Below are 112,525 nucleotides of genomic sequence, written 5' to 3' on the forward strand. Positions count from 1 at the left end.
GAGCACGTTGCTCTCGACGATCGCGGGGTTCGTTCCCGAACAAGCCGGCACCACCACGCTCGACGGCACTCCGCTGCGCCGCGGCCCTTCGGCCCGGGCCCGCGCGGGTGTGCGGCTGGTACACCAGGGCCACCGGGTGTTCGGGGAGCTGACCGTGCGGGACAACCTGCGCCTCGGCGGTTACGGCCTGCGCGGCGCGCGGCGGACGCAGCGGTTCGACGAAGTGGTGACCGCGTTCCCGCTGCTGGCCGAGCGGCTGGACGTGTTCGCCGGCGACCTGTCCGGAGGGCAACAGCAGGTGCTCGCGATCGCACAGGCGATGATGCTGGACCCACCCGTTCTGTTGTGCGACGAACCATCGCTGGGCGTGGCGCAGGTGCTGATCCCGCCGATCATGGCCGCGCTGCGGGCGCGCGCGGACTCGGGGCGCGCGGTGGTGGTCGTCGAACAGCTGGTGGACCAGGCGATCGAGTACGCGGATCGGCTGGCGATCGTGGACCGCGGGACGATTCCGTTCGACCGTCCGGCGGTGGAGTACGAACGCGATCCCTCGGTGGTGCGCGAGATCCTGCTGGGAGCGGTGTGAGCGGAAAGCGATCGGAGGAACGGATGACGGAGCGGCCGGCCTACGCGGACCTGCCCGGCGGCGACGCCAGTGGGTTGTTCGGGGCGGGCGACGCGCTGGGTGCGCTGAACCTGCAGACGCCCAGCGCGATCGCGCACGCGGCGACGCTCGTGCGGGAGGGCGCGGTGTTCAGCCTCAACGCGCCCGTCGACTGGGTGGACCCGCCGTTGTTCAGCCGCAAGCAGGTCGAACACCACGTGTTCACCACCCCGCGCGGCAACCTCGACGACTGGCTCGACGGCTACTACCTCCAGGCTTCGTCGCAGTGGGACGGGTTCCTGCACGCGCGCCGGCCCGACGGCGGCTTCCACAACCGGCTGCCCGCCGCGGACCACGGCGTTCACGTCTGGGCGGCGCGCGGCATCGCCGGGCGCGCGGTGCTGCTGGACATCGGAGCTTTCCTCGCGGATCAGGGCCGGCCGCTCGACTGGCGCACGCGCGCCGAGATCACGGCGGCGGACCTGGAGGCGTGCCGCGCGGCCTGCGGGGTCGAGCAGCGCCCGGGCGACATCCTGCTGATCCGCACCGGCTGGGCCACGGAATACGAGCGCGCGCTTGCCTCGGAGCGCGCGGCGGTGCGCGAGGACACGACGGGCCCGGGCCTGGCGGCCGACGAGGCGCTCCTCGCCTACCTGTGGGACTGGGGCATCAGCGCGCTGGCCTGCGACAACATCGCCGTCGAGGCGCTGCCGCTCGGCGAGGCCGCCCTGCACCCGCGCCTCATCGGACTGCTGGGCGTGCCGCTGGGCGAGCTGTGGTGGCTCGACGAACTCGCCGCCCACTGCGCCCGTGACGGCCGCTACGAATGCCTCCTCACCTCCGCCCCGATCAACCTGCGGGGCGGCGTCGGCTCTCCTGCCAACGCGATCGCCTTGAAGTAAGGCCGGGGCGCCGGGTCGTAGGGGCGCGGTGGCGGGTCTTGGGTGGTCGGGGGCGAGAAAGTTGCTGTCTGGGGCCGTCCCGCCCGCGATTGGCCTGAAGTAGGGCTGGCGCCGTGAACTCGGGAAGCACGACGGCGACCTCGGCGCTGTCGGGATGAAGCCGCGGGCGCGGTGGCAGGTCTTGGGCGCTCGGGGGGCTAGAAACTCGCTGCATGGGACCGCCCCGCCCGCGATCGGCCTGAACAAGGCCGGAAAACGCCCGGGCGAGGGGGCCGGTCGGGACCGCCCGGAAACTGCGCGACCTGGGGGTGGGCGAGAAAGTCGGCGCCGGGGGACCGGTGGTGGGGCCGCGAGGTGGTGTTCGGGAAATGACACTGGTTAACATCGGACGGATCCGGCAGGGCCCGTCGCGGTGACGGGGCCGCCGGGAGCGCCGAGACCCGGAGGAACGCGTGACATCCGAGACCCAGCTGTCGCCCGCACAGGAACGTCGGGGCAGGCTCGTCGCGCTGGTGGAGGCGCAGGGGTTCTGCACCGTCGCCGAGCTGGCCGTCGCGCTGGATGTTTCCGAGATGACCATCCGGCGGGACGCGCGGCAGCTCATGGGCGAGGGCCGCATGCGCAGCGTGCACGGCGGCATCACCATGTTGCCCGCCGCGGCCATCGACGGGACCGACTTCCACGCCCGCACCACGCGCCACGGCGACGCGAAGAAGGCGATCGCCCGCAAGGCGCTGGAGCTGCTGCCCGACGCCGGCGCCGTCGCGTTCGACGCCGGTACGACCACACACGAGGTGGCCAAGCTCCTGCCCGACGGCGCGCGCCTGCAGGTGGTGACGGCGTCGCTGCCGATCATCAACACGTTGCTGGGCCGCGAAGGCTTCGACGTGATCAGCCTCGGCGGCACGCTGCACCAGAGCTCGCAGTCGTTCGCCGGCCCGATGACCGTGGCCGCGATCGGCGAGCTGCGCGTGCGGACGCTGCTGCTCGCGGCGTCGGGGCTGACGAGCGAAGGTGTGTTCTGCGGCAACCACTTCGACGCCGTGTCCAAGCGGGCCCTCGTGGAGGTGGCCGACGAGGTGATCCTGCTGGCCGACTCCAGCAAGTTCGAGCTCTCGGCGATGGTGCGGGCGTGTTCGCTCGGCGACGTCGACGTGTTCGTGACCGACGACCGGCTGCCCGACCGTTACCGCAAAGCCTTGCGCGAGTACAAGGTCGAGGTGATCACGGTGCCGATCGAGGAGGACCACGCGATCGCCTGATGTTGCTTTCTTGTCAGTGCGATGTTGTTTTATTGACATCGCTGGTGCGGCGCGCCTAGGTTCGGATGGGCGTCGGCGCAGCGGCCGGCCCGGGCGAGAGGACGGGGTCGCATGACGGTTGAGATCGTTCCCGAGGCGGAGCTCGAAACGGCGCGCGAGGGACTGCGCGAAGTCCGGGCTCGCGGCGTGCGGTGGCTGCTCGACCACGTCGGCGACGACGGCAAGCCCGCGGCAGCCGACCTTCGCAACGGCTACTACCGGATGCCGTGGACGTTCGCGCTCGTCGGCGAACGTGAAGTCGCCGCGCAGGTGATGTCCTGGATCGAACGCAACGCGCTCACCGCCACCGGCGACCTGCGCGAAGGCGTGCCGCGCGAGGCGTTCACCTCGCGCTAGGCGACCTACCCGCATTCACTGCTGGCGCAGGGCGCGTGGGCGCTGGAGCGCTACGACACCGCGCTGGCGCTCGTGGACACCATGCGGAAGTCCTTCCAGGATCCCGAAACCGGCGGCGCGTTCATGGAACGACAGGAAGCGCGCACCGGCCGACAGTTCGTGTTCCCGACCGCACAGCTCGGGCTGGCCGCGCTCGCGAGCGGACAGTCGGACGTGGCGCAGGCGGCGTTCGGCTGGTTCGACCGGCTGTGGGCCGCGCAGCCGGAGTTGCCGCACGTGCTCTACGCCTCCTGGGGTCCGAACGGCCTGCGCACCGTCGCCGACCAGGACGACGAGTTCATCAGCCGCGTCGACTTCCGCGAGCCGCGCCAGGCGTTCTACAACCCGGGCATCGGCGCCGCGTTCCTCAGCCGCTACTACATGGTCACGCGCGACGAGCGGGCGCGCGAAATCGCCACGGGCATGCTGCGGCTGTCCGCTTCCGGCACCGAGGCGCAGTACAACCACTGGGAGTCGATGCAGATCTGCAAGTTCGGCTGGGGCTCCGCGATGGCCGCCGAGATCGACCCGGCCGGCGACCACCTGAAGCACGTGCTGCGCATGGCCCGCTGGTACATCGACTCCCAGCGGCCCGACGGCAGCTGGGTCCCGAGCGGCTTCCTCGTCGCCGAGCCGAACGACAGCCACGCCATCGAGAAGACCGCCGAGCACACGCTGTGGGTGCACATGATGCTCACGAGCCTGGCCGCCGCGGCCGACCGCGGACCCGTGGCCGCCGGCCAGCAGAGTCCACAAAGGACACTGGCCGCCGTATAGTGGAGGACACCGCGGCGTTCACCCGATCCGGTGGCCTTCGCGTGTCGAACGGCTGAGCGGGGCCGTCACCCGCGCGTCTGGGACGAGACTCGCGCGGTGATGAACACCTCCCTCGACGACGCCGGCCGCTGCCTCCTCTCGGTGGCTTGGAACATCCGCACCGGCGTCCCGCGGGCGGGGGCCCGCAAGGAGGAGATCCGGGCTCGGCTGCAGGCCGTCTGCCGCTCGATGGGGCACGCCGCGTGCGCCCGCGCGGCGGCCGGTTCGCCGCCGGACCACGTGCCGTTCCTGAAGCTCGCCGACCTGGCCTACGAGATCGACACGCTCCTGCTGCTCGTCGACACCGCGCTGGCGCCCGACGCCGACCGCGACCGCCGCCGGTGGGCCGAGATCGACACGCTCGTCGCCGGCGTGGACGACCTCGTGGACCGCGCCGCGACCATCCTCGGGGGACAGCTCGCGGCCAGCCGCTGACGCTTTCCCCGCACGGGGTGTCCGAATCCTCACAGGACTTGTGCGTTGCCCCTCGCCGTTTGACAGGGTGCGCACATTTTCCGGGACCGAGGTGACCGGCGACGACCATGGACCTCGCCCGAGGGCATCACGGTCGGGGCGCGGCCGGACGTGAACGTCGGCCGGATGGACGAACTGTGGGTCGGGGAGAACGGTGGGGCGGGGAAGTGACCATGGCGCGCCTGACCGTCGTCAGTGGCGGACGCGGACCCCGGCCAGCACCGCGCTGAGGCTCGGCAGCCAGCGCTGCCGCGGGTCGGGGGCGGCGAGCCACTCCGTCGAGACGCCGGGGACCTGCGGGCCGATCGGCAGGGGGACGAGGGCGCCGCAGTCGAGGAGGTCGACGTCGGTGGGCAGGGTGGTGCGGGGCGGGACCAGGCCGTCGGTCTCGGCGAGGATGGCGACGCGCGGGCCGTGCTGCGTGGGCAGGACTAGGACGGGGCCCTGGCAGCCGGTGTCGGCGAGGTGGCGCAGCACCGGGCCGGCGGCGAGCTTCGGCAGGGTCACGGCGCACAGGCCATTTTCGAGCGCGAGGAACAGCCGGCTGCCCTGCCAGCGCACCGACCAGCCGAACAGGCGGCCGTAGTAGGCGTCGAACCGCTCGTGGGCGTGCTCGGCCGACGCGAGCTCGGTCGGCTGGAGCTGGGTGTCGAGGCTCATCGTCGACGCCTTCCGGTCGTGGGGAAATGGTCACAGGGGTTCGAGGTCCGACCACGAGTCTAACGGCACTCAGTGCCACTAGCAAGGCGGCCTGCTACCGTCTTCGGGCATGACGGAATCGCAGCGCCGCGCGCCGGCCACCCGGGTCGGGGCGACGGCAGCCGGCCGACGGCAGCTGCGCCGCGCGCTGTCCTCGGCGGCCGTGGACCTGTTCGTGGCCAACGGGTACGAGGCGACGACCGTTGACGAGATCGCCGCCGCGGCGGGGGTCGGGCGCCGCACGTTCTTCCGGTATTTCGACACCAAGGACGACGTGCTCTTCGCCAACCACGACGAGATCGTCACGGAGATGGAGCAGGCCTTCGAGCGCGCGGATCCGTCGCGCGATCCGGTCGAGGTGGCGTGTTCGACGGTGAGCCTGGTGCTCGACTACTACGCCGCGGACCTCGACGTGTCGCTGAAGCGGTTCACGCTCACGCGGACGGTGACTTCGTTGCGGGACAAGGAAGTCGCGACCGTCGACCGGTACCAGCGCGTGCTCGCGCGGTACCTGCAGACGCGGTTCGCCGAACAGGGCGACGGCACGGCGAGCCTGCGGGCGGCCGTGGCCGCGGCGGCGATCGCGGCGGCGAACAACCACGTACTGCGGCGGTGGCTGCGCAGCGGCGGCAAGGACGACATCGCGGCGAGTGCGGCGCGGGCGTTCGCCCTGGTCGGAGAGGCTTTTCGGCCGGTGAACGCCGAGACGACGGTGGTCGCGGTGTTGAGTACCGCGACGCCGTTGCCGGAGGTCATGGCCCGGCTCGGCGCAGCCTTCCAGGACCCGGAAGCGGACCGATAAGTGCACTCAGTGCCATTGCTCAGTGTGCTGTCGCAGCGATCTCGATCGGGTAGCCGCCCCGGAGGACGGCGATGGTCGCGGGTGGCGTGATGACCTGGGCCGTTCCGCGGCGGGGCAGGGCGTGGCGTGGGCCGTAGCCGGAGGTCGTCCAGTCGGTCAGGCCGCCGTCCACGACCAGCGCGGGCCGGTCTTCGCGCAGGACGAACACGCCATCCGGCAGCTCTGTCCACGGCAGCTCGTGCAGCCGGCGCCGGCGACCGGCGAGGCGTTCGGCGTGCAGCTGCCGGTTCATGGCCCGCGCGGACGGCGGCGCGACGTCCAGCGCCTCGGCCCAGCCGTCGCGGTACCGCACGTAGTCCGCGCGCCGGCATTCCCCGCACGGGCGGTGCCCGGCGGCGAACGAGACGGCCTCGTCGTGGAAGTACAGGTGCGTGTAGCGGTGCGGCAGCCACTGCTCGCGCCACCGGCCGCGGAACTCGAGCCGGCAGGTGAGCCACAGGTCGCTCGCGTGGGTGCGCACGATCTCGTGTCCGGAGTGGAGGATGCCGCGGTTGCCCGTCCACGCGCCGCGCAGCGGGATCGCGACGATCTCGCCCAGCGGCGTCACCCGGTTGCGCTCGGGCGCGCTAGCCACGGCCGGCTCCGCTGTGCCGGACAACGCTGCGCCTGACGATGCCGTGCCTGACGATGTCGTGCCGGTCAACGCTGTGCCGGACGATCGGATGGACGACAATGACCCGATGGTCCGCATCGCACGCGTCTACGACCCGGCCGGCCCCGACGACGGCACCCGCGTCCTCGTGGACCGCGTCTGGCCGCGCGGCCTGGCCAAGGCGAAGGCCGCCCTCGACGACTGGTGCAAGGCCGTCGCGCCCACCACCGAGCTGCGCAAGTGGTACGCCCACGACCCCGACCGGTTCGCCGAGTTCACCCGCCGCTACCGCGCGGAGCTCGCCGCACCCGGCCCGGCGGCCGACGCCCTGGCCGCCCTGCGCGACCGCGCCGCACAGGGCCCGCTCACGCTGCTCACCGCGAGCCGCGCCCTGGACATCAGCCAGGCCGCCGTCCTGGCGCAGCTGCTTTCGGAAGACTGACACAACCCCATCGTCCCCGCTCGCAGCACCGAGCGCTGGCAGGTTCGCGACACCGACGCGAAAAGCCGCTGCCGGCACCCGCGGAAGCGAGCGCCGGCAGCGGCCAGGAAGAGAAAGCCTTACGGAGCCAGGTTCAGCTGCGTGGCCTTCACCGCGTTGGCGACCTGGGTGCAGTCGGCCGTGGTGGTGCCGGCGACGCCGGTGCGGGCGTTGGTGGTGCAGGCGGAGTTCAGCGCCGTGCCGAGGTCCTTGAAGGTGGACGTGGGGCGCAGCAGGTTCTCGACCTTCCACCACAGCGCGATGGCCTTGTCCTCGCCGATGCCGCGGACGGTCTGGCCGTTGAAGGTGTCGCCGTCGGTGATGAGGTAGTCCGTCTTGTCGACGACGCCGGCGTCGATGTGCGGGTCGCCGTTGGCGCCGACCCAGAACTGGCCGTTGACGCGGTCGGGGCTGGGGCCCTCGCCCGAGTTGGGCGGGTTCTTCATGTCCCGGACTTGCCCAATGGACGAGCCCGCGCCCATCAGCCAGCGGTTCGCGCCCTGCACGTTGGCGTCGCCGGACTTGATGGCGATGAACTGGCCCATCACGTCGGACATGCCCTCGTTGAGCGCGCCCGCGTAGCCGTTGCCGAGCTGCGAGGTGTGCTGGGTGACGCCGTGGGTGAGCTCGTGACCGGTGATGTCCATAGTGGTCACGCCCTCGCCGAAGGCCATCTGCTCGCCTTCCCAGAACGCGTTGGCCCACGGGCACTGCGTGTGGCGGCGACCGTCCGATTCGGTCTCCACCTCGCACATGCGCACGGTGCCGCGCAGGGCCTTGCCCTTGCCGTCGTGGTAGTCGGTGCCGATGTTGGCCGTCAGGTCGTACGAGGCGAACTGGGAGTAGAAGTTCTGTGCGTCGCCGAAGAAGTCGTAGACGCTGTTGACGTCTGCCGTCGCGACCGCGGCCTGGCCCTCACCTCGGGTCACGCCGAACGCGGTGCCCACGCCGCAGCGCAGGTCGGCCAGCGTCGCGATGTCGAGGTCCACGACCTTGCGATTCGCGTCGCACACCACGCGGTTGGTGGCGGCCTCCGACTCGCCCCACACCTGCAGGACCTTGCCGGTGTCGGCCCCGACGACGACTGTCCACTTGTCCTCGGGGTCCACGCCGTTGACGGGCACGAAGTAGGTCGGCACGGCGGTGGCGCTCGCGCCGTCGCCGCCCAGGCTCGCGTCGTACCAGTACGCGGTTTCCGCGCCGGTCTTCAGCACGCCGGCGTCCTTCTGCGCCACGGCGGCGTGCGCAACCTTGGCCGCGCGGTCCTGGGCGCCCTTCGCGTCGGCCGGGAACGAGCCCTGCGTGCGCTGTGTGGTCTTGCCGAGCGCGGCCATGAGCGCGCCGCTGCCGTCGAGGTCCTGCACGATCTGCGCGCCGTACACCGGCACCCCGCCGACGTTCTGCTGCAGCCGCGCGACGCTGCCGCCCGGAAGGGACTGCACGCTGGTGAGGGTGAGGTCGCCGACGGCGAGACCGAACTGCAGGGCCAGGTCCGCAGTGTGCGACTGCGCGGCCGCGGCGGCGTTCCCGGCGAGGCCGCGTGCGGCGGCGACGGGGGCCGCGGGCTGGACGGCGATGACGCGGCCGAGGGAGTCGGTGCTCACCTGGGTCTGCTGGGGCGACGCGCTCGCGGCGCCACCGGCGGCCACGAGGATCGACGAAGCCGTCACTGCTGTAGCCAGCACGGCCAGTCGTTTCGAAGACATACGGTCTACCTTCCGCACAGAGGGCCAACCCGAGTGGCCCGTGGAAGAAGTTTCCGATTCCGATCCGAAACTCAGAAGCGCCGAAAGTAGGAAGTGGATCGTGGTCCAGCCATTGGATGTAAAATACCCAAAACGGACACGTTAGAGCGGATATCTTTCTGCGCCAACGACTTCCGGCCCGGCGGCGAAAATGGCCGATGTCCAGGATGTGGGATCAGAGAACCGCGGCTCGCGCGTGGAATTCGCGCCGCACCTTTTCGATCCCGGGCGTGGACCGCGAAGGGTGCACGCGGTTCGTCAGCAGCACGTAGAAACGGCCCCGCTCCGGCTCGATCCACAGGCTGGTCCCGGTGAAGCCGGTGTGGCCGTAAGAGGTGGGTTCCAAGGCGGTGCCGACGGGTGAGCCCGGCACGTCGAGGCCCTGCCACGCGAGCCCGCGGCGTAGCGCGAGATCTTCGGTGTGGCAGGCGATCATCTCCGTGTGCGACGCGGGTTTGAGCAACGCTTGCGCGCCGCCGGCCAGCGCCTGCCCGAGACGCTCGACGTCGCCGAGCGTGGCGAACAAGCCGGCGTGCCCGCAGATCCCGCCCAGCACCACGGCGTTTTCGTCGTGCACCTGTCCACACACGACCCGGCCGCGCCACGGACAGTCCTCAGTGGCCACCGCGTCGGCCAGAAACCCCTGAGCAGGGCCGAAGCCGGTGGCCGTGAGCCCCAGCGGCTGTGTGACGAGCTCCGTCACGAGCCGGTCGAGCGGTGCGCCACCCGCGGCCTCGGCGATCAGCCCGAGCAGGATGAACCCCTGCGACGAATACTCGACCCGCGTGCCGGGCGAAGAACGCAACGGCCCGGTCCGGATCGCCTCCAGCAGCGCTTCCCGCGTCGGGTGCTCGCGGTAGAGTGGAGTTCCGCCCGGCAGCCCGGACGTGTGCGCGAGCAGCTGCCGGACGGTGATCCCGGCCTTGTCGCCGCCCGCATACGCCGGCAGGTGCCGGGGGAGTGGCTCGTCGAGGTCGAGCAGCCCCCGTTCGGCCAGTGCCACCACCACGATCCCGACGACCGGCTTCGTCACCGACGCGAGATCCCATCGGCTCTCCTCGGTCGCCTCCGGGCCGCCGTGCCAACGCGGGCCGAGCACCCCGCGGTCGAGCACCTCATCGGCGGTGCCGACAGACCACGCCGCGGCCGAGTACAAGCCCGACGTGGAAGCAAGAAGATCGAGCAGCTCAGTCCTCATCGGACACCGCCTGCAAGCCGGCCGGGCCCAGCTTCGCCGAAATCCGGTTCGCCGCCTCGGCCACCAGCGGGCCGAGCGCCGCAAACGCCTCCGGCTGCAGCGTGAACGTCAGCCCCGACACGCTGACCGCTCCGGCGACCACCCCGTCGGCATCCACCACCGGCGCGGCCACGCACCGCACGTGCGCCTCGTACTGCTCGTCGTCGACCACGTACCCGAGACTGTCCACAGTGGCCAGCGAAGCGCGGATGGCGGCCGGATCCGTGGAGGTCTTCGCCGTCCACGCCTTCAACGGCCCGGAGAGCACCTCGGCGACCTCGGCCTCCGGCAATCGCGACAGGATTGCCCGCCCGACGCCCGTGCAGTACAGCGGCACCTCGCCGCCCGGCCGCGTGTTCAGCCGGTACGCCTGCTCCGGCTCGAGCTTCTCCACGTACACCGCCCGGTCGGCGTGGCGCACCGCGTAGTGCACCGTGTGCCCGGTCCGCCGCCGCAGGTCAGCGAGCACGGGGCGGGTGGACCGGGTGGTGCGGCTGCCGGCGAGCACCGCGGCCGAGAGTCCGAGCAGCCTCGGCCCGACGTCGTACTGGCCACCGCCCGTCGCGGCGGCGAAACCGGCGTCCGCGAACGTCTGCAGCATCCGGTGCGCGGTGGGTTTCGGCAGGTCACAGGCCTTCGCGACGTCGGCGAGCCGGTGCGGCCCACCCGGGAGCGCGAGGGTCGCCAGCACTTCGAGCGCCTTGTCCACCGCGCCGCGGGGACTGTTCGCCGAGTCGTTGACAGCCTTGGTCACGGCGCCTACCTTAGCGCAATCGCATTCCACCTGACGGAACGGTCTTTCACTTCACGAAACGATCGAAAGGAGTAGGCACCCCGTGGCCCCTCCGCGTCCCCGCCTGTCCCGCCGCGACGCCCTCCGGCTCGGCGGCCTCGCGCTGCCCGCACTCGCCCTGCCGAGCTTGCTCACCGCGTGCGGCAGCGCCGCCGGCACTCCCGGCACCGTGCTGCGCGTGGCCCAGACCTCGGACCCGAAAACCCTGGATCCCCAGAAACAGGGCGACCTGACCTCCATGAACGTGCTGATCAACATGTTCGACACGCTCACCACGCGAGGTCCGGACAACCAGCTCAAACCCGGGCTGGCCCTGTCGTGGTCCTCGCCCGACCCGCTGACCTGGCGCTTCAAGCTCCGGCCCGGCGTGAAGTTCCACAACGGCGAGCCGTGTGACGCCAAGGCCGTGGCCTTCAGCATCAACCGGCTGCTCGACCCCGCCACGAAGTCACCGATCGTCGAGCTGCGCTACGTGAAGCAGGCCGTGGTCGTCGACCCGCTGACGGTGGACCTGCGCTGCAGCGAGGCCGACCCGATCATCCCCGCCAAGGTCTCGCTGTTCGGCGGCGTCGCCGTGCCACCGGAGTACCTGAAGCAGGTCGGTTCGGCCGGCTTCGCGAAGCATCCGGTGGGCACCGGGCCGTTCACCTTCGAGGAATTCGAGCGCGACCACCAGCTGCGGATGCGCGCGAATCCCGCGTACTGGGGCGGCAAACCCGCCTACGACGAGCTCGTCTTCCTTCCGATGGCCGACCCGTCGTCCGCGCTCGCTTCGCTGCAGAGCGACGAGGTGGACATCGTCGCAGGCCTGACGCCCGACGCCGCGCTGCAGATCCAGGGGTACCCGGGCGTCGAGATCCGCCACTTCCCGGGCATCCGCACCTCGTACCTCTCGCTCGACACCACGCAAGGCCCGTTGCGCGACGTGCGGGTGCGCCAGGCGCTCAACCACGCCGTCGACGTGCCGCTGCTGATCAAGGCGGTGCTCGACGGCAAAGCCCGCGAGGTGCCGACGATGTTCCCGCGCGAGTCGTTCGGCTTCGACCCGTCGATCACGCCGTACACGCGCGACCTTGGCGAAGCCAAGCGCCTGCTGGCCGAGGCCGGGTACGCGAACGGGTTCGACACGTCGATCAGCGCGCTCACGGCCGACTCCAACGTCGCGGAGGCGATTTCCGGGCTGCTCGCGAAGGTCGGCGTGCGGGCGCGCGTCGACCTCGTGGACTCCGGCACCTACACGAGCCGGCTGACGTCGGACAACCGCGGCGCGCTCGGCCCGATCTACCTCGCCGCCAGCACCGGCTGGACGCTCGACGCCGAAAGCCTGGTGCAGTCCAACGTCCGCCACGACCGGCGCCAAAGCCGCTGGCACAACGCCGAAGCCGATCGGCTCATCGACGGCGAGGAACTCTCCCTCGCGCCCGCCGACCGGCAGAAGGCCTTTACGTCGCTGCAGCAACTTCTGAAGCAGGAGGCGCCGTTCGTGTTCCTTTACCAGATCGACAACGTCTACGCGGTCAACACCCGGCCGACGTGGCAGCCCGGTGTCGTCGGCGTGCTCGCCATGGCCTCGGCGAGGGTGACCCCGTGACGGCGCCGGTCACCACCGCCACCCGGCTGCCCGCGCGAGCCGGCGCCGGCGTGCTGCGCGTGGTCGTGACGAAGGTGCTCACGGCGATCGTGGTGCTGTTCTTCGTGGCCACGGCGGCGTTCCTGCTCGTGCGGCTCTCGGGCGACCCCGTGAAGCTGATCCTCCCGCCCGACGCCACCGCGGCGCAGGAGGCGACGCTGCGCGCGAGCCTCGGGCTCGACCGGCCGCTGATCACGCAGTACCTCGACTACCTCGCCGGCCTGCCCCGGCTGAAGCTCGGCACCTCGCTCGTCTACGACCAGCCGGTGACCGACGTGCTGTTCTCCCGCATCCCGGCGACGCTGGAGCTGGCGGGGGCCGCGCTGCTGGTCGCGCTCGCGCTCGCGGTGCCGGCGGGCACGTTCGCCGCGATGCGCCGCGGCCGCGCCGGCGACTCCGGCGTGATGGCCGGTGTCCTGGTCGGACAGTCCACTCCGGCCTTCTGGGTCGGGATCCTGCTCATCCTGATCTTCGCGGTGCAGCTGAAGATCCTGCCCGCGTCGGGCTACGGCGGAATCGAGCACCTGATCCTGCCCGCGGTCACGCTCGCCGTGTACTCGGTGGCGGTGATCGCGCGGCTGCTGCGCTCGTCGCTGATCGACGTGCTCGGTTCGGACTTCATCCGCACCGCGAAAGCCAAGGGCCTCGGCACTGGCGGGATCGTGCTCGGCCACGGCATGCGCAACGCCGCGCTGCCCGTGGTCACGGTCGTCGGCCTCGAGGTCGGCTCGCTGCTGGGTGGCGCGATCCTCACCGAGCAGGTGTTCTCGTGGCCCGGCCTCGGCCGGCTCACGGTCGAGGCGATCCAGAACCGCGACTTCCCGCTCGTGCAGGCGGCGGTGCTGTTCTTCGCCGCCACGTTCGTGATCGTGAACCTGCTGGTGGACCTGTCCTACACGATTCTCGACCCGAGGGTGCGGGTGACCTCATGACCGCCATCACCGCTGTCGCCACTGTGCGATCCGTCCGGCCGAGCGCCGTGCGCGCGATGCTGCGCAACCGGCTCGGCGCCGTCGCCGTGGCCGTGCTCGCGCTGATGGTGCTGGTCGCGGTGTTCGCACCGCTCATCGCGCCGTACGACCCGGGCGCGCAGGATCTGCTGGTGCGCCTGCACCCGCCTGCGTGGCAATCGGGCGGCGACGCGAGGCACCTCCTCGGCACCGACCAGCTCGGGCGCGACATCCTTTCGCGGCTTTGTTACGGCGCACGGATTTCGTTGCTGGTGGGGGCGTGCGCGGCGCTGCTCGCCGGGATCGTCGGCGCGGCGATCGGGCTGGTGGCCGGGTTCCTCGGCGGCTGGTTCGACCGGATCCTCATGCGCCTGGCCGACATCCAGCTCGCGTTCCCGCCGATCCTGCTCGCGCTCGCCATTGTCGGGTTCCTCGGCTCCGGCCTGTGGTACGTGGTGCTGGTGCTCGGCTTCACGGGCTGGGTCTCCTACGCCCGCGTTATCCGCTCCGAAGTGCTTTCCTTGCGCACCAGGGAGTTCGTCACGGAGGCGCGGGCGATCGGCGTCACGGACCTCGCGATCATGCGCCGCCACCTGCTGCCCAACGTGATGGCGCCGCTCGCCACCATCGGCACGCTGCACGTGGCCGCCGCGATCGTGGCCGAGGCGTCGCTGAGCTACCTCGGCCTCGGCGTGCCGAAACAGACCGTGACCTGGGGCGGCATGCTCAGCGACGGCCAGCTGTACCTGGGCACGTCGTGGTGGGTGGCCGTGTTCCCCGGCATCGCGCTGATGCTCACCGCGCTGTCCGTCAACATCACCGGAGACGTCCTGCGCGACGTCGCGGACCCGAAGGCGTACCGCTCATGAGCCTCGTGGAGATCAAGGACCTGAGGGTTGAGTTCCGGCTCGACACCGGCACGGTCACGGCCGTCGACGGCGTGAGCTTCGCCGTGGACGAGGGCGAGACGCTGGCGGTGGTGGGGGAGTCGGGCAGCGGCAAAACGGCCACGGCCCTGTCGTTGCTTCGGCTGAACCCCGAACCGCCGTGCGTCTACGAGGGTGAGGTGCTGCTCGACGGGCGTGACGTACTACGACTGTCCGAAAAGGACCTCCGGCGCATCCGCGGCAACGACGTCGCCATGGTCTTCCAGGACCCGATGACGAGCCTCAACCCGGTGAAACGCGTGGGTGCGCAGGTCGCGGAAGTCGTCCGCCGGCACGCACGTGCTTCGCGGGCCGAAGCGGCCAAAGCCGCGGTCGAAGCGCTGGCCGAGGCCGGGATCCCGGACGCGGAACGGCGGGCGGCCCAGTACCCGCACCAGCTTTCCGGTGGGCTGCGCCAGCGCGTGATGATCGCGATGGCGCTGGTCGGCCGGCCGCGGGTGCTCGTGGCCGACGAGCCGACAACCGCGCTCGACGTGACCGTGCAGGCGCAGATCCTGGAGCTGCTCGTGGAGCTGCAGCGCCGCCACGGCATGGCGATCGTGCTGATCACCCACGACTTGGGCGTGGTGGCCGAGGTCGCCGACCGGGTCGTGGTGATGCGCTCGGGCCGCGTGGTCGAGACCGGCGCAGTACTGCCGGTGTTCGAGACACCGCAAGAGGAGTACACGCGCGAGCTGCTGCGCGCCACACCGAAGCTGGAGCGGGTATGACGAACCTGGTCGAGATCCGGGGCCTGCGCAAGGACTACGGCGCGGTGTCCGCCGTAGACGACGTCGACCTCGACGTGGTCTCCGGCGAGACGCTCGCCGTGGTCGGGGAATCGGGGTCGGGCAAGACGACGCTGACGCGGCTGTTGCTGCGGCTGGCCGAGCCGACGGCGGGCAGTGTCCGCTTCGACGGCGCCGACCTGGCGACGCTGCCCGCGGCCCGCCTGCGCAAGGTGCGCCGCGAGATGCAGGTGGTGCTGCAGGATCCGTACTCCAGCATGAACCCGCGCCTGCGCGTCACCGAGATCGTGGGCGAACCGCTGGTCACGCACGAGCGCGGCCTGCGCGGTCGGCGTGGCCGCACGCGGTTGCGCGCGCGGGTCGACGAGCTGCTCGACGCCGTCGGCCTCGCGCCGGAGGTGCAGGACCGCTACCCGCACGAGTTCTCCGGCGGGCAGCGCCAGCGCATCTCCATCGCCCGCGCGCTCGCCCTCGAACCGCGGCTGGTCGTGCTGGACGAGCCGACGAGCGCCCTCGACGTCTCCGTGCAGGCGCAGGTGCTCGACCTGCTCGCCGAACTGCAGTCGCGGCTGCAGCTGACGTACGTGTTCGTGTCGCACAACCTCGCGGTGGTGCAGCAGATCGCCGACCGGGTGGCGGTGATGCGGGCGGGCCGGATCGTGGAACTCGCGTCGAAACAGCGGCTCTTCTCGGCGCCAGAGCACGAGTACACGCGGACGTTGCTCGACGCGGTGCCGGACCCGGATCCGCGGCGGGCCCGGCGATGGGCCGCGTCGTGAGGTGGCCGACGTGACCTCAGTGCCGCGACAGCACCAGGCCCGCGCCGCCGAGCAGCACGATGTCGTCGGCCGGGCCGGTGTTGACCAGCACCCGCGGGGGTTCCGCGCCGGTGGCCCACGACGAGTCCTCGCGCAGGCGGTGCTCGATGCGGGCGCGGAACGCTTCGCCGCCTTCGGACGCTTCGCCGTGGAGGATGAAGAGGCCGGGGGCGAACAGCTGCTGGATGTTGACCAGGCCCAGGGCGATGTTGCCCGCGTACTCGTCGAGCAGCGGGTCGCCGGCCAGCTCGCGGACGCCGCGGGCGGCCAGCCCGCGCCGTTCGGCCTCGGCGCGCAGCCACGACGTGGTCGCGACGGTTTTCCAGCAGCCGCGTGCGCCGCAGGTGCACGGCAGACCGCTCGCGGCCACCGTCATGTGCGCGCCGCTGCGCCCACCCGGCGGGGCGAGCACCTCACCGTCGTAGAGGATGCCGACGCCGAGGACCTCGCCGGTGGACACCGACGCGAACGTCGTGCGGCCGCGGCCCGGGCCGAACCAGCGGTCGCCGAGGACCTGCACGCGGGCGAGGTGTTCCACATGCACGGGGACGCCCACGAGCCGGGTCACGACGTCGGCCACCGGGTAGCCGTGCAGCGCGGGCACTTCGTGCACCTCGATGATCACGCCCGCCGACGCGTCGAGCAGGCCCGCGGCGGCGATCCCGACTCCGGCCGGTGCGCTCGGGAACCGCAGCGCCGAGGTGAGCGCGGCGTCGATCTCGCCGGGGTCGGCCGTGCCGTGCGGGTACATCGCCTCGGCCTGCCAGAGCACCGTGCCCGACAAGTCGAGCAACGCGGCGCGCACGCGCCCGGGCACCAGCTCGACGGCGCCGAGCAGCGGTGCGTCCGGCGTGCGCGGCTCGGCAGCCGGAACCAGCCGCAGTGCTGGCCGTTCGCCGGAATTCATGCGGTCACGATGCCACGCCCGGCCCGACGAGGGGAGCCCACATGCCCGAACTGACGCGGATGACCTGGCGGGAGGTGCGCGCGGCCGCGCCGTCGGCCATCGCGGTGCTGCCGATCGGCTCGCAGGAGCAGCACGCGGGCCACCTGCCGATGGGCACCGACACGATGCTCGCCGAGGCCGTGGTCGACGGCGCGCTCACCCGCCTCGGCGGCGATCCGGAGGTCGTGCGGCTGCCCGCGCTGCCGTTCGGCCACAGCCCGCACCACCTGTTCGCCGCGGCCGTTTCGCTCTCGGCCGCCACACTGCAGGCCGTGCTCGCCGACGTGCTCGATTCGCTCGTGCGCAGCGGCTTCCGGCGCGTGTTCGTGGTCAACGGCCACGGCGGCAACGACGAGATCATGCGCCTGGCGGTGAAGCAGTACGCGCTGCAGGCCGACGTCGCACTCGCCGCGTGCTCGTACTGGTCGCTCGGCGAAGCCGCTTCGCCGGGTCACGCCGGGCTGTTCGAGACGTCGCTGATGCTCGCCGCGAAGCCGGACCTGGTGCGCGAACCCGCGCCTCGGCCGGACGTGACCCCGCCGCCGTTGTTCGACCGGCCGCCCTACCCCGGGCTGACGGTCGAGCGCCACGGCGAGTGGGCCCGCGTCGGCGGCTCCACCGACGACGCCACGGCGGCGACCGCCGACCGCGGTGCCGACCTGCTCGACCGGCGGGTGGCGGCCTTGGCGGCGGCGATCCGCGCTTTCCACAACGCCACCGCGGCCACCGGAGAACACGTACACACCGAAGGGGAGGCATGAAGATCACCGACGTCGACGTGCAGGTCGTGAACCTGCCGTTGACCAACCCGTTCACCAGCTCGTTCGAGACCAAGACGGGGGAGACCCGCACGGTCGTGCGCCTGCGCACCGACACCGGCGTGGAGGGCTGGGGCGAGACGATGTGGGGCCGCCCGGTCGCGGAGCTCACGCGCCAGCTCGGCGCGGAGCTGGTGGGCAAGAGTCCGTTCGCGCTGGAGGCGTTCCACCAGCGGCACCACATGGTGCCCTTCTTCCACGGCTACCTGGGCTACGCGGCGCTGGCGGCGCTGGACGTCGCGTGCTGGGACGTGATGGGCAAGGCCACCGGGCAGCGCGTGACCGACCTGCTGGGCGGCCCGGTGCGCGAGGAGGTGCCGATCACCGCGCTGGTGACCCGCGCCGACGCGCCCGGCGCGCAGGGCCGTGAGCTGGCGCAGGGGATCGCCGAGCACGCGGCGAAGGTCGTGGCCGAGGGCGGCTTCACGGCCGTGAAGCTCAAGGGCACCACGGATGTCTTCGGTGACGTCAAGATCATGCGGGAGCTGCGGCGAGCGCTGCCGGACGTCCAGCTGCGCGTGGACCCGAACGCCGCGTGGTCCGTGCCCGACTCGATCCGCGCGGGGCTGGCGATGGAGGAGCTCGACCTGGAGTACCTCGAAGACCCGTGCGTGGGCATCGAGGGCATGAGCCAGGTCCGCGCAAAGGTGCGGATCCCCTTGTGCACCAACATGTGCGTGGTTCGGTTCGAGGAGTTCGCCCCGGCGATGCGCCTCGGCGCGGTGGACGTGATCCACGGCGACGTCTACAAGTGGGGCGGCATCGCGGCGACGAAGGCGCTCGCCGCGCACTGCGAGACGTTCGGCCTCGGCATGAACCTGCACAGCGGCGGCGAGCTGGGCATCGCGACGGCCGCGCACCTCGCCGTGGTCGCCAGCACGCCCGTGCTCTCGCGCGCGATCGACAGCATGTACTACCTGCACGTGGACGACATCGTCGAGCCGCTGCACCTGGAGGCCGGCCGTCTGCGCGTGCCGACCGGCCCCGGCCTGGGTGTGGAGGTCGACGAGGACAAGCTCGCCTTCTACGCCGCGAAGAACGCCGCCGAAGGCGACCTCACGGGCTGACGCGCGCGAGCACGCCGTCGAGGGAGCACACCAGCGCTTCGGGTGAGCCGTGCAGGTGGGACAGCGCGGTGCCGCCCTGCTGGGCGGTGAGCAGCGTCAGGGCGAGGTGCTCCGCGGAGACGTCCGCGGGGATCTCGCCCGCCGCCTGGGCTCGGCGGACGAGCGTGGTGATGGCGTCCTGCCAGCGGTCGAACAGGCGCGCGAGGGTGGTGCCCAGCTCGGCGTCGTCGTCGACCTGGCCGACGAAGGCGCCGAGCGGGCAGTTGCCGTAGCCGCTCTCGTCGGCCGCGGCGAGCACCTCGTCGCGCCAGCGGCGCAGGTCGGTGCACTCCTCGTCGTGCAGCGACGGCTGCGCGGCCAGAACGCGCTCCAGCTGGTACTCCAGCACGGCGACGGCGAGGTCCTGCTTGCCGCCGAAGTAGTGGTACAGCTGGGATTTGCCGGTGCCGCTCTCGGCGAGCACCTCTTCCAGCGGCGTGCCGCCGATGCCGCGCTCGTGCATCAGCCGCGCGGCCGTGGTCACGATCTTCTCGCGCGTGCGGCGGCCGCGGCTCGTGGTCGGTTCGGGGCGCATCTACGCGGGATAGGTCTCGTAGTGGCGGGTGTCGAGCGTCGCGGGGTCGAACTTGCCCGCGATCGAGCCGATCCACTGCTTGAACAGCGGGCTGGCGCGGAAACCCCGCTCGTGCGCCTCGACCGACGTCCAGTCCACCGCCACGGTGAAGCGGCCGGGTTCTTCCACACAGCGGCTGATCGTCGCCTCCAGGCAGTCCGGGTGCTCACGCAGGTAGGGCACGCCCGAAGCGATGGCCCGGCCCAGCTCGTCTTCACCGCCGGGCAGCGCGGTGAGGGTGGCGACTTCGGTGACCATGACTGCCTCCCTCAGGCGGTTTCGACGGGCAGGTCGGCGCGGGCGCTCCACTCGTTCCACGAGCCGTCGTAGTTGGTCCCGAGGGGGTAACCGGCGATGGCGAGTCCGAAGAGGACGGTCGAGGCCGCGACGCCGCCGTTGCAGTAGGCCACGATCGGCCGGCCGGGGTCGAGCTCGGCCGCGGTGAAGAGGTCCTTCAGCTCGGCCGCGGAGCGCCAGGTGCCGGTGGCGAGGTCCACGAGGTCTTCGCGCGGCACGTTCACGGCGCCGGGGATGTGCCCCGGCCGGTTGCCGGGACGCGCGATCTCGCCGGTGTACTGGCCGGGATCGCGGGCGTCGACGAGCTGGATCTCCGGTTTGTCCAATGCGGCCAGCACGTCCTCGGCCGTGGCCCGCAGTTCCGGGCGAGTGCGCGGGGTGAACACCGCGCGTGGGTGCTGCGGCACGGCCGTGTCGACGGCCCGGTTTTCCTGCTGCCACCGGGTGAAGCCGCCGTCGAGCACGACCACGCGGTGGTGGCCGTAGTAGTGCAGCGCCCACCACAGCCGCGTGGCGAAGGTCGACGCCGGGTGCGTGTCGTAGGCCACCACGAGGTGCTCGTCACCGATCCCGGCCTGCGCCATCGCGTCGGCGAACTGCCGCTCGGTGGCCACCTGCACGGGCACGGCGTCGTCCGGGTCGACGATGTCGCGCGTCCAGTCGAGGAACACCGCGCCGGGCACGTGACCGGTGGCGTACTCGTCGGCCGAGCTCTCGTAGCCGAGGCCGGCCGGCCGCGGTGAAGAGGCCCCCGCGCCCTGGCCGGGCAGCGGCGGCACGGAGCCGCGGATGTCGACGATCCGGACGTCCGGATCGTGCAGGTGTGCGGCCAGCCACTCGGTGGTGACCAGGAAATCGGTGCGTGGCATCGGCTCGGGCCCGTCCCTCCGGCGGGGCCGGTGCCCGCCTTCAGTCTGTACCATACAGTACAGTTCTGGACGGTGTCATTCCCGGCAGGTCAGCGCAGCGCGTTGATCGTGATGGTGAGCGTGTCCGGGTCACCCGCCTGTACGGCGCCGCTGAAGTCCGGGCCGGGGGAGACGTCGTCGTAGGGGAAGGCGTAGCCGCGGTCGTCCGGCAGGCGGCTGTGGACGATGCGGGCGTAGTGGTTGGTTTCGGCGGCGGTGTAGAACTTCGCGGGGTCTTCGCCGTCCGGCTGGTTCGGGTTGTCGAGCAGCGTCGTGCGGTTCAGCGCGGCCGCCAGCCGGGGGACGATGGCCTTGCGAGCGTCGCTGTCACCGTCCTTCAGCGCGAACGGGCCGCTGTCGCAGCTCCACACGTCGGCGGTCACTGGTTTGGCAAAGCGCTCGCCGTTGGTGAAGGCGAGCATGCCGTCGCTGCCGACACGGCCGGTGAACTTGCCCAGACCCGGGATCTGAGAGTCGACGGTGAGGTCGGTGCTCGCGTACTTCTGCCAGGCCGAGTCGATGTACCTGTCGAGGTAACCGGTGAAGCGGTCGGCGCGGTGCTGCGCGGACAACGCGCGCAGCGGAGGGCCGTCGGAGCCGGCGTCCACGAGTTCGGCCCACGCGCCGCCTTGGGCCTTGAGCGCGTCGCAGATCGGGTCGAGCGAGCGGGCGGGCAGCCCGGGCACGGTCTGGTCGCCCGAGCCGGTGGTCCGCAGGTGCAGGCCCAGGGGGATCGCGACGAAGTCGACGTAGCTGATGTTGGCGAACAGCACCGCGTCGTTGAAGGTGAACTCGCAGAACGACCAGTCGCGGCCGTGGTTCGGGTCCGCGGTGTTGACGAAGCTCGGGTGCACCAGCGCGGGGCCGGGGTTGACGAAGAAGTCGAGCTTCGCGTCGGTCACCACGTAGATCCGCGCGCCCGCCATCTTCGGCACGCTCACCTGCGGCAGCGATTTCACCGGGATGGCGCAGTCCTCGGCGAGCGGCGTCTGGTCCGCCGCGGGGGAGGGCGGGTAGTACGGCGTGCCGTCGGCCTTGAGGATCACGACCTTGTTGCCTGGTGCGATACCCGTGATGTAGGCGTAGGTTTCGCCGGCGCCTGAGCGGTCGTCGAACGCGACCTTCACCGTGTCGGGCGTCGCGGCGGAGGAGATTCTGGTGCCCCACAACGGAAAAGTCGCCGCCGCGGCGGACGCGCCGAGGAAAGCTCGCCGGGAAATCAAGGAAACCGCCTCCTGGGGTTCGCGGGCACGCCGACCACACTCCGGACCGCGGGTCGGCGAAAACGGGGACACGCCGGGGAAATCCCCGGCGAAAAGTGGTGCGGATCGCCTGCGCCTGCCTTCTTGTCAGGCGCAGGCGATCCCGCTCAGCCGACCTGGAGGTCGATGCAGGAGTAGAACGCGTTGGCCGTGTCCGCGATGTTCCACACGGCGAGCACGGTCTGGCGGCCGGTGTGGCCGCCCAGGTCCACCTGGTGTGTCACGGTTTCCGGCGGCTGCTGGTTGTGGCCGTCGAAGCTCGCGATCTTCTCGTCGCCGATGAAATACTCGTAGCTCGCGGTGCTGTGGCGCGCGGTGAAGGTCCACGTGAACGTGACCGTTTTCCCGACCGGAGCGGCCTGCCAGGGCTTGGAGTTGTCGTTGAGGTCGGCGAACTGCGCGACGCCGCCGTTGCAGCTGTGCAGGCCCTTCGGACCCTCGACGCTCTGCGGTTCGTACTTGATCTCACCGCAGTCGACCACGCCCTGCGCGCACTGCGCCTGCCGGCTGGCGGGGGAGTTGACGTACCCGTGGGCGCTCGCGATGCCGGCGGGGCTGACCAGGACGAGCACCGGCGCGAGCACGGCGCCCGCGAGTCCGGCGAGGATCTTCCGGTTCGCTTTCATTTCAGCTCCTTCGGGGAATGCTCGCTTCCCGGCCTCGGCTGCGACGCCGTGGGTACGACGCTGCTGGGTACGGCGCAGCGGCGCACTGGCGGGCCGCCGGGGAGGTGTGCGAGCGAAGGGTGACTTTGTGGTCTAGACCATAACCCCGAAGATCGACCTTGGTCAACAACTGGCAAAGAGAAGCTCGAAGTTGGTAAGTGGCCAACCGAAGATCGGTTTTCAGTGCATCGAAGCGCCGGCTTCCCGCGCCGCGTGGACGAACGTGCGCACCGCCGGGGCGATCCCGTCGGCGTGGTACGCGACCCCGATGCCCAGCTGTGGCCGTGGGCCCCGAATCGGCCGGTAGACCACGCCGGCGCGGGTGAGGCGCTGCGTCTCCGAGGCGATGAACCCGAGACCGAGCCCGGCCGCGACCAGCGCGATGATCGACTGCGCGGGGTGGGCTTCCATCGCGATCTTCAGGCTGAAGCCCGCTTCGCGGCACAGCAGCAGCACGGTGTCGTAGAGCTGCGGCGCGATCTGACGCGGGAAGATCACCACCTGCTCGCCTTCGAGGTCGCCCAGCTCGAGCGACTCGTGCGCCGTGAGTGGGTGGCCCTCCGGGAGTGCAAGCTGGAACGGTGCCCGGCCGATCTCTTCGACCGCGAGGCCGGCGTCGTCCAGTGGCGGGTGCACCACGCCGACGTCGAGGTCGCCACGGCGCAGCGCGTGCTCCTGCTCCGCGGTGGTCAGCTCGCGGACCACGAGGCCGACATTCGGCAGCCGTGCGCGGAACAACGCGGCGATCTCCGGGTAGACGACGTAGAGCGCGGGCGACGTGACGCCGACCGTGAGCTGACCGACCTCGCCGCGGTCGGTTCGCAGGGTGAGCGCCGCGGCGTCGTCCATCTGCCGCAGCACCTTGCGCGCCTCGGCCAGGAAGACCTCTCCCGCCCGCGTGAGCGAGACCGAGCGCTTGTTCCGGTGGGCGAGACGCACGTCGAGTGCTCGCTCGAGGCGCAGGATCTGCTGGCTCATCGCCGGCTGGCTGATGTGACAGCGCTCGGCGGCACGGCTGAAGTGCAGTTCTTCGGCGAGCGCCACGAAGCACTCGAGTCCGGTCCGGTCCATCGGCCCAGCCAACTCTGATAATCAAAACAAATCAATAGATCCAGACAAAGAGTTGGACCCAATCGTCTCGGCGCTCTTACCGTGGCCTGCGCCACTCGAAGAACGGAGAGCACCGAATGCTGTTGCCGACGTCCGACGGTCCGCCGATCCGCGTCACGTCCGTGGAGACGACCGTCGTCAACGCGGAGCTGCGGAACTGGATCCTGGTCAAGGTCCGCACCGACCAGGACGGTCTGTACGGCTGGGGCGAGGCGAGCCTCAACTGGAAGACCCGGGCCGTGACCGGGGCGATCGAGGACCTCGCGCCGCTGGTGATCGGCCGCGACCCGCGGGACATCGAGCAGATCGTGCGCGTGCTGACCAAGCACAGCTACTACCGCCTCGGCATCATCGGGGCCACCGCGATCAGCGGCATCGAGCACGCGCTGTGGGACATCTTCGGCAAGTCCGTCGGGCTGCCGGTGTGGCGGCTGCTCGGCGGCCGGGTCCGCGACTCGGTGCGCGTGTACACCCACCTCGGGCTCGGCGACATGAGCTCGGTCTACGACACGGCCGACGCCGGCCGGCTGCGCGAGAAGGCCGCGGCGGTCGTCGAGCGGGGCTACGACGCGCTCAAAGTCGTGTTCATCCCCTACGGCAACCACCTCACCGTCGCCGCGGAGCGCCGGCACGTCGACAAGCTGATGGCGACGCTGCGCGACACCGTCGGCCCCGACGTGGACATCATGGTCGACTTCCACGGCCGCACCGCGTCCGTCGCCGCGGCCTTGCAGTACATCGAGGTGCTGGCGCCGTACGAGCCGCTCTTCTGCGAAGAACCCGTGCAGCCCGGTGACACGGAAGCACTGCGGCAGGTCGCCGAGCGTTCGCGGGTGCCGATCGCGACCGGGGAACGCCTGGTGGGCCTCGGCGAGTTCCTGCCGGTGTTCGCGGCGAAGGCGGTGCACGTCGCGCAGCCCGACCTCAACCACACCGGCGGGCTGCTGGAGGGCAAGCGCATCGCGGCCATCGCCGACACCGAGCTCGTGGGCGTCGCGCCGCACAACCCCAACGGCCCGATCGCCGGGGCCGCGGCCCTGCACTTCGACGTGAGCACCCCGAACTTCGTGATCCAAGAGGAGATGAGCGGCGCGGTGAGCTGGTACGACGACGTCGTGCGCACCCCGATGACCCGGGTGGGCAGCCACTGGCAGGTCCCCGACGAACCCGGGCTCGGGGTCGAGGTGGACGAGCGGGAGGCCGCGAAGCACCCGTTCAAACCGGAAGTGCCGCACAGCAGCTCGGCCGTGCTGGCCGACGGAACGGTGGTGGACTGGTGACCACCACGATGCGGACGTTCGCCCACCCCGCCGGCGTGCACAACGCCACGCCGCCGCGGGTGGTCTTCGGCCCCGGCACCTCGGCCGGCCTGCGCGACGAAGTGGAGCGGCTCGGCGCGAGCCGGGCGCTGGTCGTCACGACCCCGGGCCGCACCGAGCTCGGTGACCGGTTCGCGACCGCGATCGGCGATCGCTGCGCGGGGCTGCTGCCCGAGGCCGTGAGCCAGGTGCCGGTGGAGCTCACGCGCCGCGGCGCCGAGAAGGCGGCGAGCCGGGGCGCCGACTGCCTCGTCGCGATCGGCGGCGGCGCGGCGACGGGCCTGTGCAAGGGCATCGCGTACCTCTCCGGACTGCCCATCATCGCCGTGCCCACCACCTACTCCGGCTCGGAGATGACGGGCTTCTGCGGGATGACCGCCGACGGCGTGAAGCGCATGCACGAAAGCCTCGCGATGCGACCGTCCACAGTGATCTACGACGCCGAGCTCTCGCTGTCGCTGCCGCCGGCGGTCAGCGCGTCGAGCGCGATGAACGCGCTGGCGCACTGTGTCGACGCGATCTACCTGCCCAGCCTGAGCCCGCTGATCGCGCCCGCGGCGGTCGAGGGCGCCCGGGTGGTGGCGACCACGCTGCCGGCGCTGCTCGCGAACCCGGGCGATCTCGCGCTGCGCAACGAAATGCTCTACGGCGCCTACCTTTCCGGGGCCGCGCTCACCGGCGGCTTCGCGATGCAGCACGCGATCGCGCACATGCTCGGCGGCAGCTACGACGTGGAGCACGGAGTCGCGCACGCCGTGGTGCTGCCCTACGTGACCGACCACCTCGTGCGCCACGCGCCCGGGCCGCTCGGGCGGATCGCGGCCGCGCTCGGCACCGACGACCTTGCCGGCGCCTTGTGGGACCTCGCCACCGGCGCGGGACTCCCGGTGCGCCTCGCCGACGTCGGCTTCGGCCCCGGCGACGAGGACCGCGCCGTCGAGATCGCGACCACGGCCGACGGTGCTCCGGCCACGCCCGACACCCACGATGGCGGCCGGGCGGGCAACCCGGCGCCGGTCACGCCGGCCGCCGTGCGCGCCATCCTCCGCGCGGCTGCCGACGGGACCCGTCCGGGTGGTTCGCGATGAGGATCCTGCTGATCGGCGAAGCCGCGGACCACGAGGACGACCTGCGCGCGCACCTCGCGCAGCCGTACGAGGTGGCCGGGCTGCCGTGGGCGGCCGCCGACTCGGCCGCGTTCGACGGGGAGCTCGGCCCGGACGACGTCGTCGTCTCGTTGCGGTTCTCCCGCCCGGAGGGCCAGGCGCCGCCGTTCCGGCTCCTGCACGTGCCGGGCGCGGGCCTCGATCGGATCGACTTCGCCGCGCTGGCCCCGGAAACCGCCGTGGCCAACGTGTTCGAGCACGAGACGCCGATCGCGGAGTTCGTCCTCGCCCGGCTGCTGGAGTGGGAGATCCGGGCGGCAGAACTGCAGGCGTCGTTCGGCGCGGACGCGTGGCCGGAGCTCTACGCGCACCGCGTCCCGCACGGCGAGCTGTACGGCAAGACGCTCGGTCTCGTCGGCTACGGGCGCATCGGGCGGGCCATCGCCGAGCGCGCCGCCGGGTTCGGCGTCGAGGTGCTCGCGGTGGACGACTTCGCGAGGGGTGACGGCATCGCGAAGGTGCTGCCGACCGCCCGGCTGGCGCAGGTGCAGGAAACGGCCGACTACCTCGTGCTCGCCTGCCCGCTCACGGCGGAGACGACGGGGCTGATCGACGCCGCGGCGCTGGCGCGGATGCCGGCCCACGCCGTGCTGGTGAACATCTCCCGCGCGCCGATCGTCGACGAGACCGCGCTCTACGAAGCCTTGCGGGACAACGGGATCGGCGGCGCGATCCTCGACGTCTGGTACCGCTACCCCGGCAGCGGCGGGGAGGCCGTGGCCCCCGCGGCACACCCGCTGTGGGACCTGCCGAACGCCTGGTGCACGCCGCACTCCAGCGCCTGGACCACCCAGCTGCCGCGCCGCCGCTACGCGGTCATCGCGGAAAACATCAACCGGCTCGCCGCAGGGGAGCCGTTGCGCCACGTCGTTCGCCCGCCGAATGGCACCGCTCAAGGAGGAGCAAGCCATGACCCCCACCGGAACACCTGACCAGATCTGGGCCGAGTCCCGGCGCCGTCTCATCCCGGGGACGGTGATCGGGAGCCTCATCGAGTGGTACGACATCGCCGTCTACGGCCAGGCCGCGGCGCTCGTGTTCGGCACATTGTTCTTCCCCCAGTTCTCCGACACCGCCGGGCGCGTCGCCGCGTTCGCGACCTTCGGCGTGGGCTACTTCGCCCGGCCGCTCGGCGCGATGATCTTCGGCCACGTGGGGGACAAGTACGGCCGCCGGTTCTCTCTCGTCTGCACGCTGCTGCTGATGGGGATCGCGACTGTCGTGATCGGGCTGTTGCCCACCTACGCGGGCATCGGGATGCTCGCGCCGGTGCTGCTCGTGGTCTGCCGACTGCTGCAGGGGCTCGGCGTCGGCGCCGAGTACGTGGGCGCCGTGACCATGGTCGCGGAGTTCGCGCCGGCGAAGAAGCGCGGCTACTTCGCCTCGCTGCCCGCCTCGGGGGTGTTCCTCGGGATCGGGCTGGCGGCCGCGGTGAGCGCGAGCGTCTCGGCGCTGCCGAACGACCAGCTGATGAGCTGGGGCTGGCGAGTGCCGTTCCTGCTGAGCTTCGTCGTGGTCGGCATCGGCCTGCTGATCCGCCTGCGCGTGCCCGAGTCACCGGTGTTCGCCGAGCTGAAGGAAGCTCGGGCCCGCACCAAGGTGCCTGCCCTCACCATGATCAAGGCAATGCCGAAGCGGCTGCTGCTGGTGATGGTCGCCAACGGCGTGCTGGCGTTCAACATCTACGTGGTTCAGACCTATTCGCTCAGCTACCTGGCGGGCAAGGGCGTGGCCAAGAGCAGCGCGCTCGTGGCGGTGCTGGTCGGCTGCGCGGTCGGTGCGGCGGTGATCCCCGTGCTGGGCAAGGTTTCCGACCGCTCCGGGCGCAAGCCGGTGTACGTCGCGGTGAGCGCTTTCTGCGCGCTGGTGCCGTTCCCGTTCTTCTGGCTGCTGGACACCCGCAACGTGGGCCTGATCGTGCTCGCCTTCGCCCTCGCGCTCGGTGGCTGCCTCGCGATGTTCGGTTCGCAGGCCGCGTTCTACGCCGAGCTGTTCCCCGCGCAGTACCGCTTCAGCGGTTTCGCGCTGGGTCGCGAGATCCCCGGCGCGGTGCTCTCCGGACCCGCCCCGGTGATCTGCGTCGGCCTCGTGACGCTCGGCGCCGGTTCCCCGAGCCTCGTGGCGGTCGCGATGGTCGTGGTCGCCGTCGCCGGCCTGCTCGCGGTGCTCGCCCTGCCGGAGACCCGCGGCACCGACCTGGCACCGATGGTCGAGCCCTTTCCCGCGGTGACCGAGCGCGCGGGCGCCTGACCCCCGTTCCGGGCCGGCTGCCCCCCACCGGTCCGGAACGGGTTCCACACCACGTCCTACGAACGCTGTCCCGACAGCAGCTCGAACGCCTCCCACATCCCGGAGTAGTGGCCGCCGCGGTCGAGCAGCTCGTCGTGGCTGCCGGCCTCGGCGATGCGGCCGCGGTCGAGCACCACGATGCGGTCGGCCGACTGCGCGGTCTGCAGCCGGTGGGCGATCACGATGGTCGTGCGCCCGGCCGAGAGCGTGCGCATCGCCTCGGCGACGTGGGCTTCGGCCGCGAGGTCGAGGTTCGACGTCGCCTCGTCGAGCAGCAGGATCGCCGGGTCCACGAGCTGGGCGCGGGCGAGCGCGAGGAGCTGGCGCTGCCCGGCCGAGAGCGAGCGGCCGCGTTCGGCGATCTCGTGCAGGTAGCCGCCGGGCAGCGTGGCCACGAACTCGTGCGCCCCGACGGCCCGTGCGGCCGCCTCCACCTCGGCGTCGGTGGCGTCGGCGCGGCCGTAGGCGATGTTGTCGCGCACGGTGCCGGTGAACAGGAACGCCTCCTGGGGCACGTAGCCGAGTGCGCGACGGTAGGCGGCGAGGTCGAGTGAGCGCAGGTCGTGGCCGTCGACGCGGACGCTGCCGGTGTCCGGGTCGTAGAAGCGCGCGAGCAGCTTCACCAGCGTCGACTTGCCCGCGCCCGTCTCGCCGACCAGCGCCACGGTCTCGCCGGCCGCGATCGTCAGGTCGACCTCGCGCAGCGCCTCCGGCGGTTTCGCCACGGCCTGCGAGCCCGCGACCAGCCGGGGGTCGGCGGGACCACGGCGTTCACCCGTGCCGAGCGCAGGCGCCGACGGATACGCGAAGCGCACCCCGTCGAAGGTGATCTCGCCGCGTAGCCGGCCGGGGTCGATCGCCTGGACGGCGGGCGGGGTGAGCGTCTCCAGCCGCATCAGGTCGGAGATGCGGCTCACCGACACGCGCGTCTGCAGCCACGAGTCGAACACCTGCGACAACTGCTGGATGGGGGAGAAGAACAGGTCGATGTAGAGGATGAACGCGATCAGCGCGCCCGGCGTCAGGCTGCCGGTGTAGATCATCCCGGCGCCGACCCCGAGCACGATCGCGTCGGCGCCCGCCGAGAGGAACTGCACGAACGGGAAGTAGGTGGCGGCCAGCCGCTGCGCGGAGTAGCGCGAGTCGAGGTAGTCGCGCCCGAGCCGGCGGAAGCGGCGGATCGTCTCGTCCTCGTGGGCGAACGCCTGGGACTCGCGTACGCCCGAGAGGCTCTCCTGGAAGTCGGCGTTCACGATCGCCACGCGGTCGCGCGCCACGTCGTAGAGCTTCGCGGCGCGCCGGCGGAAGATCACCGTGCCGATGGCCAGCGGCACCACCACCGACAGCGTGCACAGGCCCAGCAGCGGGTTGACCACGACCAGCGTCACGCCGACCCCGGCGAACGTCACGAACGCGACCAGCGCCGAGAGCAGCCCGTTCTGGATGAGCGACTCGAACTGGTCGACGTCGGTGGTCATCCGCGTCATGATCCGGCCGGCCATCTCGCGCTCGTAGTAGTCGAGCGAAAGGCGTTGCAGCTGCGCCCAGATCCGGATCCGCAGCGACAGCATCACGCGCTGCGCGGTCCGGCCGGTCACGAACGTCTGCGCCACCTCGTCGAGGAACGCGATCAGGGTGATCAGTAGGAACAGCCCGGCGGCGCCGAAGAGCACGGCCTGCGCGCCCTGCAGCACGCCGTCGTCGATGCCCCTTTTGACGAACACCGGCCCGATCACCGACGCGACGGCGTCGATCACCACGAGCAGCAGCCCGAACAGCAGCGGACGGCGGAACTCACGCAGCAGCGTGCGCAGGGAGAACGTGCGCTCCTGGCGGGCTTCGGTGGCGAGGTCGACCTTCGCGAAGTCCCGCACGGGTTTCAGCTGGTCGACGCGGGCGAGCAGCTGCGGGGTCGGAGGCAGTGCGGCGCGCCAGCCGCTGCCGCCGGCCGAGCCGCCGAGGCCGGCGCCGATGCCCACGGCTCCGGTGGCGCGGGCCGTGACGCGCCGGCCGTTGCCGTTCTGCCCGTTGCCGTTGTGCCCGTTGCGTTCCCCACGCCAGGCCGACGCGGTGGTGCCGGCCACGGTGAGGGCCTCGATGCGGTCGCCGACTCGTTCGGCGGCTTCCTCCTCGAGACCGGTGAGCAGCGTGCGGTAGAGGGCGCTGCGCTCGACCAGCTCCTCGTGGGTGCCCTGGTCGGCGACCACGCCGCCGTCGAGCACCACCACGCGGTCGGCCAGGTGCAGCGTCGAGCGGCGGTGCGCGACGAGCAGCGTGGTGCGCCCGGCCAGCACCGTGCGCAGCGACGCGTTGATCGACTCCTCGGTGTTGGCGTCGACGGCACTGGTGGCGTCGTCGAGCACGAGCACCCGGGGGTCGGTGAGGATCGCGCGGGCCAGCGCCACGCGCTGGCGCTGCCCACCCGAGAGCGAGAGCCCGCGTTCGCCGACTACGGTCTCGTAACCCTGCGGCAGGGCGCGGATGAAGGCGTCGGCCTCGGCGACCTCGGCGGCGGCGAGGATCTCCTCGTCGGTGGCGCCCGATCTGCCGTAGGCGATGTTGGCGCGGATGGTGTCGGAGAACAGGAAACTCTCCTCGAACACCACGCCGACCTGGGACCGCAGAGATTCGAGCCGCACCGTGCGCAGGTCGTGCCCGTCGAGCAGCACGGCGCCGGACTCCGGGTCGTGGAAACGGGACACGAGCGTGGTCGCGGTGGTCTTGCCGCTGCCGCTCGGGCCGATCAGCGCGACGCGCTCGCCGGCCGCGATGTGCAGGTCGAAGCCCCGCAGCACCGGCGCGTCGGGCGAGTATCCGAAGTGGACGTTCTCGAACGTGATCTCGCCCTTGGCCGTCGGCAGGTCCACGGCGTCGGGGGCGTCGGCGATGTCCGGCTCCAGGTCGATCAGCTGGAAGATCCGCTCGACGCCCGCGCGGGCCTGCTGGCTGATCGCGAGCACACCCGCGAGCTGGCGCGCGGGGGCCATCAGCTGCCCGACATAGGTGGAGAAGGCGAGGAACGTGCCGAGGCTGAGCCCGTGGTGCAGCGCGAGCCAGCCGCCGAGCACGAGGATCGCGACCTGCCCGAGCGCGGGGATCGCCTGAAGCAGCGGCTGGTACCGCGACTGCAGCCGCACAGCCCGCAGCTGCATGCCGTAGAGATCGCCGGCGGTGTCGGCCAGGCGGCCCAGCTCCCGGTCCTCCTGGCCGAACGCCTTGACCACGCGCACGCCGTTGACGTCCTCGTCGACGATCTGCACCACGTCGCCCTCGCGCTGCTGCGCGGCCCAGGTGGCGGGGAAGATCCGCCGGCGCATCCGGTAGGACACCATGAGCAGCAGCGGCACCACGACCAGGCTCACGAGCGCGAGCAGAGGCGAGAGGACCAGCATCACGCCGAGCGAGAGCAGGACCAGCAGGATGTTGCCGCTCATGATGGGCAACAGGCTCAGCAGGCCCTGCACGAGCGCGGAGTCCGACGTCGCGCGCGACACGAGCTGGCCCGTGGGCATGCGATCGAGGTTCGCGAAGTCCATGCGCTGCAGGTGGGCCTGGATGTCGTTGCGCAGGTCGTACTGCACGGCCAGCGCGACCCGGCCGCCGCGGTAGCGCCGCTGGTAGGCGAACACGAACGCGGCCGCGGCGAGCACGAGCAGAGCGATCAGCCACGGCCACAGCGAAGCTGAGCGGCTGAGGATCACCCCGTCCACGATCTGGCGTTCCAGCAGCGGCACCACGGTCTGGCAGGCGCTGCCGAGCACGGCGGCGCCGAAGGCGATCAGCAGCTCGCGGCGGTGGCGCAGGACGTAGCCGCCGAGGCGGCGCAACCAGCGGGACTTCTCTTCGGGTTCGCTCACCGGTTTCCGGCCGACCGCTCGGCCATGACCTCGTCGATCGCGTCACCGAGCCGGCCCAGCGACTCGAGCACCACGTCGCCGTCGGGCGTGCGGGCGACCAGCGCGAGGAGCCCCTTGATCATCTCGGCCTCGGTGGCGGCGAGCAGCCGTTCGCCTTCCGGTGTCAGGGAAAGCGCCGTGGCCCGGTGGTCGGCGTCGACATCGCCGCGGATCAGGAGGCCGCGTTTCGTGAGCGCGTCGACGGCGGCGCTGATCGCCGGGCGGCCGAGCGCGAGCCGCCGGGCCACGCGGGAGGCGCGCTCGTCGCCCGAGGCGACGGCGGACAGCACGCGGTAGTGGGCGAGGTTCAGCTCTCCCGACGAGCGCTCCAGCAGCCGCGAGACGCGGGCCAGTGCGCGCACGGCGCTCGTCGCGGTCTGCTCGCGGGATTCTCCGGGGGACGGCATGATCCCGACTGTAACCCCTGTTTGTTCGATCGTCGAACTAGTGGGTCTCGGCGGACCGAACAAGATTCGGTAGCCTGGGCTCGACCGGCCTGGGTCGACAACGGAGTTCTCTGCTCACGCGCGCCGCGGGCAGAACGAGGTTCGGAGGTAGCGTGAGCTTCAACCTGGCCACGATCTTGCACGAGTCCGCGCTCGCCCAGCCGGAAAAGGACTTTCTGCGTTTTCCGGGTGGAATCCACTCCTACGCCGCGGTGGACGAGGCGTCCGGCCGGGTCGCGACGGCGTTGCGCGCGCGAGGTTTCGCGCCGGGCGACAAGATCGCCGTGCAGCTGGCCAATGTGCCCGAGTTCGTGTTCGCGTACTTCGGGATCCTCAAGGCCGGGCTCACCATGGTGCCGCTGAACCCGCTGCTCAAGGCCGACGAGATCGCCTACCACCTGGCCGACTCCGACTCGCGGCTGCTCATCGCCGACACGGCGCTGGCCGGCGAGGTGGCGAAGGCGCTCGCCGAGGTGCCCGAGGTGGCCGCGGTCGTCGTGGGCGGGCTGGACGGGTGGCCCGCCGGCGCGGTCGGGTTCGCCGAGCTGCTCGACGCCGAGGACGACGGTGACCTGTACCCCGGCGCGGCCGACGACACCGCCGTGCTGCTGTACACGAGCGGCACTACCGGACGTCCGAAAGGCGCCGAGCTGTCGCATTTCTCGCTGTACATGACGTGCACGATCGGCGGGCAGACGTTTGGCACGGAGCCCGAGGACGTGGTGCTCGCGGTGCTGCCGTTCTTCCACGTCTACGGCCTGTCCAGCATCCTCAACTCCGCCGCCCGTCACGCGCGCACGGTGTCGGTCGTCCGGCGGTTCGAGCCGAAGGCGGTGCTGGAGGCGATCGAGCGCGACCGCGTGACGATCATGGCCGGCGTGCCCACGATGTACCACGCGCTGGCCGTCGCCGACAGCTCCGCGTACGACACGAGCAGCTTGCGCATCGGCAGCTCCGGCGGCGCCGCGATCCCGGAGCAGGTGCTGCTGGCGTTCGAGGAGAAGTACGGCATCCCCGTGCTGGAGGGCTACGGCCTGTCCGAGTCCGCGTCGACGACCACGGTGAACCCGGGCGCCGCCAACCGCAAGGTGCTCTCCATCGGCAAGCCGATCTGGGGCGTGCAGCTGCGCATCGTCGACGCGCAGGACCGGCCGCTGCCGCAAGGCGTCGACCACGTGGGCGAGATCGTGCTGCGCGGGCACAACATCACAAAGGGCTACTACAAGCGGCCCGCCGAGACCGCCGAAGCGTTCCGGGGTGGGTGGTTCCACACCGGGGACCTGGGTTACGTCGACGAGGACGGGTTCGTGTTCGTCGTGGACCGCAAGAAGGACCTCGTGATCCGGGGCGGGTACAACGTGTACCCGCGCGAGGTGGAGGAACTCCTCTACCGGCACCCGGCCATCGGGGAGGCCGCGGTGATCGGGGAGCCGGACGAGCGGCTGGGCGAGGAGATCGTCGCCGTGGTCTCCCTGAAGGCGGGTGCGTCGGCGGAGCCGGAGGAGATCGTGGCGTGGGCGAAGGAACGGATCGCCGCGTACAAGTACCCGCGCCGGGTGCGGATCGTCGACGAGCTGCCGAAGGGGCCGACGGGGAAGATCACGAAGCTGCCGTTGCGGGGGAAGTGACCGTCCACTGTGGTCGGAGGGCCCCGGTTCAATCGAACGTGAAGTCGTACGCCTGGAGCCCCGGGGTGAGCGACAGTGTCAGCGTCGAATGGCGGGCCGCCGGGCCGGAAACCAGCGTGTAGAGCTTCGGGACGCCCGAAGCCGCCACTGTCGTGCGGGTGCCGTCGAGATCGACGGTGAGCGTGCCCGTGCCGGCGAGGACGAGGTGGACGGCGCGGGCGCGGAAGTTCAGGCGCAGGCGCGCGGCCGGGCCCGCGGTGAGGGACTCGCCCGACGCGGTCCAGGTGCCGTCCAGGGCGAAGGTGTCGGAAGCGACGGCGGCGGGGAAGCGCAGCGTGCGGGTCCGGCCCGGCGGTGGCTGGTCGCCGGTGATGTCGAGGGGCGCGTTGGCCGGGCCGAGGTAGGTCTCCGGCGTGGAGGCTTGCACCGGGGTCCGGTCGGGGACGTCGGTGGGCGGCGGCAGGGGACCGGCGCCGGCGTCGGTGAGGAGGCCGCGGAGCTGCTGTTCGGTGTCCGCGTACGCGCCTTCGCCGAAGTGGGAGCCGCGGACTTGGCCGGAGGCGTCGACGAGGTAGGAGGCGGGCCAGTACTGGTTGCCGTAGGCGTTCCAGGTGGCGTAGTCGTTGTCGATCGCCACGGGGTAGTCGACGCCGAGGGCCTTCACCTGGGCGGCGACGTTGGCGGGTTCGTGCTCGAACGCGAACTCGGGCGTGTGCACCCCGAGTACCTCGAGCCCCGAATCTCGGTAGATGCGGTACCAGCTTTCGTAGTGCGGCAGGGCGCGCAGGCAGTTCACGCAGCTGTAGGTCCAGAACGTGACGAGCACGACCTTCCCGTGCCGGCTCGCGAGCGTCAGCGGCCGCCCGCCGGGGGTGTTGAGCCACGCGGCGATGCCCGTCGGTTCGGGCGCGGCGCCGAGCTCGTGCAGGCTCGCGGTCGCGGAAGTGCCGGCCTCGAACGACTTCTGCAGCGCCGCGGTGTAGTCGGGCACGGCGCGCTGCAGGCCGGCGGTGAGGTCGAACGCCGTGGCCGCCGCGACCGCCAGCAGCGCGACGCCGGTGGTCACGCGGATCGCCCGGGCGCGGGCGCGCAGGGACCGGACGCGGCGCGTCAGCGCGTCGCCGGCCAGCGCGAGCGCGAGCAGCGGGATCCCGGCGCCGACGCCGAACGCCGCCGTGAGGACCAGCGCGCCGAACCCGACCTGGTGCGTCGCGCCGAGCACGGCGATGGTCGCGAGCACCGGGCCCGCGCACGGCACGTAGACCAGGCCGAGGGCGAGGCCGACGGTGAACCCGCCCGCGTCCGGGTCGGCCGCGCGTCCGCGAAGCCGCGCGAACGGCCGTTCCAGCAGCTCGCCGACGCGGCGCGAGACCAGGCCCAGCCCGAGCAGGGCGAGGACCGCGATCCCGGCGTCGCGCAGCAGGTCCTGCGGCAGGTGGAACGCGCTGAGCACGAGTGAGCCGAACAGCGTCGCGAGGCTGAAGCTCAGCACGAGCCCGGCGACCACGCGCACGGGCCGGCGCGACCCGGCCGTGAGGACCACGGGCAGGACCGGCAGCACGCACGGCGAAATGCTCGTGACCGCGCCCGCGAGCAGGCCGGCGAGCACAAGAGTGAGCATGGTTTCTCCCCGGGGACGAATTGCTCGCAGCCTAGCGGTTATTCGTAACCTATCAAGATGGTTATGACTTGAGACACGAAAAAGGCCGGTGAAGGCGGAATGCCTTCACCGGCCTGGCCGTGCCGGGGAGCGGGTCAGCCGACCTGTCGCGACGGGGACAGGGGCGGGTTGCCGCGCTGGCGCGCCCGGTAGGCGGCCGCCTTCATCTTGTTCCCGCAGGTCGCCATGGCGCACCACTCGCGCCGCGACCCGCGGGAGCGGTCGAGGTAGACCTGGGTGCACTCGGGCCGGCCGCATTCCTTGAGCAGGTCGGCGTCCGGCCCGCCGAGGATCTCCACGGCCTCGCGGGCCACCGACGACAGCGCCTGCGCGGGGGTCGCTTCGAGCCGGCGACCTTCCGGTGCCAGCTGCGGCACGGTCGAGGGATGCGCCGCGAACTCGTTGACCACGTCCATGGCCCGCAGGTCGGGCTCGTGGTGGGTCAGCCGTGCCGCGACCAGCGCGTAGATCGCCTCGCGCAGCTCGATCGCGGCGGCCACGTCCTGCGGCCGGCTCCCCGGGTCGGTGTCGGTGACGCCCGACTCGCGGAACCACGCGTCGAGGTTGCGCGGTGAACCGAGCTTCTCCAGGGGTTCGGCGTTGCGCCGGGCGCGCAGGGTCCCGACGAAGTCGAGTGCCGGGTTCCCGCAGGGGAAGGCGTGTTCCATCGCACCAGTCTGACAGGTGACGAAAAAGAACGCAACAATCGCTAACCGGTAAAAGCAATTTAACTGGAATGTGCGGCAAAAATGCGTAACCGTCTTGACTGGTGACGAATTCGCGTGCGAAAGTTTCGTCATCACCACCAGGGCCCCGCGGAAACCGCGGTTGGCGGCCCCCGTCCGGAAAGGTCTCGCCTTCGATGGATCCGAATTTCTCGCTTCTGCTCGTCCTGCGGAACGTGCTCGTCATGATGGGCGCGCTCACCGGCACCCCGGTGCCCGGTTTCGTGCCGGGGGAGTACCTGTGATCACCACCGGCCAGTACCTGCACGTCGTCACCCGGGCGCTGACCGGCATGGCGGCCGTCGTCGAGCAGCTCGGCGACGACCTGGCCAACACCCGCCTCGAGCTGCCCGGCGCCAACGCGCCGTACGCGGTGCTCAACCACTGTCTCGGCGCCACGGCCTACTGGGCCGGCGAGGTCGTCTCCGGCCGCGCCGCTCACCGCGACCGCGACGCCGAGTTCACCGCCGCCGGCCCGGTCGCGCCGCTGCTCGACCGCGTGCGCAAGACCGTGCGGCAGCTCAAGAAAGACGTGACCCGCGCGGACCCGCACGCGACCGTGCCCGCCGCGCTGGCCGGCTTCGGCGACCCACTCGACGCCGGCGGCGCGCTGCTGCACCTGTGCGCCGATCTCGTCCAGCACCACGGCCAGCTCGAAATCCTGCGCGACGTCCTGCTCGCGCAAACCCGCACCGCCGCCTGACCCCCGAAGTTCTGTCGAGAAAGGACAGTTGCCATGACTGAAACCACCTACACCGCGGTCGTCACCGCTACCGGCGAGGGCCGCAACGGCGGGCGCGCCACCGCCGCCGACGGTTCGCTCGACGTCACCCTCGCCATCCCGAAGGAGCTCGGCGGCAACGGCGGCGCGACCAACCCGGAGCAGCTGCTCGGCGCCGGCTGGGCCTCGTGTTTCCTCGGCGCGGTGAAGATCGTTGCCGCGCAGAAGAAGGTGAAGCTCGCCGACCTCGCCGTGGTCGCCGACATCACCCTGCACAACGAGTCGGCCGACTTCTGGCTCAGCGCCGCCCTACACCTCGAAGTGTCCGGTGTGGACCAGGCGACCGCCGAAGAGCTGGGTCACGCCGCGCACCAGATCTGCCCGTACTCGAAGGCGACCCGCGGCAACGTCGAGGTCACTATCGACGCGACCGTCGCCTGACGGTGCGCCCGACGGACGAGGAGCACACCATGATCTCCCGGCGGGCGTTCGGGAAGGCTGTGGGAGCGGGGGCGGTCGTCGCCTCGCTCCCGACCTTCTCCTCGGAGGCCTCGGCCACCCCGGCCGTGGCCTCCGGGCTGGGCCCGGTCCGCCACGTGCGCACCGACCTGCTCGACCTCGCCTACCACGAGGTCGGCCCGGCCCGCGGCGACGTGGTGCTGCTCGGCCACGGCTGGCCGTACAGCCCGCACGCCTACGCCGAGGTCGCGCCCGCGCTGGCGGGCCGCGGCTACCGCGTGCTCGTGCCGTACCTGCGCGGTCACGGCGCCACCCGCTTCCGCGACGCCACGACGATGCGCTCCGGCCAGCAGGCCGCGCTCGGCGCGGACCTGATCGCGTTCCTCGACGCGCTCGGCGTCGAAAGCGCGGTGTTCGGCGGCTACGACTGGGGCGGGCGCGCCCTCGACGTCGCCGCCGCGCTGTGGCCGCGGCGGTGCCGCGCGCTGGTGTCGGTGAACAGCTACCTGATCCAGAACCTGGACCCGGGCGTGCTCGCGTCCTCCCCGGACGCGCCCGGCACCGAATCGGCGCACTGGTACTTCTACTTCTTCTTGACCGAGCGCGGCCACACGGCGCTGACGCGTTCGCGGCGTGACCTGGCGGAAGTGGTGTGGCGGCGCAACTCGCCGCAGTGGCGCTTCACGAGCGCCGACCTCGACATCGCGGCCGCCGCGATGGACAATCCGGACTACGTGGACGTCGTCATCCACAACTACCGCGTGCGCCAGGGCGCGGCGCCGGGCGATCCTCGTTACGCCGGCCTCGAGGCGCGGCTGCTGGCGCAGCCACCGATCACGGTGCCGGCGGTGACGCTCGACGGGCTCGCCGACGGCAGCTTCCCGGCGACCGACGGCACGGCGTCGGCGAAACATTTCACCGGCCCGCGCGTGCACCACCGCGTGCCCGGGGCTGGGCACAACCTGCCCCAGGAGAAGCCGCGCGCGTTCGTGGACGCCGTGCTCGAAGCGGTCCGGCTGTGACCCCGCTCGGCGGCGGGGCCCCGGCCTCCTGGGCACCCGCCGGATCAGGAGCAGTGATGCACCCCGCCAAGACGCCCGTCACCTCGCGCGGCCGCGCCAAGCACGTGATCGCGGTGCTGGTCGTGCCCGATTCCGTGGCGCTGGAGGTCACGGTGGTGCACCAGGTGTTCGGCCCGCGGATGGCGGCGATCGCCGAGCTGACCGGCGATGCCGACAGCGCGTACGAGGTGGTGCTGTGCGGCGAGGAGCCGCGCCAGGTGCTGTCTTCGGGTGTGGACTTCGGGGAGCTCGCGCCGCTGGAGACGCTGCTGACGGCCGACACGGTGATGGTGCCGGGTGTCGAGGAGCCGCTGGCGGAGCGGCCGCGGTCCGTGGTGCGGGCGTTGCGGGGCGCGGCGGACGCCGGCGCGCGCATGGTGTCGTTCTGCGGGGGCGCGTTCCTGCTGGCGCGGGCCGGGTTGCTGGACGGGCGCCGGGCGACCACGCACTGGCTGTTCACCGAGGAGTTCTGCCGGGAGTTCCCGCAGGTCAAGCTGGAGCCAGGATGCCTGTACGTGGACGACGGCAGGGTGCACACGTCGGGCGGGATCTTCTCGGCGACGGACCTCGCGTTGCACCTGCTGGCCGAGGATCTCGGCCAGGCCTATGCCGGCGATGTCGGGCGCCTGCTGGTGACGGCGCCGCGGCGGCCGGGTGGGCAGGCGCAGTTCGTGAAGGACTCGATCCGGATCGCGGGGGAGCCGGCGCTCGGTTCGTTCCTGGCGTGGCTGCGGGAGCACCTGCACGAGCCGTTGACGCTGGCCGGGCTGGCCTCGCAGGTGCACCTGAGCGAGCGGAGCCTGGTGCGGAAGTTCCGGCGGGCCACCGGGATGACGGTGTTCGACTGGATCAACCGCGAGCGCGTGGCGGCCGCCAAGGTGCTGCTGGAGACGACGGACCACCGGATCTCGGAGATCGCCGCGATGGTGGGGTTCGGCTCCGCGGAAACCCTGCGTCGTCACTTCGAACGCCAGGTCGGCACCACGGCGGGCAGCTACCGGGCCACCTTTCGCGCCACTCCGGCCGCGTCGTGACGAACCCGGCGCCGGGTGAGGCTCGATCTGGCGGGATCCGAGCTTCGGACCCGCTTCCCGCCAGCTAGCGTCGAAGAGCGGGGCCACGGTGGCCCAGGCGAGGAGGAAACCATGCCGGCGTACGGATTTTTAGTCCAGTTCGAAGCGAAGACCGGGAAGGAGGACGACGTGGCGCAGTTCCTGACTGACGCGAAGTCCCTTGTGGACGCCGAACCGGGCACCTTGGCCTGGTTCAGCTTCCGCCTCGGGCCGTCGTCGTTCCGGATCTTCGACGCGTTCGAGACGGAGGAGGACCGCGAAGCCCACCTCCAGGGTGAGGTCCGACGGCAGATCGAGCTGCGCGGCGACGAGCTTTTCGCCGTGCCGCCCACGATCACACCGGTGGACCTGCTGGCCACGAAGCTCCCGCCGCACTGACCCGCCGCGACGCGGCGGCCGTGCCACGCTGGGTTCGTGCCCGAACCCCGTGACCCGGCCACCGCGTCCCCGCGTGACTTCGTCGGCTACGGCCGGTACCCGCCGCGCGTGCGCTGGCCCGGCGACGCCAAGGTCGTGGTCAACGTCGTCGTGAACTACGAGGAGGGGGCCGAGTACTCGATCCCCGACGGCGACGGCCGCAACGACGGCTGGGGCGAGTACGCGTACGAGGTCGGCCCCGAGGTGCGTGACTTCGGCACGGAGACGCACTACGAGTTCGGCAGCCGCGTCGGGATCTGGCGGCTGGCGCGGATCTTCGACCGGTACTCGGTGCCGGTGAGCGTCGGCGCGTGCGCGGTGGCGCTGGAGCGCAACCCGGCCGTCGCGGAGTGGATCCGCGAACGCGGCCACGACGTGATCGGCCACGGCTACCGCTGGCTCGACTACGCGCGGATGTCCGTCGACGACGAGCGGGACCACCTGCACCGCGCGATCGAGTCGCTGGAGCGGACGACGGGACAGCGGCCGCGCGGGTGGTACGTGCGGTCGTTCCCGAGCGAGCACACGCTCGACCTGCTCGTGGAGGAAGGCGGGTTTCTCTACGATTCGGATCCGTGCAACGACGAGCTGCCGTACTTTTCGGAGCGCGGGCTGCTGATCGTGCCGTATTCCAAGGTGTACAACGACACCCGCTACCTGCTGAGCCCGACCTACGGCTCGCCGGCGCAGTTCTTCGAGAGCCTGCGGCTCGCGCTCGACTACCTTTGCGAGGAAGCCGACGACGGCTTCGGGGCGCGGATGATGACCGTCGGGCTGCACCCGCGGTGGAGCGGTCAGGCCGGGCGCGCGGCGGCCGTGCGGGATTTCGTCCGGTATGCCACGGAGCAGCCGGGTGTCCGCTTCCTGCGGCGGCTCGACATCGCGCAGTGGTGGTCGGACCACCACCGGGACTGGGAGCCGATCGGGCCGTGACTGCCGGCCGTTACTGTCGGGCCGTGACTGTCCACAGTGGTCCTCGGTCGTTACGGTGTCCTCATGGTGGGTGACGCGAGGACGGTGTCGGTGCCGGTCGAGGGCGGGGCGCTGGCCGTGGAGGTGGTGGCCGCGGCTTCGGCGCCGGTGCTCGCCGTCCACGGGGTGACCAGCAACCGCCGGCTGTGGAACTGGCTGCGGGCCGAGGCGCCGGACCTGTCGCTGGTGATGCCGGACCTGCGTGGGCGCGCGGGCAGCTTCGCGGTCGCCGGCCCGTCTTCGTTGCGGCAGCACGCTTCGGACCTGGTCCGGGTGCTCGACGCGCTGGGCCACCCGGTGGTCGACGTGTGCGGGATGTCCCTGGGCGGGTTCGTCGCGGTGGAGCTCGCCACGCGCAGGCCGGACCGCGTGCGCGGGCTCGTGCTGGTCGACGGCGGATTCCCGATGGCCGTGCCCCCGGGCCTCACGCCCGAGACGGTGCCCGCCGCGTTCGCCCCGCAGCTGGAGCGCGTCTCGCGGCGCTGGGCGGACGTCGACGAGTACTTGGCCTATTTCACGCGCACCAACCCCTTGCTGGACGCCGCCGACCCGCTCCTGCGCGACTGCCTCGACCACGACCTGTCCGACGGCCGCGTCTTCCTCAGCCGCGAAGCCGTGCTGGCCGACGCGACCGACGTGTTCTTCGGCGAGTCGCGCTGGCAGGAGATCGCCGTGCCGACCGAGCTGGTGTGCGCCGAGTGGAGCTCGGGGGCGGGCACGCCGCCCGCGTACAGCGACGAGGCTCTGACCGGTTTCCGTGCCGCCCTGCCCTCCCTGCGCCGCCCCCGGCGCATCACCGGCGCCGACCACGCGGCCACGATCATGACCCACTCGGGCGCGGCCGTCGTAAGTGCGGCGCTGCACGATCTGCTGGCCCGATAGAGCCGTTGTCGGGGTGGGTGTTTCTGCGGCGCTTGACAATTATGACGGTTGTCATAGCCTTCGGGGGTGGCCGATCCCTGGTTCTTCTCCCGCCTGTTACCCGGCGTCCGCCTCGCCGGCACCATCCTCGACGGCGTACTCCGGGGCCCGGAAGCCGTGAAGGCGCAGGTCCGCGCCGTGGGGGCGTGCTACTCGGGCATGACGGTCCGCTGGCACCTCGACGCCGGGGACCGGCAGGCGGAGGAGTACGCGGCCCAGGTCCGCGGGCACACCATCTTCGGCACCGGCACCTTCCACTTCGACGAACGCGGTGAGATCGACGAGATCGTGGTGAACCACCGTCCGCTAGGGGCGGCGCTGGTTCTGGCAGGGCTGGTCGGGGGTGATGTTGCGCCGGGGTTGGCGGTTTCCGGTCTTGGCGCTTCTGACGACGCGCCGGGTGGTGCTGTTGCCGCGAGCGGGGCGGGCTCGGCCGATTCCGAGGGCGGGGTTGCGCCTGGCGATCCGCCGTCCGCAGGTTCGCACTGATCCGTTCCTTCTGCCGACTTCCTGAGAGGACTTCCCCGATGGCCCGCCTTCTGTTGACCGAGTTCGGCGACCCCGCCACCTCCGTCCGCCTCGACGACACCCCGGCTCCGAAGCCCGGGCCGGACGACGTCGTGGTCGAGATGCTCGCCGCCCCGCTCAACCCCGCGGACTTCCTGCTGATGCGCGGCCTCTACGGCGTCCGCCCGGGGCTGCCCGCGCCCCTCGGCGCGGAGGGCGTGGGCCGGGTCGTCGAGGGCGATGCCGAGCTGGTGGGCAAGCGCGTGCTCATCCTGCCGACCATGGAACAGGGCCTGTGGGCGGACAAAGTGGTGCTCCCGCGGCGAAACGTGATGCCGATGCGCGAGGACGCCGACGTCCTCCAGCTGTCCATGCTCGCCGTCAACCCCGCGACGGCTTACCAACTGCTGCGCCTGTACGGCCGGCTTGAGCCGGGTTCGTGGATCGCCCAGACCGCCGCGAACTCCGCCATGGGCCGCTACCTCATCACCCTGGCCCGGCGCGCCGGCCTGCGCACTCTGAACGTCGTCCGCCGCCCCGAAGCCGCCGCCGAAGTCCTCTCCGCGGGCGGCGACGCGGCTGTGGTCTCCGACGACAACCTCCGCGCCTCCCTGAAATCCGCCCTGGCCGGCGAGCGGCTGTCCCTGATCCTCGACGCCACCGGCGGCCCGGTCGTCAAGGACCTCACCCGCGCCCTCGAAGACGGCGGCACCGTCGTCACCTACGCCTTCCCCGAAGGCGCCCCGCGGATCTCCCCGGCCGACCTCGTCTTCCGCGGCATCACCCTCAGGGGCTTCTGGCTGATGAACTGGCTCCGCACCGCCACGGCCGCCGAGGTGACCACCTTGTACTCCGACTTGGCCGACCTGGTGGCCACCGGCGAGCTGACGGCGCCGGTCGAAGCGACGTACCGGCTGGAGAAGTACGAGGAAGCCTTCGCGCACTCGCTGACCCCTGGTCGCCGAGGCAAGATCCTCTTCACCTTCGGCGAGTGAAGGCCGGCATTTCCATCGCGGCAAGAAGGAAGCCGCAAGTCCCGAAAGACCTGCGGCTTCCCCCTAAACGCGAAACCTCAGTGCCCCACAGCCGCGCGCACCGACTCCTTCAGCGAGCCCAGCGTGGCGATCACCGCGGTCGGCTCATAGCCGCAGTGGGCCATGCAGTTGTCGCAGCGCGGATCCTTGCCGCGGCCGAAGGCGTTCCAGTCGGTGTCCTCGATGAGTTCCTTGTAGGTCTTCGCGTAGCCGTCGTCGAGGAGGTAGCACGGGCGCTGCCAGCCGAGCAGCGAGTAGGACGGGATGCCCCACGGCGTGCACTCGAGGTCGCGCTTGCCTTCGAGGAAGTCGAGGAACACCGGCGAGTGGTTGAGGCGCCAGCGTTTGCGGTTGCCGCCGCCGAAGGCTTTCGCGAAGAGCTCGCGGGTCTGGTTCACGCCGAGCCAGTGGTCCTGGTCCGGTGCCTTCTCGTAGGCGTACGCGGGCGAGATCTGCATGTTGTCGACACCCAGGTCGTTGAGGTAGTCGAGCACGTTGATCACGTCCTGCGAGGTGTCCCCGTTGAAGAACGTCGTGTTCGTCATCACCCGGAAGCCCTTTTCCTTGGCGAGCTTGATCGCCTCGACGGCCGCGGCGAACCCGCCCTCCTTGCGCACCGACGCGTCGTGGCGGTCTTCGAGGCCGTCGATGTGCACCATCCACGCGAAGTTGTGGTGGGGCTTGAACTTGTGGATGTGCTTGTGCAGCAGCAGGGCGTTGGTGCAGAGGAACACGATCTTGCGCCGGTCGAGCAGCTGCCGCACGATCTCGTCGATCTTCGGGTGCATCAGCGGCTCACCGCCGGCGATGGACACCATCGGCGCGCCGCTCTCCTCGATGGCGCCCACGGCCTGCTCGACCGGCATGCGCTGCTTGAGCAGGGTGTGCGGTTGCTCGATCTTGCCGCAGCCGGCGCACTTGAGGTTGCAGGCGAACAGCGGCTCAAGCTCGACCAGCAGCGGGAACTTTTCCTTGCGCAGCAGCTTCTGCTTCATCAGATAACCGCCCAGTCGCACGGACTGACGCAACGGCATGGCCATGGCTCAGAGCACCTCCCGAGGTAGGGTGAAAGTGATTTCTTCCTCCGTCAGCCGGTTTTCGGCGACGGTGACCGGCCCGAGTCCGCGCAGGCCCGCCACGACCTCGTCCACGAGGTGCGGCGGCGCCGAAGCGCCCGCGGTGAGGCCGATCCGGCCCGCGCCCGCCAAGCGGCGCAGGTCGATGTCCGAAACTCCGTCGACCAGCACGGCCGGCGTTCCCTCTCGCTCCGCGACTTCCACGAGCCGGCGCGAGTTGGACGAGTTGACCGAGCCCACCACCAGCACGAGGTCGACCTCGCGCGCGATCGCCCGCAGCGCCTGCTGCCGGTTGGTGGTGGCGTAGCAGATGTCGTCCTTGCGGGGCGCCGACAACCCGGGAAAACGCGAGCGCAGCACGGACGCGATCTCCTCGGCCTCGTCGAGCGCCAGCGTGGTCTGCATGGTGTACGCGAAACCCTGAGCGGCAGGCACGGTCACGGTGCTGGCCGCCGCGACGTCCTCCACCACCACGACCGAACCGGGAGCCTCCCCGACTGTGCCTTCCACTTCTTCGTGCTCGGCGTGCCCGATGAGGAACACCGTGTCGCCGCGCCCGCTGTAGCGGCGCACCTCGTTGTGCACCTTGGTCACCAGCGGGCACGTCGCGTCGATCACCGACAGGCCGCGATCGGCCGCGTCGCGCCGCACCGCCGGGGTCACGCCGTGGGCGGCGAACACGAGCGTCGCGCCCTCCGGCACTTCCCCGACCTCGTCGACGAACACCGCGCCGCGCTCCTGCAATTGCCGCACCACGTGGGTGTTGTGCACGATCTGGCGCCGCACGTACACCGGCGCGCCGTGCTTGGCCAACGCGCGGTCCACGATGTCGATCGCCCGCTCCACGCCGGCGCAGAACGACCGCGGGCTCGCCATCAGCAGCTGCCGCGCCCCGGTCGCCGCCGCCCACGCCGTGAGCGCGGGCACGGCCGCCCGCAGGCTGCGCAGCCCGGCCAGGCCGTGGGCAACCGTGCCGGGCCGCACCAGCGGCGCGCCGACCGTGTCCACAATGGACCGTACGACGGCGAACGGCTGCCCGGCAGCGGCCAGCCGGTGTGACTCCATGTCGACCGCCAGCGCACCCGACGAGGCCAGCGCGTCGCGTTCCCGTTCCCCCACCACGTGGTCGACCCCGAGCACCGGTCCGAGGTGGACCGTCAACCCGAGCCGCCGCAACGCACCGGCCAGCAGGGGGGCGGACGGCACCTCGACCACCCCGTCCGGCCCGCGCACCTCGTCGGCCACCACCACGTCACCCGGGCGCACGCGCGCCGCGAGACCACCGCCGATCCCGGCGACCACGCGGGGCCCCTCGGGCAACCGGGCCGCGGTGGCCGCCGCCCGCCGCGGACCCAGGCCGGTGCGCACCACCGGCAGCCCGGCCCCGCGCAACGCGGCCCGCTCGATCCGCAGCGGCGCGCACAGCACGGCCGGTCTCACGAGGAGCTCCGCACGTACCGGCCCAGCGCCGACAGCGGGAACACGACGCGGTAGAGGTGGTACGACAGGTAGAAATCGCCGGGGAAGCCCGTGCCGGTGTGGAAGTCCTCGTCCCAGCCGCCGTCTGCGCGCTGCTGCTCGCACAGCCATGCCACGCCCTCCGTCGTCGCGGCGGAGTCCCGCTCGCCGGCGGCCAGCAGCGCGAGCAGCGCCCACGCGGTCTGCGACGGCGTCGACTCGCCGCGGCCCGACCACTTCCCCGGGTCGTCGTAGGAGCGCAGGTCCTCGCCCCAGCCGCCGTTGGGGTTCTGGTGCTCGGTCAGGTACCGCACGGCGCGGCGGATCCGGACGTCCGAGGCCGGCATCCCGGCGAGGACCAGCGCGGGCACGACCGCGCCCGTGCCGTACACGTAGTTCGCGCCCCACCGGCCGAACCACGAACCGTCGGCCTCCTGGTTGTCCAGCAACCACTTCACGCCACGGCGGCATTCGGTCGTGTCCGCCTTGCCCTCGGCCGCCAGCATCTCCACGACGTGCGCGGTGACGTCCGCCGACGGCGGGTCGATCACGGCACCGAAGTCGCAGAACGGCAGCTTCGTGGCGAGCACCTGCGTGTTGTCCGCGTCGAACGCGCCCCAGCCGCCGTCGCTGGACTGCATGCCTTCGAGCCACTTCACGCTGCGGTCGATCGCCCCGCGGATGCGCAGGTGGTCGGGCCGGCCCATGCGCCGCAGCGCCAGCACCACCTCGGCGGTGTCGTCGGTGTCGGGGTAACCGTCGTTGGCGAACTCGAACGCGAACCCGCCCGGCGCGAGCGACGGGCGGCGCACCATCCAGTCGCCCGGCACGGTGATCTCCTCGCCCAGCATCCACTCCGTCGCGCGCACCAGCGTCTCGTCGCCGGGGGAGACGCCCGCGTCGAGCAGCGCGGTCATCGCGAGCGCGGTATCCCACACCGGCGACTGGCACGCCTCGAGCCGGCGCACCCAGCCCTGTTCGGTCTCCTCGCGGACGGTGAAGTCTTCGAGACCTTCGAGGCCGGCTTTGAGCGCGGGGTGGTCGAGCGAATAGCCGAGCAGGTGCAGCGCGAGGATCGAGTACACCCACGGCGGCTGGATGCCGCCCCACGAGCCGTCGGACTCCTGGCGCGCCAGGATCCACTCGGCGGCCTGGCGCATCGCGACCTTGCGCACCGGGTTGAACGGCAGCTTCGCATACGTGTGCAGCGCGGTGTCGAGGTTCTGGAACACCCCGTCCCACGTCCACGGCGCCGCGGACTTCTTCGGGCTCTCACCGACGCGCAGTTCGGCCACGTCGAACGGCAGCTTTCGCTTCGGCCGCAGCGTGCCGACGATCGTGAGCGGCACGATGGTCTGGCGTGCCCAGCACGCGAAGTCGTAGACGTTGAGCGGAAACCACGACGGCAGGAAGATCAGCTCCGGTGGCAGGTTCGGCAGGTCGGCCCACGACCACTGCCCGAACATCGCGAGCCAGATCCGCGTGAACACGCGGGTGCTCTCCAGACCGCCGTGCGCGCGGATCCAGCCGGCCGCCTCGACGAGCCACGGCGCGTGGGCCGGGTCACCGGCCAGCCGCAGGGCGACCCACGCCTCCACGGTGGTCGACAAGTCGGCCGGGCCGCCGGGGAAGTTGGCCCACGTGCCGTCGTCCCTTTGCTGCGATCGGATCCAGCGCGCCGACTCTTCTTTCTGCTGTTCGGTGAGAATGCCGAGGAACTGGCGCAGCAGCAGGTCTTCGGCGTCCATCGTGACGTTGGTGGAGAGCTCACCCTTCCACCAGCCGGCCGCGTCCTGCTCGCCGCGCAGGAACTCGATCCCGGCGGCGAGGGTTTCTTCCGGAGTACGCGAGCGTTCGCGCGGGGTGTCCGAAGTGGACGTCCCGGGGACGGTCTGCGTCATTCACGCCTCCCTGTGCACGATGAAGCGTGCGATGCCGATGAGCTCTTCGCGCGGCCCTTCGGGGATCGCAGACAGCGCGCGCTCGGCCGTACCGACGCGCCGCGCGGCCTCGGCCGTGGCCCACTTGCGGCCGCCGGCCGACTCCACGAGCGCCGCGACGCGCGCCAGCTCGGTCTCGTCGGCAACACCGCCCGTTTCCTCGCCCGCGAGCCACTCCGCGAGCTCGCGGCCTTTCGCACCCCCGTGGGTGATCGAGTAGGTGACGGGTAGCGACTTCTTGCGCGCCCGCAGATCGGAGTACACGGGCTTGCCGGTCACGGCCGCGTCGCCCCAGATGCCGAGCACGTCGTCCACGAGCTGGAACGCCAGCCCGACCTCTTCGCCGAACACCGCGAGTGCGTCGACGGTCTCGGCGGGCGCGCCGGCGAGCACGGCGCCGATCGCGGCGCTGCAGGACAGCAGCGCGCCGGTCTTGCCGCGGGCCATGGTGACGCACTCGGGGAGTGTCACGTCGTCGCGCTGCTCGAACTGGACGTCGAGCACCTGGCCGTGGATGAGCCGGCGCGTGGTCTCCGACAGCAGCCGCGCGGCGGGGATCGCGTGCGGGGAATCGCTGTCCAACACCGCTTCCTGCGCGAGCGCGAGCATCGCGTCGCCGGTGAGGATGGCGGCCGGCGCACCCCACAGCGCCCACACGGTGGGGCGGTGGCGGCGTTCGGTGTCGCCGTCCATGAGGTCGTCGTGGACGAGCGAGAAGTTGTGCACCAGCTCGACGGCGACGGCTCCGGGCACGCCGGTCTCGGCGGGCGCGCCGGCGGCCAGCGCCGAGAGCACCGCGAGCGCGGACCGCACGGCCTTGCCGCCGTTGCCGCTCACCGGCGTGCCGTCGGCGTCGGTCCAGCCGAGGTGGTACGCGCTGATCGCGCGGCTGGTCTCGTCCAACCGGCCGACGGCCTCGCGCAGCGCGGGCTGCACGGCGTACCGGGTGCGGCCGAGTGCTGCCGGCACCGCAGGGGCCGCCTCGGCGGCGGGTCGCATGGTGGCGGTCATGCTCCGACTCCCTCCTTCTCCTCGTGCACGTTCTTCTCGAGGAGGGCGGTCGCCGCGGCCGCACCGCTGCGGGCAGCGCCCTCCATCGTCGCGGGCCAGCCGGTGGCGGTCCACGCCCCGGCCAGGTAAAGCCCCCGCGCGGACGTCTCCGCGCCCGGGCGCAGCGAGGCCGTGCCCGGGCCGGGCCGGAACGTCGCGTGCCGTTCCCTGGTCACGAAGAAATCCAGCACCTGCGCGCCGCGAGCTTCGGGCAGCAGGCTGGTGAGCTCCGGCAGCAGGCGCTCGCGCAACGTCGCGGTAGGCAGGTCGATCAGGTCGTCGGCGGCCGAGAGCGACATCGCCAGGTATTGCCCCGATTCGAGGCCCGATTGGCGCGTGCGGTCGAAGACCCACTGCACCGGCGTGCGCACACCGGCCACGAACGGCTCGTCCAGCACGCGGCGGTCGAGCACCACGTGGACGTTCACGATCGGCGAGCTGCCCAGCCCGCCCGACCAGCCGGTCGGCAACGGGATCGCGCCCGGCGGCGCGAGTTTCTCCGTGACGGGCGGGGGCGCGGCGAGCACGACGTGGGCGAAGGTGGCCTCGCCGTCGTCGGTGCGCACGCGCCAGCCGCCGGCCGTCTGCTCGATGCCGCGCACCTTCGTGCCGGTCCGCACGTCGGCGCCGGCCGTGGTGAGCGCGTCGAGCGCCGCGTCGCCGTGCAGCTCACGCAACGGCACGAGCGACCAGCCGATGTCGGCCGCCGCCGGGTCGGTGAGCAGGCCCTCCTGGAACACCGTTGCCGCGAGGGCCAGCGACGCTTCGTCGGCCGTCGCGTTGAGCGTCGCGACCCCGACGAGGTCCCACAGCGCCTCGATCGCGGCGGCACTTTGCCCGTGGCGGCGCAGCCATTCGCCGAACGACTGCCGGTCGGTGCGGTCGTCGGCGGGATCGACGCGGCGCAACGCGAGCGCTGCCAGCGCGAAGCGCGCGCGGTCGAGCGGGCGCAGCGGGTCGTAGCGCAGCAGGGACGCGGCCAGGTGCAGTGGCGCGGGCAGGTCGCCGCGGCGCAGCCACGTCGACTCCGTCGAACCCGGCGTGCGGATCGGGATCTCCAGGCGCGGCTGCAGCATCACGCGGTCGGTGACGCCGAGGCGGTCCAGCAGCGCGAGGTAGGCGGTGCAGCAGCGGAGAAACACGTGCTGGCCGTTGTCCACGTGCAGCTCGCCGCGCGTGAATGAGTGCGTGAGCCCGCCCAGGTGCGGCCGGGCCTCGAACAGCGTCACCGGGCGCCCGGCGTCGGCGCAGCGCAGCGCGGTGGCGATGCCCGCGAGCCCGCCGCCGACGACCGCGACCTCGGAGGTCATCGGCCGATCCCCGTGAGCGCCCGAACCGCGACAACCGCCTTTTCCCTGCCGGACAAGGATAGCCTGCGGTCGAACACGAGCGAGGGCTGCTCGTCGATGCGGTCGAGCAGCGTGCGGTAGATCCCGGACATCGCCGTGCAGCACGCGGCGCTGCGGCGGTCGAGCGAGGGCACGAGCTTCAGGCCGCGGGCGTACCAGTCGCGGGCGCGCGCGGCGCTGAAGTGGACCAGCGCGGTCAGCCCGCCGCCGTCGTCGGCCAGCCGGCCGTCCTCGCCGACTTTCAGCTCCACGCCGAACCGGTCGAGGTCTTCCTTGGGCAGGTACACGCGCCCGTTGAGGAGGTCTTCGCGGATGTCGCGCAGGATGTTGGTCTGCTGCAACGCGATCCCGAGCTCGTCGGCATACGTCGGTGCCTCGGGCTCCGGCTTGCTGCCGAACACACCGAGGCACAGCCGCCCGACCGAACCGGCGACGCACCGGCAGTACTCGACGAGGTCCTCGAACCGCACGTACTCGCGGCCGGTCACGTCCATCTCCACGCCGTCGAGCAGCTCATCGAACGCGCCGAGCGGGATCGGGTACCGCCGTGCCGCGTCGGCCAGCGCGACGTACACCGGGTCGGTGCTGGCGGACAGGTCGCCGAGCGACTTGCGGATGTCGGCCAGGCCCTGCAGCTTCGCCTCGGGCGCGAGATCGCCGTCGCCGATGTCGTCGACGATCCGGGCCAGCGCGTAGACCGCGCACAGCGCCGAGCGCTTGTCGGGCGGCAGCAGCCGGATCCCGTAGTAGAAGTTGCGCGCTTGCTCCTTGGTGACCAGCGCGCAGTGCTCGTACGCCTCTTCGACCGTGCTCATCCCGACCGCCTCCCCGTTCTGGGCTCACCCACCTGCAGCCACACGAGCCACGCCAGCACACCCGCTTTGCCCGGCTTGGCCTGCGTGGCGAGCACGTCTCCGTTCGTCTCCCTCAGCGCGTCGACGGTCGCCAGCCCGCCGGCCACGAACCCGCTCACGGCCAGCCGGCCCCAGCCGGACAAGAGCCCGACCAGACCAGCGCCGCTGCCCAGAAGGGCCGCGGCGCGGTCGATCTCGAAGCGCATCAGCTCTCTCAGCCGGCGCGACGCCCGCGCCGCGCCGAGCTCGTCTTCGGTGACGCGAAAGGCCGCGAGGTCCTCTTGCGGCAGGTAGATCCGGCCGTTGCCGTGGTCCTCGGCCACGTCCTGCCAGTGCTCCAGCAGCTGCAACGCGGTGCACACGCGGTCCGAGAGCTTCTCGGCCTCGGGGTCGTGCACGTCGAACAGCCGCAGCACGATCCGGCCCACCGGGTCGGCCGACAGCCGGCAGTACGCGCGGAGGTCGTCGTACGTCGCGTACCGCGTCACGCGCTGGTCCTGCAGATTGGCCTCGACCAGCCGGCGGAACGGTGCGAACTCCACCCGCCCCGCGTGCATCGCCGGCACCAGGCCGCGGATCGCGGGGTCGGTGGGATCGGCGCCGTCGAATGCGGCCGAGAGCTCGTCGCCGAACGCCTTCAGCAGCGCGACGCGGTCGCCTTCGGCTTCGTCGCCGAGGTCGTCGATCGTGCGCGCGACGGCGTACACGGCCTGCAGATCCGACCGCAGCCGCCGGGGCAGCACTCGGAGCGCGACCGGGAAGTTCTCCGCATGCCGCTTCTCCCGCAGACCGTCCGTGTCCGCTGCGTGACCGCCAGGTGAAGTCGATCTCATTGAACACAGTCTGACTCGCACGGATGGGCGGCTTCTGCGACCGGAAGAAGAATTTTGCTGGCTTCGACTTGGCACGAGCGGACAAAGTGGGGTGAGGATAAGGCGGACCGAACCCGTAGACCTGCTACCTGCTACGGAAGGACGAGCTGCGCACATGGGATCAGACCAGGTGACCCGTCTGGGTGAGCTGGAGACCGTCGTGACCAGGCGACTCCCTGCCATTCTGAACGAGGTTCGTGATCAGCTCGTCGAGCAGCACCCCGACTACGCTGCGTTCCTCACCGAAGAGCTGGCGGAGATAGTGACCGCCAGCGCCGGGTTCGTGCGCCGGCTCATCAACCTCGCCGAACAGCCGGACGAGGACCTGCCCGAGCTCGGCTCGGGCGTCGAGCAAGTGGTGTTCGAGGAGATCGGGCGGACGCAGTACCGCCAGGGCCGGCGCGTGACGAGCCTGCTCTCGGCCTACCGCGTGGGCGCGCGGGTCGCGTGGCGCCACGTGTCGGAGGCCGCGCTGGACCTCGAGGTGCCGGCGGAGCTGTTCGCCTCGCTCGCCACCACGGTGTTCGCGCTGGTGGACCAGCTGTCGGAGTCCTCGCTCAAGGGTTACCTGCAGGAGCAGTCCGACGCCGTTCGCATGCGCGAGCGGCTGCGCGACGAGCTGACCGAGCTGCTGCTGTCCGACCGCGCCGACGGGGCGGCGGTGCAGGCCGCCGCGCTTCGGGCGGAGTGGCGGCTGCCGCGTTCGGCCACGGTGGTGCTGGTGGAGGACGAGAACCAGCTGGGCCGTGAGCTCGTGGCGCGGCTCGACGACACCTGCCTGCGGCTTCGCCGGCCGGGCCAGTTCGTGACGATCGTGCCGGACCCGGGCGGCCCGGGCCGGCGCGCGTGGCTGGCCCGGGCGCTGCGCGGCGGCGGCGCGGTGGTCGGCGCGACCGTGCCCGTCGACCGGCTCCCGGCGAGCCTGCGGATCGCGGAGGTGACGGCTCGGCTGCGCCGCGACCGCCTGCTGTCCGACGACCCCGTGTTCGCCGACGAGCACCTCGACGCGATCATCGTGCACCGCGACGACCGGCTGCTGGAGGTCCTGCGCAAGCGATCGCTGGCGCCGCTGGACGACCTCAACGACTCCTCGCGCGAGCGCCTGCAGACCACGCTCCGCTCGTGGCTGCTGCACCTCGGCGACCGCAAGGCCGTGGCCGAGGACCTGCACATCCACCCGCAGACGGTGTCCTACCGCCTCGGCCGCCTGCACGAGCTGTTCGGGCCCGCGCTCGACGACCCGGAGGCCAGGGCGACGTTGCTGCTGGCCCTGGCCTGGGGTCCGCCGGGAGGGCAGCCCGACCCGGAATGACGTGCCCGGTGCCACACGGCGCGCGCGGAATAAGGGTTGCCCTCAGAATGGTTAGCAGGGCTAAGTTTGTTGACGGCGGTGCCAGACTACGGGCAGGGAGACGCTTGGTCACATGACTCGGTGCGAGGGAGGTGCCGTGCTCGGTCTGCGCGGGAAGCGGTCAGCTTTCGGCGCCGAACCGCGTCGCCAGCGCGCGGTACGCACCGGGCACCGCGCCACGGAGCGCGACCGGCACGCGCAGCCAGCGGGGCACGTAGTAGTCACCGGGCCGGTGCGTCGCGCGCACGACCGCGGCGGCCACGCGCTGTGCGGACACCGGCCGTGGGGTCGTGCGGGTGTAGGGCCGGCCGCGGCGCTCGAAGAACGCGGTGCGCACCACGCCGGGCACGACCACGCCGACGTCCACACCCGTGCCGTGCAGCTCGAAGCGGAGGCTGTCGGCGAACGCGTCGAGCCCGGACTTGGTCGCCGCGTACACGGCTTCGCCCGCGACGCCGGTGCGTCCGGCGATCGACGTCACGAACACGATCCGGCCGTGGCCTCGCGCCAGCATGCCGGGCAGCAGCGCGCGGGTGAGCTGGAGCGGCGCGGTCAGGTTCACGGTGACCAGCCGCGCGAGGAGCTCGGGGGAGAGCTCGGGCAGGGGACCGGCCCAGCCGAGGCCCGCGTTGTTCACGAGCGTGTCGACGTGGCCGGTGACGGCCAGCGCGCGTTCGGCCAGTTTGCCCGCGGCTTCGGGGTCCGCGAGGTCGGCTTCGAGGGCGGTGCCGCCGGTTTCCGCGGCGAGCGCGGCCAGGCGCTCGCGGTCGCGTCCGTGCAGCAGAACGTGGGTTCCCGCGGCGGCGAGCAGCCGCGCGGTGGCCTCGCCGATTCCCGAGGACGCGCCGGTGACCAGCGCTGTGCCGCGGGGAGCGGGCATCAGACGGTGGTGAGCGCGGGCTTGCGCGAGGCCATCCGCAGCACGATGCCCTCCGAACGCAGCGAGCGCCGGAACCACAGCAACGAGCCGACGATCGCCAGCGCGACCAGGCTGTACGAGCCCGCGGTGCTGACCATGAGGAAGTTGCCGACGGTCGCCTTCGCGAGCATCACCAGCGTCACGGAACCGTTCACGGCGAACACCAGCGCCCACAGCACCGACACGCGCTGGAAGAAGCGCCGCATGCCGGGGTGGCCCGACAGCGTGTCCGGGAACGAGCAGAAGTCACCGGCCAGCCGCGCGAGCAACGGCTTGTTGAACGGCGCGGACACGAGGAACAGGCTGGCGATAACGAAGTTCTGTAGGGTCGGCTGCAGGAAATACAGGAAGGCGCTGCCGGTGGCCAGGCCCAATGCGGTCCGCACGATCAGCAGCGCGGAGGTGAGCCACAGGACCGCAGGGACGGGCTTTCGCATCACCAGGCGCGTCACGATGACGACGACCGACCAGCACAGCGCGGCGATGACTCCGCTGTCGAAGCTGACCAGAGTCAGGAGGAGGTAGAAGAGGCCGGCAGGTACGAGCGTGGACTCCAGCAGATGCCGACCCCCGCCCACGACCAAGTTGCGGAACGAGGGGAGGTCGACCGTCATGTGGTGTCGCATGCGTTTCAAATACCTCCGGTGCGGGTGACCATCCCCCTCACGGCCCACGAATTTTTCAACAGCATAGGCACGGCGGATGGGAATGGTGTGAGGTGAGTATTCCATGAGTGTCACGGGGGTGTCGCTTTTCGTGGCCGTCCCTGCCGCGGTGCTGGGCGCGGCGTGCATGGGGATCGCCAGCGCCGCCCAGGCAAAGGCGGCCAAAGAGGTCGAGCCGGCGAACCCGCTTGATCTCACGTTGTTCAGGCGCCTCGTCGGTCGACCATTGTGGCTCATCGGCATCGTGGCGACCGTACTGGGGCTCGTCTTGCAGCTCGTCGCGCTCGCGTTCGGGCCGTTGCTGCTGGTCCAGCCGCTGCTCATCACGTCGTTGATCTTCGCCGGGTTCGTGTTCGCGCGGCTCGAGCGAAGAGGCCCCGACCGGGTGATGAGCGCGGGCTCGGCGTTGTGCGTCGCCGGACTCGCGGTGTTCCTGCTGATCGCGCGCCCCAGCGGCAACGGCGACGTGCTCATCACCGGGACCTCGCTGCTCCCGCTCGGCATCGCGCTCGCCGCGGTGACCATCGCGGGTCTCGCGCTCGCCGCGCTCAGCCGCTCCGGCTCCGGGCGCGTGCTCGGGCTCGCCGTGGCCACGGGCGTGCTCTACGGCCTGACCGCCGGCCTGATGAAGGTCGTCGCCGGACAGTTCCGCCAGGGCCTGGACGAACCGTTCAAGCACTGGACGCTTTACATCGTCTGCGTGGTCGGCCCGCTCGGGTTCCTGCTCAGCCAGAACACCTTCCAGCAGGGCCGCTACCTGACGCCGGCGCTGGCCGTGATCACGGCGCTCGACCCGCTCGTGGGGGTCGCGATCGGGCTGTCCTGGATGGGGGAGAGCGCCAACGGCACGCCGTGGGGGCTCGCCGGCGAGGCGTTCGCCGGTGCGGTGATCGTGGTCGGCATCGCGCTGCTCTCGACCCGCGCGGCTCACCTGGACGTGGCCGCGATCGAGGAAGAACACGAACACGCCGAGGCCGAGCACGCCGGGTCGGACCCCGACGACGGGTACGGTCTGGCCGGATCCACCTGTTAGGAAACAGCTGGTGACCGCCGCTCGCGGCACCTCTGGCGAAGGGGGCGCGTTGGAGCGCGTGCTGATCGTCTCCGCGAACATGGGGGAAGGGCACAACGCCACCGGACGGGCGCTGGAGGGCGCCGTGCGGGAGCGCTGGCCCGCGGCCGAGGTGAAATGGCTCGACGCCCTCGACCAGCTCGGGCCCGGTTTCGGGGGCCTGTTCCGCCGCATCTACGTGGCCAACGTCGAGACCACCCCGTGGCTGTACGAGTTCTTCTACGACGCCATCTGGCGCCTCGCGTGGTTCGCGGCGGCGTCGAAGCGCTTCACCGCGTCCTGGTGCGGACGCCGCCTCGCGAAACCGGTGGCGGACTTCGCGCCTGACCTCGTGTTGTCCACCTATCCGATGGGCACGGCCGGGCTGGCGTGGCTGCGCCGGCGCGGGAAGCTGAAGGTGCCGATCGGCGCGTGGGTTTCGGACTTCGCGCCGCACCCGTTCTGGGTCTACGGCTCGGCCGACCTCACGATGGTGATGCACGAAGTCGCCGTGGGCCTGGCGCGCCGCTGCGCGCCCTCGGCCGCGGTGGGGGTGTCGGCGCCGCCGGTGCGCGCCGAGTTCCGGCCCGGCGACCGCGCGGGCGCGCGTCAGCGGCTGGGTTTGCCGCCGGAAGCGTTCGTGGCCTTGGTTTCGTGCGGCTCGCTCGGGTTCGGCGACGTCGAGGGCACGGCGCGTGAACTGCTCGCCGCCGGGTCCGAGGTCGTGCCCGTGGCGATCTGCGGTCGCAACGAGGCGTTGCAGCACCGGCTCGAACGGCTCGACGAGCCGCGCCTGCGGGTCGTCGGCTGGACCGACCGGATGGCCGACTACACGATCGCCTCCGACGTCGTGGTGACCAACGCCGGTGGCGCGACCGGGCTGGAAGCCCTGGCGTGCGGGCGGCCCGTGCTCATGCACCGGCCCATCGCCGCGCACGGCAGGGCCAACGCCCGGCTGATGGCCGAGGCCGGTCTCGCGCTCGTGACGGAAAAGGACGGTGAGCTCACCGGCTCCGTCCGCACGCTGCTCGCCGAACCGGAGCGGCTCAAGGCGATGGCGGAGGCGGCCACGCGCCACTGTGATTCGGCCACGTCGCTCACGGCGGCGCTCGAGTCGCTCGTGGGCTCGCCGCTCAACCCGGCGCCGCAGCGGCTGCGGCCCGAAGACGCGTTGTTCCTCCACGTCGCGACCCCGCAGGTGCCGCAGCAGGTCGGCGCGGTGCTGATGCTCGACCCGAAGGCCGACGGTTCCCGCCCCACGCACGCGGACGCCGTCCACCTGCTCTCCGCGACGCCCGGCCTGCGCGCGCGGCTCCTGCCGGGCGGTGGCCTGTGGCGAGCGAAGTGGCAGGAGGACCCGGCGCGCACGGCCGACGGCATCCTCGGCGACGTCGAGCTGCCGGCGGGCAGCGAGCTCGAATCCTCGCTCACCGCGCAGATGGACGACTTCTTCTCCGAGCCCGTCTCCCCGGAACACCCGGTGCGCGCGCGGCTCGTGACGGGCCTCGAGGGTGAGCAGGGCGCGTTGCTCATCGCCCTGCACCACGCGGCGAGCGACGGCATCGCGGTGATCGGCGCCCTCGTCGGGCAGGCCCGCGGCAAACCACCGCTGGACCCGCCGCCGGCGCCGGTGCGCCGCGGCCGGCTGCGTGGGGCGGCCGACCGCGTCTCGGCCGCGGCGCGGAAACGGCCCGGGCGCAGGAAGGAAGCCGAAGAACTGGCCCGCGGCATCTGGGCGCTCGCGCGGGCGGGCACCGCGCCGCGCGTGCGGTGGGAGACCGAGATTTCGGGCCCGCGGCGGCATTACGCGCGTGCGCACCTGTCGGCGCCGCAGGTGCGGGCGGCCGCGCGCAAGGTCGGCGTGCCGACCACGGACTTCGTGCTCGCGCTCGTCGCGGAAGCCGTGCACCAGGAACTGGGCGCGGCCGCGCCGGAGCGGGTGCGGGTGCTGATCCCGATGTCCATTCGCGACACCGGCACGTTCCGCCAGCTGGGCAACCACACGGGGGCCGCGAGCGTCGACCTGCCGACCGGCGCGATGTCGCTGGCCGAACGTGTGCGCGCGACGCGGGAGCTGCTGGCCGAGCAGGTGACCCGGGGTGCGCCCCGGGCGGGCAACGCCGTGGTGCGCGTGATCGGAATCCTGCCGCCGTGGCTGCACCGGCGCGTGGCGCGGCTCGTCTACCGCGGCACCTGGTTCAGCATGATCGCCTCGGTGCTGCCGGGCGCGCGTTCGCCGGTGGTGCTCAACGGTTCCCTCGTGCGCACCGTCTACCCCGTGCTGTCGCTGGCGCCGGACGTGCCGGTGGCGGTGGGCGTGATGACGTGGGCCGACCGGTTCACCGTGTGCGTGACGGTGCCCGCCGGCCACGCCGCGCGAGGCGACCGGCTGGCGGGCACCGTGAGATCGGCGTTCGCCCGGTTGCAGTCCGAAGTGGACTGACCCGTCAGGAGAAGTGCGTGGTCGGCCGGGGGATCTCCTGGCCGTCGACGAAGAGGTCGACCTTCTCGTTGTAGAAGCAGATCAGGTTGGAGATCGCGCTGAGCGAGCGCGTGGGGAAGTCGTAGGACCAGGCCAGGTCCTGGTGCACCACGTCGCCGACGCGCACGGACCAGTAGCCGGTGGTGGTGCCCTTGTACGGGCACTCGGTGACGGTGCCGGTGGGCACGAGGTGGGAGAAGTCCACCTCGGTGCGGTTGAGGTAGTACCGCGTGGGCAGGCCGGTTTCGAACAGCAGCACCGGAGACGACGACTCGGCGAGCGTCCGGCCTTCCAGCGCGACGCGCACGTGCCGGGTGGAGCGCAGAGCGTCGACGCGCGCGTACGGGTTGCGCGGGTGGACGAACACCTGCTCGTCCTCCTCGAACCACGCGTCGAGGGCGGCCCACTCGAACCGGACGTGGTCCGCGAGCCCCGCGGTGGCGTCCTCACCGTAGAGGCGCGCGGCCGCGGTCTTGACCTCGTCGCCCGCCTTGAGGGTCTGGCGGCGCGCGGTGCCGCGCTTGAGGTGCTGCGGGTGGTTCTCGTCCACGAGCACGCCGGGCGTCACGTCGGCGGCCGGGATGTAGTACTGCGGGTAGTACGGCCACTCCCACACGTACAGCGCGCGGGTGGTGTCGAGCACCGTCTCGCCGCCGAGCACGGCGCGGATCCGCCGGGGCACGGGCTCGACGTGGTCGATCGGGGTGATCGCGTCCGGGTAGTCGCGCATCGGGATCTCCTCGGTTCGGCCGGGCCGTTGTCCGGTGTGACAGCTCCGGCTGCGCTGGGACTGGGGCGCTGAAAAAGAGGCGCTGGAACCAGGCGTTGAAACTGGGGCGCTGAAAAACGCGCGGCGCGCGGACGTGGGTCCGCGCGCCGTCGTGATCAGGCCGTCGCCCGCTTGGGCAGCTTCCACCCGGGGCGGGGGAAGTGGCAGGTGTAGCCGTTCGGATAGGTCTGCAGGTAGTTCTGGTGTTCGGGTTCGGCCTGCCAGAAGTCGCCGGCGGGGGTGACTTCGGTGACGACCTTGCCGGGCCAGAGGCCGGAGGCCTCGACGTCGGCGATGGTGTCTTCGGCGACCTTCTTCTGCTCGTCGTTGGTGAAGTAGATCGCGGAGCGGTAGCTCAGGCCGATGTCGTTGCCCTGGCGGTTCTTCGTGGTCGGGTCGTGGACCTGGAAGAAGAACTCGAGCAGGTTGCGGAAGTCGGTCTGGGAGGGGTCGTAGAGGACCTCGATGGCCTCGGCGTGGGTGCCGTGGTTGCGGTAGGTGGCGTTGGGGGTGTCGCCGCCGCTGTAGCCGACGCGCGTGGACACGACGCCGGGCTGGTGGCGGAACAGCTCCTCCATGCCCCAGAAACATCCGCCGGCGAGGATCGCCTTTTCGGTCGTCACGTCGTCTCCTTACTTGTCGGTGTTGTCGGTGAAGAGGGCACGGAAGTCTCCATACCCCTCTTTCTCCAGGTCGTCGAGGTGGATGAACTTCAACGACGCGGAGTTGATGCAGTAGCGCAGGCCGCCCTGGTCGACCGGGCCGTCGTCGAAGACGTGGCCGAGGTGGCTGTCACCGTGCAGCGAACGGACCTCCGCCCGGATCATGCCGTGGCTGAAATCGTTGCGCTCGACGACGTTCGTCGTCTTCTGGATCGGCTTGGTGAAGCTCGGCCAGCCGGAGTGGCTCTCGTACTTGTCGACGGACGCGAACAGCGGCTCGCCGGACACGACGTCGACGTAGATGCCGGGCTCGTGGTTGTCCCAGTAGGCGTTCGCGAACGCCCGCTCGGTCCCGTCCTGCTGGGTCACGCGGTACTGCTCCGGGGTCAGCCGGGACACGGCTTCCGGGTTCTTGTTGTACTGGGTCTGCTGGGACACAGCTCTCCCTTCGCGGCCTCTCGGCTCGGGCTGGGGAACCAGGTGAAACGCACCTGGACGTGCAGTTATAAAGACACCGTACGGGCACTTTCTATTCCCTCGGACGGCCGATTGCGCCCCCGTCCGACTTCTGTAAGAAATCGGTCTCCACCAGCAGATCGAGCAGGGTCCGCAGCGCCCGGCCGGGGGCCTTTTCACCGTGGCTCACGACCGAGAGCGGCCACGTGAGCCCGGCGTCGTCCAGTGGCACCACGGCCGCGCCGGGAGCGGTCAGTGGCACGAGGTCCGGGACCACGGCGACGCCCAGCCCGGCGGCGACGTACAGCGGCATCACCCGGAGGTCGGCGACCTCCACGGGAACCCGGCGCCCGACGCCGAGCGACTCGCAGGCCCGGTCGATGGCGATGCGGTTGCCGAAGCCGCGCGGCGCGTCCACGAACCGCTCGCCGGCCAGGTCCCGCAACGAGATCGACGGCCGGCCGGCGAGCGGGTGCGCGGCCGGGAGCACGGCGAAGTAGGGGACGGTGACGATCGTGCGCACGGTCAGGCCCGGCAGCTCGCTCTCGGGGAGGCCGAGCAGCGCGAGGTCGAGCCGGCCGTGGCGGACGTCCTCGGCCAGGCCGGTCGAGCCCGTCACCGACACCGTGAGGTGCAGGTCGACCAGCGGGTGCCGGTCGTGGAACGCGCCGAGCAGCGCGGGCAGGTCGAGGGCGCCGACGCTGGTGAGCGTGCCCACCCGCAGGCTCCCGCGCAGGCCGGCCGAGGCCTCCTGCACCACCTCGCGGGCGCGCTCCACGGCGTCGAGCGCGGCCTTCGCCTCCGGCAGGAACAACGCGCCCGAGGCCGACAGCGCGACCCTGCGCGTCGAGCGGTCGAACAACGTCGTGCCCAGCTCCGTCTCAAGCGTGCGGATCGTGGCCGACACCGTGGACTGGACGGCGAACAACCGCTGGGCCGCGCGCGTGAAGCTGAGCTCCTCGGCCACGGCCACGAAGTACTCGAGCTGACGGGTCTCCACGGCGTGAATTATCGCATCGAGCGATAACTGTCGCCAAGACTTTTCGTTGGACGGAATGAGTTGCCGGGGGGATGGTTGAAGGCACAAGGATCTTCCGGGGAAGGCAAGCCATGGTCCACACCGTTTCGCCCGTCACAGCCCGCACAGTCCGCCCGCGGCTCACCCACGACTGGGGCTTCCGCGTGATCGCCCTCGCGTTCGCCGCGTCGCTCGCGTTCTCCACCGTGCCGACGCCGCTGTACGCGATTTACCAGCGCCAGGACGGGTTCCCGACGTTCGTGGTCACCCTCGTCTTCGTCGCCTACGCCGTGGGCGTGATGGCGAGCCTCTACCTCGCCGGCCACGTGAGCGACTGGCTCGGCCGGCGCCGCGTGATCGTCGCCGCCACCCTCGCCGAAGCGTTGGCGGCCGCGTTGTTCCTGTCGTCGCCGGAGGTGCCGGTGCTCCTGCTGGCCCGGCTGATCAGCGGCGCCGGCATCGGGGCGCTCACCGCCACGGCCACCGCGCACCTGTCGGAGCTGCGCGCGGTCGCGCGGCCCGGTGAGCACGCCGGCCACGCCAGGCTGATCGCGAGCGTGGTGAACCTCGGCGGGCTCGGCCTCGGCCCGCTCGTCGGCGGGTTCTTCGCGAAGTACGCGACGAGCCCGCTCACCACACCGTTCGCGGTGTTCCTGGTGGTGCTGCTCGCGGCCGCGATCGCCGTGGCGCTGGTGCCCGAGACCGTCGAGCCGTGGGACGAGCCGCCCGCGTACCGGCCGCAGCGGCTTTCGCTGCCGGCCGACGCGAAGCCGACGTTCTTCGGTGCGGCCATCGCCGTGTTCGCCTCGTTCGCGATCACGGGACTGTTCGCGGCCCTGGCGCCGACGCTGCTCGCCCAGGGTCTGCACCAAAGCGGCCACCTGCTCGCCGGGATCGCGGCGGCGTCACTGCTGGTCGCCGCCGCGCTCGGGCAGATCGTCTTCGCGCGGCTCACTCTCGCGCGCCAGCTGCGGCTCGGCTTCACGCTGATGGCCGTGGGACTGGTGGTGCTGCCGGTCGCCGCGCTGCTGCCTTCGCTGTGGCTGTTCTTCGCCGGCAGCCTGCTGGCCGGCACGGGCATGGGGCTCGGATTCCGCGCGTCGGTGACCACCGTGGCCACGCTGGCCGGTCCGCGCTCGCGCGGGCAGGTGCTGGCGGCGCTGTTCCTCGCGGCCTACGCGGGCCTCGTCGTGCCGGTGCTCGCCGTCGGGCTGGCGCTGGTGTGGGTGTCGAGCCCGATGGCGCTGCTGGGCTTTTCCGTGGCCGAGCTCCTGCTGCTCGCCTGGTCGGCGAACCGCATCCTGCGGCCCGCTATCCGGCCGGTTCGAGCCGCCAGCTGAGCGTCACCGTGGTGCCGTCCGGGCGCTGCAGGCACTCGCTTTCGTGCGCCAGGCCCCGCATCAACGGCAGGCCGCGGCCGCGCAGGCCGTTGGTCGAGCGGGGCGGCAGCCAGCGGCCGTAGTCGGTGACGATCACGGTGACGGTTTCGCCCACGCAGGTCGCGAGGACGTCGAGGACGCCGGTTTCCCGGCCCTCGTAGGCGTGTTCGGCGGAGTTGGCCATGGCTTCGTAGCTCGCCATCACCACGTCTTCCTGCTGCGTGGTGCTCATGCCGAGCCCCGCGACCCAGCCGGCGAGGGCGCGGCGCAGGCCGATCAGCGGCTCCGGCGCGGCCGTGACGCGGCGGCGGAACTCCGGCGTCAGGCGATCCTCGGTCGCGCGCCCCGTCACACCGCACCTCCGTCGCGGCGGCGCACGTGGATCAGGGCGATGTCGTCGTCGTGGCTGCCGCCGGTGAGGTCGTGGATCAGGCGGTCCCACGCGGTTTCCGCGTCGGACCCATCGTGCAGGGCATCGTGCAGGGCACCGAGCGCGGTGAGCAGCCCGGCGATGCCGACGGTGAGGTCGCGGGTGCGGCTCTCGACCAGACCGTCGGTGTAGGGCACGAGGTCGGTGCCGGGCGGGAAAGCCACCTGCTCCTGCGGGAACTCCGCGCCGACGCCGAGCGGCTGGGCCAGCGCCTCGCCGATCTGCTGGGGCGTGCCGTCGGCGTGGACGAGCACGGCGGGCAGGTGCCCGGCGTTCGCGTACGTCAGCGAGTGGTCCGCGGGCTCGTGCACGGCGTAGAAACAAGTCACGAAACTCGGCTCGGCGAACCGGCCGGTGAGCTGTGAGACGTTGCGCAGGACCTCCGACGGCGGCAGCTCCAGCAGCGCGTACGAGCGGATCGCGGTGCGGACCTGGCCCATCACGGTGGCGGCGGCGACGCCGTGGCCGACGACGTCGCCGATCACGAACGCGGTGGCGTCCGAACCCAGGCGGAGTACGTCGAACCAGTCGCCGCCGACCTTGCTGCCGGTGGCGGCCGGCAGGTAGCGCGTGACGAGGTCGAGGCCTGGGATCCGCGGCGCGGCGGGCACCATGCTGCGCGAGAGCTCTGCGGCGAGGGTGCGCTCGCGTTCGAAGAGGCGGGCGTTGTCCAACGCGATGGCGGCGTACCCCGCGATGCCTTCGGCGAGGTACTCGTGGCGCTCGGTGAACCGGACGGTTTCGGGGTGGCCGAAGAAGAACCCGCCGAGCACCTCGCCGCTGGTGGGGCTGACGACCGATACGGCGAGATAGCTACGCACGGGCAGGTGCCCCTCGGGCATGCCGTGGTAGGGCGCGTTGTGGCCGAACCGCGGGTCGGCCGTGATGTCCGCGCTGCGGACGGTGCCGGTGCCGTCGAACGTCGGGCCGAACACGGCGGTGTTGCGGGGCATGGGGAAGCGGGAGAACGCTTCGCGCGGCACGCCGGAGAGGGTGTAGAGCGTGTACGACTCGCCGAACTGGTCGACGAGGTTGTAGAAGAACGCGCCGAAGGCGGCCCCCGTCGCGCCGGTGGCGGCGTCGGTCGCTTCCTGGACCACGACGTCGAGGTCGAGCTGGGCGGTGAGCCGGCGGCCGATGGAGTGCAGGGCGTCGACGACGCCGGCCTCGGCGCGCAGCCGGCTGACGGTGCCGGTGAGCTCGGCCGTCGCGGCGTCGACCCCGGCTGCGGTCGGTGCGAGGCGGGCGCCTTCGGGAGCGTCGGTGTGCAGCAGCACGGTGGCGTCCTCGTCGGTGACGACCACGGCGCCCGTCACGCGTTGAGCCGGGACGAGCTGGGCCACGGTCGCGGCGTCGGGGACCACGATCCGGCCCCGGCCCCGGTAGTCCGCGGCGTCGAGCCGGCGGATCCGCACGGCCACGGGCCGGCCCTCGGCGTCGACGAACGCCTTGCGCACGGCCGCGGCCACGGGCCCGAGGCCGTCGGCGGTGGTCATGCGCCCGCCAGCGCGGCGGGCACCGAGGGGAACACGGCGAGCTCGTCGGTCAGGCGGGTCAGCTCCAGCGGCCGCAGCGTGAGCCGGCTGCTCGCGACCACGCGCACGTCGGCGGGTTCGGCCTGCCGGTGGGCCCACACGAGCACCGCCATCCCCGCCGAAGCCAGGAAGTCGACCGCGCTGAGGTCGATCACGAGCACCGGCGCCCCCGTGCGCGCGGCGCGGTCCACGAGCCGGCGCAGCTTGGGGGCGAGCGCGAGGTCGAGGGCGCCGCTCACGGCCAGCACCGTGGCACCGTCGTCCTCACTCAGCGCGACGGCGCCGCCCGTGGTCTCCACCCGGCCCGCGTCGTCGCCGGGGGCACCGGACTCAGCCATGCGCAAATGATGCCAAGCCGGCGTCCGTTGAGCCCGGCCGTACCCCGCTCGGTGCAGTGCCGGGCCCTCTCGGGCCGCCGACCGGTTCGGTGACCGAATGATCAGGCGTCGTTCAGCGCCCGGGCGAAGGCAGTGTGCACGCGCAGGTACCGGCGCAGCGGAAGGGCTTCGCCGGGCGTGGGGGAGGCCAGCCGGCGGGTGGCCCACGTGTTCCAGGTGAGGTGCGCTTGGGCGACCGACAGCCGCGCGGCCGCGGCGACCTCGGCAGGGCTTTCACCGGCGAGAACGGCTTCGTGCATGAGAACGGGGCTGCTGCGCCGGATCCACTCCTGCAGTGAAGCCATGGCCGCGAGGCGGTGGAGCTGGGAGCCGGATTCCCCGGTGTCGGTATTCGTGTCCGGGGCGGTCGTGTGCACGCCGGTGAGGTCCGGCGCGGTGGCGCCCGGCGCGCCTGCGTCCGGTGCGGGCGCGGCCGGAGCCGGTGCCGCACGCGGGAATTCGGAGCGTCCGGCGAGTTTCGCGGGCGCCTTTTCGGTGATCTCGGGGGTGAGTGAGGTCGTCATGGCGATTCTCCCTGGTCGGGCGGTCAGCCACACCGCGATCGTGGCCGCGCCGGTCGGGACGGGCGGCGTCCCACGGCTACCCTCTCACCCTTTGGTTCAATCCTCGGTTTTGTGAGACCGCGATCTCACTCGTTCGGGGGCGGTTTCCCTTGGGGCGCCTCACATCCCGGGACGCGCGAGCGCCGCCGGGCGGGACCCGGCGGCGCGCGTTCACCCGCGTGTCAGTTCTTGTTCTTCAGCCCGTCGACCGCGTCCTTGACCTTCTCACCGGCCTGCTTGAGGGCACCCTTGGCCTGGTCCGCCTTGCCTTCGGCCTGCCACTGCTCGTTTCCGGTGGCGTTTCCGAGTGCTTCTTTGGCGCGGCCCTTCAATTCATCGGCCTTGTTCTGCATTTTGTCGTTCACGACCGCTCCTTTCGCGAAGGCCGGGTGGTTACCCGTTTTCCGGCGGTTCAAACAAGTCGCCCGGTGAACAAGTGGCTCAGTACCAGTGCGCGCGGCCGCCGACCCTGCGGCCGGTTCCGCCCAGGATGGCCAGGACCGCACCGATGACCAGCAGGACGATGCCGATCGTCCACAGGATCGAGATGCCGGTGATGAAACCGACGACGAGCAGGATGACTCCGAGCACGATCATGGATTCTCCAGCTGTTCCGTAATGGGGACCGATGGTTTCGAAGTACCCGGCCGGGCGATCTCGCAAACACTTTCGGGTCCGGTCCGGTGTGGACGTACCAGTGGTCTGATCCGGTGGTCGAATCGGCGGAACCGGTTCCGTCGAGTTCATTCGGTCACCGAAGGAATATGCGCACAGGTGGGCGAAGCTGCGGTTTTGTACCGCCTTTGCCGGGGCCGACCAGGATGTGAAACCGCTTTGCGGCGGGGTGCGAGCGGCCTAGCTTTTGAGCCCGACAGATCGATTTCTCACCGAATGAGGGGAGCCGGTGCGTGGCCTCGGGCGAACTCGCGACGACGGCGCCGGTCGGGCTCGGCTGGCTCGCCGTGCGGATCGGCGAACGCACGGCGCGCGGCATCGCGGGCGCCGTGTCGGGCCTCATCCGCGACGGTGAGGTGCAGCCCGGCACGCGGCTGCCGACCGTGCGCGCGCTCGCGGCCGAGCTGTCGGTGAGTCCCACGACGATCGCGGAGGCGTGGGCGCAGCTGCGCGCGGCCGGGCTGATCGGCACCGGCCGCCGTCGCGGCACGACCGTGCTGGCGCCGCCCGCCGGGCTCCCGCCCGCGCGGATGTTCCCGGGCTGGCAGTCGGTGGACCTGGAGCACGGCTCACCCGATCCCGCGCTGCTGCCGCCGCTGGAGGACGCGGTGGCCGCCGGGGTGCGGTCGGAGCGGCGGGCGGTGAAGGAACCGATCAGCTCCCGGCTGCGGGCGGCGGTGAAGCCGGAGTGGCCGTTCGCGGCGGAGGCGTGGACAGTCGCCGCCGGTGGTCAGGAAGGTGTGGCGTTGGCGTGCCGGGCGGTGGCCCGGCCCGGCGACGTGGTCGCGGTCGAGGAACCGACCGCGCCGTGGCTGCTGCGGCACCTGCGCGCGGCGCGCATCCACGTGGTTCCGGTGCGCCGCGACGAAGCCGGCCCGCGCGCCGACGCGCTCGAAGCCGCGCTGGCGCACCGGCCCGTCGCCTTCGTCTACCAGCCGCGCGCGCAGAACCCGCTGGGTCACACCGTGTCCGCCGCTCGCGTCGCCGAGCTCGCCGCCGTGCTCGCGCGTACCGACACCGCCGTGATCGAGGCCGACGACTTCGGCCCGCTCGCCGCCTCGGCGGGGGCGAGCCTGGGCACGCACCTGCCCGGGCAGGTGCTGCTGGTGCGGTCTTATTGCACGGCCTTCGGCACCGAGCTGCGCAGCTGCGTGCTCGGCGGCTCGGCCGCGCTCGTGGAGCGGGTGCGCGCGCACCGGGCGTTCGGCACCGCGTGGTCCAGCCGGGTGCTGCAGGACGCGCAGGCGTTCCTGCTCACCGACACCGCCACGGACGCGCTGGTCCACCGCGCGCGCCGGCGCTACGCCGGTCGCCGGGCGGTGCTCGCCGAGGCGCTGCGCGACCACGGCCTCGACGTGGCCGTGGGCGACGGGCTCACGCTGTGGGTGCCGGTGCCCGAGGAGACCCGCACCTTGGTCACGCTGGCCGCGCACGGCGTCTCCGTCGGCGCGGGCAGCCGGTGTTTCACCGGCCGCTCCGGCGCGCCGCACATCCGCGTCGCCGTGGGCCAGCTCCCCGACGACCCGGCCCCGGTCGCCGACCTGGCCGGGATGATCGCGCGGGCGGCCGGCGTCCGGTCCCGCCGCAGCGCCTGACCCGTCAGACGGCCTCGAAGTGCTCCACCCGCGGCTGCGCGGCGAGGTAGGGCCCGAGCAGCGCGCCGTACGCCGCGTAGCGGTCGGTGCCCCGGAAGTGCTCCAGGTGGTGCTGCTTCGACTCCCACTCGACGACGCCGACGAAGCGGTCCGGGCTCTCCTCACTGCGCATCATCCGCGCACTGCGGCAGCCGGGCGTGGTCGCGAGCAGCTCGTGGGCTTTCGCGTACGCGGCGGCGAATTCGTCGCCGGCGCCCGGTTTCACGTCGACGATCGCGATTTCGGTGATCACCCCTGTCGTTCTACTCCGGACTCGCGATCACCGGTACTGCCGGTCCGGTGATCGACCGGAGGGACTAGTACCTCCGCCGCTTCCGGCGCGCGGGCCGGGTGGGCGGGGTGGCGCGCATGATCCGTCCCCACCTGTCCCGGCGGGCCCGCTGGACGATCTCGCTCGCCGTCGCGCTCGTGCTGGTGCTCGGCGGCGGGTACGCCCTGCTGCGGGTGGTCGACGCGCGCACGTTCGCGCCGCGGGGTGAAGGCCACTTTCTTCCTCATCGGACGAGAACTGGAGGCACACCCCGAGCTGGGCCGTGAGCTCGCCGCGGCCGGGCACGAACTGGGCAACCACACCTACTCGCACGAGCGCATGGTGCTGGTGACGCCCGGCTACGTCGCGTCGGAGATCGAACGCACCGACGCGCTCATCCGCCGGACCGGCTACCGGGGCGAGATCACCGTGCGCCCGCCCAACGGCAAGAAGCTGCTCGCGCTCCCGTACTACCTCCACCAGCACGGCCGGCAGACGATCATGTGGGACGTCGAGCCGAACTCCTACCCCGCCGTCGACGCTTCGGCCACCGCGACCGCCGAGTACGTGGTGAGCCACGTGCGTCCGGGCTCGATCGTGGTGCTGCACGCGATGTACCCCGCTCGCGAGGCGACGCGGGAAGCGCTCGGCCCCGCGATCAACGGGCTGCGGGCGCGGGGCTACCGGTTCGTCACGGTGTCGCAGCTGCTGGCGTTGCGGGGCAAGGGATGACGGCCACCACGGACCAGCCGCCTGCCACGGGTCCGGCGGTGAGCGAGCCGCCGTGCTCGGCCAGCTGCGCGCGCAGGCTGGTGAGGCCGTAGCCGGCACCGGCGGTTTCCCCGGCCGGTGGGGTCTGAACCTTCGACGCGACGGCGATCCGGACCTGCCCGCCGGTCACGGCGACCTCGACGCCCAGGCGCGTGCCCGGGCCGTGGTGGCGCAGGGCGTTGGTGGCGGCTTCGGCGATCACCCGTCCGGCGAGCGGGCGGACGGGGCCGGGGAAGGCCGCCGCGTCCGGCACGGCGTCGAGGACCAGACCGGCGGAGCGCAGCTGGTCGAGCACGTCGGCCAGCGCGGGTTCGGCGGTGGGTTCGTCCTCGCCGTGGAGTTCGCGCAGCGTCGCGCGGACCTGGCCCAGTGCGTCGCGGCCGGCCGACAGCGTCGCGTCGACGCGCAGGCGGTCGGCGTCGGTCAGGTCGCCGACCGCGCGCAGGGCCTCGGCCTGCACGAGCATCACGGTGGTGGTGCGCGCGAGCGTGTTGTGCAGCCGCCGCGCGGTGCGGTCACGGCGTTCGGCGGCAAGGCGTTCCAGCCGGTGGCGCGTGCGTTGCGCGGCGAACTCCGCGCGTTCGGCGACATGACGCTGGCGTTCCACGCCGAGCAGCCACGCGACGACACAGATGGTGGCGGTGCGCAGCGCGCCGTCCACGAAACCCTTGGCGGGCACCATCGCCGCGCCGACCGCGGCCGTCGTGGCGCCGCACAGCCAGAACCGCACGAGCGGGCGCGGCGACATCGGCGCGGTGTAGAGGGCGAGCAGGACCGGGAGGTAGTCGAGGTTGCGCGGCGCGCTGGTGACGAGGTGGGCGACGGTCGTCGCGGCGACCACGGCGAGCACCCAGCCGGGGAACCGCCGGCGAAGGGGCAGCGGCAGCAGTTGTGCCACGACGAGCAGCAGGCCGGCCCCGCCGTGGCCCGGCTGCCACGTGCCGCCCAGCGCGAGCAGGACGGCGACCAGCAGCGTGGTCGCCAGGTCGGCGAGGAGCCGTCGATCGGCGAGTCGGCGCACGGGCCGAAGGTAGAGCGCGCCGGTGATCGGGATCCGCGTCGTCGACGACCACGCGCTCGTCCGCGAAGGTCTCGCCTTCATCCTCGCCGCGCAGCCGGACCTCACGGTGACGGGCGTGCACGCCGACGGCGCCGGGCTGCTCGCTGTGCCGGGCGACCTGGGTGACGTGGTGCTGCTGGACCTGAACCTGCCGGGCCTCGACGGCCACGAGGTGCTGCGGCGGCTGCGGGCGCGCACGCCCCGCCCGCGCGTGGTGATGCTGACGACGATCCGGCGGGCGAGCGACATCCGCCGCGCCCTCGCCGAGGGCGCGGACGGGTTCGTGCTCAAAGGACTCCACGGGCGAAGAGCTGGCCGCCGCCGTCCGCGCGGCGCACGCGGGAGTGACCGCCGTCAGCCCGGCCGTCGCCGCGGAGCTCGGGGCGCCGGCCGAACTGTTCACCCCGCGCGAACGCGACGTGCTGGCGTTGCTCGGCCGCGGACTGTCCAATCGGGACATCGCCGCCGAGCTCGGCCTGGCGGAACGCACGGTCAAGGTCCACGTGGGCAACCTGCTCGCGAAGCTTCAGGTGGGCAGCCGCACGCAGGCGGCGCTGGCGGCGGAGCGGGTGCTGGGCTGAGGCGTGCGTTCGCCCTCCGCGAGACCGGTGGTGGCGCCGGGGCAGCGCGCGCCAGGGTGAGGGCATGAGACTTCTCGTGCTGGGTGGGACGGTGTTCGTCGGACGGGCCGTCGCGGTGGAGGCGCTGCGACGGGGCCACGAGGTCGTGTGCGCGGCGCGCGGCGAGTCGGGGACGGTGCCCGACGGCGCGCGGCTGATCAAGGTGGACCGCGACGATCCGGACGGATTGGCTTCGCTGCCCGATTTCGACGCCGTGGTGGACGTGGCGCCGATGTCGTTCCCGTGGGTGCAGCGGGCGCTTGCGGTCCTCGCGGACCGCGTGGCGCACTGGACGTTCGTCTCGACGATCAACGTCTACGCCGACGAGGCGACGCCCGGCCAGACCCCGGCGACCGGCCCGCTCGTGGACCCGCTGCCGCGCCACGCGACCCGCGACGACCTGACCGCGGAAGGCGGCACCGGGCTGTACGGCGGCATCAAGGTGGCCAGCGAGAACGCCGTGCGCGCCGCGCTGGGGGAGCGCGCCTTCGTGGTGCGGCCCGGCCTGATCACCGGCCCCGGCGACGGCAGCGACCGCTTCGGCTACTGGCCCGGCCGCTTCGCCCGCGGCGGGCGCGTGCTCGTGCCCGCCTCCGACCGGCTCGCGCAGTACATCGACGTGCGCGACCTCGCGGCCTGGATCGTCACCGCGTTCGAGACCGGGCTGGGCGGCACCTTCGACGGGATCGGCCCCGCAGCCGACCTGGGCAAGCTGCTCGCGGACATCGCCGCGGCCGTCGGGACCGACGTCGAGTTCGTGCCCGCCACGGATACCCAGCTGGAAACCGCCGGCGTCGCCCCGTGGTCCGGTCCACGCTCCCTGCCGCTGTGGCTCCCACCCACCTACGCCGGCCTCGCCTCCCACGACCCGGCCCCGTCACTGGCGGCGGGCCTGGACGTCCGCCCCCTCGCCGACGCCGTCGCGGGCGCCCTGGCGCGCGAACGCAACCTGGGGCTGGACCGCGACCGGCGCTCGGGCCTGTCGGCGGCCGAGGAGGCGGAGGTGTTGGCGGGGTTGTGATCAGGTGAGATCTGGGGGAGTGGCGGCTGCTGGGGGAGCTGGGTCGGTTCGCGACGAGCCACCTGGCGACTTCGCCGGCGGGCGCGGCAAACCCGCGTGCGCTTGTCAGGCGCTGGTGAGCCGGGTCAGCTTGCGGCGAGCCACTTCGCCGTGCCCGGGCGGCCCGGGACCCAGCAGCCGCCCGCGACGGCGGGGGTGGTTTCGTCCGGGAGGGCGAGGAGGTCGGCCAGCACGAGGGTGGCGGGGCCGCTCGTGCGCCACAGCCAGGTGCTCGGCGTGAAAACGTTTTCCTCGTCCGCCGACATGCGGGTGGCGGTGGCGTCGTCCTCGGCGTCGAGGCGGACGACGTCCACGACGTCGCCGTGGACGCGGACGCCGACGACCGCGAGGACGGCGCCGGTGGCGTCGCTCGGGTGCACGAACTGGTAGCCGCGGGCGATGAGGGCGCGCAGGCCGGATTCGACGTCACAGGGTGGCCGGGCCGCTCGGTGGTGGTTCATCGTCCCGCCTTCCGTTGCCAGCTCGGGAATCTGCACGTGCATCCGCGCGCTGGCGCGGACGTTAGCACGACCTCCCCCAAGGTAGGACAGACACACTTCTCTTTTCGGTCCTGTCTGCGCGCTTCTGTAGAAGATGGAGCACCGCGCGAAAAGGGTCGTTCGTACCACGGCTTGGTGGTCGACCGGGCAATGGCGACACGGGCGTGACGAATCTCCCTCACCATGTCAAGTGACGTTCACGAGGCGGACGCCACCACGGCCGGGTGGTGATCCTGTTGGCCACGTGGCAACCGGCGTTAGCATCGACTACCCCGCGAAGTACGGGGGACGGACCGCCGAGCCGAGCGGTCACGGTGCCGGTGTCCGCGCACCTCTGGGGTCGGTGATGGAACTGTTCGCGACGGTGGTCGCCGGTCTGCCGTTGGCAGGCGGGCCGCTCACGGCGGCGCTGCTCGTGCTGCGCCGCCGCCCCGCCCTGCGCACAGCGCGCGCCGTCCGCACGCAGGCGCGATTCGCGGAGGAGTTGCGCGCGGTCGCCGAGGTCCTGCCGCGTGTGCGGCCCGTGCCCATCGCCCCGCCGAAACAGATCATCGTCGAACTCGGGCCGGCCGTCGGCTCGTGCCAGCCGTGCCGGCCGGCCGCCGTACCCCAGCCCCGGCGGCCACCGGCCCCGGTCGAACCCGCGGCAAAGGCCTGCGCCGCCTGCACCCACTAGCACCTCACACCACGAACGGCGCTCCGAACCGCGCCGGCACCCCCGGCGAATACAGCACGCTCACCGGCTCGCCCGCCACCGCGACCCCGCCCAGCTCCGCCAGGTCGTCGCGCGGCTCCAGCAGCGACGCGCGGTGCAGCGGCCACTCGGGGTGGTCGTTGGGCACGCACAACGTTCGCCCGTGCCACGTCACGTCGCGGCCCACCCACCGCGTGGTCAGAACGTCTCCAGCCTCCGACGACCGCCCGCTCCACGCGCCGGCGCGCACCACCACCCGGCTCCGCCCGCGCCGACACTCGTAGGCGAGTACGTCGCCTTCACCACCGCCCTCCTCCGCGCCCGCCACCCCGCCGCTCGCGCCCCAACGCGGCATTGGTTGCGCTCGACGCACCGAACGCCACATTGGGTGCGTTGAGCGCACCGAACGCCACATTGGGGGCGCTTTGGCCTGCCCAGCCGCCGGCCGCCGAACCAACTCCTCGCCCACCCAAGCCACGCGCCGCACCTCGCCAACCGCCGGCCGACAACGCAACCAAGCCCTGCACCCAGCCCCACCCCGCCACCCCGATCCGAAGCCTCCCTACGGCCGCCGACCCCGCGTCAAGGCACGCTTTCCCGCCTTTACACGGGGTCAACGGCCGTCAGCACAATCAAGCTTCGGGGTGCTCCCCCAACGCAAGCCGCCCCGCGAGGACGGCATCCCGAACACGACCCCAGCCCACCCGTCCGAAATGGACGGTCGCCCGACGGCGTGACCCCGGCCACTGCCCGCCGGGACTTTTCCGTGCCCTCCCACTGTTACATCTGCTGCGGAAGCCGGAGGAACCCGGCGACCGCCACGAGCAGGAAGGGGTGAGAACCGATGGCGAAGAGCGTTTTGCGCCCGGTGATCAAGCTGCGTTCCACCGCCGGCACGGGCTACACGTATGTGGTGACCAAGAACCGCCGCAACGACCCGGACCGGATGGTCCTGCGCAAGTACGACCCGGTCGTCCGCGAGCACGTGGACTTCCGCGAAGAGCGCTGACACCGAGCAAGACAAGGGGCTGAGGGTGGTCACCACGACCACCCTCAGCCCCTTTTTCGGTGGCGCCGCCGCAGCAGCGGCACGCGAAGTCAGCCGCAGTGCCCCAGCGGCGCGTCGAACTTCACGGTGCCGATCGAGCCTCCCCACGTCACGCACTTGCCGGCCGCCGAAGCCGTGACCGGCCCGGCGAACCAGGAGAACGAGCCGGAGTCCGTCTGCTTCGTCCCGCCCTGCACCTGCAGGTAGGCGGTGGTCTGCGACGGCGTGCCCGCGCCGGAGTTCTTCATCGTGCTCACGCAGTTCTTGCCGGTGGCCGCGTTGTAGGACAAGTACACCGTCCCCGCGGTGCCGAGCGAGCCCTGGTCGATCACGCCGTAGCCCCAGCCGCACGCCGGCGCGCCCAGGTCCGCGTCGGTGAACTTCGCCCAGCGGATCGCCGCGCTGGAGTTGCCCTGCGGGCCGCCCTCGAACAGGACACCGGCCGAGCCGGTGCCGAGCGAGACGAGGTCGGAGTACGCCGCGTCCTGGCTCCACACCAGGAACCCGTCGGTGTCACCCTGCCAGCTGCCGCCCTCGTCGAACGACGAGCGGATGCGCAGCGCGTGGCGGTGGTCGCACACCGAGGGGCCGGCGAAGATCAGCCGGGTGTACGCGCCGCCGGTGTCCGTGGCGCTCATCGCGACCGTGGACCCCTGCACGTCGGGCGTCTTCGCCAGGCCCGGCTCGGTCACGAACTTCTGGCTGAACGTCTGCCCGCCGTCGGAGCTGATCGCGTACGCGCGCTCGATGGTGGAGCACATCGTGCCGGCGTTGTTGCGGGCCGAGGCGTAGATCTTGCCGTCGGGCAGCTCGGTGAGGCTGATCTCCTGAGGGTTGAGGGTGCTGTTGTTCGTGCTCGCGTCGGTGGCGCCGCGGTGCCAGGTCGCGCCGCGGTCGTCGCTGTAGATGATCGAGCCGGTGTCGGGCGCGGAGCCGTTGACCTGGTAGCTCATGCCCGCGACGAGGCGCCCCTTGTGGGCACCGCGGGTGAGCACCGAAGCGTGCGACGGCCCGGTCGCGAGCCAGCCCGGCGCCGCCGTGAAGCCGAGCTGCGTGGTGAGCACCTGGGGCGCGGCCCACGTGGAGCCGTTGTCCTTGCTGATGCTCACGCGCGGAACGCGGCCGCAAGCGGCGTGCGGGGCGACGCACTGCATCACCGAGAGAAGCACCACGCGGCCGTTGGGCTCGTCCGCGGTCGGCGGCACGACGACGGGCGTGGGGTTGCCCTTCACGTCGCCGAAGCCCTGGATCACGATCTGCAGTGGGCCCCACGTGGAGCTGCCCTTGGCCTGGCGCTTCATGACCAGGTCGATGTCGCCGGTGTCGGCGCAGCTGTTCTTGCGGCCCTCGGCGAAGGCGAGCAGGTCGCCGTTGTTCGCCTTGACGATGGCGGGGATGCGGAAGCACGAGTAGCCGCCGGTGCCGGCCTGGTACACCACCGTGCTGGCCGCGTCGGCCGACGCGGCGGGGGTCGCGCCCGGCACCACGGCCGCCGCGGCGAACGCCGTCGCCCCGGCCACTGCCGTGAGCAGTCCTCGTGCGACACGTCTCAGATTCACTGTCGGTCTCCGTCCTGGGGGCCGCCCCCGCGATCGCGGGGCGGCTGCCGAAAGTGCTCCCAGGCTCCGGCGCGGTCGTACACACGCCGTACAACCGCACGCACAATCGCTTTTGTACCAAGGAGAACTGTTTGCCCGGCGGTGATCTGGCCGTGATCGTCCCACGTCCTACCTACGGGACCGCTGTCCTGTCGGCAGGGCGCTCTCGCGGACCCGCGCCGTAGCGGGCGCTACGCTCAACGGGAGACGTGCCCGCAACCGGTGAGCGAGGGAGGAACCGGTGAGCGAACCCGGTGCCCCCGTCGGCGTCCGGTTCGAGCTGCTGGGACCGCTGCGCGCCTGGCGCGGTGGCCACGAGCTCGCGATCGGGTCGCCGGCGCAGAACTTGCTGCTGGCGGTGCTGCTCGCGCGCGCCGGCCAGCCGACCGGGGTCGACGAGCTCGTGGGCCTGCTGTGGGACGACCAGCCGCCGGCCAGCGCCGTGAACGTGATCCAGCGCTACGTCGGCGCCCTTCGCCGGCTCGTCGAGCCCGACCTGCCCGCGCGTTCGCCCGGTCACTGGCTCGTGCGCCACCCCGGCGGCTACGGCCTGCAGGTCGACGCCGTCTCCTCCGACCTCGTCGAGTTCCGCGCACGCGTGCAGCGGGCGCGCCGCGCGGAGAACGCCGACGACGCACTCGCCGAGTTCAACGCCGCCCTCGCCCTGTGGCGCGGCCCGTGCGCGGCCGGGCTGATGATGCCCGGGCGCGCCCGCGCGCTGCTGGCCGGCATCGACCAGGAGGGCCTGGCCACGGTCGTGGAGGCCGCCGACGTCGCCCACGCGGCCGGGCGCCCGCTGCAGCCGTTGCTGCTGCACCTCGAGCGGGCCGTGAAAGCCGATCCCTTCAACGAGACCGTGCACGCCCGGCTCATGCTCGCGCTCGACTCGGTCGGGCGCCGGGCCGCGGCGCTCGAGGTGTACCGCGAGATCCGCAAGCGACTGGTCGACGAGCTCGGCGTCGAGCCCGGCGCGGAGCTCACGCGCATGCAGCACGACGTATTGGTGCAGCAGGCCGAGGAAGTGCCCGCGGTCCGCGCACCGCAGGCCCGGCCCGTGGTGCGACCGGCGCAGCTGCCGCCGGACCTGCCGACGTTCACCGGCCGCCGCGACCAGCTCACCCGGCTCGCCGGGTTGTTCGACTGCGCCGCCGAGCGACGGCGCGTCACCGTCGCGGTGATCGACGGGCTGGCCGGCACCGGAAAGACCTCGCTGGCCATCCACCTCGCGCACCAGGTCGCCGAGCGCTTCCCCGACGGGCAGCTCTACGTCAACATGCGCGGTTTCGACCCCACGGGTGCCACCGTCGACCCGGCCGACGCGCTGCGCGGGTTCCTCGACGTGCTCGGCATCGAGGCCACGCAGGCGCCCTCGGGTCTCGACGCGCGCAGCGGCCTCTACCGCAGCCTGCTCGCCGGGCGCCAGATGCTGGTGGTGCTCGACAATGTCCGCGACTCCGAGCAGGTGCGGCCGCTGCTGCCGGGCAGCGCCGGCTCGGCCGTGATCGTGACCAGCCGCAACCGCCTCAGTGCCCTGGTCGCCACCGAGGACGCCGACGTGCTGACGCTCGACACGCTGTCGTCGTCGGAAGCCCGCGAGACGCTCGTGCGACGGCTCGGCGAGGCGAAGGTGGCGGCCGAACCCGAGGCCGTGGAGGAGATCATCGAGCTGTGCGGCCGGCTGCCGCTCGCGTTGGCGATCGTCGCCGCGCGCGCCCGGACGCACCCGCAGTTCTCGCTCGCCGACATCACCGCGAAGCTGCGCGCCACCCAAGGGACGCTCGAGGCGTTTCGCGGCGACAGCGCGGGCGACGTGCGCACGGTGTTCTCCTGGTCCTACCGCGTGCTCGAACCCGGTGCGGCGCGGCTGTTCCGCTTGCTTTCGCTGCACCGCGGCGCCGACTTCTCGACCGCGGCGGCCGCGAGCCTCGCCGGGGTACCCCTGCTGCAGGCGCAGGACCTGCTCGAAGAGCTCACGCGTATCCGCTACCTCAGCGAGCACCGCCCGGGGCGCTACCTCGCCCACGACCTCGTGCGCTCGTACGCGATGGAGCTGCGCGAGCAGACCGACCCGGCCGACGAACAGGCCGACGCCCTCGCACGGCTGGTGAACCACTACCTGTGCAGCACCCACGGCGCGTACCTCGCGCTGAACCCGCACCAGCTCCCGATCGAGCCGCCCGTGCTCGAGCCGGGCGTGACCGCCGACCTCGCGCGGGGCTACGGCGAGGCGATGGAGTGGTTCGAGGCCGAGCTGCCCGCTTTGACACTGCTGATCCGGCAGATCGCCGGGGTGCCGCGCCTGGCCGGGAACGTGTGGAAGCTGGTGCTGAGCCTGCAGCCGTACTACCAGCGCAGCGCGCTCTACCACGACTGGGTCACGCAGGCGGAGCTCGCGTTGCGCGTCGCCGTCGGCACCGGAGACCTGGTGGCGCAGGCCAACGTGCACCGCAGTCTCGCGGGCGCCTACCACTTCGTCGAGCGCTACGACGAAGCGCTGGAGCACCTCAACCGCACCGCGGAACTGTTCGAACAGCTGGGTTTGGCGGCCGACCAGGCCTACGTGCACAGCAACTTCGGCACGGTGTTCGCCAAGCTGGGCCGGTTCAACGCGGCGCTGGAGCACCACGAGCGCGCGTTCGAGCTGTACCGGGCCAGTGGCAACGTGAAGGGCGAGGCCATCGGGCTCGAGGGCATCGGCCGCTGCCTCAGCGAGATGGGCGGCAACGCCGAGGCCGTGCCGCTGATCCTGCGGGCGATGAAGCTCTACGAGGACATCGGCGACCGCAACGGCGAAGGCAACTGCTGGAGCACCCTGGCCACCGCGTACGGCTCGCTCGGGCACCTCGACCAGGCGATCGACGCGTGGCGCCGCGCCGTGACCTACTACCGCGAGCTCGGGAACCGCTCCGACGAGTCCGACTCCCTCGTGGCGCTCGGCGACGCGCTCAGCGCGGCGGGCGATCCGGAAGGCGCGGAGAAGGCGTGGCGCGAGGCGCTCCACGTGCTCGACGCGTTCGGCATGCCCGCCGCCAACGACGTGCGGCTGCGCCTCGGCGACCCGGTCTCCCGCGTGGTGTCGCCGCCGGGCGCGTGAGCGGTCAGATCAGGCCTTCGCGGATCGCGTAGGCCACGGCGTGGGCGCGGTTGCGCAGCTCCAGCCGGACGGTCATCTTGCTGATGATGTTCTTCACCGTGCGCTCGCTGTAACCCAGCTGGTTGGCCACTTCGCCGGCCGAGAGACCGTCGGCGAGGAAGCGCAGGATGTCGGTCTCGCGGCGGTCGAGGCGGTTCTGCCGGGCCGCCGCGTGCGTCAGCCGGCGCACCTGCGTGCTCAGCCGCTCGACCGGGTCCGCCGGGTGCGCGCCGGCCGCGTCGATCACGGCCTGCGTGACGGCCTCGCTGCGGCTGGTCGTCTTGTCCAGGATCGTGACCACGCGGTGCTGGGCGAGCTCGGTGATCGGCAGGTCGTCGAGCCGGCCGATGACCAGCACGGACGGGATGTCGAGTGTCGCGGCGACCCGTTCCAGGATGTCGCGCGTGCGTGGCGTGAACCGGTCGGTGACCACGAGCGAGACCTCGGCGCCCATCGGGCGGGTGCGGTCGACCACGGCTACTTCGGGCTTCCCGTCGAAGTAGCTTTCGAGGCACGCGCGCGTGAGCGCGTCGGAGACCGAGAGCAGGGTACGCACGGTTCCGGTCCGCAGGGTCTGGTTCATGCTGTCAGCATGCGCGAATGGACTGATCAACTACTCCGGGCGCGTTCAGTCGTCGTTCAGTGGCCGCGCAGAGCACCCCGCGGCGGTGGCCGTTCGGTCACGCGTGCGGGAAAGTGCTCGACTCCCCGGCGGTGATCGAGTTTGATGCGGGCAGGGGGCAGGTGGGTCCTTCTCAGGACCCCGGACGACGAGCTGGTGCGAACAAGATGGACGACGTTTTGGCCGAGGTGGCCGACCTGGGGCTGACCGCGAAGCTGACTCCGGTGGCGGGCGGGATCGCCGCCGTGTGGCGCTGCGACCTGCTGCGCGACGGCGTGGCGCTCTCGGCCGGGCCGGGCTACGGCGCGGGTGCCACCGCGGAACGCGACGCCGTGCTCGACGCGCTGACCCGCCGCTTCGGCGGCGCCGCCTGGCTGCGCCCGGCCGACGTGCGCGCGGTGCCGGCGCCGGAGCTGGCGACGGGCCCGCTGGCCGCCGACGAGACCGTGTGCTCCCTGGCCCGCTACACCGACCTGCCCGTCGGCACGCTCGCGTACCGGCGGCTGATGCCGACCGGCCTCGGCCCGGTCGCCGCCGTGCCGGCCGTGCTCGCGATCACCGACTACGGCCGAGCCGGGCACCTGCTGCTGCGCCACTCCGTGGGCGACGTCGTGGGCTACGACGCCCTCGGGACCCGGCCGGCCGCCGCTTCGTGGGGCGCCGCGACGACCAGCGCCGAGGCGACCGTGCGCGCGCTGATCGGCCTGCTCGACCACAACGCCCACGAGTCGATGCTCGCCGGTGCCCGCCCGGCGCTGCTCGACCCGGCCGGCCTGCCCTCGGACCTGGCCGCGCTGCTCGCCTCCGCGTCGCTCGCCGCGGGCGGGCCCGTGCGCGTCGCCGACCTCACGCCCCAGCTCGGCGTGCCCGCCTACCTGGCCGGCGACCGCGCCGCCTGGGGCGCCGGCGTGTCGTTCAGCCGGCGGTGCGCCCTGACCGACGCGTTGACCGGCCTGCTGCGCCGCCGCGCCGCGACCCCGGCCGCCCGGTACCCGGCCCTGGCCGAGGCCGCGGAATTCGTGCCGTTCCGGGAGAACAACCTCTCCGGCACGGCGCCGGAGCTGCTGGCCGAGCTCCTGGACAGCCTCGCCGCGCGGGAACTGACGGCCTACCTGCGCGAGCACCACACCGGCCGGGTGTCGGTGGTCCACGTGTTGGTGCCGGGGCTGCGGTGCCGGGAGGGGCTCACTTCGGTGTGATCCGGGGCAACCCGCTGAACCGCTCGGCGTTTCCGTCCGTGTAAGGAAGAGGAGCACCGGCCGCCGTGCCGGTTTCGGGCGGAAAGGAACCCCGTGTCACTCTTCACGCGCACCGACGATCGCGAGCAGTCCGGAGTGGAGGAACCGGACCCCGCGCCGCCGGAGCGCGGTCGGGCGCGGCGCGTGACGGCTGTGGTGCTGACGGTGCTGGCGTGCCTGCTCGTGTTGTTCGCGTTGGTGGCGCCGAACAACCTGGTGGAGCTCTCGCCCGCGGCGTTCGTCCGGATTCCGGTGGAGGCGCTGGTCGTCACGGCGCTCGCGTTGGTGCTGCCGCCGCGGTGGCGGCGCGTGCTGGCCGGCGTGGTCGGCGCGGTGCTCGGCGTGCTGACGGTGCTGAAGCTCGTGGACATGGGGTTCAACGAGGTGCTCTCGCGCCCGTTCGACCCGATCTTCGACTGGAGCTTCGTGAGCGCGGGGCTCGACTTCCTGCGTGGTGAGGTCGGCGGCGCCGGGGCGATCGCCTCCGCGGTGGGCGTGGTGCTGCTGATCCTGGCGGTGGTCGTGTTCACGACGCTCGCCGCGATGCGGCTCACGCGTCTGGCGGCCGGGCGGCGCACGGCGTCGACGCGCGTGGTGGCGGTGCTCGGGGTCGTGTGGATCGTCGCGGCGGTGTTCGGGGTGCAGCTCGCGCCCGGGCAGCCGATCGCGTCGCGCAGTGCGGCCGCGCTTGCCTTCGACGACATCCGGCAGGTCGGGACCGACCTGCACGACAAGCAGGACTTCGCGGCGCAGCTGGCCGACGACCCCTTCGCCAACACTCCGGGCGACCAGTTGTTGCAGGGGTTGAAGGGCAAGGACGTGCTGCTGACCTTTGTGGAGAGTTACGGCCGCTTCGCGATCGAGGGCTCCGACATCGCCCCGGCCATCGACGCCCAGCTCGACCAGGAGACGAAGAGCCTGCAGACGGCCGGGTTCGCGGCGAAGAGCGGTTTCCTGGACTCGTCGACCTTCGGCGGCGGCAGCTGGCTCGCGCACTCGACCGTCCAATCGGGAACGTGGGTGGACAACCAGCAGCGCTACAACGACCTCCTGGCGAGCAACCGGCTTTCGCTGACGCGCGCGTTCGGCAAGGCCGGCTGGAAGACGGTGCAGGACGTGCCGGCCCACACGATGCCGTGGCCGGAAGGCAAGTACTACGGGTTCCAGCAGTACTACGACTTCCACACTGTCGGCTACCAGGGCCCGGGCTACGCGTACGCCACGATGCCCGACCAGTACACGCTGTCCTTCCTGCAGCGCACCGAACTCGCCGCACAGAACCGCAAACCCGTGATGGCCGAGGTCGACTTCGTGTCGAGCCACGCGCCGTGGTCGCCGCGCCCGTCGCTTGTGGACTGGAACAAGGTCGGCGACGGCTCGATCTTCGACCCGCAGCCGGCGATGGGCGAGGACCCGGAGCAGGTGTGGAAGGACCCGAGCCAGATCCGCGACGCCTACGGCAAGGCGATCCAGTACACGCTCTCGACGCTGACGTCCTACCTGCAAACCTACGGCAACGACAACACGGTGCTGGTGTTCCTGGGCGACCACCAGCCGCCCGTGGTCACGCCGGCCGGGGTGACGCACCAGGTTCCGATCACCATCGTGGCGAAGGACCCGGCGGTGCTGAACCGGGTGTCGTCGTGGAACTGGACCGACGGCATGCGCCCGGCGGCCAACGCGCCGGTATGGCGCATGGACACCTTCCGGGACCGGTTCCTGACCGCGTTCGCCAAGTAAGAGGCCGGTCGCTGCGCGCCGCACGGGCATCGGGGAAGCTGTCGGGGTGGACGACGATTCGGCGGAACGGACGGGCTATCGGCGGTCGGCGGGGTCGCCGCGCGGGGAGGCGCGGCGGCGCGAGCTGCTGGCGCGTGTGACGGACGACCTCGCCGTGAACGGCCTCGTCGACTTCTCCCTGCGGCGCGCGGCGCGGGCGGCCGGCACCACGCACAAAGTGCTGCTCTACCACTTCGCCGGAGCGGAGGACCTGCTCGCGCAGGCCGTGTTCGCGTTGCGCGACCGCCGGATCGGCAACGCGCTCGCGGCCATGGCCGACGGCGCGAAGCAGCGCACACTCGCCGGCCGCGTGCGCGTGGCGTGGCAGACGCTGCGTGACGAGGAGCCGGGTCTGCGCCGCGTGCTCGACCAGGCCGTCGGGCTCACCATGTACGACCCCGAGCGCTACGCCGACCTCGGCCGCGGCTCGACGCGGCAGTACCTGGACCTGCTGGTGTCGTTCTGCCCCCAGTCGTGGCCCGAGCAGCGCAAACGGGAGGTGGCCGAGCTCGTGCTGGCGACGCTGCGCGGGTTCGTCGTGCACCGCCTGACCAGCGACGATCCCGGCGGCGCCGACGCGGGCTTCGCGGCGCTGGAGCGGGCGCTGGAACGGGAGGAAGCCGCGGGGGACTGAGCCGCTCGGGTGGTTTCCCGGGGCGGCGGGACTGGACGCGTTTGCGAACCACGTGGTTCACTTCTGGCGGGGCGAACGACCGGGAGGTCCGCATGGGGTGTCGGCGAGCACGGTTCGGGGAGCACGGCGGTCCGTCCGCGGGGGAGGCGGGCGAATGAACGAGATCGAGCTGTCCGCGGGGACGATCGAGTACGAGGACACGGGCGGCGACGGGCCGGTTCTGGTGTTCCTGCACGGGTTGCTGATGGACTCGTCGCTGTGGGCGGAGACGATCGCGGATCTCGCGGGGGAGTTCCGGTGTGTCGCGCCGACGTTGCCGCTCGGGGCGCACCGGAAGGCGATGCGGCCCGACGCCGAGCTGTCGATGCCGGCGCTCGCGCGGCTGGCGGGGGAGTTCTTGGCACGCTTGGATCTTCGCGAGGTGACGTTGGTCGGCGTGGATACCGGTGGGGCGCTCGTGCAACTGCTGATGGCCGGGGACGCCGGCCGGGTGCGGCGGGTGGTGCTCGCGTCGTGCGACGCGTTCGACAACTTCCCGCCGGGGCTGACGGGGAAGACACTGTTCCTCACGGGCCGGTTGTCACCGGGGTTGTTCGGGGCCTTCATGCAACAGATGCGGCTGAAAGCCCTGCGCCGCTTGCCGATCTCGTTCGGGTGGCTGACGAAGCGCGGCGACGCGGCCGTAGCCCGGTGGCTGCGGCCCCTGCTGACAGAGCCCGGGATCCGCCGCGACACCGTCCGCGTGCTGCGGGCCGCGGCGGCCGAACCCGGGATCCTCGTCGAAGCCGCGGCGCACCTGCCGGAGTTCGACCGGCCCACGCTGGTGGTGTGGGCGAGCGAGGACCGCGTGATGCCACCGGAACACGGGCGACGGCTGGCCGAGCTGCTGCCGAAGGCACAACTGTCCGAAGTGGACGACAGCTACACCCTGCTGCCGCTCGACCGGCCCGCCGAGCTGGCCCGGCTGATCGGCGAGTTCACGCGCACCACCTGAGCTTCACTGTCCACAAAGGTCATTTCGCGGCCATCGGGCCCGCGCCGGTCACCGTGCGTGGTCCTGATGGCCGCGAATGTGCTCTCGAAGCACTTTCCGATGTTGCCGACTGTCGCGTCGCGACCTGATCGGGAAAATCGGAAGCGTTACCTCAGATGATGGCGCCGGGCGGCGCGGAGGCCTAACCTTCCCGCAACAACAGCCCCACCCGCACGCCGGTCGCAACTCCGTGGCCGGTTCGCGACCTGGAGATACTTCCGCTGTGAAAGTGTTTCCTTTATCCTGGATCCAATCGCCAATCCGAGAGGAAGGGCTTTCATGATCGATTCCCAGGCCGACACCGACGCCGACCGAGTACGGGCCGATCTCGTCACCTGCACCAGCTTGCTCGTGTTCAAGGGTGTCCTCGACTACAGCGGCCACCTCTCCGCGCGGGTGCCGGGCACCGACGACCGCATCTTCATCCAGCCGCGCGACGCGAGCCGCGCCGCGCTGCGACCCGAAGACCTGCTGGTCGTGGACCTGGACGGCAACCTCGTCGAGGGCGAGCTCCCGCCGCCGGCCGAGACGGCCATCCACACCGGTGTCTACCGCGCGCGGCCCGAAGTGGACTTCATCTGCCACGGCCACCCCACGCTGTCGACCACCTTCACCATGGTCGACCACCCGTTTCTGCCGATGCGCCACTTCGCGTACAAGTTCCCCGACGGCCTGGCCGTGCACCCCGACCCCACGCACATCCGCTCGCGCGAGCAGGGTGACGCCGTGGCGAAGACCCTCGGCGACGCCGGCGCGTGCCTGCTGCGCTCGCACGGCACGGTCGTGGTCGCGAACCGCATCCAGGAACTGCTGATGGACTGCCTCGACCTCGAGGAGAACGCCCGCACGCTCCTCATCGCGCGCCAGCTCGGCACGCCGCTGCCGCTCACGCCCGAAGAGATCGTGCAGGTCGCCGAGAGCTACGACCGCGGCGGGCACCGCCCCGGCAAGCTCTGGGACCACTACGTGCACCTCGGCCGCCGCGCCGGTGTGCTCGCCGCCTGACCACACAGGACAGCTCCACGCAGGACAGAACACCGTCGGCCGGGGAAAACCGGCCGGTGGCAGTCGTTGTGCGCACTCCTCGTGTCCACAGTGCACGAAACCCGCGCTGCACAACACGGTGCACACGAACGTCATCCCCGAAACGAACAGTTCACGGCCGGACTGCTTGACCTTGATGTCGAATGGATCCAGGCTCCAACTGACAACCGGAGGAGGTCACGGTGTCCCTCACCGAAGACACGAGCTTGGCCAGTTCGGCCCCGGACCGGGCCGGACCGCCGGCCGCGCCACCCAGGAAGTTCCGGATCCCGTGGAACGCGAAGGTCCGCCGGCGGGTGCTGCCCGTCGCGTCGGTCGTGGTGTTCCTGGGCGTGTGGCAGATCTTCGGCGCGCAGGTCAACCCGATCCTGCTGGCCACCCCGTCGGCGGTCGCCGCGTCCTTTGTGGACATCATCGGCAACGGTGAGCTCGGCGCGGCCTTCCTGCGGGCGATGGAGGTGCTCGCGGCGGGCTTCGGGCTCTCGGCCGTGGTCGGCATCGCGGTGGGCGTGTGGATGGGCCGGCGCGAAACGGTGTCGCGCGTGCTCAACCCTTACGTCAGCTTCTTCCAGGCCACGCCGCTGATCGCGCTCACGCCGCTCGTGGTGATCTGGACGGGCATCGGGTTCACCTCCGAGGTCACGATCACCTTCCTGCTCGCGGTGTGGTCGATCATCATCAACACGGCCGAAGGCACCCGCAACACCCCGGCGATCCTGCTCGACATGGCGAAGGTCTACCGGGCGGGGGAGTGGTCGGTGGTCCGCCACGTCGCGATGCCCAACGCCGTGCCCTACATCTTCGCCGGCCTGCGCATCGCGCTGGCCAAGGCCCTGATCGGTGTGATCATCGGCGAGATGGACATCAGCCTCAAGGGTCTCGGCGGGCTGATCCAGAACTACGGCGACTCGTTCCAGACCGCGCCGCTGCTCGCCTCGATCATCAGCTCCTCGATCGTCGGCGTGATCGGCACGATCATCCTCGAGGTCCTGCGCCGCAAGCTCGCCCCGTGGTCGTCCAACGCCTCGGCCCACACCCGCGTCTGAACCCGGCACCGTCAATGAAAGGTTCGCCATGAGCGCACCCACGGCCTGCATCGAGATCGAGCACGTGTCCAAGCGCTACCAGCGCCCGGGCCGCAAGGCCGAGAGCTTCCTCGCCGTCTCCGACGTGCATTTCGACATCCGCCAGGGTGATTTCATCTCGCTGATCGGCGCCTCGGGCTGCGGCAAGACCACGCTGCTGCGGATGATGTCCGGGCTCATCCCGGTCGACGACGGCCAGATCCGCATCAACGGCAACCCCGTGCAGGGCGTGCCGGGGTCGATCGGGTTCGTGTTCCAGGAGCCGGCGCTGCTGCCGTGGAAGACCGTGCGCGAGAACATGGTCTTCGCCTTGAAGGCCAAGGAGCTTCCGCCCGAAGAGGTCGACGCCGCGATCGCCGCGAAGCTCGAGATGACGAGCTTGCAGGACTTCGCGGGCTATTACCCGTCGGCGCTGTCCGGCGGCATGCAACAGCGCGCCGGTCTGGCCCGGGCCCTGGCCTGCGACCCCGACGTGCTGTTCATGGACGAACCCCTGTCCGCGCTCGACGCCTTCACCCGGCGCCGGCTGCAGCAGGACATCGCCACGATCATCGAAGGCATCGGCGCGACCACGGTGCTCGTGACGCACGACGTCGACGAGGCCGTGTTCTTCTCCGACCGCATCGTGGTGATGGGCACCTCGCCCGGCTCGGTCCGCGATGTCGTCGAGGTCCCGTTCCCCAAACCGCGCACGCACGCGGAGCTGCTCGGCGATCCCGAGGTGGCGAAGCTGCGCGACCACGTGCTGGGCATCGTGCTCGGCCTGCACTGAAGTTCCCGCACTGATGTTCCTGACTGAAGTTTCTGCACCGAAGAACCACGCTCGAACCGCTCTCCCAACCCCCATCCCCACCCCACCGTCAGATCCAGTCCAGAAAGGAGGGTCCGCGATGTCCGCTCCCTCTTCGCGGCGGCGCCGCACGGCGCTCGTCGTCGGCGCGATCGCCGCGCTCACTGTGTCGCTCACGGCCGCGTGCGGCTCCGGCGACGCGGCCACCGGCACCGGCGACAAGCTGCCGACCTCGGCCGACGGCACGCCGAACCTCAAGGGCACCACCATCCGGATCGTCACCGGCGCCGCCCCCGCCATCGAGGACACCAAGATCGCCCTCGTGGCGCAGGTGCTCAAGAGCTGGGGCGCCGACGCGTCGATCGTCAACCAGACCGGCGACCCCTCGGCCATCCGGGTGCTGCTCGCCGGCGACGCCGACATCGGCACGCTCGCCGTATCGTCGTCGATCAACTCGGGCCTGAAGATCTTCGGGCCGAGCCAGCCGCGGCTGGATTACCACTTCATCGGCGCCCCTTCGCTGAGCTCGATGAAGGACCTGCCCGGCCACGTCTACGGCACCTCCAACGTCCACGGTGTCGAGGCGCTGATGTTCGCCGACCTGCTGGCGAAGAACAACATCGACCCCAAGGCGGTCACCACGACCGTGGCCGGTGGCGCGTCGGTGCGCGTGAGCGCCATGCTCACCCACCACATCGACGCGACGTTCGCGCACGCCACCGACGTCTCGAAGCTGACCTCGGCCGGCTTCCACGACCTCGTGACTATGTCGAAGACCGCACCGGAGCTCGCGGACTCGTTCCTCGCGACCTCACCGCAGTGGCTCGCGAGCCACGGCGCGCTGGCCGTGGCGATCGACCAGGCGTGGATCAAGGCGGCGCAGATCTTCAACACCGACAAGGACCAGTGGGTCAAGGCCGCGGTCGCCTACGCCAAGGCGGACGAGAAGGAAGCGTCGAGCACCTACGACGCCCTCAAGGCGGCGGACACATTCCCCGCGACGAAGGACGCCTACTCCGAGGCTTCGGCGAAGGTCCAGGAGGATCTGGCCAACAAGGTCGGCGCGATCACCAAGGCACCGGCCACGTCCGTCTGGGTCGACACCGCCACGTGGGACAAGGCCACGGCCGCCATGAAGATCAACTGATCCACCTGATCCGCAACGGAAAGACCCGGTGAAAAACCCCAGTGGGAAAGGACTCGTCCGGGTCGGTCCGATAATGGATCCAGGATACGATTGTCCGGTAAAACCAGGACGAATGGTAACCGCTTGACGGCCGGCGCACGCCGGTCGAGGGGAGGCTAGGTCACGATGGCTCAGCGTCAGTCCGGGGGAGCCGGCGGCGGTACGGGAGGCGGCACCCCGGAAGGGGCCGCGATCACCGGCCGCGCCAGCTTCGACGAGGTCGTGTCGCGGTTGTCGAGCGGCTACCGTTCGATCGGCGACATGGTCTACGAGGTCCTGCGCCAGGCGTTGCTCTCCGGGGCGTTCGCCCCCGGGGAGCACCTCCGGCAGGAGGCGCTGGCCACCGCAATCGGGGTGTCCCGGCTCCCGGTGCGGGCCGCGCTGCTGCGGCTCGACGCCGAGGGGCTCGTGGAGTTCCACCCGCGCCGCGGCGCGGTGGTCAAGACGCTGACGGCCGAGCAGCTCGTGGAGATCTACGAGCTGCGCGACCTGCTCGAGACCCACGCGCTGCGCAAGTCGATGAAGACGATGACCGTGGACCGGATCGCGAGCCTGCGCCGCAACGCCGAGCTGCTCGACGCCGAGGAGGAGGGCGAAGGCTTCCTCGACGTCCGAGTGCGGTTCTACCGGGAGCTCTACGACGCCGAGCGCAACCCGCGGCTGGTGGAGCTGATCGAGGACCTGCGCAGCAGCGTCGGGCGGTACCTGCTCGGCTGGCGGGTGTCGGGCAGCCGCAGCCACCACGGGCGCCACACCACGCTGGTCGACCACGTCGAGCGCGGTGACGTCGAGAAGGCCGAAGCGGCGCTGCACGACCACCTTCGCGAAGTGAGCGAAGGCGTCGCCAAGATCCTTTCCGGCGAAAGCGATCGCGAACCCGACAGCGAATTCCCCGCGTAACAGAATCCTTTCCCTTCATCGAACACAGTTCCGCAATCGAATACAGCGTTGTCCGCAAACCCGGCCGAATCGCCGGGCAGGTACCCCCTGCCCGGAAACCGGCGGGCAGGAGTGAACGGAAACGGCATGAGAACTGACGAGGTCTCCTGGTTCAGCGACGGCGAACGCATCAGCGGGCTCTGGCGCACCCCGGACGAGGGCGACGGGCCCTACCGCGTCGTCGTGCAGGGCCCGGGCTGGATGGGCCTGAAGGACGCGAAGCTCTACGTGCGCTACCACCAGGCGCTCACCGACGCCGGGTTCGCCGTGCTGGTGTTCGACTACCGCGGCTTCGGCGATTCCGAGGGCGATCCGGAGCTGCTGTCGCCGGCCCGCCAGCTGGCCGACCTGCGCAGTGCGGTCACCTACGTCGAGGCGCGGCCCGACGTGCTGCCCGACTCGATCGGCGTGTTCGGCAGCGGCGGCACGGGCGGGGGCAACGCGGTGCTGCTCGCGGCCGTCGACCCGCGGGTGCGGGCGGCGGTGAGCCAGCTGCCCGTGGCCGACGGCGGCGACTGGCTGCACCGCATGCGCAGCGAGTACCAGTGGCTCGACTTCCTGGCCGAGCTGGACGCCGACCGGCGCGAGCGGACGCTGCACGGTGTGGGCAAGCTCGTGAACCCGCGCGAAGAGATCATGGTGCCGACCTCGGAACGCCGGGCCACGAGCGTGAAGTCCGATGTGGACGGACGCGTGCCGAAGCAGGTGCGCCTGGCCGCGGCGGAGGAGATCATCGCCTACCGGCCGGCCGAGGCGGCGGCGACGCTGACCACGCCGCTGCTCGTGATCGGCGTGGAGAACGACGCCACCACGCCCACCGACCATGCGGAGCAGATCTACGAAGCCGCGCGCGGGCCGAAGGAACTGATCATGCAGCGGCACACGAGCCACTACGCCGCCTACGACAAGTACTGGACCGCGACGACGCCCCGCATCGTCGCGTGGTTCGAGGAGTATCTCCGCCCGGCCGATGTGGTCGTGCGTTCGAGCCGGCCGGGCGGACACCCGGCCGTAGTGGAGGTGAAGGCATGAGCATCGATCTCCGTGTTTCCGGTGGCCGCGTGCAGTTGCCCAGCGGCGCCGTCGACGGCGACCTGCTGGTGAACGAGGGCAAGGTCGTCGGGGTCGTGTCCGGCTCCGTCGAGATCGCCGACGTCGGCCGCACCGTCGACGCCACCGGGAAGCTGGTGCTGCCCGGCATGGTCGACGTCCACGTGCACACCCGCGAGCCCGGGTTCGAGCACAAGGAAGACATCTACACCACGTCGCTGCAGGCGGCCGCGGGCGGCGTCACCACGATCTTCGGGATGCCGAACCTGAACCCGCCGACCACCACCGCGAAGACGCTGCGCGAGGTGTTCGGCCTCTACGCCGAGAAGTCCATCGTGGACTGGAACCACAACCCGGCGGCCACGCAGCCCGACGAGATCGCGCCGATGGCCGCGATGGGCGTGAACGCGTACAAGATCTACATGGTCGTGGACACCGGCCGCACCTACCCGCATCCGGCCGGCACCGGCATGCACGGGCACGGCGACCTGCTGCGCATGATGGACACCATCGCCAAGACGGGTAAGCGCTTCATCATCCATCCGCACGACCAGTCCTTGATGGACTACATCGAGGGTGAATACCTGGCGCGCGGGGAAAACACGCCGCAGGGCTACGCGTCGGCCTACGCCGCGCGCAACGGCGTCATCTGGGACACGGCGATCGAGGTCGTGCTGCGGCTGGCCGAGGCTTCGGGCTGCAAGGTGCACCTCGCGCACATCCAGACGCGCCGCTCCGTCGAGGCGGTTCGCCGGGCTCGTGAGCACGGTGTGGACGTGACGTGTGAGGTCAACCACTGGCTGCCGTTCCTGTCCACTTGGGACGATGTGGAGAAGCTCGGCCCGTACGCGCTGTCCTACTGGGTGCCCGACGACGGCCGCGCAGCCGTGTGGGAGGGCCTGCGTGACGGCACGATCGACATGTTCTCCTCCGACCACGCGCCGCACACGCGCGAGGAAAAGGAGATCGGCTGGACGCAGATGTGGAGCTCCCACACGGGAACCCCCGGCATCCAGTACTTCTACCCGCTCGCGCTCGACGCGGTGAACAAGGGCCTGCTCACGCTCGACCGCGCGGTGGAGCTCGTCGCCGGTGCGCCGGCCGCGAAGTTCGGCCTGCAGGGTGTGAAGGGCGCACTCACCCCGGGCTGCGACGCGGACTTCGTGATCGCGGACCTCGACGCGCCGTGGACGATCACCAACGACGGCGTGCTGTCGAAGATCGGCTGGACCCCGTACGACGGCCGGCAGCTCACGGCCGGCATCGAGCAGACCTACGTCCGCGGCACCGAGGTGTTCGCGGGCGGCAAGGTGACCGGCGAGGCCGGGCACGGCAAGCAGGCGGTGTCAGGAAAGGTGCAGAACGCATGAAGTTCGGACTGTTGCTCCCGCATTTCGGCGAGCACGCCTCGCGCGACAACGTGCTCCAGGGCGCGATCATGGCCGAGAAGGCCGGGTTCGACTCGGTCTGGGTGCGTGACCACCTGGTGTTCGAGCCGCACGGCGAGATGGAGAAACCCAACCGCACGTTCTACGACGCGCTCACCACGCTCACGGCCATCGGCGCCGTGACCGAGCGCATCGAGCTGGGCACGGGCTCGCTGATCCCGTTCCGGCACCCGCTGGTCACGGCCCTGATGACGGGCACGATGACCCAGCTGTTCGGCCCGCGCGTGATCCTCGGGTTCGGCGCCGGCACGTTCGACCACGAGTTCGAGGCCATCGAGTGGGGCGAGCGCGACCGCGTGGAGCTCGTGCGCTCCAACGCCGAGATTTTCAAGCGCGTGTTCACCGAGAACGACGTGACCTACTCGGACGCGAACTTCTCGTTCAGCGACATCACGATCGAACCGAAGCCGCTGGGCGGGAGGGTACCGTTCTGGTACTGCGGCGCCACCCCTCGTTCGGCCCGGCTCGCGGTCGAGTTCTGCGACGGCTGGATGCCGGGCCGGATCTCGATGGCGACGCTGGACAAGCGCGTGACGACCATGCGGGAGCTCTCGGACCAGGCCGGGCGCACGATGCCGACCGTGGCCGTGATCCCGCCCACGTCGATCGAGCCTACGTACGAGGAGGCGGTGAAGCACGTGAACGTCCCGGGCCTGCTGGCCTGGGCGAACAAGGCGAAGTTCGCGGTGAAGCCGCCGTCGGGCACCTTCGAGACCGTGAAGGATCTCTCAGGGCAGCTCATCGTCGGCACACCGGAGGATGCTCTGGAGGAGATCGACCGCTTCGCCGCGACCGGGGTGGAGCACCTGGTGTTCGACTTCCGGTTCAAGTTCGATCGGTGGTTCGATCAGATCGAGCTGCTCGGGTCGGAGATCATCGGCAAGGTGAACGCGGGCGTCTGAGAAGGGACGAGTCCAGTGGTGAGGTTCGGGTACAAGGCGTCGGCGGAGCAGTTCGCGCCGGCGGAGCTGCTGCGCTACGGCGTGCTGGCCGAGGAGAACGGGTTCGACTCGGTGTTCGTGAGCGACCACCTGCAGCCGTGGCGCCACGACGGCGGCCACGCGCCGGCCGCGCTGCCGTGGCTGGGCGCGCTCGGTTCGGCGACGGAGCGGGTGGTGCTCGGCACGAGCGTGCTGACGCCGACGTTCCGCTACCACCCGGCGGTGGTGGCGCAGGCGTTCGCCACGCTCGGGTGCCTGTTCCCGGGCCGCGTGGTGCTGGGCATCGGGTCGGGCGAGTCGATGAACGAGGCCCCGCTCGGCATCGAGTGGCCGGAGCCGAAGGTGCGGTTCGCGCGGCTGAAGGAGGCGATCGAGCTCATCCGCCGCCTGTGGACGGAGGAGCGCGTGGACTTCGAAGGCGCGCACTACCGCACGGAGAAGGCCACGGTGTACGACCGGCCGGAGGTGCCGGTGCCGCTCTACATCGCGGGCTCCGGCCCGGCTGCCACGCGGCTCGCGGGCCGGCGGGGTGACGGGTTCATCACCACGAGTGGCAAGGCGCCGTCGCTGTACACGGACACGTTGCTGCCCGCCGTGCGCGAAGGCGTGGAGCAGTCGGGCCGGGCGGTCGGCGACGTGGACATGATGATCGAGGTCAAGGTCTCGTTCGACGCCGATGCCGACCGCGCGTTGCAGGACACGCGGTTCTGGGGCGCGCTGGCGTTGAAGCCGGAGGAGAAGACGGGTGTCGAGGACCCGGTCGAGATGCAGCGGCTGGCCGACGCGCTGCCGATCGAGCGGGCCGCGAGCCGGTTCATCGTGTCGTCCGACCCGGACGAGCACGTGGCGGCGATCAAGCGGTACCTCGACCTGGGCTTCACGCACCTGGTGTTCCACGCCCCCGGGCCGGACCAGGAGCGGTTCCTGAAGGCCTACGGCACGGAGATCCTGCCGCGGTTGCGCAAGCTGGTGTGACGTGAGTGCCGCGGGCCCGGCGAGTGTGCCGGGCCCGCGGTGTCCACTGTGGTCAGTGCACTGGTACTGGTGTTTTCGTGCGATCCAATCGGCCTGAGACGACGGCCAGCGCCAGGGCGGCCACCGTCATGGCGGCGCCGACCCAGTTGGTCGACGCGTAGCCGTATCCCGCGGCGATGACGACGCCGCCGAGCGAGGCGGCCAGCGCGTTGCCGAGGTTGAACGCGCCGATGTTCACGGCACTGGCGACCGTGGGTGCGGCTTCCGCACTGGCCAGCATCCGCATCTGCAACGGCGGCACGGTGGCGAAGCCGAAGCCGCCCAGCAGGAACAGCGTGATGATCGCGGGCACGGCCGCGTGGGCGGTGAAGGCGAACACGGCGAGCACCACGGCCAGCGCGGCGAGCACCGTGTACAGCGTCGGCATCAGAGCGCGATCGGCGAACTTGCCGCCGACGAGGTTGCCGAGCACCAGCCCGACCCCGAACAGCACCAGCAGCCAGCTGACCGCGCTGCTCGGCAGGCCGGCGACCTCGGTCATCATCGGCGCGATGTAGGTGAAGCTCGCGAACACCCCGCCGAAGCCCAGGATCGTCGTGCCGACCGCCAGCCACACCCGCGCGTGGCGGAACACGGCGAACTCCGCGCCGATCCTGGCGTTTTCCGGCCTCGGGGTGTCCGGCACGAGCGCCGCGACACCGGCCAGCCCGAGTACGCCCAGCCCCGCGACCACCCAGAACGTCGCTCGCCACCCCAGGCCCTGCCCGATGAACGTGCCCAGCGGCACACCGAGCACATTGGCCAGCGTCAGCCCGGTGAACATGAGCGCGATGGCGCTGGCCTTCTTCTCCGGCTTGACCAGGTCCGCGGCCACCACCGCGCCGACCCCGAAGAACGCCCCGTGCGTCAACGCCGCGACGATCCGGCCGGCCAGCAGCGCCCCGTAGCTCGGCGCCAGCGCCGACAACGCGTTGCCGACGATGAACACCCCCATCAGCAGGAGCAGCAGGTGCTTGCGCCGCATCCTGGTGCCGAGCGCCGTCATCGGCAACGCGCCGGCCGCCACCCCCAGCGCGTACCCGGTGATCAGCCACCCCGCGGCCGGGATGGACACCCCGAAATCGGCCGCCACCTCGGGCAGCAACCCGGCGATCACGAACTCCGTCGTGCCGATGCCGAACGCGCCGATGGCCAGCGCGAGCAAGGCGAGCGGCATGGGACTGCCTCCTGAAGCGTGGACAACTACCGTCGCTGGCAATAGTTGCATACGCTTTCTATTGAGGCTGCCGACTGTGATCAGCGGAACTCGGGGCGCGCGAAAGCTCGCCCCTGCGTGGTGAGCGGTGCGGCGTGATCAGCTGCCGAAGACGTGCCGGTCCAGGAACGGGTTGCGGAACTTCCCCGCAGGGTCCAGCCGGGTCGCCAGGGAGCGGAAGTCGGCCGACCGCGGGTAGGCCAGGTCGAGTGCCTCGCCGTGGAAGAGTTTGCCCCAGTGGGGGCGGGGGGCGAAGGGGGCGAGGGTGGACTCGATGGTCGGCAGAAGGGTCTCGACCTCGGGTTGGCGGGGGAGCCAGGTGAAGTGGATCGCCACGCTGTCGCGGCCCGACGAGGGGCTGAGCCAGAGGTCGTCGCTGGCGATGGTGCGGATTTCGGACACCAGGAGCAGCGGGGCGATGAGGTGGCCGATGCCGCGCAGGGCCTCGAACGCGGCGGGGGCGGCGGCGCGGGGCACGAAGTACTCGGTCTGGAGTTCGGCGCCGACGCTCGGGGTGAAGCCGAGGCGGAAGTGGGGGAGGCGGTCGTACCAGGGACCGGGGGCGCCGAGCTGGGCGGTGGTGTTGCCGGCCGGCACGCCGGCGGCGTGGGCGGGGTGGCGGGGACCGTCGGCGGGGGCGGCGCCGAACAGTGACGGCGGGACAGCGGCGGCCGGCGAAGCCGGAACCTCGGCTGAGGTGCGGTTTTTCAGCCAGACCTGGTCGACGACGTCGCGGGCCCAGTTCGTGAACAGGCTGACGCTGTAGCCCGCCGCCTGGATCTCGTCGAAGTGCTCGACGGCGGCGGACCACGGCAGGTTGTCGAACACGTCCTGGCGCACGGTGAACGACGGGACCAGGTCGAGCGTCAGCCGGGTCACCACGCCGAGAGCGCCGACGCCGACGACGACACCGGCGAAGTCGGCGTCGCCCCGGGTGAAGGTCAGCAGCGAGCCGTCAGCGGTCAGCAGGTCCACCGCGGAGACGGCCGCGGCCAGGCCGGGGTGGCGTTCGCCGGAGCCGTGGGTGCCGGTGGCGACGCTGCCGCCCACGGTGATGTGCGGCAGCGACGCGAGGTTTTCCAGTGCGAAGCCGGCTTCGTCGAGCTGGGCCACGAGGTCGCCGTAGCGGACCGAACCCCCGACGGTCACGGTGGCAGCACGAGTGTCCAGCGACGGCACGCCTGACATCCCCGAAAGATCCAGCTGCACGCCACCGGGACTGTCGGCCACGTCGTTGAAGCTGTGCCGGCTGCCGAGCGCCTTGATCCTTCCCGCGGAGGCGACGAGCTCGCGGGCCTCGTCGAGCGTCCGCGGGGTCAGCACCTCGCGGGCGCCGTAGGTGAGGTTCCCCGCCCAGTTGGCGGCCGCGCCGCGCGCACTCTCGATCACGAACGCCCAGCTTAGGCGGGGCTCGCCAAAGGCGTCGGATCCGGGCAGACTTGGTTCATGCTTCTCGAACAGCCAGTGCGCCCCGAACCGGCGGCGCGTTTCGAACCGACAGTGCTTTTCGCGTCGGCAGTGCACTTCGAACCGGCAGCGCTGTTCGAACCGGCGGGGCGCTGACATGCACTCGGCCGGACTGGTACTGCACCCGAAGCGGGACTCCGCCCCGGCGGTTGAGGCCGTCCTCGGGTGGGCCGCGAACCGCGGGATCAAGATCCTCGGCATCGCCGAAGAGATCGTGCGCCTGGACTGCAAGGCGGTGGGGGTGTCGGCGGAAGAGCTCGCCACCCAGTCCGACCTGCTGGTGAGCCTCGGCGGCGACGGCACCATGCTGCGCGCGATGCGCCTGGCAGACGGGCAGCGCGCCCCCGTGCTGGGTGTGAACCTCGGCAAGCTCGGCTTCCTGGCCGAGGTCGACGTGCCCGACCTGCCCGGCGCGTTGTCGATGATCGACGCGCACGAGTTCACCGTCGAGCCGCGCCTGGCGGTCGACGCGGTGATCGGCGGCCGGACCGTGACGGCGTTCAACGACGTCGCCGTGGTCCGCGTGCCCGGCGACGGCGGGGCGCTGGTCGCGGTGCGCGTGAACGAGGAGCAGTTCGTGAGCTACGCGGCCGACGCGGTCATCGTCGCGACGCCCACCGGCTCCACGGCCTACAGCTTCTCCGCCGGCGGCCCGATCACGAGCCCCGCCGTGGAGGCGCTGCTGGTCACGCCGGCCGCCCCGCACTCCGCGTACGGCCGCGGCGTGGTGCTCTCCGTCCACGACACGCTGGCCCTCGAGCTCCTGCCCGGCAGCGGCCGGCTGGCGGTGGAGGTCGACGGGATCGTCGAGGGCTACGTCCAGCCGGGCGAACGGATCGAACTTTGCGCCCGCCCGAGCGCGGCCCGCGTCGTGCGGCTGGGCCGCACCACGTTCTTCCAACGGGCCCGGCGCAAGCTACGGCTGAGTGACTCGGCGGAGATCGCGCCGTCGTCCTGAGGACCACTCGGTAGGACCACGAACCCGCGCCCACGACTTTGGCGGGTGATCCTGCGTGGCCCAGCCCAGCGCTGGAGGGCGTAACCACGCCGAGGCGAGCCCAGCCGCCGCGCGCCGGAAAGATTTCTGGCGAGCCATGCAACCTCACAGGGCCCCCGCGTCGTATGGGGTGGTCGACGAGGGGTGGTGACGTGGCGGATCGGAAGAGTTTCACCGACGTGGCGAGGGACCGCGCGCCGGTGTGGTGCCGGGTGTCGTTCCTGATGTGCGGGGACTGGGCCCTGGCCGAGGACATCGTGCAGGTGACGTTGCTGCGGCTGTACAAGCGCTGGCACCGGCTGGATCCCGCGGGAATCGAGGCCTACGCGCGCAAGGTCATGGCCCGGTTGGCGATCGACGCCTCCCGACGGCCGCACCGCCGCAGCGAAGTACTGACCACGCCCCCCGAACGCACGCAGCGGGCCGCGGCCCCCGAGGACGGGGCTGATGTCCGCGCCGCGCTCCGCACGTTGGGGCCACGGCAGCGTGCCGTGCTGGCCTTGCGCTTCTACTGCGACCTCTCGGTCGCCGAGACCGCGGCGACGCTGCGGATCAGCGAAGGCACGGTGAAGTCCCAGTCCGCGCGCGCCCTGGCCGCGCTGCGGACGCTGCTGTCGTACGACTCGACCACGCTCAGCCCGACCGAAAGGGTTCTGCCATGACGACAGAACGGGAACTGCTCGAGCAGGCCCTGGGCTCCCACCAGCCGCCGGTGTCGCTGGACTTCGAGGCGATCGAGGCGCAGGGGGCACGAGCGGTGCGGCGTCGCACCAAGCTGGCTCTGGCAGGCACTGCCGCCGCGGTGGTCCTCGTCGGACTGGGCGGGGCGGCGCTATTCACCAGCGGAACCCCGCAGACGGTGACCCCGGCCGCCGGCGGGCAGGTCACCACCGCGGCGCCGACCGAGCGCGAGATCGCCTACTGCTACCAGAACGCGGACATCACCAGCAGCGCGGACGATCAGCACGTCGCCGTTGGCATCAGCGGCAACAGCGCCAACGGCCGCGGCGACACGGCGGCCCACATCATGTCGTACTGCACCACCGCTTGGGCGAACGACTACTACCAGTGGCAGCAGCCCGGACTGCCCCGGGTCGTTCCTCCGCTCGTCGCGTGTGTCCTGACGTCCGCGGCCGTCAACATCGACCAGGCGGCGGTCGGCGCGGTCGGTGTGTTCCCCGGTGACGCGACAACGTGCGCTGCGATGGGCCTGCCCGTCGCGAAAATCTAGAGTCTTCGCGTTGGCCAAATCGCCGAACTTGTTCGCTATCTAGGTCGCACCCGGTTGGTTCTCGGCCTTCGTCGAACCCAAGTACGCGCCCGGCACGCAGGTCCACTCCGGACGGTTGCGCCGATTGGTCGACGCCACTGGGCCACTTGCCCGCGACGTGTCGGTTTTTGTCGGAAACGTGTGACAGCAGTGTGAATCACGGTCCGGATCGCTTGCCCGCGCGGGCCGACGTGCCGAGAATCCAGCGGTGATCGGCGAGGCGAGCGGGGTACACGTGGCAGCGGACGGGCCTGACCTCCCCGCGGTCGGCACGCCCCGGCTCATCGGCCGCGACGACGAGCTCGCCCGTCTCGCCGCAGCGCTCGCGTCGCCGCCGGGGGTGGTGCTGGTCTCGGGCGAGGCCGGCATCGGCAAGAGCCGGCTCGTGCGGGAGCTGTTGCCGGAGCCCGGTGTGCTCGTCGCGCGCTGCCCGCCGCTGCGGGAGGCGCTCACGCTGGGCCCGATCGTCGACGCGCTGCGCCAGGCGCGCCCCGGCGTCGCCGGCTTGGAGCTGAGCCCGCTGGCAGGCACGCTGCGGCCGTTGTTCCCGGAGTGGAACCTGCCGCCGGCGCCGGAGGCACTGGCCGACGCGGGCGCGGCCCGGCACCGCCTGCTGCGCGCGCTGGCCGAGCTGCTCGACCGCATCGACGTCGACGTGCTCGTGGTCGAAGACGTGCACTGGGCCGACGAGACCACGCTGGAGTTCTTGCTGTTCCTCGCCGCCCGGCAAGAGCAGCGGCCGGGGCTCGTGCTCACCTACCGGCCCGACGAGGTCGGCGACGACAGCCTGCTGCTGCGGCTTTCCTCGCGCTACCCGCGCATCACCCTCGGCGCGCTCGACGTGGCCCAGACCGCGCAGCTGGTCTCGTCGATGCTGGGCGACGAGCGCGTGTCGGAGCCGTTCGCGCGGTTCCTGCACCGGCACACCGACGGGATCCCGTTCGCGCTCGAGGAATCCGTCCGGTTGCTGCGCGACCGCGCCGACCTCATCCGCCAGGGCGGTGAGTGGATCCGGCGTTCGCTCACCGACATCGCCGTGCCGCCGACGATCCGCGACGCGCTGGCCGAACGGCTCGTGCGGCTCATGCCCGACGCCCAGGCGGTGCTGCGGGCGTGCGCGGTGCTCGCGACCCCCGCGGCCGAACGCGACGTCGTCGAGGTCTGCGGGCTGCCGGCCGGACGAGCGGGCACGGCGATCGACGAGGCCGCGCGCAGCGGGCTGCTCGTGGAGGACGAACGCGGGCGGCTCGGCTTCCGGCACCTGTTGGCCGCGAAGGCCGTGTACGACGGCATCGGCGGGCGCGAACGCCGCGAGTTGCACCGGCGTTCGGGCAAGGCGCTGTCGGCCTGGGACCCCGCGCCGGTCGCCGTGCTGGCGCACCACTTCCGCGAGGCGGGCGAGACGGAGAAGTGGTGCGAGTACGCGGAACGCGCGGCGGATCTCGCGCTCGCGTCCGGCGACCACCACACCGCCGTGTCCTTCCTCCACGGCCTGCTCGCCTCGCCCGCGCTGCCGCCGACGGCCGTAGCCCGACTTTCGCGCAAGACGCCGCTGTTCGCGTTCACCGGCTACCTCGGGCGGGTCGACCTCGTGCGGACGGTGCGCGGGGTGCTCGACAGCGCCGTGCTCGACCGGCGCGAGACCGCGGAGATCCGCAGCCAGCTGGGCCGGTTGCTGATGCACGCCGGCGACTACGCCGAGGGCGCCGCCGAGCTGGAACGCGCGATCCCCGATCTGGCGGACAACCCGGTCGCCGTCGCGCAGGCGATGTCCGTGCTCGGCCGGCCCGCCGGGGCGTCGTGGCCCGCGCAGGCGCACCGTGAGTGGCTGGACCGCGCCGACGCCGTCGTGCGCTCGGCCGTGCCGGAGGACGAGCTGCTGTCGTTCACGGTCGACCGCGCGACGGCGTTGCTCGAGATGGGCGACGAAGCCGGCTGGACGGTCGTGGACGCCCTGCCCGCGGACGACGCCCACGACCCGCTGCAGATCACCCGCGGCCTGCTCAACTACGGCGACGCCGCCCTGCAGTGGGGCCGCTACGCCGACGCGCGCGCCAAACTGACCCGGTCCGTCGAGCTCGCGGAGCGGCAGGGGTTGCAGCGGTTGCGCGACATGGGGCTCGCGACGCTGATCCGGCTCGACTGGCTGACCGGTTCGTGGCAGGGGCTGGCTTCGCGTGTCGCCGAGTTCGCGGATCTCGCGGAGGAACCGCTGATCCAGCTGGACACCACGATGGTGGGTGCGCTGCTGCAGTCGGCCACCGAGCCCGGCAGCGAGGCCGAGGTCGAGCGCAAGCTGACGCTGGTGTTCGACGCCGCCCGGCAACGCGGGATTGTCGACATGCCGCTCGAACCGGCCGCGGCGCTGGCCCGGCTGCACCTCGCGGCCGGGCGCCCGGAGCCGGCGCTGGTGGTCACCGAGGAACCGATGGCCGTGGTGGCGCGCAAGCAGATCTGGCTGTGGGCGGCGGAACTGGCGCCGGTGCGGGTCGAAGCGCTGCTGGCCGCCGGCCGGGTCAGCGAGGCTTCGGCGCTCGTCGGCGAGTTCGCCGCCGGTTACCCGGGTGCGACCGGCGCGGTCCACTGGTGCCGGGCGCTGCTCACCGAGGCCGCGGGCGACCACGCCGGCGCCGCGCGGGAGTGGGCCGATGCCGCTGCCGCGTGGGCCGCCTTGCCGCGACCGTACGACGCCCTGCTCGCGCGCGAACGTGCCGCACTGTGCCTGCTGGCCGGCGGTTCGAGCGCACCTGCGTTGGAACAGCTGGAAAAGCTGCACGCCGACTGCGTCGCGTTGGGCGCCTCCGCCGCCGCCTCCCGCGTCCGCGCCCACCTCCCCGGCGCCGCCGTGTGGCGCGGCGGCCGCCGCGGCTACGGCGACCAGCTGTCCCCCCGCGAGCTGGAAGTCGTGCGGCTCCTGCTGACGGGCCTCACCAACCCGGAGATCGCCCGGGTCCTGTCCCGCTCCCCGAAAACCGTGGCGGCCCAGCTGAACTCCGCGATGCGCAAACACCGCGTGTCCTCCCGCACGGCGCTCGCGGTGAGCGCCACCCAGGCCGGCATCACCCCGGCGACGGCGGACTGAACCAGCGCCGATCACGGGGCCGACCACCCGGCGACGGCCGGAACGTGATGCCGAGGGGAGCCGGCCGACCGCGCCGACTGAACCAAGTGGCGGACCGGCTGGCCCGGAGCCGTGGACTAAGCAAGCGCGGGCGGGAGATTAGGTCATCCGCCCAATCGCGAACGGAGCGTGTGCGCCCCGATACTTCGCCGGTGAACGCGACGAGACCCGGCGATGACCGTCCGGTGGACGGCACCGCGGTACCCCGGCCCGACGCGGGAACGGATCCCCACCCCACCACCGCGGATCCCGCCGACGCCGCACCGGCGCCCGGCGATCGGTCCGACCGGGCAGCCGACGAAGCCGGGCGCGACCTGCCCGCGGGGTACGAACCCCTGTGACTGCCCGGGCGAACGGAAAGGTTATCCCTTGAGAGTCCCCCGGGGGCGCCTGCTGGCGCTCATCCTCCCGGTGCTGGCCGGCCTGGCGCTGGTCGTCGGCATCACCCAACCCGGCACGACACAATCCGGCGCGTCACAATCGCAACCGTCCGCGAACGCGCTCGCCACCGGCGGGCAGGCCGTGCTCGACGCGGCCAACACCTCCGGCGACGCGAAGCCCGTCGCCGCCGACAAGGCCACCCGGACGGCCACCGGCAAGACCGCCGCGAAGGCGCCGAAGGCGCTCTACGCGCCGACCGGCTGCAACCCCGCCAAGCCGAAGCCGCACACCGTCACGTGCAACTCGCTGTTCAAGGCGGGCAAGGACCTGCGCCCGCTGACCAGCAACGCCGGCCCGCTGCCGGACTCGCTCGGCCCGGCCGACATCAAGGCCGCCTACGACCTGCCCGACGGCGGCGCGGGTAAGACCGTCGCCATCATCGACGCGCTCGGCGACTCCCACGCCGAGGCCGACCTCGCCGTGTACCGCGCGCAGTACGGCCTCCCGCCGTGCACCACGGACAACGGCTGCTTCCGCAAGGTGGACCAGAACGGCGGCGTGGCTTACCCGGCCGACGACGACGGCTGGGCGCAGGAGACCGCGCTCGACCTCGACGCCGTCTCCGCCGCGTGCCCCGCGTGCCACATCCTGCTCGTCGAGGGCGCCTCCACGAGCCCGTACGACATCGTGGTCGGTGTGGACACCGCCGTGCGCCTGGGCGCGAAGTTCGTCTCGAACTCCTACGGCATCGACGGTGAAGACCCCGAAGAGGGCACGCTCGACTCGCACTACACCGTGCCGGGCGTCGCGATGGTCGCCTCGACCGGTGACCACGCCTACGGCCTGCAGGACTGGCCCGCCGCCAACCCGAACGTCGTCGCCGCCGGCGGCACGAACCTCTACCGCGACCCGGCGAACCCGCGCGGCTGGAGCGAGCAGGCCTGGTCCGACGCCGGCTCCGGCTGCTCCCCGTACGAGCCGAAGCCCGAATACCAGCAGGAACTCGCGACCGGCTGCGCGAACCGCGCCATCGCCGACGTCTCCGCCATCGCCGACCCGGCGAGCGGCTTCGGAATCTATGACTCCGGCAAGACGGGTGGCTGGGGCCAGGTGGGCGGCACGAGCCTGTCCTCGCCGCTGATCGCCTCGATGTTCGCCCTCGCCGGCGACCCGCGTCCGGGCACGAACCCCGCGACCTACGCCTACTTCAACCACGGCAACGACCTCTACGACGTCACCGAGGGCACCAACGGCTCGTGCGGCGGGGTGCTGTGCACTGCCGGCGCGGGCTGGGACGGCCCCACCGGCCTCGGCTCGCCCCACGGCGTCGCGACCCTCGCCTACACTCCACAAGGGACGGTCGCCGGGCACGTCCGCGACACCGCGGGCACGCCGATCGCCGGCGCCACGGTGACCGCCACCGGCAAGGGCACCGGCAACGTCTACCACGCCACGACCGACGACCAGGGCGCCTACCACCTCGCCGTCGCCGCCGACTCCTACCAGATCGCGGTCACCCGCTTCGGCTACGAGAACGGCAGCGGTGAGCTGTCCCTCGTGGACGGTCAGGCCACCACCTCCGACTACGCCGTCGCGAAGATCGCCACGCAGGCGGTGTCGGGCACCGTGACCGACGGCTCCGGCCACGGCTGGCCGCTGTACGCGAAGATCACCGTCGACGGTTACCCCGGCGGCGCGATTTACACCGACCCGTTCTCCGGCCACTACAGCGTCGACCTGCCGCAGGGCGCGGCCTACCAGCTGCACGTCTCCGCGGTGCAGCCCGGGTACCAGCCGATCGACAAGCAGGTGACCGTCGCCGATTCGGGCGTGCGGCAGAACTTCACCGCCGTCGTCGACTCGAACGCGTGCACCGCGCTCGGTTACGGCCACGCCGCGCTGACCCGCTTCGACGGCTGGCTCGGCACCACCCCGAAGGACGGGTGGACCGTGACGAACGCCGACCCGGCTTCGACGGGCTGGACGTTCGACAACGGCATCGAGCTGTTCAACTTCATCAGCAGCGGCAACTACGCGCTCGCCAGCCCGATCACCCGCGACGGAAAGGCGGAGGACACCACGTTCCTCTCACCGGTCCTCGACCTGACCGGCGACGACGCCCCGGTGCTGTCGTTCGGCGGCGTGTACGTGCCGGACGGGAACAGCGCGTTCGACGCCGATCTGTCCCTCGACGGCGGTGCCACGTGGAGCCCGCTGGCGCACCACACCACCGACCTCGTGCAAACGCAGGTGTCGATGCCGCTGCCGCAGGCCGCGGGCAAGGACTCCGTGCGCGTGCGGTTCCACTTCCAGGGTGCCGGGAACTCGCTCGCCGAGCTCGACGACGTGGTCGTCGGTTCGTGCACGGCCGGCGACGGCGGCCTGGTCGCCGGTGTGGTCACCGACGCCAACAACGGCCGGCCGCTCAACGACGTCACGGTGGCCGACTCGGCCGCTGCGGCCCGCTCCGCGGTCAGCTCGCCCACGCCTGACGACGCCGCGCTGGCGGACGGTTTCTACGAGCTGTTCGACACCACCGGTGCGCACCAGTACACGGCGAGCCTGCCGCGGTACTCGTCACCGGCGTTGTCGACGACAACCGGCCTGAACTCCGTGGCCCGCCTGGACGTCAAGCTCAAGGCCGGGCAGCTGGCGGTCGGCTCGACCGCGCTGGCCGTGAGCAAGACGATGGGCCAGGTCGCGAACCAGACGGTGAAGCTCACCAACACCGGCACGGCACCGGTGCACGTGTCGCTCGGCGAGCACGTCACCGGATTCACCGGGGTCGACCCGTCGGCGGCGGCCGGCTGGCAGCCGCTGGCGAACGTCCCGGAGTTCACCTACGAAAGCGCGCTCGGCGGTTACCAGGGCAAGATCTACAGCGCGGGCGGCATGCCCATGCACATGCTCTCGCCCTCGGCCCGCAGCTACGTTTACGATCCGGTCACCGCCGCGTGGTCGCCGATCGCGGACATGCCGGAGCCGGTGATGCGTGGTGCGGCGGCGTTCCTGGACGGTTCGCTGTACGTCGTCGGCGGGGCCGGGATGCCCGGCCTCCTGTCCACGACGTACGCCTACCACCCGCAGACGAACACCTGGTCGCGGCTGGCGGACCTGCCGGCGAAGCTCTACGGCGCCACCGCCGCCACTCTCGGCGGGAAGCTGTACGTGGTCGGCGGCTGCGCGAGTGTGTGCGGCAAGGACCCGGTGAAGACGGCGTTCGTCTACGACCCGGCGCGCAACGTCTGGTCGGCACTGCCCGACTACCCGGAGGCCGAGAGCGACGCGGCCTGCGCCGGTATCCACGGTGAGATCGTGTGCGCCGGCGGGTACATCGGTGGCGTCACGAACATCAAGTCGACCTACGTGTTCAAGCCGGGCAGCGCCGCGTGGACGAAGGTCGCCGACGCGCCGTACGAGGTCTCCCAGATGGCCTACAGCGGGGCGAACGGCCGCCTGCAGCTCGCCGGTGGCGAGACCGGCACCGGCACGGTCGTGTCCCAGGCCGGCGAGACCGCGCACACCATCGAGTACGACCCGGTGAGCGACAAGTGGTCGTCGCTGCCGGACCTGCCGCAGGAGTACTACGGCGGCGGGCGCGGGGCGTGTGCGCTCTACCAGGTCGGTTCGTTCGTGCCGGCGCTGCGCACCACGGCGATGCTGCCGGGCTACGACCAATGCGGTGACGACGACGCCGGCTGGCTCTCCGAAGGCAGCACCGAACTGGACCTCGCACCCGGCGCCACCGCGAAGGTCGCGGTGACCGTCGACTCCGGCAAGGTCACACAGCCCGGCAAGTACACGGCGACGATCACGCTCGACACCGACTCGCCCTACGCGGTGGCGGCCCTGCCTGTCACGCTGCAGGCCACGCCGCCCAAGGCGTGGGGTGAGCTCACGGGCACGGTCACCGACACCGCGTCCGGTGCTCCGGTGGCCGACGCCACGGTGCAGGTCTGCACGATGGTCCACAATGGAGTGTGCGGTGAGGTCTCGTACACCCTCAAGACCGACGCGCAGGGCCACTACCGGCTGTGGCTGGACAAGGGGTACAACCCGCTGATGGTCACGGTCGCCGCCAACGGGTACCAGCCGCAGTTCCGGCAGGTGAAGGTGACGGCGGGCACGGCCACTGTGAACGACGTGGCCTTGCCGAAGATCTAGGCGCGGCAAGGAAAACCGAAGCGGTCCCACCCGGCATCCCCCGGGTGGGGCCGCTTCGGCGGGTCGGTCTCAGTACGACTTGGGCAGCCCGAGCACGTGCGTGGAGACGTAGTTCAGCACCATCTCCTGGCTCACCGGCGCGATCCGCAGCAGGCGGGCTTCACGGAAGTAACGCTCGACGTGGTACTCCTTCGCGTAGCCCATGCCGCCGAGGGTCTGCATCGCGCGATCGGCGGCCTGGAACCCCGCGTCGGCGCAGAGCCACTTGGCCATGTTGGCCTCGCGCCCGCACGAGAGGCCCTGGTCGTAACGCCAGGCGGCGTTGCGTGCCATGAGCGCGGCGGCGTCGAGGCGCGTCTGGGCTTCGGCGAGCGGGAACGCGATGCCCTGGTTCTGCCCGATCGGCCGGTCGAACACGATGCGCTCGCGCGCGTAGGCCACGGCGCGGTCCACGGCGGCGCGGCCGAGGCCGAGGGCTTCGTGGGCGAGCAGGATGCGTTCGGGGTTCAGTCCGTCGAGCAGGTAACGGAAACCCTGGCCTTCCTCGCCGATGCGGGCCGACGCGGGCACTCGCAGGTCGTCGATCGCGACCTCGTAGGAGCTGACGGCGTTGCGGCCCATCTTCGGGATCGCGTTCAGCGTGATCGCTTCCGGATCGACGTCCACGAGGAACAACGACATGCCGTCGGTGGGCCGCTCGACGTCCTCGAGCGGGGTGGTGCGCGCGATGAGCACCATCTTCTGCGACTGGCCGGCCTTGGTGATCCAGACCTTGCGGCCGTTGATCACGTAACTGTCGCCGTCGCGGCGGGCGAAGGTGCGGATGCGCGTGGTGTCGGTGCCGGCGTCCGGTTCGGTCACGCCGAAGCAGACGTGCAGTGAGCCGTCGGCGGCGCGGGGGAGGATTTCCTCGCGCAGGGCGGCGCTGCCGTGTTTCACGATGGTGTTGAGGCCGAAGATCGTGAGATGCATGGTGCTGCACCCGTTCATCCCGGCGCCGGACGCCGCGACTTCTTCGAGCAGCAGCGCGGCTTCGAAGATCCCGAGCCCGCCGCCGCCGTACTCCTCGGGGATCGCGATGCCGAGCCAGCCGGCGTCGGCGAACGCGGTGTAGAAGGCCCACGGGAACTCACCCTCGGCATCGCAACGCGCCCAGTACTCGTCAGGGAACTTCGCCGCCAGCTCGCGGGCGCCCCGGCGCAGTGCTTCCTGGTCTTCGGTCAGCCCGAAGTCCACGAGCTCCACCTCCGTGTGTCGTTATGACGGCAGTTTTATTCGGGCAGTTTTTTTATTCGGGCAGAGCCGACTCCAGCGCCCGGATGACCTGAGCGACGTGCCGGCGCGTCGCCTGTTCCGCGGCCGCCGTATCGCCGGAGCGCAGCGCGTCCAGGATCTCCCCGTGCTCGTCGAGGCTGGCCTCGGGGCGGCCGGGGACGGTGATCGTCACGTTCTGGCCCAGCTGCAGCTGCGCGCCGAGCAGATCGGCGATGGCCAGCAGGCGGCGGTTGGCCGAGCCCTGCCAGATCAGGGCGTGGAACTCGCGGTCGAGCTCGGCGTAGCGCGGCACGTCGCGCGCGGCCAGGGCCGCCTGCTGGCCCGCGACGAGCTCGGCCAGCCGGGCGAGCAGCTCCGCCGGCTGCGTGCGGGCGATGTCCCGCGCGGCGAGCGTGTCGACGGCGGAGCGAAGTTCGTAGATGTCGCGCATGTCAGCGACGGTCAGCTCGGCGACGAAATACCCCGAGTGCCGGCGAGCCACGAGGAACCCCTCGCGTTCGAGGATCGCCAGCGCGGCCTTGACCGGCGTCGGCGAGATGCCGAGCCGCTCGGTCAGCGGCCGCACGGTCACCCGCTCGCCGGGCAGCAGCTGCCGGTCCAGCACGGCCTCGCGGATCGCCCGGTACGCGGTGCGGACCAGGCTGGCCGGTTCGGGGGGCTGGTCAGTCACCGGGTCGCGGCTCCTCGATCGTGGCTGCGGCTGCTGTGGTTGCTGTGGCTCCCGTCGGGTGCATCGGGACGAGCTCGTGGCGCTGCCATGAGATCAGCTGGTCAGAATAGTGCGCCGAACCGGGCGAGCCGGACGCTCCGCCCGGAATCACCCAGCCGGAGGCGTCGAGATCGGCCAGATCGAGTACCTGGCGGTAGACCGACAGGTTGGTGATGTCGAACCGCCCGCCCGGGGCCCAGCCGTAGGCGCCGTTCTGGATCGTCTCGTTGTCGCCGCCGATGCCGACGGCCGGCGGGTCGAACTCCGAGCCGGCCACGGGGTGCAGCGGGTGCTTGGCCGCCGTCCGGTGGACCTCGCCCCACGGCCGCGGACCTGTTTCGGCCACTCGGCGCCAGGCCGCGGCGAGCGCGTCGGCCAGCAGGTCGTCGCCGAGCCGCTCGGCGGGCCACTCGCCCTCGCGCGGCCAGGTCAGGCTCGCGAACCAGCGGCGCAGCACCACCGGCATGCCCGGCAGCCCGCACTTCATCAGCCACGCCCGCGTGTCCGCGCCGATCTCGGCGTCCAGGACGCGCGCGGCGACCTCGCGGCGGAAGCACGCGTGCACGAGCCCCGTGGTCTCGCCGGGCCCGAGGTCGCCCCGGCCGGCCACGATCACGGCGCGGGCCAGCTCCGCGTCGCCGGTGAACGGGCCGCGCCCGTCGAGCAGCTCCGCCCAGCGCCGGGCCGCGACCGACGTCGTGTCGCCCTGCCACGCGCGCATGTCGTCGGCGGTCGCGGGGCCGGCCGCGGCGGCCAGCTCGTGGATGCGCTCGGAGCGGTAGGAGTCATTGACGGCGTGGGAAACGACCGGGTGCGTCGCGGCGGTGACCGTGTTGTTCGACGTGACGATGAGGTCTTCCGGCGGGTCCTCGGTCCGCGGCATCTCGCCGAACGGCACGCGGCCGCGCCAGCGGTGCGCAGGCTCCCAGCCGGGCACCGGCAGCTGGGTCGCGGCGTGGTTGTCGCGCGCCGGGAGCTGCCCGCGCAGCAGGTAGCCGATGTGCCCGACGTGTCCGTTGTTGTCGGCGGCCAGGAGGTTGTTGACCGGGTCGACCCAGCCGTCCTGAGCGTCGAGCAGCGTGGGTACGTCGGGGGCGAGCAGCATCCGGCGCAGCACGCCGAACTGTTCGCACGCGCCGTCGGTGGCCGTCCAGCGCAGCGACAGGGCCGCGCCGCTCGCCGGATCGCCGTGCACGACGGGACCGTTCGGGGTCAGCCAGCAGCGTTCGACGCGGTCCTCGCCGTCGCGGACGTGGATGACCTCGTCGCGCACGGACGCGTCCGCCCAGCCGTCGGCCGTGCGCACCTGCTCGCCGCGGAAGTGCTCCACGTAGAGGTCCTGCGCGTCGGCAGCGGCGTTGGTGATCGCCCAGCCGACGCGGCCGTTGTGGCCGAAGTGCGGGAAGCCCGGGAGCCCGGGGAACGTCGCGCCGGACACCGTGAACTCCGGGCAGCGCACGTGGGCCTGCCAGTAGGTGTTGGGCACGTCCAGGGCGCGGTGGGAGTCGTTGACCAGCAACGGTTTCCCGCTCGCGGTGCGGCTGCCGCCGAGCACCCACGCGTTGGACCCGCCCTCGGACTCGCTCAGGAACCCGAGGTGCTCGGCCGCCGCCTCGACGTCGGCGCGCGCCTGCTCGAACAGGTTCGCGCGGGCGTCGTCGACCCGGCCCAGCGGCGGCACCGTCACGCGCATGCCCGGCAACGGCCGCGGGTCCAGCTTCGCGGCCACCTCGGCGCCGGCCATCGCGCGCAGCACGGCGCGGGCGATCTTGTACTGCCACACGCCCATCAGCACGTGGCGGATCTTGAACATCAGCAGGGAGTCCCGTGGCGTCCACGGTTCCCAGCCGATGCCGCCGCGTTCGTGCTCGACGCCGGCGCCGTGCTCGGCGACGTGGGCGTTGATGCCCGCCGCGTAGTGCTCGAACGTCGCGAGCGTGGCGGGGTCCATGGCCGCCAGGTCGCGGTCGGCGGCGTCGGCGAGGCGCAGCCGGCGCGCGAGCCGGTCGGCGGCCACGGCCGGCTCGCCCACGACCTCGGCCCAGCGGCCGCGGGCGCGGCGACGGTCGTACTCCAGCTGCCACAGCCGGTCCTCGGCGGCGGCACGGCCGAGCTCGAACCACGCCTGATCCTCGGTTTCCGCCACCACCGAGGGAATTCCGTACTCGTCGCGAGTGATCATGTGGCTCCGACCCGCGCGGTCTCGGCGTAGTGGCACGCCGCGGCGCGCGTGTCCGCGAGCGGCCGCAGCGCGGGATCTTCGGTGCGGCAGAGGTCCGTGGCCAGCGGGCAGCGCGGGGCGAACGAGCAGCCGCTCGAGCGCGTCAGCGCACTCGTGGCCTCGCCGAGCCGCTCCACCGGTTCCTGCCGGTCGTGGTCACGCACGCGCGGCCGGGGCGCGGCCGCGAGCAGCAGCTGCGTGTACGGGTGGCGCGGGTCGGCGAACAGCTCCTCGGTCTCGCCCTCCTCCACGATCCGGCCGAGGTACATCACGGCCACACGGTGGGCGAGGTGGCGCACCAGTGCGAGGTCGTGGCTGATGAACAGGTAGGTGAGGCCGCGCTCGTCCTGCAGGCGCCGCAACAGGTTCACCACCTGCGCCTGCACGGAAACGTCCAAAGCGGACACCGGCTCGTCGCACACGAGGAACTCCGGGTCGAGCGCGATGGCCCGCGCGATCGCCACGCGCTGGCGCTGCCCGCCCGAGAGCTCGTGCGGATACCGCTGTGCGAGCTCCGGGGCGAGCGTCACGGCTTCGAGCAGCTCCCGCACCCGCGCGTCGAGGTCACCGCGGAAGTGGTGCACGCGCAGGGGTTCCGCGACGATCTGGCCCACGGTCATGCGGCCGTTGAGCGAGTCGTACGGGTCCTGGAACACCGGCTGCATCGTGCGCCGCAGCTCGCGCAGCTGCTTCTTGCCGATCGAGTGCACGGCCTGCCCGGCGACCTCGACGCTGCCTTCGTCGGGCCGTTCCAGCGCGAGCAGCAGCCGCCCGGTGGTCGACTTCCCGCAGCCGGACTCGCCGACGAGCGCCAGCGTGGTGCCGCGTTCGATGCTCAGGCCGACGCCGTCGACGGCCGCGACCGTGCCGCCGCGAACCGGGTAGCGCTTGACCAGTCCTTCCGCGACCACGAGATCCGTCATCACGCCACCTCCTGGGATTCGCGGGACACCGGGCGCCAGCAGGCGACACCCTCGACGAGGGACGGGGCGGTGGCGCAGGTGTCGTCGGCGTGGTCGCACCGGGGCCGGAACGGGCAGCCTTCGAGCACCGCGCCGACGGCGGGGACCTGCCCGGGGATGGTGGGCAGTTCCCCGGCCGCCGGGCGGTCGGGATCGGGCACCGAGCGCAGCAGCGCCGCGGTGTAGGGGTGGCGCGGGGCTTCGAGGACTTCGCGCACGGTGCCGGTCTCCACGACCTGCCCCGCGTACATCACCGCGACGCGGTCGGCGATTTCCGCGACCACGCCCATGTCGTGCGTGATGAACAGCAGCGCCGTGTCCCGCGTGCGTTCCCGCAGGAGCGCGAGGACCTGGGCCTGCACGGTCACGTCGAGCGCCGTGGTGGGCTCGTCCGCGATGAGCAGCTCGGGACTGCCGGCCAGCGCGATCGAGATCATCACGCGCTGGCGCATGCCGCCGGACAGCTCGTGCGGCATCTGCCGCGCCCGCGCCGCGGCGTCGGTGATGCCCACGGACTCCATGAGCTCCACCGCGTGGCGCAGCCGGGCCGAGCGCCGCATCGGCGTGTGGATGGCCAGCACCTCGGCGATCTGCGTGCCGATGCGGGTGGTCGGGTTCAGCGAGCTCATCGGGTCCTGGAAGATCATCGCCGCGCGGGTGCCGC

General features: G+C 71.7%; 107 protein-coding genes and 1 pseudogene (2 of these 108 only partly in view). 60 read left to right on the plus strand and 48 right to left on the minus strand.

Features of this window, described 5'->3' with window-relative positions; genetic code table 11:
- The 6 genes from K1T34_RS35935 to K1T34_RS35960 form a co-directional block, all read left to right on the plus strand.
- On the plus strand, positions 1 to 586 hold the 3' portion of the coding sequence (locus K1T34_RS35935) for an ABC transporter ATP-binding protein (protein WP_220239167.1). Its footprint begins 119 nt before the window's first position; only the last 586 of its 705 coding nucleotides appear in the window; the start codon falls outside the window, past its left edge; the stop codon is at positions 584 to 586.
- Between the two features lie 23 nt (positions 587 to 609).
- Positions 610 to 1,506, plus strand: coding sequence for a cyclase family protein (locus K1T34_RS35940; RefSeq protein WP_220239168.1), 897 nt, complete (start codon positions 610 to 612; stop codon positions 1,504 to 1,506).
- 452 nt (positions 1,507 to 1,958) lie between these two features.
- A complete protein-coding gene (locus K1T34_RS35945) occupies positions 1,959 to 2,768 on the plus strand; it encodes a DeoR/GlpR family DNA-binding transcription regulator (RefSeq protein ID WP_220239169.1) in 810 nt (269 codons plus the stop codon).
- A gap of 111 nt (positions 2,769 to 2,879) precedes the next feature.
- On the plus strand, positions 2,880 to 3,164 hold the full coding sequence (locus K1T34_RS35950) for a hypothetical protein (protein WP_220239170.1): 285 nt from the start codon (positions 2,880 to 2,882) through the stop codon (positions 3,162 to 3,164).
- Positions 3,165 to 3,236: 72 nt separating this feature from the next.
- A complete protein-coding gene (locus K1T34_RS35955; protein WP_220239171.1) occupies positions 3,237 to 3,980 on the plus strand; it encodes a hypothetical protein in 744 nt (247 codons plus the stop codon).
- Positions 3,981 to 4,079: 99 nt separating this feature from the next.
- Positions 4,080 to 4,454: a hypothetical protein gene (locus K1T34_RS35960; protein WP_220239172.1), complete on the plus strand. Its 375-nt coding sequence runs from the start codon at positions 4,080 to 4,082 to the stop codon at positions 4,452 to 4,454.
- Positions 4,455 to 4,685: 231 nt separating this feature from the next.
- Here the strand turns inward: K1T34_RS35960 and K1T34_RS35965 are convergent, their stop codons facing one another.
- Positions 4,686 to 5,153, minus strand: a complete 468-nt coding sequence (locus K1T34_RS35965) for a hypothetical protein (RefSeq protein ID WP_220239173.1) — start codon at positions 5,151 to 5,153, stop codon at positions 4,686 to 4,688.
- 109 nt (positions 5,154 to 5,262) lie between these two features.
- Here K1T34_RS35965 and K1T34_RS35970 point away from each other — a divergent pair, with 109 nt between their 5' ends.
- Positions 5,263 to 5,994, plus strand: a complete 732-nt coding sequence (locus tag K1T34_RS35970; protein ID WP_220239174.1) for a TetR family transcriptional regulator — start codon at positions 5,263 to 5,265, stop codon at positions 5,992 to 5,994.
- 19 nt (positions 5,995 to 6,013) lie between these two features.
- Here K1T34_RS35970 and K1T34_RS35975 read toward each other — a convergent pair whose 3' ends face one another.
- A complete protein-coding gene (locus K1T34_RS35975) occupies positions 6,014 to 6,628 on the minus strand; it encodes a hypothetical protein (protein ID WP_220239175.1) in 615 nt (204 codons plus the stop codon).
- Positions 6,629 to 6,734: 106 nt separating this feature from the next.
- On the opposite strand from K1T34_RS35975, the gene K1T34_RS35980 reads away from it, so the two are divergent.
- Positions 6,735 to 7,088 carry a DUF488 domain-containing protein gene (locus K1T34_RS35980; protein WP_220239176.1) on the plus strand — a complete coding sequence of 118 codons (354 nt, stop codon included), beginning with the start codon at positions 6,735 to 6,737 and terminating at the stop codon, positions 7,086 to 7,088.
- Between the two features lie 119 nt (positions 7,089 to 7,207).
- On the opposite strand, the gene K1T34_RS35985 is transcribed toward K1T34_RS35980, so the two are convergent.
- The 3 genes from K1T34_RS35985 to K1T34_RS35995 form a co-directional block, all read right to left on the minus strand.
- A complete protein-coding gene (locus K1T34_RS35985) occupies positions 7,208 to 8,833 on the minus strand; it encodes a M4 family metallopeptidase (RefSeq protein WP_220239177.1) in 1,626 nt (541 codons plus the stop codon).
- A 214-nt stretch (positions 8,834 to 9,047) separates the two neighbouring features.
- Positions 9,048 to 10,070: a serine hydrolase gene (locus K1T34_RS35990; RefSeq protein WP_220239178.1), complete on the minus strand. Its 1,023-nt coding sequence runs from the start codon at positions 10,068 to 10,070 to the stop codon at positions 9,048 to 9,050.
- A complete protein-coding gene (locus K1T34_RS35995) occupies positions 10,060 to 10,863 on the minus strand; it encodes an IclR family transcriptional regulator (RefSeq protein WP_255637799.1) in 804 nt (267 codons plus the stop codon). The genes K1T34_RS35990 and K1T34_RS35995 overlap by 11 nt, the downstream gene beginning before the upstream one ends.
- A gap of 82 nt (positions 10,864 to 10,945) precedes the next feature.
- On the opposite strand from K1T34_RS35995, the gene K1T34_RS36000 reads away from it, so the two are divergent.
- The 5 genes from K1T34_RS36000 to K1T34_RS36020 are packed head-to-tail and all read left to right on the plus strand — an operon-like array spanning position 10,946 to position 15,936.
- Positions 10,946 to 12,493 (plus strand): ABC transporter substrate-binding protein, encoded by a 1,548-nt coding sequence (locus tag K1T34_RS36000; RefSeq protein ID WP_220239179.1) that lies wholly within the window; start codon positions 10,946 to 10,948, stop codon positions 12,491 to 12,493.
- A complete protein-coding gene (locus K1T34_RS36005) occupies positions 12,490 to 13,464 on the plus strand; it encodes an ABC transporter permease (protein WP_220239180.1) in 975 nt (324 codons plus the stop codon). Before K1T34_RS36000 ends, K1T34_RS36005 begins: the two co-directional genes overlap by 4 nt.
- Positions 13,461 to 14,351 (plus strand): ABC transporter permease, encoded by an 891-nt coding sequence (locus K1T34_RS36010; RefSeq protein ID WP_220239181.1) that lies wholly within the window; start codon positions 13,461 to 13,463, stop codon positions 14,349 to 14,351. The genes K1T34_RS36005 and K1T34_RS36010 overlap by 4 nt, the downstream gene beginning before the upstream one ends.
- Complete coding sequence (locus tag K1T34_RS36015; protein ID WP_220239182.1) at positions 14,348 to 15,139, plus strand: ABC transporter ATP-binding protein; 792 nt, start codon at positions 14,348 to 14,350, stop codon at positions 15,137 to 15,139. The genes K1T34_RS36010 and K1T34_RS36015 overlap by 4 nt, the downstream gene beginning before the upstream one ends.
- A complete protein-coding gene (locus tag K1T34_RS36020; protein WP_220239183.1) occupies positions 15,136 to 15,936 on the plus strand; it encodes an ATP-binding cassette domain-containing protein in 801 nt (266 codons plus the stop codon). Before K1T34_RS36015 ends, K1T34_RS36020 begins: the two co-directional genes overlap by 4 nt.
- 16 nt (positions 15,937 to 15,952) lie before the next feature.
- On the opposite strand, the gene K1T34_RS36025 is transcribed toward K1T34_RS36020, so the two are convergent.
- On the minus strand, positions 15,953 to 16,882 hold the full coding sequence (locus tag K1T34_RS36025; RefSeq protein WP_220239184.1) for an ROK family protein: 930 nt from the start codon (positions 16,880 to 16,882) through the stop codon (positions 15,953 to 15,955).
- A gap of 41 nt (positions 16,883 to 16,923) precedes the next feature.
- On the opposite strand from K1T34_RS36025, the gene K1T34_RS36030 reads away from it, so the two are divergent.
- Together K1T34_RS36030 and K1T34_RS36035 are read left to right on the plus strand one after the other, a co-directional pair.
- Positions 16,924 to 17,682, plus strand: a complete 759-nt coding sequence (locus tag K1T34_RS36030; RefSeq protein WP_220239185.1) for a creatininase family protein — start codon at positions 16,924 to 16,926, stop codon at positions 17,680 to 17,682.
- Entirely contained in the window at positions 17,679 to 18,806 is a 1,128-nt protein-coding gene (locus tag K1T34_RS36035) for a mandelate racemase/muconate lactonizing enzyme family protein (protein ID WP_220239186.1), read from the plus strand. Before K1T34_RS36030 ends, K1T34_RS36035 begins: the two co-directional genes overlap by 4 nt.
- Here K1T34_RS36035 and K1T34_RS36040 read toward each other — a convergent pair.
- The 6 genes from K1T34_RS36040 to K1T34_RS36065 all read right to left on the minus strand — a co-directional run bounded on the left by K1T34_RS36040 (position 18,796) and on the right by K1T34_RS36065 (position 23,622).
- On the minus strand, positions 18,796 to 19,380 hold the full coding sequence (locus K1T34_RS36040) for a TetR/AcrR family transcriptional regulator (RefSeq protein ID WP_220239187.1): 585 nt from the start codon (positions 19,378 to 19,380) through the stop codon (positions 18,796 to 18,798). The genes K1T34_RS36035 and K1T34_RS36040 overlap by 11 nt on opposite strands.
- The gene (locus K1T34_RS36045; protein WP_220239188.1) at positions 19,381 to 19,677 is read right to left on the minus strand and encodes a putative quinol monooxygenase; all 297 of its coding nucleotides are present in this window, start codon (positions 19,675 to 19,677) and stop codon (positions 19,381 to 19,383) included. It lies immediately after the preceding gene.
- 11 nt (positions 19,678 to 19,688) lie between these two features.
- A complete protein-coding gene (locus K1T34_RS36050; RefSeq protein WP_220239189.1) occupies positions 19,689 to 20,585 on the minus strand; it encodes a sulfurtransferase in 897 nt (298 codons plus the stop codon).
- 89 nt (positions 20,586 to 20,674) lie between these two features.
- The gene (locus K1T34_RS36055) at positions 20,675 to 21,847 is read right to left on the minus strand and encodes a glycoside hydrolase family 64 protein (protein WP_220239190.1); all 1,173 of its coding nucleotides are present in this window, start codon (positions 21,845 to 21,847) and stop codon (positions 20,675 to 20,677) included.
- Between the two features lie 146 nt (positions 21,848 to 21,993).
- Entirely contained in the window at positions 21,994 to 22,512 is a 519-nt protein-coding gene (locus K1T34_RS36060) for a lytic polysaccharide monooxygenase auxiliary activity family 9 protein (RefSeq protein WP_220239191.1), read from the minus strand.
- A gap of 219 nt (positions 22,513 to 22,731) precedes the next feature.
- Entirely contained in the window at positions 22,732 to 23,622 is an 891-nt protein-coding gene (locus K1T34_RS36065; protein ID WP_220239192.1) for a LysR family transcriptional regulator, read from the minus strand.
- 116 nt (positions 23,623 to 23,738) lie between these two features.
- Here K1T34_RS36065 and dgoD point away from each other — a divergent pair, with 116 nt between their 5' ends.
- From dgoD to K1T34_RS36085, 4 genes are read left to right on the plus strand one after another with little or no spacing between them, the layout of a single operon-like run.
- Complete coding sequence (gene dgoD, locus K1T34_RS36070; protein WP_220239193.1) at positions 23,739 to 24,941, plus strand: galactonate dehydratase; 1,203 nt, start codon at positions 23,739 to 23,741, stop codon at positions 24,939 to 24,941.
- Positions 24,938 to 26,068, plus strand: a complete 1,131-nt coding sequence (locus K1T34_RS36075; RefSeq protein ID WP_220239194.1) for a maleylacetate reductase — start codon at positions 24,938 to 24,940, stop codon at positions 26,066 to 26,068. Before dgoD ends, K1T34_RS36075 begins: the two co-directional genes overlap by 4 nt.
- Positions 26,065 to 27,078, plus strand: coding sequence for a 2-hydroxyacid dehydrogenase (locus K1T34_RS36080; RefSeq protein ID WP_220239195.1), 1,014 nt, complete (start codon positions 26,065 to 26,067; stop codon positions 27,076 to 27,078). Before K1T34_RS36075 ends, K1T34_RS36080 begins: the two co-directional genes overlap by 4 nt.
- Positions 27,056 to 28,396, plus strand: coding sequence for an MFS transporter (locus K1T34_RS36085; RefSeq protein ID WP_220239196.1), 1,341 nt, complete (start codon positions 27,056 to 27,058; stop codon positions 28,394 to 28,396). The genes K1T34_RS36080 and K1T34_RS36085 overlap by 23 nt, the downstream gene beginning before the upstream one ends.
- A 56-nt stretch (positions 28,397 to 28,452) precedes the next feature.
- On the opposite strand, the gene K1T34_RS36090 is transcribed toward K1T34_RS36085, so the two are convergent.
- Together K1T34_RS36090 and K1T34_RS36095 are read right to left on the minus strand one after the other, a co-directional pair.
- Complete coding sequence (locus tag K1T34_RS36090) at positions 28,453 to 32,292, minus strand: ABC transporter ATP-binding protein (RefSeq protein ID WP_220239197.1); 3,840 nt, start codon at positions 32,290 to 32,292, stop codon at positions 28,453 to 28,455.
- Positions 32,289 to 32,738 (minus strand): MarR family winged helix-turn-helix transcriptional regulator, encoded by a 450-nt coding sequence (locus K1T34_RS36095; RefSeq protein ID WP_220239198.1) that lies wholly within the window; start codon positions 32,736 to 32,738, stop codon positions 32,289 to 32,291. Before K1T34_RS36095 ends, K1T34_RS36090 begins: the two co-directional genes overlap by 4 nt.
- A 152-nt stretch (positions 32,739 to 32,890) precedes the next feature.
- Here K1T34_RS36095 and K1T34_RS36100 point away from each other — a divergent pair, with 152 nt between their 5' ends.
- Complete coding sequence (locus K1T34_RS36100; RefSeq protein WP_220239199.1) at positions 32,891 to 34,405, plus strand: long-chain fatty acid--CoA ligase; 1,515 nt, start codon at positions 32,891 to 32,893, stop codon at positions 34,403 to 34,405.
- Positions 34,406 to 34,433: 28 nt separating this feature from the next.
- On the opposite strand, the gene K1T34_RS36105 is transcribed toward K1T34_RS36100, so the two are convergent.
- On the minus strand, positions 34,434 to 36,026 hold the full coding sequence (locus tag K1T34_RS36105) for a cytochrome c biogenesis protein DipZ (protein WP_220239200.1): 1,593 nt from the start codon (positions 36,024 to 36,026) through the stop codon (positions 34,434 to 34,436).
- Positions 36,027 to 36,160: 134 nt separating this feature from the next.
- Positions 36,161 to 36,733, minus strand: a complete 573-nt coding sequence (locus tag K1T34_RS36110; RefSeq protein ID WP_220239201.1) for an ABATE domain-containing protein — start codon at positions 36,731 to 36,733, stop codon at positions 36,161 to 36,163.
- A 298-nt stretch (positions 36,734 to 37,031) separates the two neighbouring features.
- Here K1T34_RS36110 and K1T34_RS36115 point away from each other — a divergent pair, with 298 nt between their 5' ends.
- From K1T34_RS36115 to K1T34_RS36155, 9 genes are all read left to right on the plus strand, one after another.
- Positions 37,032 to 37,493: a DUF664 domain-containing protein gene (locus tag K1T34_RS36115; protein WP_220239202.1), complete on the plus strand. Its 462-nt coding sequence runs from the start codon at positions 37,032 to 37,034 to the stop codon at positions 37,491 to 37,493.
- Positions 37,494 to 37,526: 33 nt separating this feature from the next.
- Positions 37,527 to 37,952 carry an Ohr family peroxiredoxin gene (locus K1T34_RS36120; protein ID WP_220239203.1) on the plus strand — a complete coding sequence of 142 codons (426 nt, stop codon included), beginning with the start codon at positions 37,527 to 37,529 and terminating at the stop codon, positions 37,950 to 37,952.
- Between the two features lie 29 nt (positions 37,953 to 37,981).
- Entirely contained in the window at positions 37,982 to 38,992 is a 1,011-nt protein-coding gene (locus K1T34_RS36125) for an alpha/beta fold hydrolase (protein WP_220239204.1), read from the plus strand.
- Positions 38,993 to 39,048: 56 nt separating this feature from the next.
- A complete protein-coding gene (locus K1T34_RS36130) occupies positions 39,049 to 40,065 on the plus strand; it encodes a GlxA family transcriptional regulator (protein WP_220239205.1) in 1,017 nt (338 codons plus the stop codon).
- A 111-nt stretch (positions 40,066 to 40,176) separates the two neighbouring features.
- Positions 40,177 to 40,482 (plus strand): antibiotic biosynthesis monooxygenase, encoded by a 306-nt coding sequence (locus K1T34_RS36135; protein WP_266118395.1) that lies wholly within the window; start codon positions 40,177 to 40,179, stop codon positions 40,480 to 40,482.
- A 36-nt stretch (positions 40,483 to 40,518) separates the two neighbouring features.
- Positions 40,519 to 41,454 carry a polysaccharide deacetylase family protein gene (locus tag K1T34_RS36140; RefSeq protein ID WP_220239207.1) on the plus strand — a complete coding sequence of 312 codons (936 nt, stop codon included), beginning with the start codon at positions 40,519 to 40,521 and terminating at the stop codon, positions 41,452 to 41,454.
- Positions 41,455 to 41,517: 63 nt separating this feature from the next.
- Complete coding sequence (locus tag K1T34_RS36145; protein WP_220239208.1) at positions 41,518 to 42,375, plus strand: alpha/beta fold hydrolase; 858 nt, start codon at positions 41,518 to 41,520, stop codon at positions 42,373 to 42,375.
- A gap of 66 nt (positions 42,376 to 42,441) precedes the next feature.
- Positions 42,442 to 42,903, plus strand: a complete 462-nt coding sequence (locus K1T34_RS36150) for a hypothetical protein (RefSeq protein WP_220239209.1) — start codon at positions 42,442 to 42,444, stop codon at positions 42,901 to 42,903.
- 38 nt (positions 42,904 to 42,941) lie between these two features.
- The gene (locus K1T34_RS36155) at positions 42,942 to 43,916 is read left to right on the plus strand and encodes a zinc-dependent alcohol dehydrogenase family protein (protein ID WP_220239210.1); all 975 of its coding nucleotides are present in this window, start codon (positions 42,942 to 42,944) and stop codon (positions 43,914 to 43,916) included.
- Positions 43,917 to 43,993: 77 nt separating this feature from the next.
- On the opposite strand, the gene hpnH is transcribed toward K1T34_RS36155, so the two are convergent.
- The 7 genes from hpnH to hpnC are packed head-to-tail and all read right to left on the minus strand — an operon-like array spanning position 43,994 to position 52,515.
- Entirely contained in the window at positions 43,994 to 44,995 is a 1,002-nt protein-coding gene (hpnH, locus tag K1T34_RS36160) for an adenosyl-hopene transferase HpnH (protein WP_220239211.1), read from the minus strand.
- Between the two features lie 3 nt (positions 44,996 to 44,998).
- Positions 44,999 to 46,471: a 4-hydroxy-3-methylbut-2-enyl diphosphate reductase gene (ispH, locus tag K1T34_RS36165; RefSeq protein ID WP_255637800.1), complete on the minus strand. Its 1,473-nt coding sequence runs from the start codon at positions 46,469 to 46,471 to the stop codon at positions 44,999 to 45,001.
- A complete protein-coding gene (gene shc / locus K1T34_RS36170; protein ID WP_220239212.1) occupies positions 46,468 to 48,390 on the minus strand; it encodes a squalene--hopene cyclase in 1,923 nt (640 codons plus the stop codon). The genes ispH and shc overlap by 4 nt, the downstream gene beginning before the upstream one ends.
- Entirely contained in the window at positions 48,391 to 49,440 is a 1,050-nt protein-coding gene (locus K1T34_RS36175; RefSeq protein ID WP_220239213.1) for a polyprenyl synthetase family protein, read from the minus strand. It lies immediately after the preceding gene.
- Entirely contained in the window at positions 49,437 to 50,789 is a 1,353-nt protein-coding gene (hpnE, locus tag K1T34_RS36180; RefSeq protein WP_220239214.1) for a hydroxysqualene dehydroxylase HpnE, read from the minus strand. Before hpnE ends, K1T34_RS36175 begins: the two co-directional genes overlap by 4 nt.
- A complete protein-coding gene (gene hpnD, locus K1T34_RS36185; RefSeq protein ID WP_220239215.1) occupies positions 50,786 to 51,643 on the minus strand; it encodes a presqualene diphosphate synthase HpnD in 858 nt (285 codons plus the stop codon). Before hpnD ends, hpnE begins: the two co-directional genes overlap by 4 nt.
- Positions 51,640 to 52,515: a squalene synthase HpnC gene (gene hpnC / locus K1T34_RS36190; protein WP_220239216.1), complete on the minus strand. Its 876-nt coding sequence runs from the start codon at positions 52,513 to 52,515 to the stop codon at positions 51,640 to 51,642. The genes hpnD and hpnC overlap by 4 nt, the downstream gene beginning before the upstream one ends.
- Before the next feature lie 154 nt (positions 52,516 to 52,669).
- Between hpnC and K1T34_RS36195 the strand changes: the two genes are divergently transcribed.
- The gene (locus K1T34_RS36195; protein WP_220239217.1) at positions 52,670 to 53,866 is read left to right on the plus strand and encodes a CdaR family transcriptional regulator; all 1,197 of its coding nucleotides are present in this window, start codon (positions 52,670 to 52,672) and stop codon (positions 53,864 to 53,866) included.
- Positions 53,867 to 54,026: 160 nt separating this feature from the next.
- On the opposite strand, the gene K1T34_RS36200 is transcribed toward K1T34_RS36195, so the two are convergent.
- On the minus strand, positions 54,027 to 54,785 hold the full coding sequence (locus K1T34_RS36200; RefSeq protein ID WP_220239218.1) for an SDR family oxidoreductase: 759 nt from the start codon (positions 54,783 to 54,785) through the stop codon (positions 54,027 to 54,029).
- Positions 54,785 to 55,438 carry a VC0807 family protein gene (locus K1T34_RS36205; protein WP_360591906.1) on the minus strand — a complete coding sequence of 218 codons (654 nt, stop codon included), beginning with the start codon at positions 55,436 to 55,438 and terminating at the stop codon, positions 54,785 to 54,787. The genes K1T34_RS36200 and K1T34_RS36205 overlap by 1 nt, the downstream gene beginning before the upstream one ends.
- Before the next feature lie 115 nt (positions 55,439 to 55,553).
- Between K1T34_RS36205 and K1T34_RS36210 the strand changes: the two genes are divergently transcribed.
- A complete protein-coding gene (locus tag K1T34_RS36210; protein WP_255637801.1) occupies positions 55,554 to 56,522 on the plus strand; it encodes a DMT family transporter in 969 nt (322 codons plus the stop codon).
- A gap of 10 nt (positions 56,523 to 56,532) precedes the next feature.
- Entirely contained in the window at positions 56,533 to 58,983 is a 2,451-nt protein-coding gene (locus tag K1T34_RS36215; protein ID WP_255637802.1) for a WS/DGAT domain-containing protein, read from the plus strand.
- A 4-nt stretch (positions 58,984 to 58,987) separates the two neighbouring features.
- On the opposite strand, the gene K1T34_RS36220 is transcribed toward K1T34_RS36215, so the two are convergent.
- From K1T34_RS36220 to K1T34_RS36235, 4 genes are all read right to left on the minus strand, one after another.
- On the minus strand, positions 58,988 to 59,752 hold the full coding sequence (locus K1T34_RS36220; RefSeq protein ID WP_220239220.1) for a DUF427 domain-containing protein: 765 nt from the start codon (positions 59,750 to 59,752) through the stop codon (positions 58,988 to 58,990).
- 155 nt (positions 59,753 to 59,907) lie between these two features.
- On the minus strand, positions 59,908 to 60,414 hold the full coding sequence (msrA, locus tag K1T34_RS36225; protein ID WP_220239221.1) for a peptide-methionine (S)-S-oxide reductase MsrA: 507 nt from the start codon (positions 60,412 to 60,414) through the stop codon (positions 59,908 to 59,910).
- Positions 60,415 to 60,423: 9 nt separating this feature from the next.
- Complete coding sequence (msrB, locus tag K1T34_RS36230; RefSeq protein ID WP_220239222.1) at positions 60,424 to 60,891, minus strand: peptide-methionine (R)-S-oxide reductase MsrB; 468 nt, start codon at positions 60,889 to 60,891, stop codon at positions 60,424 to 60,426.
- A 91-nt stretch (positions 60,892 to 60,982) separates the two neighbouring features.
- A complete protein-coding gene (locus K1T34_RS36235; protein WP_220239223.1) occupies positions 60,983 to 61,909 on the minus strand; it encodes a LysR family transcriptional regulator in 927 nt (308 codons plus the stop codon).
- Between the two features lie 110 nt (positions 61,910 to 62,019).
- Here K1T34_RS36235 and K1T34_RS36240 point away from each other — a divergent pair, with 110 nt between their 5' ends.
- Positions 62,020 to 63,267, plus strand: a complete 1,248-nt coding sequence (locus tag K1T34_RS36240) for an MFS transporter (protein ID WP_220239224.1) — start codon at positions 62,020 to 62,022, stop codon at positions 63,265 to 63,267.
- On the opposite strand, the gene K1T34_RS36245 is transcribed toward K1T34_RS36240, so the two are convergent.
- From K1T34_RS36245 to K1T34_RS36270, 6 genes are all read right to left on the minus strand, one after another.
- Entirely contained in the window at positions 63,239 to 63,658 is a 420-nt protein-coding gene (locus tag K1T34_RS36245) for an ATP-binding protein (RefSeq protein WP_220239225.1), read from the minus strand. The genes K1T34_RS36240 and K1T34_RS36245 overlap by 29 nt on opposite strands.
- Entirely contained in the window at positions 63,655 to 65,232 is a 1,578-nt protein-coding gene (locus K1T34_RS36250) for a PP2C family protein-serine/threonine phosphatase (protein ID WP_220239226.1), read from the minus strand. Before K1T34_RS36250 ends, K1T34_RS36245 begins: the two co-directional genes overlap by 4 nt.
- Positions 65,229 to 65,609 carry an STAS domain-containing protein gene (locus K1T34_RS36255; RefSeq protein WP_220239227.1) on the minus strand — a complete coding sequence of 127 codons (381 nt, stop codon included), beginning with the start codon at positions 65,607 to 65,609 and terminating at the stop codon, positions 65,229 to 65,231. Before K1T34_RS36255 ends, K1T34_RS36250 begins: the two co-directional genes overlap by 4 nt.
- Before the next feature lie 101 nt (positions 65,610 to 65,710).
- The gene (locus K1T34_RS36260) at positions 65,711 to 66,172 is read right to left on the minus strand and encodes a hypothetical protein (RefSeq protein WP_220239228.1); all 462 of its coding nucleotides are present in this window, start codon (positions 66,170 to 66,172) and stop codon (positions 65,711 to 65,713) included.
- Between the two features lie 221 nt (positions 66,173 to 66,393).
- Entirely contained in the window at positions 66,394 to 66,576 is a 183-nt protein-coding gene (locus K1T34_RS36265) for a CsbD family protein (RefSeq protein WP_220239229.1), read from the minus strand.
- Positions 66,577 to 66,652: 76 nt separating this feature from the next.
- The gene (locus tag K1T34_RS36270) at positions 66,653 to 66,808 is read right to left on the minus strand and encodes a DUF6131 family protein (protein WP_220239230.1); all 156 of its coding nucleotides are present in this window, start codon (positions 66,806 to 66,808) and stop codon (positions 66,653 to 66,655) included.
- A 311-nt stretch (positions 66,809 to 67,119) separates the two neighbouring features.
- Here K1T34_RS36270 and K1T34_RS36275 point away from each other — a divergent pair, with 311 nt between their 5' ends.
- The gene (locus K1T34_RS36275; RefSeq protein ID WP_220239231.1) at positions 67,120 to 68,481 is read left to right on the plus strand and encodes a PLP-dependent aminotransferase family protein; all 1,362 of its coding nucleotides are present in this window, start codon (positions 67,120 to 67,122) and stop codon (positions 68,479 to 68,481) included.
- Positions 68,482 to 68,485: 4 nt separating this feature from the next.
- On the opposite strand, the gene K1T34_RS36280 is transcribed toward K1T34_RS36275, so the two are convergent.
- Entirely contained in the window at positions 68,486 to 68,773 is a 288-nt protein-coding gene (locus K1T34_RS36280; RefSeq protein WP_220239232.1) for an antibiotic biosynthesis monooxygenase, read from the minus strand.
- A gap of 243 nt (positions 68,774 to 69,016) precedes the next feature.
- Here K1T34_RS36280 and K1T34_RS36285 point away from each other — a divergent pair, with 243 nt between their 5' ends.
- A complete protein-coding gene (locus tag K1T34_RS36285) occupies positions 69,017 to 69,523 on the plus strand; it encodes a polysaccharide deacetylase family protein (protein WP_255637803.1) in 507 nt (168 codons plus the stop codon).
- On the opposite strand, the gene K1T34_RS36290 is transcribed toward K1T34_RS36285, so the two are convergent.
- The gene (locus K1T34_RS36290) at positions 69,483 to 70,583 is read right to left on the minus strand and encodes a sensor histidine kinase (protein WP_220239233.1); all 1,101 of its coding nucleotides are present in this window, start codon (positions 70,581 to 70,583) and stop codon (positions 69,483 to 69,485) included. The genes K1T34_RS36285 and K1T34_RS36290 overlap by 41 nt on opposite strands.
- Positions 70,584 to 70,605: 22 nt before the next feature.
- Between K1T34_RS36290 and K1T34_RS53710 the strand changes: the two are divergent.
- The 3 genes and pseudogenes from K1T34_RS53710 to K1T34_RS36300 form a co-directional block, all read left to right on the plus strand.
- Positions 70,606 to 70,860 (plus strand): annotated as a pseudogene (locus K1T34_RS53710) (response regulator transcription factor); the annotation flags it as partial.
- A gap of 106 nt (positions 70,861 to 70,966) precedes the next feature.
- Positions 70,967 to 71,203, plus strand: coding sequence for a response regulator transcription factor (locus K1T34_RS53715; protein WP_255637804.1), 237 nt, complete (start codon positions 70,967 to 70,969; stop codon positions 71,201 to 71,203).
- 64 nt (positions 71,204 to 71,267) lie between these two features.
- Positions 71,268 to 72,263, plus strand: coding sequence for an NAD-dependent epimerase/dehydratase family protein (locus K1T34_RS36300; protein WP_220239234.1), 996 nt, complete (start codon positions 71,268 to 71,270; stop codon positions 72,261 to 72,263).
- Positions 72,264 to 72,388: 125 nt separating this feature from the next.
- On the opposite strand, the gene K1T34_RS36305 is transcribed toward K1T34_RS36300, so the two are convergent.
- A complete protein-coding gene (locus tag K1T34_RS36305; protein WP_220239235.1) occupies positions 72,389 to 72,763 on the minus strand; it encodes a hypothetical protein in 375 nt (124 codons plus the stop codon).
- Positions 72,764 to 73,046: 283 nt separating this feature from the next.
- On the opposite strand from K1T34_RS36305, the gene K1T34_RS36310 reads away from it, so the two are divergent.
- Positions 73,047 to 73,478 carry a hypothetical protein gene (locus tag K1T34_RS36310; RefSeq protein WP_220239236.1) on the plus strand — a complete coding sequence of 144 codons (432 nt, stop codon included), beginning with the start codon at positions 73,047 to 73,049 and terminating at the stop codon, positions 73,476 to 73,478.
- Between the two features lie 4 nt (positions 73,479 to 73,482).
- Here the strand turns inward: K1T34_RS36310 and K1T34_RS36315 are convergent, their stop codons facing one another.
- Positions 73,483 to 73,851 carry a DUF2071 domain-containing protein gene (locus K1T34_RS36315; RefSeq protein WP_220239237.1) on the minus strand — a complete coding sequence of 123 codons (369 nt, stop codon included), beginning with the start codon at positions 73,849 to 73,851 and terminating at the stop codon, positions 73,483 to 73,485.
- Positions 73,852 to 74,340: 489 nt separating this feature from the next.
- Between K1T34_RS36315 and rpmG the strand changes: the two genes are divergently transcribed.
- Positions 74,341 to 74,505 carry a 50S ribosomal protein L33 gene (rpmG, locus tag K1T34_RS36320; protein WP_220239238.1) on the plus strand — a complete coding sequence of 55 codons (165 nt, stop codon included), beginning with the start codon at positions 74,341 to 74,343 and terminating at the stop codon, positions 74,503 to 74,505.
- Between the two features lie 89 nt (positions 74,506 to 74,594).
- Here rpmG and K1T34_RS36325 read toward each other — a convergent pair whose 3' ends face one another.
- Positions 74,595 to 76,103: an exo-alpha-sialidase gene (locus K1T34_RS36325; RefSeq protein ID WP_220239239.1), complete on the minus strand. Its 1,509-nt coding sequence runs from the start codon at positions 76,101 to 76,103 to the stop codon at positions 74,595 to 74,597.
- Positions 76,104 to 76,383: 280 nt separating this feature from the next.
- On the opposite strand from K1T34_RS36325, the gene K1T34_RS36330 reads away from it, so the two are divergent.
- Entirely contained in the window at positions 76,384 to 79,236 is a 2,853-nt protein-coding gene (locus tag K1T34_RS36330) for a BTAD domain-containing putative transcriptional regulator (protein WP_220239240.1), read from the plus strand.
- Positions 79,237 to 79,240: 4 nt separating this feature from the next.
- On the opposite strand, the gene K1T34_RS36335 is transcribed toward K1T34_RS36330, so the two are convergent.
- Positions 79,241 to 79,858: a LuxR C-terminal-related transcriptional regulator gene (locus K1T34_RS36335; protein WP_220239241.1), complete on the minus strand. Its 618-nt coding sequence runs from the start codon at positions 79,856 to 79,858 to the stop codon at positions 79,241 to 79,243.
- A gap of 206 nt (positions 79,859 to 80,064) precedes the next feature.
- Between K1T34_RS36335 and K1T34_RS36340 the strand changes: the two genes are divergently transcribed.
- The 13 genes from K1T34_RS36340 (at position 80,065) to fgd (ending at position 94,039) form a co-directional block, all read left to right on the plus strand.
- Positions 80,065 to 81,096, plus strand: a complete 1,032-nt coding sequence (locus K1T34_RS36340; RefSeq protein ID WP_220239242.1) for a hypothetical protein — start codon at positions 80,065 to 80,067, stop codon at positions 81,094 to 81,096.
- A 93-nt stretch (positions 81,097 to 81,189) separates the two neighbouring features.
- A complete protein-coding gene (locus K1T34_RS36345; RefSeq protein ID WP_370643456.1) occupies positions 81,190 to 82,875 on the plus strand; it encodes a sulfatase-like hydrolase/transferase in 1,686 nt (561 codons plus the stop codon).
- Positions 82,876 to 82,921: 46 nt separating this feature from the next.
- Positions 82,922 to 83,548 carry a TetR/AcrR family transcriptional regulator gene (locus K1T34_RS36350; RefSeq protein ID WP_220239243.1) on the plus strand — a complete coding sequence of 209 codons (627 nt, stop codon included), beginning with the start codon at positions 82,922 to 82,924 and terminating at the stop codon, positions 83,546 to 83,548.
- A 154-nt stretch (positions 83,549 to 83,702) separates the two neighbouring features.
- Positions 83,703 to 84,542 (plus strand): alpha/beta fold hydrolase, encoded by an 840-nt coding sequence (locus K1T34_RS36355; RefSeq protein ID WP_220239244.1) that lies wholly within the window; start codon positions 83,703 to 83,705, stop codon positions 84,540 to 84,542.
- 318 nt (positions 84,543 to 84,860) lie between these two features.
- A complete protein-coding gene (locus tag K1T34_RS36360; protein WP_220239245.1) occupies positions 84,861 to 85,586 on the plus strand; it encodes a class II aldolase/adducin family protein in 726 nt (241 codons plus the stop codon).
- 221 nt (positions 85,587 to 85,807) lie between these two features.
- Positions 85,808 to 86,671: an ABC transporter permease gene (locus tag K1T34_RS36365; RefSeq protein ID WP_220239246.1), complete on the plus strand. Its 864-nt coding sequence runs from the start codon at positions 85,808 to 85,810 to the stop codon at positions 86,669 to 86,671.
- 28 nt (positions 86,672 to 86,699) lie between these two features.
- Complete coding sequence (locus tag K1T34_RS36370) at positions 86,700 to 87,482, plus strand: ABC transporter ATP-binding protein (protein WP_220239247.1); 783 nt, start codon at positions 86,700 to 86,702, stop codon at positions 87,480 to 87,482.
- 118 nt (positions 87,483 to 87,600) lie between these two features.
- Positions 87,601 to 88,647 carry an ABC transporter substrate-binding protein gene (locus tag K1T34_RS36375; RefSeq protein ID WP_220239248.1) on the plus strand — a complete coding sequence of 349 codons (1,047 nt, stop codon included), beginning with the start codon at positions 87,601 to 87,603 and terminating at the stop codon, positions 88,645 to 88,647.
- A gap of 165 nt (positions 88,648 to 88,812) precedes the next feature.
- Positions 88,813 to 89,586 carry a GntR family transcriptional regulator gene (locus K1T34_RS36380; RefSeq protein WP_220239249.1) on the plus strand — a complete coding sequence of 258 codons (774 nt, stop codon included), beginning with the start codon at positions 88,813 to 88,815 and terminating at the stop codon, positions 89,584 to 89,586.
- A 126-nt stretch (positions 89,587 to 89,712) separates the two neighbouring features.
- Entirely contained in the window at positions 89,713 to 90,657 is a 945-nt protein-coding gene (locus K1T34_RS36385; protein ID WP_220239250.1) for an alpha/beta hydrolase, read from the plus strand.
- Positions 90,654 to 92,045: a dihydroorotase family protein gene (locus K1T34_RS36390; protein ID WP_220239251.1), complete on the plus strand. Its 1,392-nt coding sequence runs from the start codon at positions 90,654 to 90,656 to the stop codon at positions 92,043 to 92,045. Before K1T34_RS36385 ends, K1T34_RS36390 begins: the two co-directional genes overlap by 4 nt.
- Complete coding sequence (locus tag K1T34_RS36395; protein ID WP_220239252.1) at positions 92,042 to 93,025, plus strand: LLM class flavin-dependent oxidoreductase; 984 nt, start codon at positions 92,042 to 92,044, stop codon at positions 93,023 to 93,025. The genes K1T34_RS36390 and K1T34_RS36395 overlap by 4 nt, the downstream gene beginning before the upstream one ends.
- A gap of 15 nt (positions 93,026 to 93,040) precedes the next feature.
- A complete protein-coding gene (gene fgd / locus K1T34_RS36400; RefSeq protein ID WP_220239253.1) occupies positions 93,041 to 94,039 on the plus strand; it encodes a glucose-6-phosphate dehydrogenase (coenzyme-F420) in 999 nt (332 codons plus the stop codon).
- A gap of 52 nt (positions 94,040 to 94,091) precedes the next feature.
- Here the strand turns inward: fgd and K1T34_RS36405 are convergent, their stop codons facing one another.
- Both K1T34_RS36405 and K1T34_RS36410 read right to left on the minus strand, forming a co-directional pair.
- On the minus strand, positions 94,092 to 95,255 hold the full coding sequence (locus K1T34_RS36405) for an MFS transporter (RefSeq protein ID WP_220239254.1): 1,164 nt from the start codon (positions 95,253 to 95,255) through the stop codon (positions 94,092 to 94,094).
- A 138-nt stretch (positions 95,256 to 95,393) separates the two neighbouring features.
- Positions 95,394 to 96,683 (minus strand): FAD-binding protein, encoded by a 1,290-nt coding sequence (locus K1T34_RS36410; protein ID WP_304504294.1) that lies wholly within the window; start codon positions 96,681 to 96,683, stop codon positions 95,394 to 95,396.
- Positions 96,684 to 96,858: 175 nt separating this feature from the next.
- On the opposite strand from K1T34_RS36410, the gene K1T34_RS36415 reads away from it, so the two are divergent.
- The 6 genes from K1T34_RS36415 to K1T34_RS36440 all read left to right on the plus strand — a co-directional run bounded on the left by K1T34_RS36415 (position 96,859) and on the right by K1T34_RS36440 (position 106,694).
- Positions 96,859 to 97,719 carry an NAD(+)/NADH kinase gene (locus K1T34_RS36415; protein WP_220239256.1) on the plus strand — a complete coding sequence of 287 codons (861 nt, stop codon included), beginning with the start codon at positions 96,859 to 96,861 and terminating at the stop codon, positions 97,717 to 97,719.
- Between the two features lie 191 nt (positions 97,720 to 97,910).
- Complete coding sequence (locus K1T34_RS36420; protein WP_255637805.1) at positions 97,911 to 98,420, plus strand: RNA polymerase sigma factor; 510 nt, start codon at positions 97,911 to 97,913, stop codon at positions 98,418 to 98,420.
- A complete protein-coding gene (locus K1T34_RS36425) occupies positions 98,417 to 98,989 on the plus strand; it encodes a hypothetical protein (RefSeq protein WP_220239258.1) in 573 nt (190 codons plus the stop codon). The genes K1T34_RS36420 and K1T34_RS36425 overlap by 4 nt, the downstream gene beginning before the upstream one ends.
- A 247-nt stretch (positions 98,990 to 99,236) precedes the next feature.
- On the plus strand, positions 99,237 to 102,110 hold the full coding sequence (locus K1T34_RS36430) for an AAA family ATPase (protein WP_220239259.1): 2,874 nt from the start codon (positions 99,237 to 99,239) through the stop codon (positions 102,108 to 102,110).
- A gap of 191 nt (positions 102,111 to 102,301) precedes the next feature.
- A complete protein-coding gene (locus K1T34_RS36435; protein ID WP_220239260.1) occupies positions 102,302 to 102,490 on the plus strand; it encodes a hypothetical protein in 189 nt (62 codons plus the stop codon).
- Between the two features lie 28 nt (positions 102,491 to 102,518).
- On the plus strand, positions 102,519 to 106,694 hold the full coding sequence (locus tag K1T34_RS36440) for a carboxypeptidase regulatory-like domain-containing protein (protein ID WP_220239261.1): 4,176 nt from the start codon (positions 102,519 to 102,521) through the stop codon (positions 106,692 to 106,694).
- 69 nt (positions 106,695 to 106,763) lie between these two features.
- On the opposite strand, the gene K1T34_RS36445 is transcribed toward K1T34_RS36440, so the two are convergent.
- The 5 genes in view from K1T34_RS36445 to K1T34_RS36465 are tightly spaced (at most 52 nt apart) and all read right to left on the minus strand, a layout consistent with a single transcriptional unit that may run on beyond the window.
- Positions 106,764 to 107,930: an acyl-CoA dehydrogenase family protein gene (locus tag K1T34_RS36445; RefSeq protein ID WP_220239262.1), complete on the minus strand. Its 1,167-nt coding sequence runs from the start codon at positions 107,928 to 107,930 to the stop codon at positions 106,764 to 106,766.
- Positions 107,931 to 107,982: 52 nt separating this feature from the next.
- Positions 107,983 to 108,639 (minus strand): GntR family transcriptional regulator, encoded by a 657-nt coding sequence (locus K1T34_RS36450; protein WP_220239263.1) that lies wholly within the window; start codon positions 108,637 to 108,639, stop codon positions 107,983 to 107,985.
- On the minus strand, positions 108,632 to 110,860 hold the full coding sequence (locus K1T34_RS36455) for a penicillin acylase family protein (protein ID WP_220239264.1): 2,229 nt from the start codon (positions 110,858 to 110,860) through the stop codon (positions 108,632 to 108,634). The genes K1T34_RS36450 and K1T34_RS36455 overlap by 8 nt, the downstream gene beginning before the upstream one ends.
- Complete coding sequence (locus K1T34_RS36460; protein ID WP_220239265.1) at positions 110,857 to 111,822, minus strand: ABC transporter ATP-binding protein; 966 nt, start codon at positions 111,820 to 111,822, stop codon at positions 110,857 to 110,859. Before K1T34_RS36460 ends, K1T34_RS36455 begins: the two co-directional genes overlap by 4 nt.
- On the minus strand, positions 111,822 to 112,525 hold the 3' portion of the coding sequence (locus tag K1T34_RS36465) for an ABC transporter ATP-binding protein (protein WP_220239266.1). Its footprint extends 250 nt past the window's final position; 704 of the gene's 954 nt are visible here — the last part of the coding sequence; the start codon falls outside the window, past its right edge; it ends in the stop codon at positions 111,822 to 111,824. The genes K1T34_RS36460 and K1T34_RS36465 overlap by 1 nt, the downstream gene beginning before the upstream one ends.

This window comes from Amycolatopsis sp. DSM 110486 (genome assembly GCF_019468465.1).
In the GTDB taxonomy this organism is placed as follows: domain Bacteria; phylum Actinomycetota; class Actinomycetes; order Mycobacteriales; family Pseudonocardiaceae; genus Amycolatopsis.

Excerpts from the sequence above, each read along its gene's own strand:
- K1T34_RS35940 (WP_220239168.1), top strand. The coding sequence starts at position 610 with ATGACGGAGCGGCCGGCCTACGCGGACCTGCCCGGCGGCGACGCCAGT.
- K1T34_RS35950 (WP_220239170.1), top strand. The coding sequence starts at position 2,880 with ATGACGGTTGAGATCGTTCCCGAGGCGGAGCTCGAAACGGCGCGCGAG.
- K1T34_RS35960 (WP_220239172.1), top strand. The coding sequence starts at position 4,080 with ATGAACACCTCCCTCGACGACGCCGGCCGCTGCCTCCTCTCGGTGGCT.
- K1T34_RS35965 (WP_220239173.1), bottom strand. The coding sequence starts at position 5,153 with ATGAGCCTCGACACCCAGCTCCAGCCGACCGAGCTCGCGTCGGCCGAG.
- K1T34_RS35970 (WP_220239174.1), top strand. The coding sequence starts at position 5,263 with ATGACGGAATCGCAGCGCCGCGCGCCGGCCACCCGGGTCGGGGCGACG.
- K1T34_RS35980 (WP_220239176.1), top strand. The coding sequence starts at position 6,735 with ATGGTCCGCATCGCACGCGTCTACGACCCGGCCGGCCCCGACGACGGC.
- K1T34_RS35985 (WP_220239177.1), bottom strand. The coding sequence starts at position 8,833 with ATGTCTTCGAAACGACTGGCCGTGCTGGCTACAGCAGTGACGGCTTCG.
- K1T34_RS35990 (WP_220239178.1), bottom strand. The coding sequence starts at position 10,070 with ATGAGGACTGAGCTGCTCGATCTTCTTGCTTCCACGTCGGGCTTGTAC.
- K1T34_RS36010 (WP_220239181.1), top strand. The coding sequence starts at position 13,461 with ATGACCGCCATCACCGCTGTCGCCACTGTGCGATCCGTCCGGCCGAGC.
- K1T34_RS36015 (WP_220239182.1), top strand. The coding sequence starts at position 14,348 with ATGAGCCTCGTGGAGATCAAGGACCTGAGGGTTGAGTTCCGGCTCGAC.
- K1T34_RS36020 (WP_220239183.1), top strand. The coding sequence starts at position 15,136 with ATGACGAACCTGGTCGAGATCCGGGGCCTGCGCAAGGACTACGGCGCG.
- K1T34_RS36025 (WP_220239184.1), bottom strand. The coding sequence starts at position 16,882 with ATGAATTCCGGCGAACGGCCAGCACTGCGGCTGGTTCCGGCTGCCGAG.
- K1T34_RS36030 (WP_220239185.1), top strand. The coding sequence starts at position 16,924 with ATGCCCGAACTGACGCGGATGACCTGGCGGGAGGTGCGCGCGGCCGCG.
- K1T34_RS36035 (WP_220239186.1), top strand. The coding sequence starts at position 17,679 with ATGAAGATCACCGACGTCGACGTGCAGGTCGTGAACCTGCCGTTGACC.
- K1T34_RS36040 (WP_220239187.1), bottom strand. The coding sequence starts at position 19,380 with ATGCGCCCCGAACCGACCACGAGCCGCGGCCGCCGCACGCGCGAGAAG.
- K1T34_RS36045 (WP_220239188.1), bottom strand. The coding sequence starts at position 19,677 with ATGGTCACCGAAGTCGCCACCCTCACCGCGCTGCCCGGCGGTGAAGAC.
- K1T34_RS36050 (WP_220239189.1), bottom strand. The coding sequence starts at position 20,585 with ATGCCACGCACCGATTTCCTGGTCACCACCGAGTGGCTGGCCGCACAC.
- K1T34_RS36060 (WP_220239191.1), bottom strand. The coding sequence starts at position 22,512 with ATGAAAGCGAACCGGAAGATCCTCGCCGGACTCGCGGGCGCCGTGCTC.
- K1T34_RS36065 (WP_220239192.1), bottom strand. The coding sequence starts at position 23,622 with ATGGACCGGACCGGACTCGAGTGCTTCGTGGCGCTCGCCGAAGAACTG.
- dgoD (WP_220239193.1), top strand. The coding sequence starts at position 23,739 with ATGCTGTTGCCGACGTCCGACGGTCCGCCGATCCGCGTCACGTCCGTG.
- K1T34_RS36080 (WP_220239195.1), top strand. The coding sequence starts at position 26,065 with ATGAGGATCCTGCTGATCGGCGAAGCCGCGGACCACGAGGACGACCTG.
- K1T34_RS36085 (WP_220239196.1), top strand. The coding sequence starts at position 27,056 with ATGACCCCCACCGGAACACCTGACCAGATCTGGGCCGAGTCCCGGCGC.
- K1T34_RS36095 (WP_220239198.1), bottom strand. The coding sequence starts at position 32,738 with ATGCCGTCCCCCGGAGAATCCCGCGAGCAGACCGCGACGAGCGCCGTG.
- K1T34_RS36105 (WP_220239200.1), bottom strand. The coding sequence starts at position 36,026 with ATGCTCACTCTTGTGCTCGCCGGCCTGCTCGCGGGCGCGGTCACGAGC.
- K1T34_RS36110 (WP_220239201.1), bottom strand. The coding sequence starts at position 36,733 with ATGGAACACGCCTTCCCCTGCGGGAACCCGGCACTCGACTTCGTCGGG.
- K1T34_RS36120 (WP_220239203.1), top strand. The coding sequence starts at position 37,527 with ATGACTGAAACCACCTACACCGCGGTCGTCACCGCTACCGGCGAGGGC.
- K1T34_RS36125 (WP_220239204.1), top strand. The coding sequence starts at position 37,982 with ATGATCTCCCGGCGGGCGTTCGGGAAGGCTGTGGGAGCGGGGGCGGTC.
- K1T34_RS36130 (WP_220239205.1), top strand. The coding sequence starts at position 39,049 with ATGCACCCCGCCAAGACGCCCGTCACCTCGCGCGGCCGCGCCAAGCAC.
- K1T34_RS36135 (WP_266118395.1), top strand. The coding sequence starts at position 40,177 with ATGCCGGCGTACGGATTTTTAGTCCAGTTCGAAGCGAAGACCGGGAAG.
- K1T34_RS36145 (WP_220239208.1), top strand. The coding sequence starts at position 41,518 with ATGGTGGGTGACGCGAGGACGGTGTCGGTGCCGGTCGAGGGCGGGGCG.
- K1T34_RS36155 (WP_220239210.1), top strand. The coding sequence starts at position 42,942 with ATGGCCCGCCTTCTGTTGACCGAGTTCGGCGACCCCGCCACCTCCGTC.
- hpnH (WP_220239211.1), bottom strand. The coding sequence starts at position 44,995 with ATGGCCATGCCGTTGCGTCAGTCCGTGCGACTGGGCGGTTATCTGATG.
- shc (WP_220239212.1), bottom strand. The coding sequence starts at position 48,390 with ATGACGCAGACCGTCCCCGGGACGTCCACTTCGGACACCCCGCGCGAA.
- K1T34_RS36175 (WP_220239213.1), bottom strand. The coding sequence starts at position 49,440 with ATGACCGCCACCATGCGACCCGCCGCCGAGGCGGCCCCTGCGGTGCCG.
- hpnE (WP_220239214.1), bottom strand. The coding sequence starts at position 50,789 with ATGACCTCCGAGGTCGCGGTCGTCGGCGGCGGGCTCGCGGGCATCGCC.
- hpnD (WP_220239215.1), bottom strand. The coding sequence starts at position 51,643 with ATGAGCACGGTCGAAGAGGCGTACGAGCACTGCGCGCTGGTCACCAAG.
- hpnC (WP_220239216.1), bottom strand. The coding sequence starts at position 52,515 with ATGAGATCGACTTCACCTGGCGGTCACGCAGCGGACACGGACGGTCTG.
- K1T34_RS36195 (WP_220239217.1), top strand. The coding sequence starts at position 52,670 with ATGGGATCAGACCAGGTGACCCGTCTGGGTGAGCTGGAGACCGTCGTG.
- K1T34_RS36200 (WP_220239218.1), bottom strand. The coding sequence starts at position 54,785 with ATGCCCGCTCCCCGCGGCACAGCGCTGGTCACCGGCGCGTCCTCGGGA.
- K1T34_RS36205 (WP_360591906.1), bottom strand. The coding sequence starts at position 55,438 with ATGACGGTCGACCTCCCCTCGTTCCGCAACTTGGTCGTGGGCGGGGGT.
- K1T34_RS36210 (WP_255637801.1), top strand. The coding sequence starts at position 55,554 with ATGAGTGTCACGGGGGTGTCGCTTTTCGTGGCCGTCCCTGCCGCGGTG.
- K1T34_RS36220 (WP_220239220.1), bottom strand. The coding sequence starts at position 59,752 with ATGCGCGACTACCCGGACGCGATCACCCCGATCGACCACGTCGAGCCC.
- K1T34_RS36240 (WP_220239224.1), top strand. The coding sequence starts at position 62,020 with ATGGTCCACACCGTTTCGCCCGTCACAGCCCGCACAGTCCGCCCGCGG.
- K1T34_RS36250 (WP_220239226.1), bottom strand. The coding sequence starts at position 65,232 with ATGACCACCGCCGACGGCCTCGGGCCCGTGGCCGCGGCCGTGCGCAAG.
- K1T34_RS36255 (WP_220239227.1), bottom strand. The coding sequence starts at position 65,609 with ATGGCTGAGTCCGGTGCCCCCGGCGACGACGCGGGCCGGGTGGAGACC.
- K1T34_RS36260 (WP_220239228.1), bottom strand. The coding sequence starts at position 66,172 with ATGACGACCTCACTCACCCCCGAGATCACCGAAAAGGCGCCCGCGAAA.
- K1T34_RS36270 (WP_220239230.1), bottom strand. The coding sequence starts at position 66,808 with ATGATCGTGCTCGGAGTCATCCTGCTCGTCGTCGGTTTCATCACCGGC.
- K1T34_RS36300 (WP_220239234.1), top strand. The coding sequence starts at position 71,268 with ATGAGACTTCTCGTGCTGGGTGGGACGGTGTTCGTCGGACGGGCCGTC.
- K1T34_RS36305 (WP_220239235.1), bottom strand. The coding sequence starts at position 72,763 with ATGAACCACCACCGAGCGGCCCGGCCACCCTGTGACGTCGAATCCGGC.
- K1T34_RS36315 (WP_220239237.1), bottom strand. The coding sequence starts at position 73,851 with ATGCCGCGTTGGGGCGCGAGCGGCGGGGTGGCGGGCGCGGAGGAGGGC.
- rpmG (WP_220239238.1), top strand. The coding sequence starts at position 74,341 with ATGGCGAAGAGCGTTTTGCGCCCGGTGATCAAGCTGCGTTCCACCGCC.
- K1T34_RS36335 (WP_220239241.1), bottom strand. The coding sequence starts at position 79,858 with ATGAACCAGACCCTGCGGACCGGAACCGTGCGTACCCTGCTCTCGGTC.
- K1T34_RS36340 (WP_220239242.1), top strand. The coding sequence starts at position 80,065 with ATGGACGACGTTTTGGCCGAGGTGGCCGACCTGGGGCTGACCGCGAAG.
- K1T34_RS36355 (WP_220239244.1), top strand. The coding sequence starts at position 83,703 with ATGAACGAGATCGAGCTGTCCGCGGGGACGATCGAGTACGAGGACACG.
- K1T34_RS36360 (WP_220239245.1), top strand. The coding sequence starts at position 84,861 with ATGATCGATTCCCAGGCCGACACCGACGCCGACCGAGTACGGGCCGAT.
- K1T34_RS36370 (WP_220239247.1), top strand. The coding sequence starts at position 86,700 with ATGAGCGCACCCACGGCCTGCATCGAGATCGAGCACGTGTCCAAGCGC.
- K1T34_RS36375 (WP_220239248.1), top strand. The coding sequence starts at position 87,601 with ATGTCCGCTCCCTCTTCGCGGCGGCGCCGCACGGCGCTCGTCGTCGGC.
- K1T34_RS36380 (WP_220239249.1), top strand. The coding sequence starts at position 88,813 with ATGGCTCAGCGTCAGTCCGGGGGAGCCGGCGGCGGTACGGGAGGCGGC.
- K1T34_RS36385 (WP_220239250.1), top strand. The coding sequence starts at position 89,713 with ATGAGAACTGACGAGGTCTCCTGGTTCAGCGACGGCGAACGCATCAGC.
- K1T34_RS36390 (WP_220239251.1), top strand. The coding sequence starts at position 90,654 with ATGAGCATCGATCTCCGTGTTTCCGGTGGCCGCGTGCAGTTGCCCAGC.
- K1T34_RS36395 (WP_220239252.1), top strand. The coding sequence starts at position 92,042 with ATGAAGTTCGGACTGTTGCTCCCGCATTTCGGCGAGCACGCCTCGCGC.
- K1T34_RS36405 (WP_220239254.1), bottom strand. The coding sequence starts at position 95,255 with ATGCCGCTCGCCTTGCTCGCGCTGGCCATCGGCGCGTTCGGCATCGGC.
- K1T34_RS36415 (WP_220239256.1), top strand. The coding sequence starts at position 96,859 with ATGCACTCGGCCGGACTGGTACTGCACCCGAAGCGGGACTCCGCCCCG.
- K1T34_RS36425 (WP_220239258.1), top strand. The coding sequence starts at position 98,417 with ATGACGACAGAACGGGAACTGCTCGAGCAGGCCCTGGGCTCCCACCAG.
- K1T34_RS36455 (WP_220239264.1), bottom strand. The coding sequence starts at position 110,860 with ATGATCACTCGCGACGAGTACGGAATTCCCTCGGTGGTGGCGGAAACC.
- K1T34_RS36460 (WP_220239265.1), bottom strand. The coding sequence starts at position 111,822 with ATGACGGATCTCGTGGTCGCGGAAGGACTGGTCAAGCGCTACCCGGTT.